The 81304-nt window shown below is 58.9% G+C and carries 81 protein-coding genes, 4 tRNA genes and 2 rRNA genes (2 of these 87 cut by a window edge); 20 read left to right on the plus strand and 67 right to left on the minus strand.

Going from position 1 to position 81304, the window contains the following annotated elements; all coding sequences use genetic code 11:
• The 4 genes in view from ribBA to nrdR are tightly spaced (at most 46 nt apart) and all read right to left on the minus strand, a layout consistent with a single transcriptional unit that may run on beyond the window.
• Positions 1–393 carry the 5' end (the start) of a bifunctional 3,4-dihydroxy-2-butanone-4-phosphate synthase/GTP cyclohydrolase II gene (gene ribBA / locus J3P91_RS24275; protein ID WP_305498480.1) on the minus strand. Its footprint begins 699 nt before the window's first position, so only the first 393 of its 1092 coding nucleotides appear in the window; the start codon lies at positions 391–393; its stop codon lies beyond the left edge, outside the window.
• Between the two features lie 16 nt (positions 394–409).
• Positions 410–1072 carry a riboflavin synthase gene (locus J3P91_RS24280; protein ID WP_092204487.1) on the minus strand — a complete coding sequence of 221 codons (663 nt, stop codon included), beginning with the start codon at positions 1070–1072 and terminating at the stop codon, positions 410–412.
• Positions 1073–1118: 46 nt separating this feature from the next.
• A complete protein-coding gene (gene ribD / locus J3P91_RS24285) occupies positions 1119–2252 on the minus strand; it encodes a bifunctional diaminohydroxyphosphoribosylaminopyrimidine deaminase/5-amino-6-(5-phosphoribosylamino)uracil reductase RibD (RefSeq protein ID WP_434601969.1) in 1134 nt (377 codons plus the stop codon).
• Positions 2249–2713, minus strand: a complete 465-nt coding sequence (gene nrdR, locus J3P91_RS24290; protein ID WP_013694316.1) for a transcriptional regulator NrdR — start codon at positions 2711–2713, stop codon at positions 2249–2251. Before nrdR ends, ribD begins: the two co-directional genes overlap by 4 nt.
• A 127-nt stretch (positions 2714–2840) precedes the next feature.
• Here nrdR and J3P91_RS24295 point away from each other — a divergent pair, with 127 nt between their 5' ends.
• The 3 genes from J3P91_RS24295 (at position 2841) to trxA (ending at position 5013) form a co-directional block, all read left to right on the plus strand.
• Positions 2841–3305: a YbaY family lipoprotein gene (locus J3P91_RS24295; RefSeq protein WP_434601970.1), complete on the plus strand. Its 465-nt coding sequence runs from the start codon at positions 2841–2843 to the stop codon at positions 3303–3305.
• Positions 3302–3961 carry a class I SAM-dependent methyltransferase gene (locus J3P91_RS24300; protein ID WP_434601971.1) on the plus strand — a complete coding sequence of 220 codons (660 nt, stop codon included), beginning with the start codon at positions 3302–3304 and terminating at the stop codon, positions 3959–3961. Before J3P91_RS24295 ends, J3P91_RS24300 begins: the two co-directional genes overlap by 4 nt.
• 179 nt (positions 3962–4140) lie before the next feature.
• A complete protein-coding gene (trxA, locus tag J3P91_RS24305; RefSeq protein WP_434601972.1) occupies positions 4141–5013 on the plus strand; it encodes a thioredoxin in 873 nt (290 codons plus the stop codon).
• Here trxA and J3P91_RS24310 read toward each other — a convergent pair.
• Positions 5007–5354 carry a hypothetical protein gene (locus J3P91_RS24310; RefSeq protein WP_434571522.1) on the minus strand — a complete coding sequence of 116 codons (348 nt, stop codon included), beginning with the start codon at positions 5352–5354 and terminating at the stop codon, positions 5007–5009. The genes trxA and J3P91_RS24310 overlap by 7 nt on opposite strands.
• A gap of 120 nt (positions 5355–5474) precedes the next feature.
• Here J3P91_RS24310 and J3P91_RS24315 point away from each other — a divergent pair, with 120 nt between their 5' ends.
• The 5 genes from J3P91_RS24315 (at position 5475) to J3P91_RS24335 (ending at position 9628) form a co-directional block, all read left to right on the plus strand.
• Complete coding sequence (locus J3P91_RS24315) at positions 5475–6053, plus strand: DUF2796 domain-containing protein (protein WP_434601973.1); 579 nt, start codon at positions 5475–5477, stop codon at positions 6051–6053.
• 136 nt (positions 6054–6189) lie between these two features.
• On the plus strand, positions 6190–6900 hold the full coding sequence (locus J3P91_RS24320; RefSeq protein ID WP_434601974.1) for an ABC transporter ATP-binding protein: 711 nt from the start codon (positions 6190–6192) through the stop codon (positions 6898–6900).
• Position 6901: 1 nt separating this feature from the next.
• Entirely contained in the window at positions 6902–8167 is a 1266-nt protein-coding gene (locus J3P91_RS24325; RefSeq protein WP_434601975.1) for an ABC transporter permease, read from the plus strand.
• Positions 8168–8178: 11 nt separating this feature from the next.
• Positions 8179–8697 carry a DUF3299 domain-containing protein gene (locus J3P91_RS24330; protein WP_434571515.1) on the plus strand — a complete coding sequence of 173 codons (519 nt, stop codon included), beginning with the start codon at positions 8179–8181 and terminating at the stop codon, positions 8695–8697.
• 232 nt (positions 8698–8929) lie between these two features.
• Positions 8930–9628 carry an OmpW/AlkL family protein gene (locus J3P91_RS24335; RefSeq protein WP_434571514.1) on the plus strand — a complete coding sequence of 233 codons (699 nt, stop codon included), beginning with the start codon at positions 8930–8932 and terminating at the stop codon, positions 9626–9628.
• A gap of 135 nt (positions 9629–9763) precedes the next feature.
• On the opposite strand, the gene J3P91_RS24340 is transcribed toward J3P91_RS24335, so the two are convergent.
• The gene (locus tag J3P91_RS24340; RefSeq protein WP_434571512.1) at positions 9764–10693 is read right to left on the minus strand and encodes an NAD-dependent epimerase/dehydratase family protein; all 930 of its coding nucleotides are present in this window, start codon (positions 10691–10693) and stop codon (positions 9764–9766) included.
• The gene (locus J3P91_RS24345; RefSeq protein ID WP_434571510.1) at positions 10686–11570 is read right to left on the minus strand and encodes a sugar nucleotide-binding protein; all 885 of its coding nucleotides are present in this window, start codon (positions 11568–11570) and stop codon (positions 10686–10688) included. Before J3P91_RS24345 ends, J3P91_RS24340 begins: the two co-directional genes overlap by 8 nt.
• 295 nt (positions 11571–11865) lie before the next feature.
• Here J3P91_RS24345 and J3P91_RS24350 point away from each other — a divergent pair, with 295 nt between their 5' ends.
• On the plus strand, positions 11866–16179 hold the full coding sequence (locus tag J3P91_RS24350) for a DEAD/DEAH box helicase (RefSeq protein ID WP_434601976.1): 4314 nt from the start codon (positions 11866–11868) through the stop codon (positions 16177–16179).
• A 130-nt stretch (positions 16180–16309) separates the two neighbouring features.
• Here the strand turns inward: J3P91_RS24350 and J3P91_RS24355 are convergent, their stop codons facing one another.
• Positions 16310–18421 (minus strand): mechanosensitive ion channel family protein, encoded by a 2112-nt coding sequence (locus J3P91_RS24355; RefSeq protein ID WP_434601977.1) that lies wholly within the window; start codon positions 18419–18421, stop codon positions 16310–16312.
• 314 nt (positions 18422–18735) lie between these two features.
• Between J3P91_RS24355 and J3P91_RS24360 the strand changes: the two genes are divergently transcribed.
• From J3P91_RS24360 to J3P91_RS24375, 4 genes are read left to right on the plus strand one after another with little or no spacing between them, the layout of a single operon-like run.
• On the plus strand, positions 18736–19662 hold the full coding sequence (locus J3P91_RS24360; protein ID WP_434601978.1) for a DUF72 domain-containing protein: 927 nt from the start codon (positions 18736–18738) through the stop codon (positions 19660–19662).
• A complete protein-coding gene (locus tag J3P91_RS24365) occupies positions 19659–20471 on the plus strand; it encodes an endonuclease/exonuclease/phosphatase family protein (RefSeq protein WP_305498461.1) in 813 nt (270 codons plus the stop codon). Before J3P91_RS24360 ends, J3P91_RS24365 begins: the two co-directional genes overlap by 4 nt.
• On the plus strand, positions 20468–21766 hold the full coding sequence (clsB, locus tag J3P91_RS24370; protein WP_434571504.1) for a cardiolipin synthase ClsB: 1299 nt from the start codon (positions 20468–20470) through the stop codon (positions 21764–21766). Before J3P91_RS24365 ends, clsB begins: the two co-directional genes overlap by 4 nt.
• On the plus strand, positions 21753–22754 hold the full coding sequence (locus tag J3P91_RS24375; protein WP_434601979.1) for a lysylphosphatidylglycerol synthase domain-containing protein: 1002 nt from the start codon (positions 21753–21755) through the stop codon (positions 22752–22754). The genes clsB and J3P91_RS24375 overlap by 14 nt, the downstream gene beginning before the upstream one ends.
• 124 nt (positions 22755–22878) lie before the next feature.
• Here the strand turns inward: J3P91_RS24375 and J3P91_RS24380 are convergent, their stop codons facing one another.
• The 3 genes from J3P91_RS24380 to J3P91_RS24390 form a co-directional block, all read right to left on the minus strand.
• Positions 22879–23637: an alpha/beta hydrolase family protein gene (locus J3P91_RS24380; protein WP_434571500.1), complete on the minus strand. Its 759-nt coding sequence runs from the start codon at positions 23635–23637 to the stop codon at positions 22879–22881.
• Positions 23627–24736 (minus strand): DUF3182 family protein, encoded by a 1110-nt coding sequence (locus J3P91_RS24385; protein ID WP_434601980.1) that lies wholly within the window; start codon positions 24734–24736, stop codon positions 23627–23629. The genes J3P91_RS24380 and J3P91_RS24385 overlap by 11 nt, the downstream gene beginning before the upstream one ends.
• Positions 24737–25058: 322 nt before the next feature.
• Positions 25059–26051, minus strand: a complete 993-nt coding sequence (locus J3P91_RS24390; protein ID WP_434601981.1) for a GlxA family transcriptional regulator — start codon at positions 26049–26051, stop codon at positions 25059–25061.
• Between the two features lie 137 nt (positions 26052–26188).
• Between J3P91_RS24390 and J3P91_RS24395 the strand changes: the two genes are divergently transcribed.
• The 5 genes from J3P91_RS24395 (at position 26189) to J3P91_RS24415 (ending at position 31605) form a co-directional block, all read left to right on the plus strand.
• Positions 26189–26698 (plus strand): sigma-70 family RNA polymerase sigma factor, encoded by a 510-nt coding sequence (locus J3P91_RS24395; protein ID WP_434571494.1) that lies wholly within the window; start codon positions 26189–26191, stop codon positions 26696–26698.
• Complete coding sequence (locus J3P91_RS24400) at positions 26695–27660, plus strand: FecR domain-containing protein (protein ID WP_434601982.1); 966 nt, start codon at positions 26695–26697, stop codon at positions 27658–27660. The genes J3P91_RS24395 and J3P91_RS24400 overlap by 4 nt, the downstream gene beginning before the upstream one ends.
• 154 nt (positions 27661–27814) lie before the next feature.
• Positions 27815–30208 carry a TonB-dependent siderophore receptor gene (locus J3P91_RS24405; protein ID WP_434605215.1) on the plus strand — a complete coding sequence of 798 codons (2394 nt, stop codon included), beginning with the start codon at positions 27815–27817 and terminating at the stop codon, positions 30206–30208.
• A 132-nt stretch (positions 30209–30340) separates the two neighbouring features.
• On the plus strand, positions 30341–30898 hold the full coding sequence (locus J3P91_RS24410; protein WP_434601983.1) for a cysteine hydrolase family protein: 558 nt from the start codon (positions 30341–30343) through the stop codon (positions 30896–30898).
• 212 nt (positions 30899–31110) lie between these two features.
• Positions 31111–31605, plus strand: a complete 495-nt coding sequence (locus J3P91_RS24415) for a hypothetical protein (RefSeq protein WP_434601984.1) — start codon at positions 31111–31113, stop codon at positions 31603–31605.
• A 49-nt stretch (positions 31606–31654) separates the two neighbouring features.
• Here J3P91_RS24415 and J3P91_RS24420 read toward each other — a convergent pair whose 3' ends face one another.
• Positions 31655–34042: a TIM-barrel domain-containing protein gene (locus tag J3P91_RS24420; RefSeq protein ID WP_434601985.1), complete on the minus strand. Its 2388-nt coding sequence runs from the start codon at positions 34040–34042 to the stop codon at positions 31655–31657.
• Positions 34039–35355: an MFS transporter gene (locus J3P91_RS24425; RefSeq protein WP_434601986.1), complete on the minus strand. Its 1317-nt coding sequence runs from the start codon at positions 35353–35355 to the stop codon at positions 34039–34041. Before J3P91_RS24425 ends, J3P91_RS24420 begins: the two co-directional genes overlap by 4 nt.
• Before the next feature lie 211 nt (positions 35356–35566).
• On the opposite strand from J3P91_RS24425, the gene J3P91_RS24430 reads away from it, so the two are divergent.
• Positions 35567–36634, plus strand: coding sequence for a LacI family DNA-binding transcriptional regulator (locus J3P91_RS24430; protein WP_434601987.1), 1068 nt, complete (start codon positions 35567–35569; stop codon positions 36632–36634).
• A 170-nt stretch (positions 36635–36804) separates the two neighbouring features.
• Here J3P91_RS24430 and J3P91_RS24435 read toward each other — a convergent pair whose 3' ends face one another.
• Complete coding sequence (locus J3P91_RS24435; protein WP_024778338.1) at positions 36805–37320, minus strand: single-stranded DNA-binding protein; 516 nt, start codon at positions 37318–37320, stop codon at positions 36805–36807.
• A 9-nt stretch (positions 37321–37329) separates the two neighbouring features.
• Complete coding sequence (locus J3P91_RS24440; protein WP_305498449.1) at positions 37330–38727, minus strand: MFS transporter; 1398 nt, start codon at positions 38725–38727, stop codon at positions 37330–37332.
• 168 nt (positions 38728–38895) lie between these two features.
• Between J3P91_RS24440 and uvrA the strand changes: the two genes are divergently transcribed.
• A complete protein-coding gene (uvrA, locus tag J3P91_RS24445; RefSeq protein WP_434571478.1) occupies positions 38896–41730 on the plus strand; it encodes an excinuclease ABC subunit UvrA in 2835 nt (944 codons plus the stop codon).
• Between the two features lie 70 nt (positions 41731–41800).
• Here the strand turns inward: uvrA and bfr are convergent, their stop codons facing one another.
• The 52 genes from bfr to J3P91_RS24705 form a co-directional block, all read right to left on the minus strand.
• Positions 41801–42265 (minus strand): bacterioferritin, encoded by a 465-nt coding sequence (gene bfr / locus J3P91_RS24450; RefSeq protein ID WP_024778335.1) that lies wholly within the window; start codon positions 42263–42265, stop codon positions 41801–41803.
• A 158-nt stretch (positions 42266–42423) separates the two neighbouring features.
• On the minus strand, positions 42424–43872 hold the full coding sequence (locus tag J3P91_RS24455; protein WP_434601988.1) for a catalase: 1449 nt from the start codon (positions 43870–43872) through the stop codon (positions 42424–42426).
• A 224-nt stretch (positions 43873–44096) separates the two neighbouring features.
• Positions 44097–44483 (minus strand): 50S ribosomal protein L17, encoded by a 387-nt coding sequence (rplQ, locus tag J3P91_RS24460; protein ID WP_003176402.1) that lies wholly within the window; start codon positions 44481–44483, stop codon positions 44097–44099.
• A gap of 42 nt (positions 44484–44525) precedes the next feature.
• The gene (locus J3P91_RS24465) at positions 44526–45527 is read right to left on the minus strand and encodes a DNA-directed RNA polymerase subunit alpha (RefSeq protein WP_003176403.1); all 1002 of its coding nucleotides are present in this window, start codon (positions 45525–45527) and stop codon (positions 44526–44528) included.
• A 22-nt stretch (positions 45528–45549) separates the two neighbouring features.
• Entirely contained in the window at positions 45550–46170 is a 621-nt protein-coding gene (rpsD, locus tag J3P91_RS24470) for a 30S ribosomal protein S4 (RefSeq protein WP_003176404.1), read from the minus strand.
• An 18-nt stretch (positions 46171–46188) separates the two neighbouring features.
• Positions 46189–46578, minus strand: a complete 390-nt coding sequence (gene rpsK / locus J3P91_RS24475; protein ID WP_002555466.1) for a 30S ribosomal protein S11 — start codon at positions 46576–46578, stop codon at positions 46189–46191.
• 30 nt (positions 46579–46608) lie between these two features.
• Positions 46609–46965, minus strand: a complete 357-nt coding sequence (gene rpsM / locus J3P91_RS24480; protein ID WP_009045849.1) for a 30S ribosomal protein S13 — start codon at positions 46963–46965, stop codon at positions 46609–46611.
• Between the two features lie 130 nt (positions 46966–47095).
• Positions 47096–47212 (minus strand): 50S ribosomal protein L36, encoded by a 117-nt coding sequence (gene rpmJ / locus J3P91_RS24485; RefSeq protein ID WP_002555468.1) that lies wholly within the window; start codon positions 47210–47212, stop codon positions 47096–47098.
• A 30-nt stretch (positions 47213–47242) separates the two neighbouring features.
• A complete protein-coding gene (gene secY, locus J3P91_RS24490) occupies positions 47243–48571 on the minus strand; it encodes a preprotein translocase subunit SecY (protein ID WP_018612224.1) in 1329 nt (442 codons plus the stop codon).
• Positions 48572–49009, minus strand: coding sequence for a 50S ribosomal protein L15 (gene rplO, locus J3P91_RS24495; protein WP_003186032.1), 438 nt, complete (start codon positions 49007–49009; stop codon positions 48572–48574). It abuts the gene before it with no gap.
• 3 nt (positions 49010–49012) lie between these two features.
• Positions 49013–49189 carry a 50S ribosomal protein L30 gene (gene rpmD, locus J3P91_RS24500; protein ID WP_003176408.1) on the minus strand — a complete coding sequence of 59 codons (177 nt, stop codon included), beginning with the start codon at positions 49187–49189 and terminating at the stop codon, positions 49013–49015.
• Between the two features lie 2 nt (positions 49190–49191).
• Positions 49192–49692, minus strand: coding sequence for a 30S ribosomal protein S5 (gene rpsE / locus J3P91_RS24505; protein ID WP_003186035.1), 501 nt, complete (start codon positions 49690–49692; stop codon positions 49192–49194).
• A 3-nt stretch (positions 49693–49695) separates the two neighbouring features.
• Positions 49696–50046, minus strand: a complete 351-nt coding sequence (gene rplR / locus J3P91_RS24510) for a 50S ribosomal protein L18 (protein ID WP_003186037.1) — start codon at positions 50044–50046, stop codon at positions 49696–49698.
• Positions 50047–50056: 10 nt separating this feature from the next.
• Positions 50057–50590 carry a 50S ribosomal protein L6 gene (rplF, locus tag J3P91_RS24515; RefSeq protein WP_003186039.1) on the minus strand — a complete coding sequence of 178 codons (534 nt, stop codon included), beginning with the start codon at positions 50588–50590 and terminating at the stop codon, positions 50057–50059.
• Positions 50591–50602: 12 nt separating this feature from the next.
• On the minus strand, positions 50603–50995 hold the full coding sequence (gene rpsH / locus J3P91_RS24520) for a 30S ribosomal protein S8 (RefSeq protein ID WP_003186040.1): 393 nt from the start codon (positions 50993–50995) through the stop codon (positions 50603–50605).
• Positions 50996–51205: 210 nt separating this feature from the next.
• A complete protein-coding gene (gene rpsN / locus J3P91_RS24525; RefSeq protein ID WP_003186042.1) occupies positions 51206–51511 on the minus strand; it encodes a 30S ribosomal protein S14 in 306 nt (101 codons plus the stop codon).
• A gap of 13 nt (positions 51512–51524) precedes the next feature.
• A complete protein-coding gene (gene rplE / locus J3P91_RS24530) occupies positions 51525–52064 on the minus strand; it encodes a 50S ribosomal protein L5 (RefSeq protein WP_030140492.1) in 540 nt (179 codons plus the stop codon).
• A 22-nt stretch (positions 52065–52086) separates the two neighbouring features.
• The gene (rplX, locus tag J3P91_RS24535; protein WP_003176416.1) at positions 52087–52401 is read right to left on the minus strand and encodes a 50S ribosomal protein L24; all 315 of its coding nucleotides are present in this window, start codon (positions 52399–52401) and stop codon (positions 52087–52089) included.
• A gap of 11 nt (positions 52402–52412) precedes the next feature.
• Complete coding sequence (gene rplN, locus J3P91_RS24540; RefSeq protein WP_002555479.1) at positions 52413–52781, minus strand: 50S ribosomal protein L14; 369 nt, start codon at positions 52779–52781, stop codon at positions 52413–52415.
• A gap of 23 nt (positions 52782–52804) precedes the next feature.
• A complete protein-coding gene (gene rpsQ, locus J3P91_RS24545) occupies positions 52805–53071 on the minus strand; it encodes a 30S ribosomal protein S17 (protein ID WP_003194644.1) in 267 nt (88 codons plus the stop codon).
• A gap of 2 nt (positions 53072–53073) precedes the next feature.
• Positions 53074–53265 carry a 50S ribosomal protein L29 gene (gene rpmC, locus J3P91_RS24550; protein WP_002555481.1) on the minus strand — a complete coding sequence of 64 codons (192 nt, stop codon included), beginning with the start codon at positions 53263–53265 and terminating at the stop codon, positions 53074–53076.
• Entirely contained in the window at positions 53265–53678 is a 414-nt protein-coding gene (rplP, locus tag J3P91_RS24555; protein ID WP_003186052.1) for a 50S ribosomal protein L16, read from the minus strand. The genes rpmC and rplP overlap by 1 nt, the downstream gene beginning before the upstream one ends.
• A 12-nt stretch (positions 53679–53690) precedes the next feature.
• Positions 53691–54377, minus strand: coding sequence for a 30S ribosomal protein S3 (rpsC, locus tag J3P91_RS24560; protein WP_003176422.1), 687 nt, complete (start codon positions 54375–54377; stop codon positions 53691–53693).
• A gap of 13 nt (positions 54378–54390) precedes the next feature.
• On the minus strand, positions 54391–54723 hold the full coding sequence (rplV, locus tag J3P91_RS24565; protein ID WP_003103908.1) for a 50S ribosomal protein L22: 333 nt from the start codon (positions 54721–54723) through the stop codon (positions 54391–54393).
• An 11-nt stretch (positions 54724–54734) separates the two neighbouring features.
• Positions 54735–55010 (minus strand): 30S ribosomal protein S19, encoded by a 276-nt coding sequence (rpsS, locus tag J3P91_RS24570; protein ID WP_002555486.1) that lies wholly within the window; start codon positions 55008–55010, stop codon positions 54735–54737.
• Positions 55011–55026: 16 nt separating this feature from the next.
• The gene (rplB, locus tag J3P91_RS24575; protein WP_003186055.1) at positions 55027–55851 is read right to left on the minus strand and encodes a 50S ribosomal protein L2; all 825 of its coding nucleotides are present in this window, start codon (positions 55849–55851) and stop codon (positions 55027–55029) included.
• A gap of 14 nt (positions 55852–55865) precedes the next feature.
• Positions 55866–56165, minus strand: coding sequence for a 50S ribosomal protein L23 (rplW, locus tag J3P91_RS24580; RefSeq protein ID WP_275928280.1), 300 nt, complete (start codon positions 56163–56165; stop codon positions 55866–55868).
• Positions 56162–56764, minus strand: a complete 603-nt coding sequence (gene rplD, locus J3P91_RS24585) for a 50S ribosomal protein L4 (protein ID WP_186615425.1) — start codon at positions 56762–56764, stop codon at positions 56162–56164. Before rplD ends, rplW begins: the two co-directional genes overlap by 4 nt.
• A gap of 12 nt (positions 56765–56776) precedes the next feature.
• A complete protein-coding gene (gene rplC / locus J3P91_RS24590) occupies positions 56777–57412 on the minus strand; it encodes a 50S ribosomal protein L3 (protein ID WP_003186059.1) in 636 nt (211 codons plus the stop codon).
• Positions 57413–57492: 80 nt separating this feature from the next.
• Positions 57493–57804, minus strand: a complete 312-nt coding sequence (gene rpsJ / locus J3P91_RS24595; protein WP_003186070.1) for a 30S ribosomal protein S10 — start codon at positions 57802–57804, stop codon at positions 57493–57495.
• Positions 57805–57961: 157 nt separating this feature from the next.
• Positions 57962–59155 carry an elongation factor Tu gene (gene tuf / locus J3P91_RS24600; protein WP_003186071.1) on the minus strand — a complete coding sequence of 398 codons (1194 nt, stop codon included), beginning with the start codon at positions 59153–59155 and terminating at the stop codon, positions 57962–57964.
• A gap of 30 nt (positions 59156–59185) precedes the next feature.
• Positions 59186–61291, minus strand: coding sequence for an elongation factor G (fusA, locus tag J3P91_RS24605; RefSeq protein WP_053125865.1), 2106 nt, complete (start codon positions 61289–61291; stop codon positions 59186–59188).
• A 30-nt stretch (positions 61292–61321) separates the two neighbouring features.
• Entirely contained in the window at positions 61322–61792 is a 471-nt protein-coding gene (rpsG, locus tag J3P91_RS24610) for a 30S ribosomal protein S7 (protein WP_003186074.1), read from the minus strand.
• A gap of 102 nt (positions 61793–61894) precedes the next feature.
• Complete coding sequence (gene rpsL / locus J3P91_RS24615; protein WP_003186084.1) at positions 61895–62266, minus strand: 30S ribosomal protein S12; 372 nt, start codon at positions 62264–62266, stop codon at positions 61895–61897.
• 216 nt (positions 62267–62482) lie between these two features.
• On the minus strand, positions 62483–66682 hold the full coding sequence (gene rpoC, locus J3P91_RS24620; protein ID WP_305498443.1) for a DNA-directed RNA polymerase subunit beta': 4200 nt from the start codon (positions 66680–66682) through the stop codon (positions 62483–62485).
• A gap of 64 nt (positions 66683–66746) precedes the next feature.
• The gene (gene rpoB / locus J3P91_RS24625) at positions 66747–70820 is read right to left on the minus strand and encodes a DNA-directed RNA polymerase subunit beta (RefSeq protein WP_434571472.1); all 4074 of its coding nucleotides are present in this window, start codon (positions 70818–70820) and stop codon (positions 66747–66749) included.
• A gap of 220 nt (positions 70821–71040) precedes the next feature.
• Complete coding sequence (rplL, locus tag J3P91_RS24630; protein WP_003206098.1) at positions 71041–71406, minus strand: 50S ribosomal protein L7/L12; 366 nt, start codon at positions 71404–71406, stop codon at positions 71041–71043.
• A 78-nt stretch (positions 71407–71484) separates the two neighbouring features.
• Positions 71485–71985 carry a 50S ribosomal protein L10 gene (gene rplJ, locus J3P91_RS24635; protein ID WP_003206099.1) on the minus strand — a complete coding sequence of 167 codons (501 nt, stop codon included), beginning with the start codon at positions 71983–71985 and terminating at the stop codon, positions 71485–71487.
• A gap of 197 nt (positions 71986–72182) precedes the next feature.
• On the minus strand, positions 72183–72878 hold the full coding sequence (gene rplA / locus J3P91_RS24640) for a 50S ribosomal protein L1 (protein WP_030138521.1): 696 nt from the start codon (positions 72876–72878) through the stop codon (positions 72183–72185).
• Positions 72878–73309, minus strand: a complete 432-nt coding sequence (gene rplK / locus J3P91_RS24645) for a 50S ribosomal protein L11 (protein ID WP_003176435.1) — start codon at positions 73307–73309, stop codon at positions 72878–72880. The genes rplA and rplK overlap by 1 nt, the downstream gene beginning before the upstream one ends.
• Before the next feature lie 117 nt (positions 73310–73426).
• A complete protein-coding gene (gene nusG / locus J3P91_RS24650) occupies positions 73427–73960 on the minus strand; it encodes a transcription termination/antitermination protein NusG (protein ID WP_010443972.1) in 534 nt (177 codons plus the stop codon).
• 9 nt (positions 73961–73969) lie between these two features.
• The gene (secE, locus tag J3P91_RS24655; RefSeq protein WP_024776457.1) at positions 73970–74338 is read right to left on the minus strand and encodes a preprotein translocase subunit SecE; all 369 of its coding nucleotides are present in this window, start codon (positions 74336–74338) and stop codon (positions 73970–73972) included.
• A gap of 45 nt (positions 74339–74383) precedes the next feature.
• Positions 74384–74459 (minus strand) — tRNA-Trp (locus tag J3P91_RS24660).
• Positions 74460–74512: 53 nt separating this feature from the next.
• On the minus strand, positions 74513–75706 hold the full coding sequence (tuf, locus tag J3P91_RS24665; RefSeq protein ID WP_003186103.1) for an elongation factor Tu: 1194 nt from the start codon (positions 75704–75706) through the stop codon (positions 74513–74515).
• Between the two features lie 84 nt (positions 75707–75790).
• A tRNA-Thr gene (locus J3P91_RS24670) sits at positions 75791–75866 on the minus strand.
• Between the two features lie 26 nt (positions 75867–75892).
• Positions 75893–75966, minus strand: a tRNA-Gly gene (locus J3P91_RS24675).
• A gap of 24 nt (positions 75967–75990) precedes the next feature.
• Positions 75991–76075 (minus strand) — tRNA-Tyr (locus tag J3P91_RS24680).
• A 142-nt stretch (positions 76076–76217) separates the two neighbouring features.
• Positions 76218–76673, minus strand: a complete 456-nt coding sequence (locus tag J3P91_RS24685) for a hypothetical protein (protein WP_434571469.1) — start codon at positions 76671–76673, stop codon at positions 76218–76220.
• Positions 76674–76681: 8 nt separating this feature from the next.
• Positions 76682–77431: a pantothenate kinase gene (locus J3P91_RS24690; protein WP_434601989.1), complete on the minus strand. Its 750-nt coding sequence runs from the start codon at positions 77429–77431 to the stop codon at positions 76682–76684.
• On the minus strand, positions 77421–78377 hold the full coding sequence (gene birA / locus J3P91_RS24695) for a bifunctional biotin--[acetyl-CoA-carboxylase] ligase/biotin operon repressor BirA (protein ID WP_434601991.1): 957 nt from the start codon (positions 78375–78377) through the stop codon (positions 77421–77423). Before birA ends, J3P91_RS24690 begins: the two co-directional genes overlap by 11 nt.
• 132 nt (positions 78378–78509) lie before the next feature.
• A 5S ribosomal RNA gene (rrf, locus tag J3P91_RS24700) occupies positions 78510–78625 on the minus strand.
• A gap of 149 nt (positions 78626–78774) precedes the next feature.
• Positions 78775–81304, minus strand: a 23S ribosomal RNA gene (locus J3P91_RS24705) (it continues 362 nt past the right edge of the window).

The following is an 81304-nucleotide window of genomic DNA, read 5'->3' on the forward strand; positions in this document are numbered from 1 at the left end:
CATCAGCGGGAAGATGTGGCCAGGGCTGACGATGTCTTCGGCCCTGGCGTCGGCGGCCGCAGCGGCCTGCACGGTACGCGCCCGGTCCGCGGCGGAGATACCGGTGGTCACGCCCTCGGCGGCCTCGATGGACACGGTGAACTTGGTGCCGAACCCGGAACCGTTGCGTGGCGCCATCAACGGCAGCTTCAGCAGCTCGCAGCGCTCGCGGGTCATCGGCATGCAGATCAGGCCACGGGCGTGCTTGGCCATGAAGTTGATGTGTTCGGCCTTGCAGCATTCGGCGGCCATGATCAGGTCGCCTTCGTTCTCGCGGTCTTCGTCATCCATGAGGATGACCATCTTGCCTTGGCGGATGTCTTCAACCAGTTCTTCGATGCTATTGAGCGCCACGCGGCACCCCCTTGGGTCAGGATTTGAGGTAGCCGTTGGCGGCCAGAAAGCTTTCAGTGATGTTACCGGCCGCAGGTTCGGCAGCCTTGTCGCCCAGCAGCAGGCGCTCCAGGTAACGGGCCAGCAGGTCGACCTCCAGGTTGACCCGGCGACCAGGCCGGTACGAGGCCATGATGGTTTCGCTCAGCGTGTGCGGGATGATCGTCAGCAGGAATTCGGCGCCATCCACCGCGTTGACGGTCAGGCTGGTGCCGTCGACCGTGATCGAGCCCTTGTGGGCGATGTACTTGGCGAGTTCTTTCGGAGCGCGGATACGAAACTCCACGGCCCGGGCGTTATCGGTACGCGACACCACTTCACCGACGCCATCGACATGACCGCTGACCAGGTGCCCGCCCAGGCGGGTAGTCGGGGTCAGGGCTTTTTCCAGGTTGACCGGGCTACCGCTCTTGAGGTCGTTCATCGCGGTGCAGTCGAGGGTTTCCCGGCTGACGTCCGCCAGGAAACCATTGCCCGGCAGTTCCACGGCGGTCAGGCAGACGCCGTTCACGGCGATGCTGTCGCCCAGCTTGACGTCGCTCAGGTCGAGCTTGCCGGTTTCGACGTGGACCCGCACATCGCCGCCTTTTGGGGTGAGTGCACGGATGCTGCCGATGGATTCGATGATGCCGGTAAACATGGAGTCCTCCTCGAGAACGGACCGTCGCTTGCGCGAAAGCCGGGAATTATACGCTGGCCTGCGGAGCGGGGACGGCGATGACTCGCCAGTCATCGCCCACGGCGCGAATGTCGGTGATTTGAAGCTGCGGCGCGTCTTTCATCTGCGCCAGCGGCCAATCGAGCAATGGCCGCGCCGTGGATCCGAGGAACTTGCCGGCGATGAAAATCTGGAATTCATCGACCAACCCCTGCCGGGCGAAAGCACCCGCCAGCCGCGGGCCGGCTTCCACCAGCACTTCATTGACGCCACGGGCCGCCAGCTCCAGCAGCAGGCGATGCAGATCGACCTGGCCATCTTCCCCGGCGACGATCATGCATTCCGGGCCGTTGGCGTACTGTTCCTCAACCGCCATGCAGGTAGCGACAAGCGCCGGGCCGGCTCTGAAGAATGGCGCATCCAGCGGCACCCGCAGACGACCGTCCACCAGCACCCGCAGCGCCGGACGGCTCATGGCCAACGCGGTCTGCTCGGCGTCCAGCCCAAGCTCATCGGCACGCACGGTCAGCCGGGCGTTGTCCGCCAGCACCGTATCGGCGCCGGTCAGCACCACGCTGGCCTGGGCGCGCAGGCGTTGCACCGCTGAGCGAGCGGCCGGGCCGGTGATCCATTGGCTCTCGCCGCTTTCCATGGCGGTGCGGCCATCCAGGCTCATGGCAAGCTTGACCCGCACGAACGGCAGGCCGTGCTCCATGCGCTTGAGAAAACCTTCGTTGAGCTTGCGCGCTTCGCCTTCGAGCACGCCGCTTTGTGTGGCGATGCCGGCCTGGGCGAGACGTTGCAGGCCGCGCCCGGCGACTTCCGGATTGGGGTCTTGCATTGCCGCGACCACCCGCGCCACGCCGGCATTGACCAGCGCATCGGCGCAGGGCGGCGTGCGCCCATGGTGGCTGCAAGGTTCGAGGGTCACGTAGGCCGTCGCGCCCCGGGCTTTGTCAGCGGCGGCGCGCAGGGCATGGACTTCGGCATGGGGTTCACCGGCGCGGATGTGCCAGCCTTCGCCGACCACCAGCCCGTCGCGCACGATCACGCAACCGACCCGGGGGTTGGGGTGGGTGCTGTAGTGACCGCGCCGCGCCAGTTCCAGGGCGCGGGCCATGTAGTGGGCGTCGAGGACGGCCTGCTGCGCCGCGCCGGTCATTCTTTCACCGGTTCGCGGGCCAGGCGGTCGATTTCCTCGCGGAACTCGTTGAGGTCCTGGAAACGCCGGTACACCGAGGCGAAGCGGATATAGGCCACCTCATCGAGCTTTTGCAGTTCGGCCATGACCAACTCGCCGACGACGAGGGACTTGACCTCACGCTCGCCGGTGGCGCGCAGCTTGTGCTTGATGTGCACCAGCGCCGCTTCCAGGCGCTCGACGCTCACCGGGCGTTTTTCCAGGGCGCGCTGCATGCCGGCGCGCAGTTTTTCTTCATCGAACGGCTGGCGGCTGCCGTCGGTCTTGATCAGGCGCGGCAACACCAGTTCAGCGGTCTCGAACGTCGTGAAACGCTCGCCGCAGGCCAGGCATTCGCGGCGGCGGCGGACCTGTTCGCCCTCGGCGACCAGTCGCGAGTCGATGACTTTGGTGTCGTTGGCACCGCAGAAGGGACAGTGCATGGTGGCAGGCAACAAAAAAAGGGAGGGCCATGGTAGCGCATCCCACTGGCAAGACAAGCCATAGGGTTTACGGTATACAGACGGGCTTATTGTAAGACCCACGGAATTCACCTTGCTGGAGCCACCCATGCCGCTACGATCGCTCGTTTTGCTCAGTCTCTTCAGCCTGCTGATGGCGTGCAGCAGCGACGCCCCCAAGCCCGCTGCCCCCGCCTCGGCCCCAGCGCCGAAACAGGCCCAGGAAAAGGCCCGGCAGGCCACCGAGCTTGGCCCGCTGCCGGCCCATCAGCGCGAATTGAGCGGCACCCTGCAAGGCGTACCGGCCGGCGCCGAAGTCGAACTGGCGCTACTGGTGATCGATGACAAGGACCGCCCGCAACAACTGCTCGCCAGCTCCAGTCTGATCGGCACCAACCAGGCGCTGCCCTTTCGCCTGCGCTTCAATCCGGAAGCGTTCCCGGTCGGCGCCCGTGTCGAGTTGCGCGGCCGCGCCAGCCAGTCCGGCCAACTGATCCTGCATCTGCCGGAACAACGCATCACGCAACCGACCACCCAGGCGCTGGGCGTCCTGCAATTCGTCAAAGCTCCATGAAGGCACCGCAGCACCTGCAAGGTGCCTTGGTCGAGCTGCTGGGCGATGCGCGCCTGGTGTCCTGTGCGCTACCCGGCACCGACCTGGCGTTGTGGCTGATCGACGGCGAGAACATGGACCGCGCCTTCAGCCCGGAGGAAACCCGCCGCATCCTCCACGAACCGCCTTACTGGAGTTTCTGCTGGGCCAGCGGCCTGGCGCTGGCCCGCTACCTGGCCGAACACCCGCAGTGGGTCGAGGGCAAGCGGGTACTGGATTTCGGCGCCGGCTCCGGCGTGGCGGGTATCGCGGCGATCAAGGCCGGGGCGCGCGAAGTGGTGGCCTGCGACCTGGATCCGTTGGCGCTTGCCGCGTCAAGGGCCAACGCCGCGCTTAACGGCGTAGAACTGAATTATTCAGCGGACTTTTTCGCCGAAGCCGATCGCTTCGACCTGATCCTGGTCGCCGATGTGCTTTATGACCGGGCCAACCTGCCGTTGCTCGACCAGTTCCTCAGCCGTGGCCGCGAGGCGCTGGTGGCGGACTCCCGGGTGCGCGATTTCCAGCATCCGCTGTATCGCCGTATTGAGATGTTCGAGGCCATGACCTTGCCGGACCTGGCCGAGCCGGAGGAGTTTCGGCATGTGAGCCTGTACCACGCGCGGCGTTGGCCCTAAAAGCATCGCGAGCAAGCTCGCTCCCACAGGGTTGCATGATCACTTGAGATCCCTTGTGGGAGCGAGCTTGCTCGCGATGGGGCCCTGCCAATCAATACACCTCTCAAAGCCACCCGGCTTTCAGCCATCCCCCACCAAGCCGTATAGTTGCCCCATTCAAGCGTTCTACGAGACTTCCCATGACCCAGGACACGCCCTACATCTTCGACGCCACCACTGCCGATTTCGACCAGTCGGTAATCGCCAACTCCTTCCACAAACCGGTGCTGGTGGATTTCTGGGCCGAGTGGTGTGCGCCGTGCAAGGCGCTGATGCCGATGCTGCAAGGCATCGCCGAGAGCTACCAGGGTGAACTGCTGCTGGCCAAGGTCAACTGCGACATCGAGCAGGACATCGTCGCCCGCTTCGGCATTCGCAGCCTGCCCACCGTTGTGCTGTTCAAGGACGGCCAGCCGGTCGACGGCTTTGCCGGTGCCCAGCCGGAATCGGCGGTGCGGGCGATGCTCGAACCCCATGTGCAGATGCCGCCGCCAGCCGCCGCCGATCCGCTGGAACAAGCCCAGGCGCTGTTCGACGACGGTCGTTTCGCCGACGCCGAAGCCCTGCTCAAGGCACTGCTGGTGGAAGACAACAGCAACGCCAAGGCGCTGATCCTCTATGCCCGCTGCCTGACCGAGCGCGGCGAGCTGGACGAAGCGCAGACAGTTCTGGATGCCGTGAAAAGTGACGAACACAAGGCCGCCCTGGCCGGTGCCAAGGCGCAGATCCAGTTCCTCGGCCTGGCCAAGGACCTGCCGGACGCCGCCGACCTGAAGGCGCGCCTGGCGAAAGACCCACAAGATGATGAAGCGGTGTATCAACTGGCGATCCAGCAACTGGCGCGCCAGCAGTACGAACCCGCCCTCGATGCGCTGCTCAAGCTGTTCATCCGCAATCGCAGCTACAGCGAAGGCCTGCCACACAAGACCTTGCTCCAAGTGTTCGAGCTGCTGGGCAATGATCACCCGCTGGTGACGACCTATCGCCGCAAGCTGTTCGCCGCGCTTTACTGACCGACCCAGCTGTAGAGCGGCGTATCCCCGCCGCTCAGGACCTTGACCTCGGCGCTGTGGCGCAGACGCACCAACAGCCGCTTGCCGGACGAAGCGCTGCCGGTCAGGCCTTCCAACTGCTCCAACAAGTCCGGGCCGGTCAATTGCCCGGCCTTGCGCAGCAACTCCTTGGCGATCTGCCATTGGGCATCGTCCTGACTCGCCGGCCTGGCCGGCGGTGTCGTCGCAACCTCGGACTTGGCCACCTGCAACTGCGCGCCGAGCTGCGCCCAGTCGCCTTCATCCATCTCGATCGTCAAGTCCACCGGCCACTCGCCGACGGTTCCGCGTATCCGCAACATCACCGTGCTCCTGAAGATTTCATCTACGCATGCTCCCATGGGCCTTGCGCGACGCCAAGCAGACGGTCAAACTCTGCGCACTTTCGTTATAAGATTGCATAACCTTTTCGGAGACTCGTCATGCGTCGTCTGCTTCTCGCTTTGCCGTTCGCCCTGCTGCCGTTGGCTGTCGCTCACGCGGCCGTCGAGCATGATCACGACCATGAGCACGGTAGCCTCGGCGCCCATGAACACGGCGTCGCTCGGCTGAACGCCGCGCTGGACGGCCAGACCCTGGAACTGGAGCTGGAGAGCCCGGCGATGAACCTGGTCGGCTTCGAACACGCCGCCACCAGCGATGCCGACAAGGCCAAGGTCGCCGCCGTGCGGGCGCAGCTGGAAAAACCCCTGGCGCTGTTCAACCTGCCGGCCGCGGCCAAGTGCACCGTGGCCCAGCAGGAGCTGGAGAGCCCGCTTTTCGGCGATGAGCCGGACCATGAAGACCACGATGAAGACGGCGACGAGCATCACGACGAGCACAGCGAGATCCATGCCCACTACCAGTTCACCTGCGCGGTTCCGGGCACCTTGAAGAACCTGGACCTGGCGACCCTGTTCAAAACCTTCCCGGCCACCCAGAAAATTCAGGTACAACTGATCAGCCCGAGCGGTCAGCAAGGTGTTGAAGTGACGGCAAAGGCGCCGGCACTGAAATTCTAAGCACACGAAAACCTATTGTGGGAGCGAGCTTGCTCGCGATGAGGCCAGCACATCCAACAAAGATGTTGCCTGACATATCGCTATCGCGAGCAAGCTCGCTCCCACAGGTGCCTCCATTACCCTTGAAATCGGCAACATGACCCAAGCACTCATCGAACTGTCCGACCTGGGCTTCAGCTGGCCCGGGCATCCGCTCTTGCTGGATATACCGGCGTTTCGCCTGGAGGCCGGTGAAACCCTGTTCCTCAAGGGCCCCAGCGGCAGCGGCAAGACCACCTTGCTGGGGCTGCTGGGCGGTGTGCAGACACCGGATCGCGGCAGCATCCGCCTGCTCGGCCAGGAGCTCAGCGAACTGGGCGCCGGCCGCCGCGACCGCTTTCGCGTGGACCATACCGGCTACATTTTCCAGCAGTTCAACCTGCTGCCATTTCTCTCGGTGCGCGAAAACGTCGAGCTGCCCTGCCATTTCTCGATATTACGCGCGCAACGGGCGAAGCAACGCCATGGCAGCGTCGATCAAGCCGCCGCCACGCTGCTGGCTCACCTCGGGCTGAGCGATTCGAGCCTGCTGGATCGCCGCGCCGACTCATTGTCCATCGGCCAGCAACAACGGGTCGCCGCCGCCCGCGCGCTGATCGGCCAACCGGAACTGGTGATTGCCGACGAGCCGACCTCGGCGCTGGATTACGACGCCCGGGAAAACTTCCTGCGGCTGCTTTTCGCCGAATGCCGCGAAGCCGGTTCGAGCCTGCTGTTTGTCAGCCACGACCAGAGCCTGGCGCCGCTGTTCGATCGCCACCTCTCGCTGGCCGATCTCAATCGCGCCGCCACGCCACTCGAGGTCTGAGATGTATTTGTTCCGTCTAGCCATGGCCAGCCTGGCGAACCGCCGCTTCACGGCGATCCTCACCGCTTTTGCCATTGCCCTTTCCGTTTGCCTGCTGCTGGCCGTGGAGCGCGTGCGTACCGAGGCGCGGGCCAGTTTCGCCAGCACCATCAGCGGCACCGACCTGATTGTCGGCGCTCGCTCCGGCTCGGTGAACCTGCTGTTGTACTCGGTGTTTCGCATCGGCAACGCCACCAATAACATTCGCTGGGACAGCTTCGAGCAGTTCGCCAGCAACCCGAAAGTGAAATGGGCGATCCCCATGTCCCTTGGCGATTCCCATCGCGGTTATCGAGTGATGGGCACCACCGAGGCCTACTTCGAGCATTACCAGTACGGTCGCCGGCAGCATCTGGAACTGGCAGACGGCCGGGCATTCGCCAGCGATCCGTTCGAAGTGGTGCTCGGCGCGGAAGTGGCCGAGGCGCTGCATTACAAACTCGGGGAAAAGCTGGTGTTGGCCCACGGCGTGGCGGCCATCAGCCTGGTCAAGCATGACGACAAACCGTTCACCGTGGTCGGGATTCTCAAGCGCACCGGCACGCCGGTGGACCGTACGCTGCACATCAGCCTCGGCGGCATGGAGGCGATCCATGTCGACTGGAAAAATGGCGTACCGGCCCAGGGCAACGGCCGTATCAGCGCCGACCAGGCCCGCAACATGGACCTTACGCCCAAGGCGATCACCGCGTTCATGCTGGGCCTCAACAGCAAGATTTCCACCTTTGCGCTGCAACGGGAAATCAACGAATTCCGTGGCGAGCCGCTGCTGGCGATCCTGCCCGGTGTGGCGCTGCAAGAGTTGTGGAGCCTGATGGGCACGGCGGAAAAGGCCTTGTTCGTGATTTCACTGTTCGTGGTGCTGACCGGCTTGATCGGCATGCTCACGGCGATCCTCACCAGCCTCAACGAGCGCCGCCGGGAAATGGCAATCCTGCGCTCGGTGGGCGCGCGGCCGTGGCACATTGCGACGCTGCTGGTGCTCGAAGCCTTTGCGCTGGCCTTGGCCGGAGTCACCGCCGGGCTGGCCTTGCTGTACATCGGCATCGCCGTCGCCCAGGGTTACGTGCAGTCGGCCTACGGCCTGTATCTGCCCCTGGGCTGGCCGAGCGAGTATGAATGGACGCTGCTGGCTGGCATTCTGGTCGCCGCCCTGCTGATGGGCAGCGTGCCGGCCTGGCGCGCCTATCGCCAGTCGCTGGCCGATGGCCTGTCGATCCGTTTATGAGGACGTTGAAAATGCCCCGCGCCCTGCTTGCGCTGTTGATGCTGGTCAGCCTGCCATTGTGGGCGGCCGAGCCGAGAGACCTGGCCTGGTCGGAAATGATCCCGCCGGACGCGCCGCCGGAAGTGCCGAACATGACGCCCCTGCATGACCTGTCGAAAATGAGCGACGCCCTGGCCGCCGAATCCGCGCCGGCGGCCCGGCAGGACATGCCCAACGCCCCGGTGGTCAAGGCCCTGGACGGCCAGCAGATTCGCTTGCCGGGTTATATCGTGCCGCTGGAAGTCAGCGAGGAAGGCCGCACGACGGATTTCCTGCTGGTGCCGTATTTCGGCGCCTGCATCCACGTGCCGCCTCCGCCGTCGAACCAGATCGTGCACGTGAAAAGCGAAGTCGGGGTCAAGCTCGACGAGCTTTATCAACCGTACTGGGTGGAAGGGCCGATGCAGGTCAAGCCATCCACCAGTGAACTGGCCGATGCCGGGTATCAGATGGAGGCGCAGAAGATTTATGTGTATGAGCTGCCGGAGTGAGGCTGGTAGTGATGTGTTGTTCATGAGATAGCTATCGCGAGCAAGCTCGCTCCCACAGTGGATCGGCTGTGAACACAGATCCTGTGCCCGCCGCAGAACCACTGTGGGAGCGAGCTTGCTCGCGATGGCGCCCTCAAGTGTTTCATCACACTTTCATTGAGCTGAGTCAAAAGACCGCTCCAGACGGCTTCGTAACATGGGACATCCTTTTTGAATGTTCTCCGGAGCCCCCATGCAAAAGTCTCTGCTCAGCGCTTCCCTCGTCGCCCTCGCGCTCGCGGCACCACTCGCCCAGGCCCATACCGCCGGCGATATCATCGTTCGCGCCGGCGCCATCACCGTCAATCCGGATGCCGACAGCTCCAGCGTCAAGGTCGACCGTGGCCCGCTGGCCGGTGCCGACCTGGGCGGCAAGGCGACCATGAGCAGCGACACTCAGTTGGGCCTGAACTTCGCCTACATGCTCACCGACAATTGGGGGATCGAGCTGCTGGCGGCCTCGCCATTCGAGCACGACGTGAAAATCAAAGGCACCGCCCTGGGCGCGGCCAATGGCAAGCTCGGCACACTCAAGCACTTGCCGCCGACCCTGAGCCTGGTCTACTACCCGCTCGACGCCAAGTCGGCCTTCCAGCCTTACGTCGGTGCCGGCATCAACTACACCTGGATCTATGACGAACACGTCGGCAGCGACGCCAGCGCCAACGGTTTCAGCAACTTCCGGGCGAGCAACAGCTGGGGCATGGCGTGGCAAGTCGGCGCCGACTACATGCTGACGGACAACATCATGATCAACGGCCAGGTCCGCTACATCGACATCGACACCACCGCCTATGTCGACAACAACGCGGTGGCCGGCGGAACGCGGGCCAAGGTTGACGTGGACGTGGATCCATTCGTCTACATGGTGGGGTTGGGTTACAAGTTCTGAGCCGAACCTGAAGGAACGAAAGCCCCTGTGGGAGCGAGCTTGCTCGCGATGACGGTGGATCAGTCGGCAATAATGTTGACTGACCCACCGCTATCGCGAGCAAGCTCGCTCCCACAGTTTTTTGGCTGGTGAAACTCAGCGCCCGAGCAGCCGCGCCAGGCCCACGCTCATCGGCGTTTGCACCGGCAAGTCGAAACGCTCCAGCAACCGCCGGTTATCAGCCCGCGAATGGCGAATGTCGCCGGAGCGCGCCGGGCCGTAGCTGATCGCGGGCAAATCCCCGACCACGTCGGCCAAGGCCTGGAGCATCTGCTTGAGCGTGGTGGCCTGGTTCCAGCCGACATTCACCGCGCCCGCTTGCACTTCAGGTTTCTCGATGGCCTGCACCAGCACCTGTACCAGGTCTTCCACGTAGACGAAATCCCGGGTCTGCTCGCCGTCGCCGAACACGCTGATCGGCAAGCCTTTCTGGGCCCGCTCGCTGAAAATGCTGATGACCCCCGAGTACGGCGAGGACGGATCCTGGCGTGGACCGTAGATGTTGAAGAAGCGGAACACCACCGGCTCGAGATCGTGCTGGCGCCGGTAGAAGTCGAGGTAGAACTCGCTCGCCAGCTTGTCCGAAGCGTAGGGCGTAAGCGGAGCCTTGGAGGTGTCTTCGTCGATGGACTGGCCTTCGCCATTGTTGCCATAGACCGCGGCGCTGGAAGCGAACAGCACCCGTTTCACGCCCGCCTGGCGCATGGCCTCGCAGACATTCAGGGTGCCGATGAAATTGCTCTGGTGGGTACGTACCGGGTCGTCCACCGAGGCTTGCACCGAGGCCACCGCCGCCAGGTGCGCCACCGCGCTGCACCCGGCCATGGCCCGGGCGACCAGCGCCGCATCGGCGACGTCGCCTTCGATCAGTTCGACTGCCGGGTTGTCCAGCGGCAGGTTGCTGCGCTTGCCGGTGGACAAGTCATCGAGAATGCGCACCGAATGGCCGTTGGCGAGCAACGCGTCGGTCAAGTGCGAACCGATGAAACCGGCGCCGCCGGTGATTAAAACAGGGCCTTTAGCCATGGCGATAAAACCTATCCAGTAAGCCCGGGAGTGCGGCGCGCCAGGCGCGTGGCTTGATCCCGAAAGTGTGCAGAATTTTCTTGCAGGCCAGCACCGCGTGCTGCGGTTCTTCGGCGGCGTCCGGCCGCGCGGCATGGGCCTGCGGGGTGGGTGACTCGATGGCCAGCGGGTGCAGGGCGCGGGCTTCGGTAAGAATTGCCTGGCCCAGCGCCAGCGGCGTAGTCGCCTCGTGTCCGGCGTAATGGTACGTGCCCCACAGCGGCGCCGCGCAATCGAGTTGCTTGAGCACCGAAATGATCACCCGCGCCGCATCGTCAACCGGTGTCGGATTACCCCGGCGGTCGTCGGCCAGCAGCAGCTCTTCGGGCTGCTCGGCCCGGGCCAGGAACCGTCCGAGGATGCCATCGGCGCTGTCGTCCAGCAGCCAGCCAAAACGCAGCAGCACATGCTGCGGACAGGTGGCGCGCACGCTTTGCTCGATGCGCCACAGTGCCTGGCCACGCAAGCCCAGGGGCACCGGCTCGTCTTTTTCGCTGTAGGCGGTGGCGCGCGAGCCGTCGAATACACGGTAACTCGATGGTTGCACCAGGACGATGTTGTGATGCTGGCACAGTTCGGCCAGGCGCTCGACCGCCCGCTCCTGGCTCGCCAGGCGCTGCTCGCTGACGGTCTCGGCCTGGAACCAGTCGAAGTAGTACGCCAGGTTGATCAAGGCGTCCGGCCGGGTGTCGTCGAGCAACTGCGTCAGGCTCGCGGCATCCCAGCCATCTTCGGGTGGGCGGGGGGCAAGAAAACCGATGTCTTCTTCTGCACCGAGGCGAATCAGCGCCTGCCCAAGGGCATTTCCGCCGCCCAGTAACATAAGGCGCATTCGCATAAAGTCAGCAGGCCCAGTCTGTTGGCACAAGATTTTTGGTCGACAACGCCCGTGGGCGTGGTCGGAATCGTTGCATTTTGCGGGTTTAGTGCGCAACCGTCATCCGTAATGTGCAGATCGTGGCTTTGCGCAGGCCTTGAGGCCGCCATCGCGAGCAAGCTCGCTCCCACATGATTGCATGCACAGTCGAGATCCCCTGTGGGAGCGAGCTTGCTCGCGATGGGGCCTGAACAGGCAATAGAGATCCCGGACGGTACTTGCATCCTACCCACCCCACCCGCCTAAACTGCCCCTCATGAATCTGCCCCTTCCAGCCGACCACGCCATGGCAGGCTTTCACCCCGCCGTTCGCGCCTGGTTCAGCCAGACATTCCCGGCGGTCACCGCCGCCCAGGCCCGGGCGTGGCCGTTGATCAGCCAACGACGTTCGGTGCTGGTCGCGGCGCCCACCGGCTCGGGCAAGACCTTGACGGCGTTTCTCGCGGTGCTCGATGACCTGGTGCATCGCGGCCTGGAGCAAGGCGGTCTACCGGACCAGACCCTGGTGGTCTACGTCTCGCCGCTCAAGGCGTTGAGCAACGATATCCGCATCAATCTGCAAAATCCCCTGGCCGGCATCACCGAGCAGTTGCAACGAATGGGCTTGCCGCCGTTGCCCATCACCACGGCGGTGCGTACCGGCGACACACCGCAAAAAGATCGCACGGCGATGCGCAAGACCGCGCCGCACATCCTGGTGACCACGCCCGAATCGCTCTACGTGCTGCTCGGTTCCGATTCCGGCCGGCAGATGCTCGCCAGCACGCGCACGGTAATCATTGATGAAATCCACGCCATCGCCGCGAGCAAACGCGGCAGCCACCTGGCCTTGAGCCTGGAGCGACTGCAAGCGCTGTGCGCCGAGCCGCTGGTGCGCATCGGCCTGTCCGCCACGCAAAAACCCATCGAAGCGGTGTCGCGCTTTCTCGTCGGCCAGGGACGCACCTGTGAAATCGTCGACATCGGCCACGCCCGCCCACGGGACCTGGACATCGAAGTGCCGCCCGTGCCGCTTTCGGCGGTGATGGCCAACGATGTCTGGGAACTGGTCTACAACCGGCTCGCCGAACTGGCCCGGCAACACCGGACCACCCTGGTGTTCGTCAATACCCGGCGCCTGGCCGAGCGCCTGAGCCGGCATTTGAGCGAGCGCCTGGGCAAGGAGGCGGTGGCGGCCCATCACGGCAGCCTGGCCAAGGAGTTTCGCCTCGACGCCGAACAACGCCTCAAGCGCGGCGAACTGCAGGTATTGATCGCCACTGCGTCCCTGGAGCTGGGCATCGATATCGGCGATGTCGACCTGGTCTGCCAGATCGCCTCGCCCCGTTCGATCTCGGCGTTCCTGCAAAGGGTCGGACGCTCCGGCCACCAGGTCGGCGGCACGCCAAAGGGGCGTCTGTTTGCCACCACTCGCGATGACCTGATCGAGTGCGTCGCCCTGCTCGACTGCGTGCGCCGTGGCGAGCTGGACATCCTGCACATCCCCGAGGCGCCGCTGGATGTACTGGCGCAGCAGATCGTCGCCGAGGTCAGTTGCCAGGAATGGCACGAACAGGCATTGCTGGAGATGTTCCGCCGTGCCTCGCCCTACGCCGAACTCGACGAAGGCCATTACCAGGCGCTGTTGCAGATGCTCGCCGAGGGCGTCAATGGCCGCCAGGGTGTGCGCAGCGCGTACCTGCATCGCGACGCGGTCAGTCGGACCTTGCGCGGGCGCCGAGGCAGCAAGCTCACCGCCGTGACCAGCGGCGGCACGATTCCGGACAACGCCGACTACAGCGTGCTGCTCGAACCCCAGGGCCTGAACATCGGGAGCGTCAACGAAGACTTCGCGGTCGAGAGCATTGCCGGCGACGTGTTCCAGCTGGGCAATACCTCGTACCGGATCATCCGCGTTGAAAGTGGCCGCGTGCGGGTCGAGGACGCCCAGGGCCAACCGCCGACCATCCCGTTCTGGCTCGGCGAAGCCCCGGGGCGCAGCGCCGAGTTGTCCCAGGCCGTGGCCCGCCTGCAAGCCCACCTGGATGAATTGCTCGGCGCCACACCGGGCAATCTGCAACCGGCCCTCGACTGGCTGACCGGGACCCTGCAACTGAACCTCGCCAGCGCCGAGCAACTGCTCGATTACCTCGCTCCGGCGCGCCTGGCCTTCGGCGCCCTGCCGTCCCAGGACACGCTGCTGATGGAGCGCTTTTTCGACGAATCCGGCGGTACGCAACTGATCATCCACACGCCGTTCGGCAGCCGCATCAACCGCGCCTGGGGCCTGGCCCTGCGCAAGCGTTTTTGCCGCACGTTCAATTTCGAATTGCAGGCCGCCGCCAGCGAAGACGCCATCGTGCTCTCGTTATCCACCAGCCACAGCTTCGAGCTGGACGAGGTCTGGCGTTACCTCAACAGCCACAGCGCCGAACAGATCCTGATCCAGGCGGTGCTGGATGCGCCGTTGTTCGGGGTGCGCTGGCGCTGGAACGCCGGCGTGGCCCTGGCGTTGCCGCGTTACGCCGGTGGGCGCAAGGTCGCGCCGCAGATCCAGCGCATGAAGAGCGAAGACCTGATCGCCAGCGTTTTTCCCGACCAGATCGCGTGCCTGGAAAATCTCGCCGGCGAGCGAGAGATTCCCGACCACCCGCTGGTGGAACAGACTCTCGACGATTGCCTGCACGAAGCCATGGACAGCGAAGGCTGGCTGGCCCTGTTGCGACGCATGGAAGCGGGCGAGATCCGCCTGGTCAGCCGCGACCTGCCGGCGCCCTCGCCCCTGGCGGCGGAAATTCTCAGTGCCCGGCCCTATACCTTTCTCGACGACGCGCCCCTGGAAGAACGCCGCACCCAAGCGGTTATCAATCGCCGCTGGAGCGATCCGCAATCCACCGATGACCTCGGCGCGCTGGACGCCGATGCTATTCAGGCGGTGCGGGAAGAGGCCTGGCCGACGCCGAGCAATATCGATGAAATCCATGAAGCGCTGATGAGCCTGGCGTGCATCGCCGACAGCGAAGCCGACGCCGAGCCGTCGTGGCTGGAGGGCTTGCGGACCCTGGCCGAGCGCGGTCGCGCCAGCCATGTGCGGATCAGCGAGGAGCGTGGTTTGTGGGTACCGCTGGAACGGCTGACGTGCCTGCAAGCAATTTATCCACAGGCCCGATGGCAGCCGCCGCTGACGCCACTGCCGGGGTTTGATGAGCAGTGGGACAGCGACGACGCCGTGGTCGAGGTCCTGCGGGCGCGACTCAGCGCCTTCGGCCCGCAGCCGCTGACGGCGATCGCCTATCCGCTGGGGTTGTCACCCGCGCAAGCGACCCAGGCCCTGGCCCAACTGGAGCAACAAGGGTATGTGCTGCGCGGTCGGTTCACGCCGGGCACCGGGCAGGAAGAATGGTGCGAGCGGCACCTGCTGGCACGGATCCACCGCTACACCGTCAAGCGCCTGCGCCGGGAAATCGAGCCGGTGACGCTGCAGGATTTCATGCGATTTCTCTTCGACTGGCAGCACCTGTCGCCATCCACCCAAGGCCGGGGCAGCGCCGTGCTGCCGTCGATCGTCAGCCAGTTCGAAGGTTATCCGGCGGCCGCCTCGGCCTGGGACAGCGACCTGCTGCCGGCGCGGATCAAGGATTATTCAGCGAGCTGGCTCGACGAACTGTGTCGCAGCGGCAAGTTTGTCTGGACGCGCCTGAGTGCCCGCCAGAAGCTGTCCGCCAGCGCCTTGCGCAGCACGCCGATCGTCTTGCTGCCGCGCCGCCAGGTCGGGCTCTGGAGCAGCCTGGCCGAGCAGACGCCGCTCGACGAGCTGTCGCCGAGGACGCAAAAAGTCCACCAGGCCCTCAGCGAGCACGGCGCATTGTTTTTCGATGAGTTGCTGCACGAGGCGCACCTGCTGCGCAGCGAACTGGAAAGCGCCTTGCAGGAACTGGTGGGCGCCGGGCTGGTGAACGCCGACAGCTTCGCCGGGCTGCGAGCCTTGATCACTCCCGCCAGCAAGCGCCAGGCCCGCAGCAGCCGTCGCGGGCGTGGAGCATTTGTCGGCGGCATGGACGACGCCGGGCGCTGGGCCTTGTTGCGCCGCAGTTCGCCTGCTGCGCAACCGGGTAAGCGGCCAGCGCCGACTGCGCCCGAGACCTTGGAACACATCGCCATGACCCTGCTGCGCCGTTACGGGGTGGTGTTCTGGCGTCTGCTGGAGCGCGAGGCCGATTGGCTGCCGAGCTGGCGCGAGTTGCTGCGCACCTTTCATCGCCTGGAGGCACGCGGCGAGATTCGCGGCGGGCGGTTTGTCAGCGGGCTGGCCGGCGAGCAATTTGCCTTGCCCGAAGCCATTCCCCTGCTGCGCGAAACGCGGCGCCGTCCCAGCGATGGCAGCCTGATCGCGGTGTGCGGGGTGGATCCGCTGAACCTCGCCGGGACCTTGCTGCCGGGGGCGAAAGTGCCGGCGCTGGCGAGTAATCGGCTGGTGTATCGCGATGGGTTGCCGGTGGCGGCGCTGATTGCCGGCAAGCCGAAGTTCTGGGTGGAGCTGGATGCTCAAGGGATGGCTGAGATTCGCACCCAGTTGATTCAACGCCGTTAGCCAGACACACAAGGCCCGTGGCGAGGGAGCTTGCTCCCGCTGGGCTGTGCAACAGCCCCCAGCTCATCGATCGTCTGAAAAAGCGACGACTGCTGCGCAGCCGAGCGGGAGCAAGCTCCCTCGCCACGGGTTATTGCGCAGGCTGGTCGGACGGCTTCGATGGAGGCTGCGACGAGGGCTCTGAATGCTCCACTGGTGCATCCAACCGCTTCGGCATCAGCACCTGCTGTGGATAAGTCTGCGCAAAATGCACCGACGGTTCGTTATCCACAAGCTTCTTGAGCCGCTGGTTGAACGCCCGGCTCACCGCATACTGCCCGCCTGACACAGTGCGGAACTGGGCAGTGAGCACCAGCCCGTTGAGGTCCATCTTGTCCACGCCGAACACATCCAGCGGCCCTTGCAGGTTGAACTTGAGGAACGGGTCTTCGGAAATCGAATCGCCGGCCTCGCGGATCAATTCAATGGCACGGTCCACATCCGTGTCGTAGGTGAACTGCACCGAGAAAAACGCAAAGGCGAATTGCCGGGACTGGTTGGTCACGGCCTTGATCTGCCCGAACGGCACCGAATGCACAAACCCCTTGCCGTCGCGCAGGCGCAGGGTGCGGATGGTCAGGCCTTCGACGGTGCCGGCGTGGCCGGAGCTGAGTACCACCCAGTCACCGATGGACAGCGTGTCTTCGATGATGATGAACAACCCGGTGATCACGTCCTGTACCAGTTGCTGCGAACCAAAACCGATCGCCAGCCCCACCACCCCGGCACCAGCCAGCAACGGCGCAACGTTGATGCCCAGGTTGGCCATGGTGGTGATCGCGCAGATCACCACCAGGATGATCTTGGCGGCGTTGCGCAGCAGCGGCAGGATGGTCTTGACCCGCGTGCTGGGCTGACGCGCGCCGCGCTTGTTGAGCGGCGGCTTGAGGGCTTCCTGGATCGCCGTGTCGAGCACCACCCAGGTCAGCCAGGTCATCAGGAAGATCAGGCCGATGCGGCTCAAGGAATCACTGATCGCCCGGCCCACGGCGTTGCGCGAAGCGAATTCGAACAGGGAAATCCCCCAGATCCGCCCGAGGATTTCAATGAACGCCACCGCCATGACGATGCGCACCAAGGCGTGCAGCAAGCTCAACAGTCGTCCCTTGTAGGCGCTGTTACGCTGGATGGCTTCGGCCTTGGGCGACTTGAAGACATGTTGGAATATGGTGCTGAGGAACACCATCGCGATCAACAGGATGGTGGTGAACAGGGCGCAACGCAGGGCTTTCTGGTTGTCTTCGCCGACGCCGATCAGGCTCACCGCCGACACCAGCACCATCAGCAGGATCGGCCAGTACCAGAGACCGGAAAAAATCCGCAGGGACTCCTGCAACGCCGGCTGTTTCAAGCGCTGGGCCAACGGTCGGTTGCGGATCAGGTGGGCCACCGGCCGGCGCATATGGATCACCAGCCAGCCAAAGATCATCGACGCCGACAGCCCGGTGAACACCGCAACGCTGCTGGTGATATTGCCGCCCAGTTGCCTGGCGATCTGCGGGCTGGTCAGTGCATCGCTGAGGGCGGCCAGGAAGCCGATCAGGAACAACGGCCGCGGGGTGAAACGACGAAGCATCGCCACCGCTCGCCGTTTGTGCCCGGCGTTGAACATCACGATCACGCAGAGCAGCACCGACGTGGAAAAAATACCGCTGCTGGTGGCGTAGGCGAAACACAGCGCCAGGGCGCGGCCGACCGAGACTTGCAGGAAGTGGCTGACGTAGAGGGTCAGCGGCAGGCAGGCCACGGCCGGCAAGGTGTAGGGCAACACATAGCCGAGCACGTCCAGCACCCGCTGGCGGGTGCGTAGCCAGCGACGCCGGCGCAAGCGGCGCACCAGCAATCGGGCGGCGGTCCATATCAGCGCAAACGTCCCCAGCCATACGCCCGAGAGCAGCAGGAAATCCCCCGCCACGCGCCATGTGGAACGGGACGTCTGGTCCACTAGGCGATCGACTTCGTCCGCCGCGCGGTCCGCCCGCAGGCGCCAGGCGTCCACCAGGCTCTGGTTGAGGTCGAGCTTGTCCTGGACGTCATCGATGCTCGAACTGATCGCGCCCAGCAAACCGCCCTGCACCAGCGGTTCGGGCTCGGCCGGGGCCTCACTGGGATTGGAGGCGCCAGGGACAGCAGCGGTCCCGTAGGCGCTGGTGCCGGTCAGCGTCAGCAGGACCAACAGCAATACGGTGCTCAATCGAGACAAAACGCGGGGCTCCTTTGCACGGGGTCGGTAAGGAACTGATCAACATCGGGCCGGCAAGTTCGCTCGCAAGGCCAATACAAAACTTGGTGGCGAGGGAGCTTGCTCCCGCTGGGGCGCGTAGCGGCCCTGAAACCTGGGTACCTCGTCACGTCAGGATGAATGCATGGGCCTGCTGCGCAGGCCAGCGGGAGCAAGCTCCCTCGCCACGGGTTCACTTCTTCCCCGCCGCCGGGCACTCCACCGAAACTTTCCAGCCCGCGCGGCGGTCATCAAAAGACACAGGCGGTACGAGGTCATTGGCACGGGAGGGATACATGACGGCGATCCACATTGGTATTTCCGGTTGGCGCTACACGCCTTGGCGGGGGGATTTCTACCCCAAGGGGCTGGCTCAGAAGCGGGAACTGCAATTCGCCTCTCGCGCGGTCAACAGCATCGAAATCAATGGATCGTTCTACGCCCTGCAACGTCCCGAACGGTATGCCCAGTGGCACGCCGAGACGCCGGACGACTTCGTCTTCAGCGTCAAGGCGCCAAGGTTCATCACCCACATCAAGCGCCTGCGGGACATCCACAAGCCGCTGGCGAACTTCTTCGCCTCCGGGGTGCTGGAGCTCAAGGAAAAACTCGGGGCCATCCTCTGGCAGTTTCCGCCGAGCTTCAAATTCGACCCCGAGCTCTTCGAAGACTTCCTCAAGCAACTGCCCCACGACACCGAAGCCGCCGCCGCGCTGGCGCGCGAGCACGAACCGCGTCTGGACGGCCACGCCAGCACAACGACCGACAAGAAGCGTGCGCTGCGCCATGCCGTCGAAATCCGTCATGAGAGCTTTATCGATCCACGCTTCGTCTCCCTGCTCAAACGTTACGACGTCGCCCTGGTGGTGGCGGATACCGCTGGAAAATGGCCGTATCGCGAGGACGTCACCAGCGATTTCGTCTATCTGCGCCTGCACGGCGCCGAAGAGCTGTACGCCAGCGGCTATACCGACGAGGCGCTGAAGCGCTGGGGCGATCGGATCGAAGCCTGGAGCCACGGCACTCAGCCGAGTGACGCCCACCTGATCGATCCGAAAAAGAAACCCCGGGCGCGCAAGAGCCGGGAAGTGTTCTGCTATTTCGACAACGACATCAAAGTCCGCGCGCCGTATGACGCGCGCCACCTGCTGGAGCGCTTCGACCTGGACAAGCATCTCGCCACCGCTCCCGGCGTGCGCCCGGCCGAAGGGGTATTGCCATGACTACACCAGAATCCAGCGAAGCCACCCGTGACCCGACCCAGCAATCGTTGCGGGATTTCGAAAGGGTCAGCCGCTTCACCGTCCTGACGGTCAATACACACAAGGGGTTCACCGCCCTGAACCGGCGTTTCATCCTGCCGGAGCTGCGCGAAGCCGTGCGCAGCGTTTCCGCCGACGTGGTGTTCCTGCAAGAAGTGCATGGCACCCACGAGCACCACCCCCAGCGCTACAGCAACTGGCCAAGCATCCCGCAATACGAGTTTCTCGCCGATACCCTCTGGCCGCAGTTCGCCTACGGGCGCAACGCGGTGTACCCGGCGGGCGACCATGGCAACGCGTTGCTGTCGAAATTCCAGATCATTCGCCACGAGAACCTCGACGTCTCCATCAGCGGCCACGAGAGCCGCGGCATGCTCCACAGCGTGCTGCGTCTGCCGGGTGGCGAAGGCCAGGACGTGCATGCGATCTGTGTGCACCTGGGGTTGCGCGAAGGTCATCGCGTCGAGCAGTTGAAACTGCTTTGCCAGCGCCTGAGTGAGCTGCCGCCTGAAGCGCCAGTGATTGTCGCCGGTGACTTCAACGATTGGCGCGGCAAGGCCAATGACCTGCTCGCCCCCTGCGGCCTGCGGGAAGTGTTCGCCGAACAATGGGGCAAGCCGGCCCGCAGTTTTCCGGCACGCCTGCCGATCCTGCGCCTGGACCGCATCTACGTGCGCAACCTCAAGGCCCATCACGCCAAAGTATTGAATGTACGTCCCTGGTCGCACCTTTCCGACCACGCACCGCTGTCGGTGGAGATCGAATTATGAGCGCGACGATGAACAAGGCAACGGTGGAAAAGATCGAGGTCCCGCCGACCGAGAGCAACCCGGCGCTGAACGATATCGAATACGGCTGGCACGGCAACAACCGTGTCACGCTGCTGGAAAATGGCGAGGAATATTTCCCACGGGTTTTCGAGGCGATTCGCCGTGCCCAGGAAGAAATTCTCCTGGAGACTTTCATTCTGTTCGAGGACAAGGTCGGCTTTGAACTGCGCGACCTGCTGGTGGATGCGGCCAAGCGGGGAGTGCGTATTACCGTCAATCTCGACGGTTTCGGTTGCGGCGAACTGACCACCGGGTTTCTCGCGTCGTTGAGCGAGGCCGGGGTGCGCCTGCAGATGTTCGACCCGGCTCCGAGGCACCTGGGCATCCGCACCAACTGGTTCCGCCGCCTGCACCGCAAGATCGTCGTGGTGGACGGTGTGATCGCATTTATCGGCGGGATCAATTTCTCCGCCGACCACCTGGGCGACTTCGGTCCCGAGGCCAAGCAGGATTACTCCGTGGAAATCAAGGGCCCGGCGGTGGTGGATATCCACCATTTTGCGCTGCTCCAGACCGGGCGGCCGGCTCGGGCCAAATACTGGTGGCAACGTCGCCGCAGCCGTCGCACCGAATTGGCGTTCAATGATCATGACGGCCAGGTGCGCCTGGTCTATCGCGACAACCACGAGCACCAGACCGACATCGAGGAGGTCTACCTGCAAGTGCTGCGCAGCGCCCAGCGGCGGGTAGTGATCGCCAATGCCTATTTCTTCCCCGGCTACCGGTTGCTGCGCGAGATCCGCAACGCCGCCCGGCGTGGCGTGGAGGTGCGGCTGATCCTGCAGGGGCAACCGGACATGATGATCGCCAAGCTTGCCGCGCGGATGCTCTACGACTATCTGCTCAAGGCCGGCGTGACGATCTATGAATATTGCGAGCGGCCGCTGCACGGCAAGGTCGCCCTGGTGGATGAGGACTGGAGCACCGTCGGCTCGAGCAACCTCGACCCGTTGAGCCTGTCCCTGAACCTGGAAGCCAACGTGCTGATCCGCGACCGTGCGTTCAACCGCGAGCTGTTCGACCGCCTCGATCACTTGAGCCGCACCCATTGCACCATCATGCCCGAGAACCACGCGCCGCGCGGGCTGCTCTGGCGCATGACCATCGGTTTCATGGTGTTCCACTTCCTGCGTCACTTCCCGGCCTGGGCCGGATGGCTGCCGGCCCATAAACCGCGTCTGAAACCTTTTTCACCGCCGACGGCGGTCCGGAGCGAACCCCATGAACCACTCTGAAGCGCACACCGCGCCGAGAGACGCCCAGGCGCCGGAACAGGCCAAGCCGAAGTCGCGCTGGAGCCGCTGGAAACGCCCGCTGACGTTGGCTTTTTTCCTGCTGCTGATTGTGCTGTTCACCGCGTTGGCGCGCCGCATCGACTGGTCCGAAGTATTCGCCACCCTGGCGGATTTCAAGCTGCGCACACTGCTGATCGCCGCCGCGTTGACGATCACCAGTTTCATCACCTACGCCTGCTTCGACTTGATCGGTCGCACCTACATCCGGCAGAAACTCGGCTGGCGGCAGATCCTGCCGGTGGGAGTGATCAGTTACGCCTTCAACCTGAATCTCAGTGCCTGGGTCGGCGGCATCGCCATGCGCTATCGGCTGTATTCGCGGCTCGGCGTCAGCACTGGCAACATCGCCAAGATCCTCGGCCTGAGCCTGGCCACCAACTGGTTCGGCTACATGACCCTGGCCGGCGTGGTGTTCAGCAGCGGCCTGGTGACCATGCCGCCGGGTTGGAAACTGAGCAGCAACGCGCTGCAAGGCGTCGGCGTGCTGCTGATACTGGCCAGTGCCGGTTACCTGGCGGCCTGCCGTTTCTCCAGGCGCCGGGCCTGGACGATTCGCGGTATGGAAATCAATCTGCCGTCCCTGCGCATGGCCGTCCTGCAATTGGCACTGGGCGCGCTGAACTGGTCGCTGATGGCAGCGGTGATCTTCACCTTGCTGCCGAGCAAACTGGACTATCCCGTGGTGCTGGGGGTGTTGTTGATCAGCAGCATCGCCGGGGTGATTACCCATATCCCCGCCGGGCTCGGAGTGCTGGAAGCGGTGTTCGTCGCGCTGCTGCAGCATGAAGTGTCGCGAGGCAGCCTGATCGCGGGGCTGATTGCCTACCGGGCGATCTACTTCATCCTGCCATTGCTGATTACCGTGGTGATGTATCTGGTGATCGAGGCGAAGGCCAAGGCGTTACGGGTCAAGCCTGGGCTCAAGTGATGCGGCGCCTGGCATGGCGCCTTCGTCGGATCGCCGCCCGGAGCAGGCTCGCTCCCACATTTGAAATGCATTGCCCTGTGGGAGCGAGCCTGCTCGCGAAGGGGCCCGCCAGGACACCATCTGTCTACCGCTCCTGAATGATGCTCAACCGCTCGCCCACCACCATCTCCGTGATCCAGCTCACCAGGATCGAGGTGTAGGCCTGTTGTGACACGGGGTCACTCAGGGAATGGTCGGCGCCGTCGATGATCCGATGAGTCAACGAGTGAGTCTGCTGGCAGGCGGCCCGGTAGCTCATGATCGTGGCGTGGGGCACATGGTCGTCCGTCTCCGACTCCACCAGCAACACATCGCCGGTGAATTGCGCGCAGGCGTGCAAGGCCCGGTTGGTATCGGCGTGCACCAGGGTGCTGCGGTAATCGAGCAAGTCAGCCTTGTCGAGGTCGCGCTTGGGCGTGTGCCACTGCTCGTCGCGGTACAGCGCCGGCACCCGCAGGGCCAGCCAGCGCACCGGTCGCAATGAGGTAAGGATAGAGGCCAGGTAACCACCGTAGCTGGTACCGACCACCGCGATCGCCGAGGTGTCCAGGGCCGGGTGGGCGAGCAACCGGTCATAGGCCGCCAGCAAGTCCCGCAGGTTGTCCTCGCGCGTGACCCGCGACAGCGGAATCCCGGCCCCACCGGTGTGGCCGCGCAAGTCGAAGGTCAGGCACACGCAGCCCAGGCCGGCGATGCCTTTGGCCCGCTCGAGATCTCGCTCCTGGCTGCCGCCCCAACCGTGTACGAACAACACACCGGGAACCTTCGACTTGGGGCTGAGGAAGGTTCCATTCATGTGTTCATCATCAATCGCAATCTGGATGGTTTCGCTTCTAGCCGTCATAGGATTGAACCGTTACGTATTTGAGTAGGAAATCACCATTTTCCGCAGCGCCGCGATAAACCTCCGTGGCGCCGGGCGGCAGCGGTTGGTCCGTGTAGGTTTCGACTGAGGACACCCGAACCGCGCGGATCGATGGGTCCTCGACGAACACCTGCAGGGCAGCCAGTTCCGCGCTGCTGGCGCCGCCCATTCGCCAGGACTGCTCCAGCACGCCACCGCGAGGCTGGCCCCCGGTATCCGTCCCCTGGGCAATGTCGTAGTTGCGCCGCGAAGCAAAGAACGTGGGGAAAGCCTGGTTGGCGGCGTCATCGAATACCTGCGCCAGCCGGACCGCTTCGCGCACATCGTCCGGCAATTCCAGGCCGAGAAGCTCGATGTAGCCCCCTTGCGCCACCAGCAGGTCGGAGCCGCCGTAGACCTCTTCCCCTTCGTTGTCGTGGGTCAGGTGCTGCACGCCGCAGTAGCTCAAGACCTTGCCGTTGATAAAGCTTTGGCCGACGCTCTGGGTCTTGACCTCACTGAGATTCTGTTCCAGCACGATTCCCTCGCTGAACAATGCCTGGGCGTCTGGAGCCGCGACGATTTCATCGAATTGCCCGATGCTCCGGATGACTCGCTGGCCACGTCCGGCGCAAGCATGGATTGGCTTGAAGCGAATCGGCCCGGCGTAGAGCAGATGTTCGGCGGCCTGGCGCGCATCCTTGAGCGAAAATACGCTGATGCCGTCGAGCACAACGCCCCGGGTCAGCTTGGCGAAAAGCGGTGACCAGCCCTTCGGCGCGACCGCATCCTTATTCAACAGACCATGGGCAATCGCCTTGGTGCAGATGAAATCGTGGTCGACGTAACCGCCCCAAAGATCGTCCGGTCCCTTGACGCCCAGACGCAACGCAGCCTCGGGACCGATCAGGGTTTGCGTAGGCAACAGGTACAGATCCCGCCCGGCGTGGTTCCGGCTGTCATAGTTGCCGCCGAACTCCAGGCCAAGGATATTCGCCAGCCAGCGCGCCAGCGCCCGATTGGTCTCGACTTCATGCAGGGGTGCCTGGGGATTGACCGAGTGGGCCACTACACATTTGTCACGATGGATCTGAGTCATGCGTTGTCCTTTCAACTGCGCTAAATAGCCGTAGCTATAAGGATTGCAGAGATCAGGCCAACGGCACGGCGGGGGACGAACGGTCAAGGAAACGGGGGAATGAACGGATGATGTGGCACCCGGCCTGTTTCATTCTGCACGACTGCAAGCGGATGTCCGGCAATTTGCACGACACCCCGAGCCAGCATTTTCCCGTGGCGAGGGAGCTTGCTCCCGCTGGGCTGCACAGCAGCCCCAACTTTAAACTGACACACCGCGGTGCACATTATTGGGAGGCTTCACCCCCAGCGGGAGCAAGCTCCCTCGCCGCAGAGGCTCCGTGTCAGCTTTTGGCAGCACTCGGGTTCACCCCGAACCTTGCCCGGTAATCACTCGGCGCCAGCCCGGTGATTTTCTTGAACGTCGCTCGAAAGGCAGAAGGATCCTGATAACCGACGGTCCAGGCAATGTGGTCGATGGTACCGTTGGTGTACTCCAGCATTTCCCGCGCCTTGCCGACCCGCAGGTGCTGACAGTATTCGGTGGGTTTGAGGCCGGTAGCCGCGCGAAACCGGCGCAGGAACGTGCGTTCCTCCAGCCCGGCCTGTTCGGCCATCGCGCCAAGGGAAACATCCACCGCGCCGCTGCGTTGCAGCCAGTGCTGGACCTTCAGGATCGCTGCGTCGCCGTGACCCAGGATCGGCGCGAAATTGCTGCCGCACTGGCTCGCGCTGTCGCTGTGCTCGATCACCAGAAACTGTGCGGTGCGTGTGGCGATGCCGGGGCCGAGCAAGCGGTCCACCAGCCGCAGCCCGAGCTCCGACCAGGCCATGAGCCCGGCGGTGGTGATCAGGTCGCCGTCGTCGACAATGGGTTTATCGGCGTTGAGCTTGATCTTCGGATAACGTGCCGCGAAGGTCTTGGCCGAGGTCCAGTGGGTCGTGGCACTACGCCCATCCAGCAAACCGCTTTCGGCCAGCAGGATGGAGCCGACGCAAACCCCGCCCAGTACCGTGCCGCTAGCGTGTTGCGCCCGGAGCCAATCCATCAGCGTCTGTGTTGCGACAGCTTCATTGAAGCCGGCAATGGACGGTGGGATCAACAAGGCGACCAATGGCGCATGCGGACCGGCATCACTGGCAAACACCCGCAGCGGCATTTCTCCGCCCGCCGTTTGCCAGTGGCTCACGCGTAGCCGCGGCAGTTGCACACTGGCATGCTCCGCCGCAATGCCATCCGCCACGGCAAACAGATCGGTCAAACCATGCACCGCGGCCATTTGCGCGCCGGGGTAGATCAGCACGCCGAGTTCGACGAATGCCTGTTCCTGCGCCATGTCAGTTTCCCAGTCTTTTTTTCAACCAATCGTTGCAAATCCCTGCTACGCACCAGAGTTCCATCGGTCGGCTTTCAAAGGCCAAATGAAAGTGTAATGATAATACCTATCATTAACACCTTCCCGACGAGCCCGTCATGTCAGCAACTTCCAATGGCAACGCTCAACTGCATGAACTCTACCGCGATCATCACGGCTGGCTGCACGCCTGGTTGCGTCGAAAGCTGGGCAACCATGACCACGCGGCGGACATCGCGCAAGACACATTCCTGCGCCTGCTGGTTTCCGGACGTATTCCCGGGGTAGTGGAAGGTCGCAGTTACCTGACCCAGATCGCCCGCAACCTGGTGATCGATCAGTGGCGTCGACAGCGAATCGAACGGGCCTACCTTGAAAGTATCGCTCATTTGCCCGAACCCCAGACGCCTTGCCTGGAGACACGAGCAATCATTCTCGAAACGCTTCAGAGAATCGACGCGATGCTCGACCGCATGCCAGGCAATGTGCGGACGGCCTTCCTGCTGTCGCAATTCGAAGGCCTGGGCTATGCGCAAATTGCCGAACGCCTGCAAGTCACCGTCAGCTCCGTACAAAAATACATGACCCGCGCCATCCTGGCCTGCTACCAGACGGTCTACGAAGAATGAATCGCCGCGCCGAGCTTCCGGTTTCCCCGGCCGTCGTCGAACAGGCGAGCGAGTGGCTGATGCTGCATTGGGGCGGCGAGATGACTGACGCTCAACAGCGGGCGTTTGTCCTGTGGCAGCGCGCCGATGCCGAACACGCCAGGGCCTGGCAGCGCTTGCAGGATCTGCAGCAGACCTTGGGTCGCGTCCCGCGCGACTGCGCTCAGGCCGTGCTCAAGGATGCGCCGCAGCGCTCGCGGCGGGACATGCTCAAGTTGCTTTCGCTGATGCTGGTCACTGGCGCAACCGGTTATTCGCTGCACAGCCAGAAACCCTGGCGCGGCGCATTGGCCGATCAACACACGGCGGTCGGCGAGATCCGTCGGCTGACGCTGGAGGACGGCACGCGCCTGGACCTGGATACCGACAGCGCCGTGGACGTGCGTTTTTCTGCCAGCCATCGACGCATTCGCCTGATCAAGGGGGCCATCCTGCTGGAGACCGGACACAAACCCGAGTACCTCCAGCGGCCGTTGATCGTGCAGACCGGGGCAGGCGAGATACAGGCGCTGGGCACGCGCTTCTGCGTGGCCGAGGCCCAGCAAGGCATCCGAGTCGACCTTTACACGGGAATGCTGGAAGTACGGCCTATCGCCGCTGCGGCCCAAAGGCTGGTGGGAGGCCAGAGTCTCTGGTTCGACCAGGACCGACTCGGTGTCGTCACCGCCACCGACCCAAACGCCGGCGCCTGGAGCGAGGGCCACCTGATCGCCGAGCGCCAGCCGCTGGGTCAGTTTCTGTCGCAACTGAGCCGCTACCGGCCCGGCATCCTGCGCTGCGATCCGGCCGCCGCCCCGTTGCTGATCACCGGTGTATTTCCTCTGGCCGACACCGACGCCATCCTGGCGGCGCTGGCCCGCTCGCTGCCCGTGCGTGTCCACCAGGCAACGCGTTATTGGATCACGGTGAAGCGTCTCACGTGATTTTTTCGCCGGGCATTGTCGGTTTTTCCTGTTGATACGGGATAGCTCTGAAACCCTTCAATTGCTATCGCCAGGGAGTATCGCAGTGCCCGTCCAAGCCCCTCTCCATTTCTTGCGCAACGGTTTGTTCCTCGGTGCCCTGGCTGCAACGCCAATGTTCTGCGCAACAGCCCAGGCTGAGCCCGCCAACATCGATTATGTTCGCCAGTACGATATCGCCGCGGGCCAGCTCGACCAGGCGTTGAACCAATTCGCCAGGACAGCCGGTGTGTTGCTGTCGGTGGACGCGCAACTGACCACCGGCAAGAGCACGCCGGGGCTCCACGGGCAATTCAACATTCCCGGGGCGCTGCAGCGTCTATTGGCGGGCTCGGGCTTGCAGGCCGTCAACAGCGGCAACGCCTGGTCTCTGCAGCTCGCACCCGACAGCGCAACCTTGCAACTGGACGCCACACTGATCGGTGCCCGCAACCTTGGCGAAAACCCCTGGGGGCCCGTCGATGGCATCGTCGCCACGCGCAGCGCCACGGGCAGCAAGACCGACAGCGCCCTGGTGGAGGTGCCGCAAACCATCAACGTGGTCACGGCTGACGAGATCAAGGCCCGAGGCGCCCAAACCGTCACCCAAGCGTTGCGCTACACGCCAGGCATCACTGGCGGCGGCTTCTCCGACCGGGTGAAGATTTTCGACGAGCCGACATCTCGCGGCATAACCCCAGTGCCTTTGTATCTGGACGGCCTGCACTTGCCATACGGCGGAGGCAGCACCGGCGGCGCGCTGCAGATCGAACCGTACTCGCTGGAGCGCATTGAAGTGCTCAAAGGACCGGCCTCCGTGCTGTACGGTCAGAACCAGCCTGGCGGCATCGTCAACATGGTCAGCAAGCGGCCAACCCTCGAACCCGTCCACGAAGTGGTGTTGAAGGCGGGCAGCTACGACCAGATGGGTGTCGGCGTGGATATCGGCGGGCCCCTGGATGAGCAAGGCAAGCTGCTGTATCGCTTGACCGGGCTGGTCAACGACAGCAATTCGAGCATCGACTATGCCCAGCAGAAACGTCAATTCCTCGCGCCGAGCCTGACCTGGCTGCCCAACGAAGACACCAGCCTGACCCTGTTCGCCCAGTACCAACGCGATGACGCGGTTCCGGAAGCGCAAGGATTGCCCGCCCTGGGGACGGTGTTCAACAACCCCAACGGCAAGGTTTCGCGAAACCTTTTCCTGGGCGAGCCCGGCGTGAATGACTACAAGCGCAACCAATATGCCCTGGGCTATGAGCTGAGCCATCGCCTGGACGATGTCTGGACCTTGAAGCAGAACGCTCGTTATGCCGTGGTGGACGACCATTACACCGCCCCGCTGCATGGCTATCGCTTCGTCAACAACCCCGTCACCGGCGCCGACGACAAACGCTACATGACCCGCTACGGCGTCGACTGGTCGCAGACCAACAAGGTCTTCGGCGTGGACAATATCGCCCAGGCCGAATTTGACAGCGGCCCCCTGAAACACACCCTGATCACCGGCCTGGACTACTACCGGTTCAACTCAAAATTCAAAGGGCTGTACGACTACAACCCGCCGATCATCGACATCTTCAACCCGGTCCATGGCCAACCTCTCAATTTCGGCAATCTGTACCGATGGGACAACACCATCACCCAGACCGGCCTGTACATGCAGGACCAGATCAAGTTCGACCAATGGGTGCTGGTGTTGGGTGGCCGCTATGACTGGACCGAAGTGGACAACAAGGAACCGGTCAGCGGCGCCCACAGCAATGTCCGCGACAGTGCCTTCACCGGGCGCGCCGGCCTGGTATACCTGTTCGACAACGGCCTGGCTCCGTTCATCAGCTATGCCGAGTCATTCCAGCCGGTGAGCGGCCGTGATGTGTCCGGCAAACCGTTCGAGGCCACCACCGGCAAGCAGTATGAAATAGGCCTCAAGTTCCAGCCGCCAGGACAGCAGAGTTTTGTGCAGTTATCCGTTTATCAACTGGACCAGGAGAACATGCTGACCACCGACCTGGACAACCCGGGCTTCAACGGCCAGACCGGCGCCGTGCGCTCGACGGGTATCGAACTGGAAGGCAAGGCCAGCCTGAACAAATCACTGGACGTCATCGCTTCGGTCTCGCGCAACGATATTGAATACACCAAGGATAATGATGGCCGCCAAGGCAACCATCTGGCCGGCATCTCGCCGCTGACCGCCTCCGCCTGGGTCAACTACACGTTCCTGGGCGATACCCCGCTGGCCGGATTCGGTGCCGGGCTTGGTGTCCGTTATGTGCGCAGCAGTCCGGGAACCGAATACCCGGGCACTGCCACCGCGCCCTCCTTCGATGTGCCGTCCTTTACTGTTTACGACGCGCGCCTCTCCTACGACCTTGGCCAATCGCCGCTGGGCCTCAAGGGCGTAAAGGTCGACATGAACGTGGAAAACCTCGCCGACAAGAAGTACGTGGCACGCTGTACCAGCAACTGGGACTGCTACTACGGCGATGGTCGAACCATGACGACAAGCCTGACTTATAACTGGTGAACCGAGCCTGACAATGCAGCGCCATTGCCGCATTGTCAGTTTTCCCCCGCTTATTGTCGTTACGGCCAATCCTCGAAACCCGGACAAACGCCAATACTGGCGCCACATCCTGACTTAAACGAGGAAGACCCCATGTCCAAGCAAGCGCTCATCGTCGTAGATATCCAGAACGACTACTTCCCCCAAGGAAAATGGCCTTTGGTCGGTGCAGAGACCGCCGCCGATAACGCCGCCAGGTTGATCGAGGCGTTTCGCCAGGCCGGAAACCAGGTCGTGCACATCCGTCACGAATTCACCTCCGACGAAGCGCCATTTTTTACGCCCGGCTCTGAAGGTGCGCAGTTGCATCCCAAGGTACTCAACCGCGCCGATGAACCGGTCGTGCTCAAGCACTTCGTCAATTCGTTTCGCGAAACCGAGCTGCAAGCTGTCCTTGAACGCCACGGCATCGAGCGGTTGGTGGTGGTAGGTAGCATGAGCCACATGTGCATCGACGGCATTACCCGCGCTGCCGCTGACATGGGCTATGAGGTCACGGTGGTGCATGATGCCTGTGCCAGCCGCGACCTGGAATTCAACGGCCTCGTCGTCCCTGCGGCCCATGTCCACGCTGCGTTCATGTCGGCACTGGGGTTTGCCTATGCGAATGTGGTGAGTACCGGGCAATTCCTGAGCGGCAGCCAGGCGTAGGCGCAGGCATCAACAGCAAGCGGAAATGACTAGGCGTGTGTGAGCGGTTACGACGAGAATGGCCAGATATCTTTCCAAGAGCCAGCCGCATGAAACGCAGACGCCCGCCGCGCCTGGTCGAATCCCCCTTCCCGATCGCTACCTCAGCGCCACGGCACCCGCCCACGTGGGATTGCTCAAGCGGCGTATCCAGGCCGGGATTCCTGGGGACCATGATCTACGTCGCGGCAATCTTGCTGGCCCTGCCTGCCTACTGGCTGGCAGTGTTTACCCTGATGCTGTTCAAGGTCGAAGGCCTGTCGCCGATTCACCAGCAGATCATTATGGAACCGCTGATTATCGCGCTCATGTTCATCAGTGCGTTCGCGGCCGTCTGTACGATCAACTGGCTCGTCTCCGGGCCCAAGGTGCTTGGCTTCTGCTTTGACGAAAGCCAGCAACGCCTCACCTTCACCCAGCGCCGTCCTGCCCGGGAAACCACCGAGAAATGCATCCCCTACAGCGACATCCATTACATCAAGCCCTACACCTTGAGCACTTTCGCCAACGTGAACCACTTTGATGTCGGCTACACCGGAGCCGATGGCAAGCCGATTGCGCTTCGGTTTCGGGTGGATATCACGGTGACGGAAATGGCGTTCCACGCCACTTGGTTGACGCAGTCGATTGGGCAGAGGATGCAGGAATTATTGGATCTTGACTTGTGAGCCGGTGGACTTGCCCTCCTGGACTGAGAGGGCAAGACTTACCAGCGAATCAATGAAGTTGTCCATGCTCCGGAATGTCGGCCAACTTCAAAGCGCGGCCACTATAGCCATTGATTCTCAAGGCTCGCGCATCCGTCACCTTCAAGGAGACCTCAAGCTGCTCCCACGCCGGACAAAAATCCCCCGTTTTTGTGATCGTCAAATCAATGAAGTCCAGGCCATATTCAAGGGTCCATTTGATGACAACGCAGTTGCCGTTTTTCCAGTCATGACTGATGCCGTCATCTTCAAACAACACGCCGCTGGAGGCACCTGAAGGCGCAGGAAAAATTACCAGCTCGCGACGCCGATCAAGAGAGGGATCGTTAAGCTTGTGGCATTCACCGATCGGTATCGCAGCGCCCCCTCGCACCAACAAGGGCAAACGTTCCAAAGGCGCATCCAGAACAACGGATTGGCCACCTTCGTACCAGTCACCGGTATGCCAGTCGCACCATCCCGTCGCATTCAGGGGTAACCACACCTCGCGCTCGCGGGCGCCTTCCTCTACCACGCTGGCGACGAGGACGTCTCGGCCAAGAAGGAACTCGTCGTTTTCCTCGAACGTTTCAAGGTCATGCTCGTGGTCAAGAAACGTAGGTCGCAAGATGGGCTCATCTTCGTTACTGGCTTGCCACAGCAAGGTATAGAAGTAAGGCATCAAACTGTATCGGAGCCCGATGGCGTCACGGACCGCATCGGTGACCGTTGGGTGCATCCATGGCTCATTGACGGTGCCATCGTCGTTCCAGGAGTGAATGGTGAAGCGCGGATGCATCACACCATTCTGGACCCAACGGACAAACAGCTCCGGATCCGGCTTGTTACCCGAGAACCCACCTACATCGTGCCCGACGTTGTACAACCCCGACAGACTCATGCCCAGGCCCATGCGGGTGTTGTAGCGGAGGGTTTTCCAGTTGGTTCGGTTATCACCGCTCCAGGTCTGAACGTAGCGCTGCATGCCGGCGCAACCTGAGCGTGAGATGAGATAGGGCCGTTCCGATGGCGAAAACCGCTGTTGTGCCTCTAAAGACGCTCTCATCATCAGCAATGCCATGACAGGCCGGATATGTTTGATTGCTATTTCGCGCCCGAAGCCGTGGCAGCGTGCCTCACCGTCCCACACCTCGAACTCATTGTTATCGTTCCACGTGCATTCAATGCCCAGCTCCAACAGCTGTGTTGTGACATTGGACTGCCACCAGCTGACAGCGTCCGGGTTGGTGAAGTCCAGATGAGAGCCTTCATCGTCCCAAAAGACAGAGCGCTCTGGCATGTCGTGTTCAGAGTCTCCAATGAACATCTTTCGCCTGGCTACCTCGGCGTAGCGCGGATGGTCCTGCAAGAGACAAGGCTTGATGTTGGCAACCAGCCTGACGCCGGCATCACGGTAGGCCTGGGCAAGCGCCTTGGGGTCTGGGACCTTTTCACGGTTCCAGTTGAAAACATAACGTTTTTCGCCAATGGAGGTGTATCCGGATGACAGTTGGAAAGAGTCACAAGGGATATCGTGCCGACGGCACAGATCAAGAAACTCCAGCAACTGTTCCTGGGCATTTTCGGCATCGGTGTAGTGCATCGTCGAGCCGCTGTAGCCCAGGCTCCATTTAGGCAGAAACAGAGTGCGTCCGGTCAGACGAACAAAAGCCTTCGTCACATCCAGTATGCGCGGGCCTGCAAGTACCCAGTAATCGAGGTCACCGGCATCCGCTTTGTACCGACGGTAGGGCCGGTGATAATTATCCAGCTCGTTCCCCAGATCAAAGAGGCTGGTGTTCAGGTTGTCATAGAACATCCCGAAGCTGGCGTGCTCCTGGTGCGTGATGACAAAGGGGATATGTTTGTACAGCGGGTCAGTGCTCGCAGCGTCATATCCCATTGCATCCAGGTTACGCATTTCAAAGCGTTTGCCGGCGCGATTCAAATCGCCGGTCTTTTCGCCGAGCCCGTAATAGCGATGTTCCGGTGCGCGAAGCTGGTAATGCTCCAGGCCTTCACCATGAGCATCAAGCGAATAGGCACCGGTGGGCCGATCCGAAACTAACGGCCTCCAGTCCTGGCCATCATGGTATTCCCATTGCAACCAAAGCGGACGATTCACCGTGATGCGGAGTTTTCTGGTCGTGAGTACCAACCGGTCCTGAAATTCTTCGACCCGGTACGCGGGCAAAGAAAAATCCGCCAACGACTTGCGGGCCCGGCCCTCCCAGGCGACATCCTCCCGGGGCGCGATGCTCCAGGTCCGATCCAGTGCCAACGCGCCTGCACGCATGAGCAGGACACGCGCCAAACCGTCTTCGAGGATATGAATTCTGAAGAGATGTCGGCCCTCGACCAGAAGCTCGATGTAGCCTTTTTCCTGGGCCTGTAATTCCCAGACTTTAAGTGACTTCATTGGGCACGCACCGCTTCAGGTTTGGACGCTCTGTCGGCGATAAACAAAATCATGAAAAACGCACCTATAAAATCAAAGAGCCCCATCGCAATGAACAATGGGTTGAATCCTATCTTGTCCACGCTGACACCGATGATCAGCGAAAAAATGAAGCTGGCAATCCAGGCACATGAGCCTCGCATTCCGTTCACAGTCGCCAGCTCATCCCGATCAAACGTTTCGACGACCAGTGCACTTAACATGCAGGAGATAATCTGGTGGCCAAAACCGCCGACTGAAATAAGCGCAATCGCTACATAGGGGTCTTCCACCTGGGTCATCACGGCTAACGAAAACATCAGGAACGCGCCAGTGATTGAACTGGCGACAATCGAGTTCACCCGGGTGCATTTGAAAAATCGATGGTAAGCGCGTGACAGGTAACCGCTGGCGACACTGCCCAGATCCGCCGCCAGAAACGGAACCCAGGCAAACAGTACGATTTGCTTGAGGTCCATTCCTCTTTCGTTGGCCAGATACAGCGGCACCCAGAAACTCATGACTGCCCATGCCGGCTCTGCCATGAAGGCGGGAAGCGCGATACCGTAAAATCGCTTGTCCCGACCAATCTTTTTCAACGCTTTGAAAAAAGGCATTTGCTGGCCGATTTTTTCGCCGTCTTGTTGGATATGCTTCAACTCATCGGGCGATAAGCGCGGATGAATAGTGGGAGCGTGGTAGAGCCATCCCCAGACGGCGGCCCATATCAGGCCGATCCCGCCGGAAATCAGGAATGCGCCCTGCCAGCCCAGGCTTACATGAGCCAGATAGATGATGGGAGGGGCGAGCATCGCCCCCAGAGAAAAACCAACCCCCGCCCATCCCGCAGCGATAGGTCGTTCTTTTTTGGGAAACCAGTCCCCTATCGCCTTGGCATTGGCGGGTGTAGCCGCTGCCTCCGAAGCGCCCATGAAAAAACGCAGAATCGCCAGATGTACCCAACTCGCTGCCCCGGCATGAAGAAGGCACATCACTGACCATACGACGGCGCATATGACGAAGCCGAGCTTGAGCCCGATCGCATCGATCAGCCAGCCGCAGACGGGTTGGAAAACTGTGTAAGCAAGTTGAAACGAGGCGACGACCCACGAGTACTGTTCCGTCGACATGCTGAACGTGGTTTTCAGTTCCGGCGCCAGGATGCCCAATGAATTGCGGGTTATGTAGTTGACGGTGACGCCCAGTAAAAACAGCGAGAGCATCCACCAACGCAGATGCGGGATGAACTTTAGCTTGGCCGAAAGTCGAGCATTGCGTTCGATATCGATAGTCATCAATTCTTCGCCTGTCGCCGGATTTACCGGCGTTTTGTTTTTATTTGAGGCTTGAACGCTATGGCAACTGCTCATGATCCGTACAGAAGCAGGCGTGTATAAATTTACATCCCATCCGACGCGGCTCGACAGAAACCCAGGCACGCTAGGATTGATGGCCCTTTTCTGCTATGAAAGCTTTTACATAAATTGTCTCAATGGATAAGCCACGGTGGGAAAGTTACGCATTGCTGAAATTGCGGCACAGACGGGCCTGTCCATCGCGACGGTGTCGCGGGTGCTTGCTGGCAAATCCAATACCCGCCCCGCCACGAGAGAAAAAGTGCTGGCGGCGGCTCGTCAGCAGGGCGTGATGGAAGGCCTCGCCAATGGTCGCTTCCTGCTCAACGGGCTGACCATCTTCGCGCCCTCGCGGGCCTTCAACGTACGCTCGGATATCTTCTACTACAAAGTTATCCAGGGCATCACACAGGCGGTCGCGCAACATGATGTTCGAGTTCGCTACTGCGAGCTTGAAGAGGTTGATAGCGACGCATTGCTGTTTTTACAGAAGATGAATCAGAAGGACACCGGTGCGGCGATCCTGATTGGTATTGATGATCCGCACATACACCAACTCGCGGCGGACCTCAGCAAGCCGACGGTACTGATCAACTGCATTGATCGCAGCATGCGCTTGCCCTCGATATCGCCCGACCACTTCTTGATCGGTCATTATTCGATAAATTATCTGTTTCAGATGGGGCACCGAAATGTACTGACCCTCCAGTGTCTCAGGCGGTACACGATGGATCTGCGGATACGTGGAATTCGTGATGCATGGAAGGAGCAAAATCTCGAATTCATCGAAACAAAACACCTGATCGTTGCCGAGGGTTTCGGCAGTGCTGAATCTGAAGCGCGGGTAATGGCCTTCCTGGAAAACTGCGCACCCGACGACCGACCGACTGCCATCCTGGCCGGGGGCGACTTCATGGCAGCCGGCGCGGTTAAAGCGCTGCAGAATGCCGGCTTGAGGGTTCCTCAGGATGTTTCAGTGATGAGCATGGACGGGTTCAACCTGGCGGACATCAACGATATACCGCTTACCACGCTTCACGTGCCCCGCGATGAACTGGGCGCAGAAGCGATAAGGGTCTTGAGACAGCAACTTTTCGAACCGCGATCGCCTTGTGGCAATCTTCTTCTCGGTGGACACCTGATCACCGGCAGTTCGGTGCGGCGCATCAAGCACAGCGCCAAGCAAACGCCGGTCTATCAGAAAATTATTTATGACTGATCCATTCGCGGCATAACCCGTCATCCGTGCTCATCTCACTTTGATTGATCTTGGGACACCTTGGCTTACGCAGAGCGAAAAAAACCCTCCAGGCTTTGCAGCGAAGAGGGCTTTATCGAGCTTTCAGGTTTCAGTGGATGAGGAGACTCATCGAATGAAACCACTGCGGATTAGAACGGAATATCGTCATCAAAGCTGTCGAAATCCGGCGCCGGTTGCGGTGCGGCCTGTTGCGGAGCTGGGCGCTCGCGCTGTGGCTGTGGCGCCGATTGCGGACGAGGGGCTTGCTGGCGTGGAGCCGACTGCTGGTAGTTGTTGCCACCCTGCTGCTGGTCGCCTTGCGGACGGCCACCCAGCAACTGCATGGTGCCTTGCATGTCGACCACGATTTCGGTGGTGTAACGCTTGATGCCGTCTTTTTCCCACTCGCGGGTCTGCAGCTTGCCTTCGATGTAGACCTGCGAACCCTTGCGCAGGTATTCGCCGGCAATCTCCGCCACTTTGCCGAACATCGACACGCGGTGCCATTCGGTCTTCTCGACCTTCTGGCCGGTCTGCTTGTCGGTCCATTGTTCGCTGGTCGCCAGGCTCAGGTTGGTCACGGCGTTGCCGTTAGGCAGGTAGCGAACTTCTGGATCCTGGCCGCAAGTACCGACCAATATGACTTTGTTAACCCCACGGGCCATAACGTTCTCCTAGGCTTCGCACGCTGCCGGGGCCGGGTTGTTCACCAGGCGCTCAAGCGTCGCACGATCCAATAATTCGGTGTCCAGTTTGATATAAACGGCCGCCTCGTCGGCGACCACCACTGCATCGGTTACTCCAACGACGGCCCTGAGGCGCTCGGCCAGGCCTGCTTCGCGGATGGCTTCGGGCGACAACGGCAAGCGCAGGCTCGTCACATACGGAGGTTCGCGCATGGTAACAGCAAAAACCAGCCAAAGTGCAGCCAGCGCGGCACATCCCAGGAACACAACCGACAAACCGCCATGCTGGAACAGCCAGCCGCCGAGGATCCCGCCCAATGCCGAACCGAGGAACTGGCTGGTGGAATAAACCCCCATCGCCGTGCCCTTGCCGCCCGCCGGTGACACCTTGCTGATCAGCGACGGCAGTGACGCCTCCAACAGGTTGAACGCGGTGAAGAACACCACCGTGCCAATCACCAGGGCGCGCAGGCTGTCGCCGAACTGCCAGAAGAATAGCTCAGTGAGCATGAGCGTCACGACGGCGCCGAGCAAAACTCGTTTCATTTTGCGTCGCTTCTCGCCATAGATAATGAACGGAATCATGGCGAAGAACGAAATGACCAGTGCCGTCAGATAGACCCACCAGTGCTGCTCCTTGGGCAGGCCGGCCTTTTCCACCAGCGCCAGCGGCAAGGCCACGAAGCTGGACATCAACATGGCATGCAGCACGAAGATGCCCAGGTCCAGGCGCAGCAGGTCAGGATGCTTGAGCGTCGGCACCAGCGCCTGGCGGGCCACCCCGGATTCGCGGTGCTGTAATGGCCCGGTGGAGCGCGGCACGATCAACGCGACGATGAGGATGCCCACCAGTGCCATGGCACCGGTCGCCAGGAACAACCCCGACAAGCCAAAGGCACGGGTCAACAACGGTCCTACAACCATGGCGACGGCGAACGACAGACCAATCGTCATGCCGATCATCGCCATGGCTTTTGTGCGATGTTGCTCGCGGGTCAGGTCCGACAGTAACGCCATGACGGCAGCGGAAATGGCACCCGCTCCTTGTAGGATCCGTCCGGCGATCACGCCCCAGATCGAATCGGCATTCGCCGCCAGCACACTGCCGAGGGCGAACACGATGAGCCCCAGGTAAATCACCGGGCGCCGGCCGATCCGGTCGGAAATGATCCCGAAGGGAATCTGGAAAATCGCCTGGGTCAGGCCGTAGGCGCCGATGGCGAGCCCGATGAGGGCCGGGGTCGCGCCCGCCAGGTCCATGCCATAGGTCGCCAGTACCGGCAACACCATGAACATGCCGAGCATGCGGAAGGCGAACACCAGGGCCAGACCGCCTGCCGCGCGGGTCTCGCCGCTACTCATGCGTTCGCTGTGGGGATCTTGCATGGAAAAACCTCGTGTGAACCGGCGGGGATTCTACCAGTCCCATCGATTGAGGGGGTATATGGCGACCGTTTGCCGCGCAGTCTTCATGTATGGCTTTCAATAGTGTGCATCCATCCAGTATTTGCCCGTATACTCCTACGTTTTCGACGCCCGCCGAGCGAGGCCACTTTGGACAAGATCCTGATTCGTGGGGCCCGTACCCACAACCTGAAGAACATCGACCTGACCCTGCCACGGGACAAGCTGATCGTCATCACCGGCCTGTCCGGATCCGGCAAATCATCCCTGGCCTTCGACACCTTGTACGCCGAAGGCCAGCGCCGCTATGTCGAATCGCTGTCGGCCTACGCCCGGCAGTTCCTGTCGATGATGGAAAAACCCGACGTCGATACCATCGAAGGCCTGTCGCCAGCGATCTCCATCGAACAGAAGTCGACGTCCCACAACCCGCGGTCGACGGTCGGCACCATTACCGAGATCTACGACTACCTGCGCTTGCTGTATGCGCGAGTCGGTATCCCCCGCTGCCCTGATCATGACACCCCGTTGGAAGCCCAGACCGTCAGCCAGATGGTCGACCTGGTGCTCGCCCAGCCGGAAGGCAGCAAGCTGATGCTGCTCGCACCGGTGATCCGCGAGCGCAAGGGCGAACACCTGATGGTCTTCGAAGAATTGCGCGCCCAGGGCTTCGTACGCGCCCGGGTCAACGGCAAGCTGTGCGAGCTCGACGAACTGCCGAAGCTGGATAAACAGAAGAAGCACTCGATCGATGTGGTGGTAGACCGCTTCAAGGTCCGCGCCGACCTGCAACAGCGTCTGGCCGAATCCTTCGAGACCGCGCTGAAGTTGGCCGACGGCATCGCTCTGGTGGCGCCGATGGACGACGAACCCGGTGAAGAGATTATCTTCTCGGCACGCTTCGCCTGCCCGATCTGCGGCCACGCCATCAGCGAGCTGGAACCCAAGCTGTTTTCCTTCAACAACCCGGCCGGCGCCTGCCCGACCTGCGACGGCCTGGGGGTCAAGCAGTTCTTCGACACCAAGCGGCTGGTCAACGGCGAGCTGACCCTGGCCGAAGGCGCGATTCGTGGCTGGGACAGGCGCAACGTTTATTACTTCCAGATGCTCGGGTCGCTGGCGGCCCATTACAAGTTTAGCCTGGACAAACCATTCAACGAGCTGCCTGCGGACCAGCAGAAATTCATCCTGCACGGCAGCGGCACGCAGAACGTCGATTTCAAATACTTGAACGACCGTGGTGATATCGTCAAGCGCTCCCACCCGTTCGAAGGCATCGTGCCCAACCTGGAACGGCGTTACCGCGAGACCGAATCGGCCAGCGTGCGCGAAGAACTCGCCAAGTTCCTCAGCACCCAGCCCTGCCCGGACTGCCGCGGCACCCGTTTGCGCCGGGAGGCGCGGCACGTGTGGGTGGGTGAGAAAACCCTGCCGGCGGTGACCAGCCTGCCGATCGGCGATGCCACTGACTATTTCGGCGGCTTGAAGCTCACCGGCCGTCGTGGCGAAATCGCCGACAAGATCCTCAAGGAGATCCGCGAACGCTTGCAGTTCCTGGTGAACGTCGGCCTGGACTACCTGACCCTCGACCGCAGCGCGGATACCCTGTCCGGCGGTGAGGCCCAGCGTATTCGCCTGGCAAGCCAGATCGGTGCCGGGCTCGTGGGCGTCATGTACATCCTCGACGAACCGTCCATTGGCTTGCACCAGCGGGACAACGACCGGTTGCTCGGCACGCTGAAACACCTGCGCGATATCGGCAATACGGTGATCGTGGTCGAACACGATGAAGACGCGATTCGCCTCGCCGATTACGTCGTGGATATCGGCCCCGGCGCGGGCGTGCACGGCGGACACATCGTCGCCCAGGGCACCGCCGCCGAAGTCATGGCGCACCCCGACTCGCTGACCGGCAAATACCTGTCGGGCCGGGTGAAGATCAAGGTGCCGGCCAAGCGTACCCCACGCAATAAAAAGCTGTCGTTGACCCTCAAGGGCGCACGCGGCAACAACCTGCGCAACGTCGACCTGGAAATCCCGATCGGCCTGCTGACCTGCGTTACCGGTGTTTCCGGCTCCGGCAAGTCGACGCTGATCAACAACACGCTGTTTCCCCTCAGTGCCACCGCGCTGAACGGTGCCACCACCCTGGAAGCCGCCGCGCATGACAGCATCAAGGGCCTGGAGCATCTGGATAAAGTTGTCGACATCGACCAGAGCCCGATCGGCCGGACGCCACGCTCCAACCCGGCGACCTATACCGGGTTGTTCACGCCGATCCGCGAACTGTTCGCCGGCGTACCTGAATCACGCTCGCGGGGCTACGGCCCGGGCCGCTTCTCGTTCAACGTCAAGGGCGGGCGCTGCGAAGCCTGCCAGGGCGATGGCCTGATCAAGGTGGAGATGCATTTCCTGCCCGACATCTATGTGCCGTGCGATGTGTGCAAGAGCAAGCGCTATAACCGTGAAACGCTGGAGATCAAGTACAAGGGCAAGAACATCCACGAAACCCTTGAAATGACGATCGAGGAGGCCCGAGCGTTCTTCGACGCAGTACCGGCATTGGCGCGCAAGCTCCAGACACTGATGGATGTGGGGCTTTCGTACATCAAGCTCGGGCAGTCGGCGACGACCTTGTCCGGCGGCGAGGCGCAGCGGGTCAAGCTGTCCCGTGAACTGTCCAAGCGCGATACCGGCAAGACCCTGTATATCCTCGACGAGCCGACCACAGGCCTGCACTTCGCCGATATCCAGCAATTGCTCGATGTATTGCATCGGCTTCGCGACCACGGCAACACCGTTGTGGTCATCGAGCACAACCTGGATGTGATCAAGACGGCTGACTGGCTGGTAGACCTCGGGCCGGAAGGCGGCTCCAAGGGCGGCCAGATCATCGCCGTAGGTACGCCGGAGCAAGTGGCGGAAATGAAGCAGTCTCACACCGGCTATTACCTCAAGCCGTTGCTGGAGCGTGACCGGGACTGAAACACCGGGCATGAAAAAGCCCCTGTCATCTCATCGATGGCAGGGGCTTTTTTATCCCGCAATAAATACATCAGAACTGCGATTGCAGGTAATTCTCCAGCCCGATCAACTTGATCAGACCCAACTGCTTTTCAAGCCAGTAAGTGTGGTCTTCTTCAGTATCGTTGAGCTGCACCCGCAGGATCTCGCGAGTGACGTAGTCGTTGTGCTGTTCGCACAGCTCGATGCCTTTGCAAAGCGCCGCACGGACTTTGTATTCCAGACGCAGGTCGGCGGCGAGCATGTCAGGTACGGTGGTACCGATGTCCAGGTCGTCCGGGCGCATGCGTGGCGTGCCTTCGAGCATCAGGATCCGGCGCATCAAGGCGTCGGCGTGCTGCGCCTCTTCTTCCATCTCATGGTTGATACGTTCGTAGAGCTCGGTAAAACCCCAATCCTCGTACATCCGCGAGTGGATGAAATATTGATCACGGGCTGCCAGTTCGCCTGTCAGCAACGTGTTGAGGTAATCGATTACGTCTGGGTGACCTTGCATCGCCCTACATCTCCACAAGCTTTGAAAGGCCCTAGTTTGAACCAAGCTGACTGCAAGGTCACTCGCCTATCGCAATAAAAGTAAAGAAAATCCGAGAAAAGCAGGGTAAATAACGCAAAAACCGCTCAAATGAGGGCGGTTCTGCTTCTCGTTTAGACTTAGTTAAGCTGTACGCCCAAGGCTTTTGCGATACCTTCTCCATAGGCAGCGTCTGCCTTGAAGAAATGCTGCAGTTGGCGATCGACAACATCCGCCGAGACCCCCGCCATCGCACCGGCGATATTGCCGATCAACAGCGCTTTCTGCTCATCGTTCATCAAGCGGAACAGTGCACCGGCATGGCTGTAGTAGTCGGTATCTTCGCGATGATCATACCGATCCGCCGCACCGCTGAGGGCCAGTGCCGGCTCCGCATAACGTGGCGCCTGCTTCGGCGCCTCCACGAAGCTGTTTGGCTCATAGTTCGGAGCCGCGCCGCCATTGCTGCCGAACGCCATGGCGCCGTCGCGCTGGTAGGTATTGACCGGGCTGCGCGGCGCGTTCACCGGCAACTGCTGATGGTTGGTACCTACGCGGTAGCGGTGTGCATCGGCATAGGCAAACACACGCCCCTGCAGCATGCGATCAGGCGAGAGACCCACACCCGGCACCATGTTGCTAGGCCCGAATGCCGCTTGCTCCACTTCGGCGAAGTAGTTCAGCGGGTTACGGTTGAGCTCCAGCTCGCCGACTTCGATTAGCGGAAACTCTTTCTGCGACCAGGTCTTGGTCACATCGAACGGGTTTTCGTAATGGGCCGCGGCCTGTGCCTCGGTCATGATCTGGATGCAGACACTCCATTTCGGGAAGTCACCGCGCTCGATCGCGTTGAACAGGTCGCGCTGGGCATAATCCGGATCGGTGCCCGCCAGGCGTGCAGCGTCGGCCGGCGCGAGGTTCTTGATGCCCTGCTTGGTCTTGTAGTGCCATTTCACCCAGTGACGCTCACCCAGGGCATTGATCAGGCTGTAGGTGTGGCTGCCGAAACCGTGCATGTGACGGTAGCCGTCAGGAATACCGCGGTCAGAGAACAGAATGGTGACCTGATGCAACGCTTCGGGCGAGTGCGACCAGAAGTCCCACATCATCTGGGCACTTTTGAGGTTGCTTTGTGGCAGGCGCTTCTGGGTGTGAATGAAGTCTGGAAACTTCAGTGGGTCACGGATGAAAAACACCGGTGTGTTGTTGCCGACGATGTCCCAGTTACCTTCTTCGGTGTAGAACTTCAGGGCGAAACCGCGTGGATCGCGCTCGGTATCGGCGGAGCCGCGCTCGCCACCCACGGTAGAGAAGCGCAGGAAAGTCGGCGTCTGCTTGCCGACCGACTCGAACAACTTGGCGCTGGTGTATTGAGTGATGTCGCGAGTTACGGTGAAGGTACCGTAAGCGCCCGAGCCCTTGGCGTGTACGCGACGCTCTGGAATGTTTTCGCGATTGAAATGAGCAAGCTTCTCGATCAGGTGGAAATCGTCGAGCAGCAGCGGGCCACGTGGGCCGGCGGAGCGAGAGTTCTGGTTATCGGCGACAGGAGCGCCACTGGCGGTCGTAAGCGTTTGGGTCTGGCTCATGCTCAAATCTTCCTAGGTCGGTTCGGACTGCCGGCTAATCGGCTGGTGAGGAGTATTGATCATGTTAGTGACAGTATCCAAATTCATTAAATCATGGGCTTCGATAGTCATTATCTAATAAGCAAGATTGCCAATAGCCAGGCCAGGCGAAACGGCTAAAGCATTTTTCAATCGAGCACAAAAAACCGGGCACTAGGCCCGGTTCTTCGTTGCAGACTGTCGTCTTACTCGGCGCTTACAGCTTCGCCGGCAGTAGCACGATCAACCAACTCGACGTACGCCATAGGCGCGTTGTCGCCAGCGCGGAAACCGCACTTGAGGATGCGCAGGTAGCCACCCTCACGGGTAGCGTAACGCTTGCCCAGGTCGTTGAAGAGCTTACCAACGATAGCTTTCGAACGGGTACGGTCGAAAGCCAGGCGGCGGTTAGCCAGGCTGTCTGTCTTGGCCAGAGTGATCAGCGGCTCGGCAACGCGGCGCAGTTCTTTGGCTTTCGGCAGTGTAGTTTTGATCAGCTCGTGCTCGAACAGCGACACCGCCATGTTTTGGAACATGGCCTTGCGGTGCGAGCTGGTGCGGCTCAGGTGACGACCACTTTTACGATGACGCATGGTTCATTCCTTACCAAACACAACGTTCGGTGATTACGACGATCAGGCAGTCGCCTTGTCGTCCTTCTTAAGACTTGCAGGCGGCCAGTTGTCGAGGCGCATGCCGAGGGACAGACCGCGGGAGGCCAGAACGTCCTTGATTTCAGTCAAGGATTTCTTGCCAAGGTTCGGAGTCTTCAACAGCTCTACTTCGGTACGCTGAATCAGGTCACCGATGTAGTAGATGTTTTCCGCCTTAAGGCAGTTAGCCGAACGTACAGTCAGTTCCAGATCGTCAACCGGGCGAAGCAGGATCGGATCGATCTCGTCTTCCTGCTCGATAACCACTGGCTCACTGTCACCCTTGAGGTCGACGAACGCAGCCAACTGCTGTTGCAGGATGGTTGCAGCGCGGCGGATAGCCTCTTCAGGATCCAGGGTACCGTTGGTTTCCAGATCAATAACCAGCTTGTCCAGGTTGGTACGCTGTTCGACACGGGCGTTTTCCACCACGTATGCGATACGGCGAACCGGGCTGAACGAAGAGTCAAGCTGCAAGCGACCGATGCTGCGGCTTTCGTCTTCATCGCTCTGACGCGAGTCTGCCGGTTCATAACCACGACCACGAGCTACGGTGAGCTTCATGTTCAGGGCGCCGTTAGACGCCAGGTTAGCGATTACGTGATCGGGGTTAACGATCTCGACATCATGATCCAGCTGAATATCGGCAGCGGTAACCACCCCCGAACCCTTCTTCGACAAGGTCAGCGTAACTTCGTCACGACCGTGCAGCTTGATAGCCAGACCTTTTAGGTTCAACAGGATTTCAATTACGTCTTCCTGTACACCTTCGATGGCGCTGTACTCGTGGAGCACACCGTCAATCTCGGCCTCGACTACTGCACAGCCGGGCATTGAGGACAACAGGATGCGGCGCAGCGCGTTGCCCAGGGTGTGGCCGAAACCACGCTCGAGAGGCTCGAGTGTGATCTTGGCGCGGGTTGGACTGACAACCTGCACATCAATATGGCGGGGTGTCAGGAACTCATTTACCGAAATCTGCATGGATGCACCTATTTTCTAGCCCTTACTTGGAGTAGAGCTCGACAATCAGGCTTTCGTTGATGTCGGCGGACAGATCACTGCGAGCAGGAACGTTCTTGAAAACGCCCGACTTCTTCTCAGTGTCTACTTCTACCCATTCTACGCGGCCACGTTGGGCACACAGATCGAGAGCTTGGACAATGCGAAGTTGGTTTTTTGCTTTCTCGCGAACAGCAACCACGTCACCAGCACGAACCTGGTAGGACGGAACGTTCACGGTCTGGCCGTTAACGCTGATCGACTTGTGCGATACCAGCTGACGGGATTCGGCACGAGTAGAACCGAAACCCATACGGTATACAACGTTGTCCAGACGGCATTCGAGCAGCTGCAACAGGTTTTCACCGGTTGCGCCTTTCTTGCCAGCAGCTTCTTTGTAGTAGCCGCTGAATTGACGCTCGAGAACGCCGTAGATACGACGGACCTTCTGCTTTTCACGCAGTTGGGTGCCGTAATCGGACTGGCGACCGCGGCGTTGGCCGTGGATACCAGGTGCTGCTTCAATGTTGCACTTCGATTCGATCGCGCGCACGCCGCTCTTCAGGAAGAGATCGGTGCCTTCGCGACGAGCGAGTTTGCATTTTGGACCAATGTAACGAGCCATTCTTTACAATCTCCTGGATTACACGCGGCGCTTCTTCGGCGGACGGCACCCGTTGTGCGGGATTGGCGTCACGTCGGTGATGCTGGCGATCTTGTAGCCACAGCCGTTCAAAGCGCGGACTGCGGATTCACGACCTGGACCTGGACCTTTGACGTTGACGTCGAGGTTTTTCAGGCCGTATTCCAGCGCAGCTTGACCAGCACGTTCAGCAGCTACTTGAGCAGCGAACGGGGTGGACTTGCGGGAACCGCGGAAACCCGAACCACCGGAGGTAGCCCAGGAAAGAGCGTTACCTTGACGGTCGGTAATGGTCACGATGGTGTTGTTAAAAGATGCATGGATGTGGGCGATGCCATCAACCACTGTCTTTTTAACTTTTTTACGAGGACGAGCAGCAGGTTTTGCCATGATTAAATTCCTGTCGATTCGCTGGGGCGATTACTTGCGGATCGGCTTACGCGGACCTTTACGGGTACGCGCGTTGGTCTTGGTACGCTGACCGCGTACTGGCAGACCACGACGATGACGCAGACCGCGATAGCAACCGAGGTCCATCAAGCGCTTGATTTTCATGTTGATTTCGCGACGCAGGTCACCTTCAGTGGTGAACTTCGCCACTTCGCCACGCAGCTGTTCAATTTGCTCGTCGCTCAGATCCTTGATCTTTGCTGCTGGGTTGACCCCAGTCTCTGCACAAATTTTCTGTGCAGTAGTGCGACCAACACCATAGATGTAGGTCAGCGAGATAACAGTATGCTTGTTATCTGGAATGTTGACGCCTGCAATACGGGCCATTCAGTGGGACTCCAATTGACAGCTACCTACGCCCCGGAAGCCAAGAAATAGGGCGCGAGATAATATCGCTGTAATAACAAATAATCAACCCGGCAGCGCACTAGCTGCCGGGCTTAAAGCACAATCACACTCAGCCTTGGCGCTGTTTGTGACGCGGTTCCGCGCTGCAAATTACCCGAACAACACCTTCGCGGCGAATAATCTTGCAGTTACGGCACAGCTTTTTCACCGATGCACGAACTTTCATCACCAACTCCTCGAACCTTATGGACGCTACTCAGCGCAACATGCCGCTGCCGTAGCCCTTCAGGTTGGCTTTCTTCATCAGGGATTCGTACTGGTGCGAAACGAGGTGCGATTGTACTTGGGACATGAAGTCCATCACAACCACGACCACGATCAGCAACGAGGTCCCGCCAAGGTAGAACGGAACGTTTGCCGCAACCACCAGGAACTGGGGAAGCAAGCACACGGCCGTCATGTAAAGAGCACCGAACAAGGTCAAACGCGTCAGAACGCCATCAATGTAGCGCGCCGACTGCTCGCCTGGACGGATACCCGGAATAAAGGCACCGGACTTCTTCAGGTTTTCCGCTACGTCTTTCGGATTGAACATCAACGCCGTATAGAAGAAGCAGAAGAAAATAATCCCTGCACTAAACAGCAGAATATTCAACGGCTGACCAGGAGCGATCGACTGCGAGATGTCCTGCAACCAGCCCATACCTTCAGACTGGCCGAACCAGGCACCCAACGAAGCCGGGAACAGCAAGATGCTGCTCGCGAAAATGGCCGGGATAACGCCGGCCATGTTCACCTTCAACGGCAAGTGGCTGGTCTGCGCAGCAAATACCTTGCGGCCCTGCTGACGCTTGGCGTAGTGAACAGCGATACGACGCTGGCCACGCTCAATGAACACCACGAAACCGATAATCGCTACTGCCAGCAAACCGATGGCAACCAGGGCGAAGATGTTGATATCACCCTGACGCGCAGACTCGAAAGACTGCCCGATCGCTCTCGGAAGACCGGCGACGATACCTGCGAAGATCAACATCGAGATACCGTTGCCAACACCACGCTCAGTAATCTGCTCACCCAGCCACATCATGAACATCGCACCCGCCACAAAAGTGGTTACCGCGACGAAATGGAAGCCAAAGTCACCAGTGAACGCTACGCCCTGCCCCGCCAGACCGATGGACATGCCAACAGCCTGGACGAGAGCGAGGACGACAGTGAGGTAGCGGGTGTACTGGCTGATCTTGCGACGGCCAGCTTCACCTTCCTTCTTCAACTGCTCCAGCTGCGGACTGACAGCGGACATCAGCTGCATGATGATCGATGCCGAAATGTACGGCATGATCCCCAGTGCAAAGATGCTCATCCGCTCCAGCGCGCCGCCGGAAAACATGTTGAACAAGCTAAGAATGGTCCCCTCATTCTGTCGAAACAGGTCCGCGAGTCGGTCCGGGTTGATACCTGGAACCGGGATGTGTGCGCCTATTCGGTAGACGATAATCGCCAGGAACAGAAAACGCAGACGAGCCCAGAGTTCAGACATACCGCCTTTGCCGAGCGCAGAGAGAGCACCTTGCTTAGCCATTTATTCCTCGAACTTGCCGCCAGCTGCTTCGATAGCCGCACGCGCACCTTTGGTGGCGCCGATTCCCTTTCCGATGGTGACAGCACGAGCAACTTCGCCCGACAGCATGATTTTCACACGCTGTACGTTCTGGTTGATCACGTTGGCATCCTTCAGGGACTGCACGGTGACGATGTCGCCATCCACCTTGGCCAGTTCGGACAGACGCACTTCTGCGCGGTCCATGGCTTTCAGGGAAACGAAACCGAACTTCGGCAGGCGACGATGCAGCGGCTGTTGACCGCCTTCAAAGCCTGGAGCAATGGTGCCACCGGAGCGGGAGGTCTGACCCTTGTGGCCACGGCCACCGGTCTTGCCCAAACCACTACCGATACCACGGCCCGGACGATGCTTTTCGCGACGGGAACCCGGCGCTGGACTCAGATCATTGAGTTTCATCGATTAACCCTCGACACGCAGCATGTAGTAAGCCTTGTTGATCATCCCGCGATTCTCGGGAGTATCCTGGACTTCTACAGTGTGACCGATGCGACGCAGACCCAGACCCTTAACGCACAGTTTGTGGTTAGGGATGCGGCCGGTCATGCTTTTGATCAGCGTAACTTTTACGGTAGCCATGATCAGAAGATCTCCTTGACGCTTTTGCCACGCTTGGCGGCAATGGATTCAGGAGATTGCATTGCTTTCAAACCCTTGAAGGTGGCGTGAACCACGTTTACCGGGTTAGTCGAGCCGTAGCACTTGGCCAGAACGTTCTGAACGCCAGCAACTTCGAGGACAGCACGCATAGCGCCGCCAGCGATGATACCGGTACCTTCAGAAGCAGGCTGCATGTACACCTTCGAAGCGCCATGGGCAGACTTCATTGCGTACTGCAGGGTGGTGCCGTTCAGATCAACCTGGATCATGTTGCGGCGAGCAGCTTCCATTGCCTTCTGGATCGCAGCAGGCACTTCACGCGACTTGCCACGGCCGAAGCCAACACGCCCTTTACCATCACCTACCACGGTCAACGCGGTGAAAGTGAAGATACGGCCGCCTTTAACGGTTTTGGCTACGCGGTTAACTTGAACCAGCTTCTCGATGTAGCCTTCGTCGCGCTTTTGGTCGTTATTTGACATAACTTAGAACTCCAGCCCAGCTTCACGAGCAGCATCAGCCAGCGCCTTGACGCGGCCGTGGTACTTGAAGCCAGAGCGGTCGAAAGCCACCTGCGAGACGCCAGCGGCTTTAGCACGCGTAGCGACCAGCTGGCCAACCTTAGTGGCCGCGTCGATGTTGCCAGTGGCGCCATCACGCAGTTCTTTATCCAAAGTCGAGGCACTTGCCAGGACTTTGTTGCCGTCGGCCGAAATGACCTGGGCGTAGATGTGCTGCGACGAGCGGAACACGCAGAGACGCACGACTTCGAGTTCGTGCATTTTCAGGCGTGCTTTGCGAGCGCGACGCAGTCGAGTAACTTTTTTGTCGGTCATTTGCTATGCCCTACTTCTTCTTGGCTTCTTTACGACGGACGACTTCGTCCGCGTAGCGCACACCTTTGCCTTTGTACGGCTCTGGTGGACGGAAGTCGCGGATCTCGGCGGCCACTTGACCTACCAGCTGCTTGTCGATGCCCTTGATCAGGATATCGGTCTGGCTAGGAGTCTCAGCGGTGATGCCTTCCGGCAGTTCATAATCCACTGGGTGCGAGAAGCCAAGAGCCAGGTTCAGCACTGTGCCTTTTGCTTGCGCTTTGTAACCAACACCGACCAGCTGGAGCTTGCGCTCGAAGCCTTGGCTTACGCCTTGGACCATGTTGTTTACCAACGCACGAGTGGTACCAGCCATTGCGCGAGTCTGTTGATCGCCATTGCGAGCAGCGAAACGCAGCTCACCAGCTTCTTCAACGATCTCAACGGACGAATGGATGTTCAGTTGCAGAGTGCCCTTGGCACCCTTCACCGAAAGCTGTTGGCCTGCGAATTTGACTTCGACACCGGCTGGCAGCTTAACGGGGTTCTTAGCGACGCGTGACATGCTTATCCCCCCTTAGAACACAGTGCAAAGAACTTCGCCGCCGACACCGGCAGCGCGCGCAGCACGATCCGTCATCACACCTTTGTTGGTGGAGACGATAGACACACCGAGACCGCCACGAACTTTTGGCAGATCATCGACGGACTTGTACTGACGCAGGCCTGGACGGCTAACGCGCTTCACTTCCTCGATGACCGGACGGCCTTCGAAGTACTTAAGCTCGATGGACAGCAGAGGCTTGATTTCGCTGCTGATCTGATAACCCGCAATGTAACCTTCGTCCTTCAGGACTTTGGCAACAGCTACCTTCAACGTAGAAGATGGCATGCTTACGACGGACTTTTCAGCCATCTGGGCATTACGGATACGAGTTAGCATGTCCGCTAACGGGTCCTGCATACTCATGGGCTAGACGCTCCTAATACACAAAAAATTAGCCTTTCGGCTAGTACGTGTCGCCGAGCGCATCCGTGCAATAAAAACACGGGCTCAGGCGAGCCGGGTATTCTAGACACACCCCACAAATGAATCAAGCCCCAAAAGGGGCTTGATTCAAGTTCAAGGTCACCGACGGTCAGGATCTTGCGATCCCGAGCGCCGCGACTTTGACAGTGCTTACCAGCTGGCCTTGACCAGACCTGGAACGTCACCACGCATTGCAGCTTGACGCAGCATGTTACGGCCGAGGCCGAACTTGCGGTACACGCCGTGCGGACGACCAGTCAGGCGGCAGCGGTTACGCATGCGCGAAGCGCTGGCGTCACGTGGCTGCTTCTGCAGTGCTACGGTAGCTTCCCAACGCGCTTCTGGACTTGCGTTCAGATCAACGATGATAGCTTTCAGCGCTGCACGCTTGGTGGCGTACTTGGCAACGGTGAGCTGACGCTTCAGCTCACGGTTCTTCATGCTCTTCTTGGCCATTGTCCTACTCCAATCAGTTGCGGAACGGGAATTTGAAAGCACGCAGCAGTGCGCGACCTTCTTCATCCGTCCGAGCAGTGGTGGTCAGGGTAATGTCCAGACCGCGGAGAGCGTCAATCTTGTCGTAATCGATTTCCGGGAAAATGATCTGCTCTTTCACGCCCATGCTGTAGTTGCCACGACCATCGAAGGACTTGGCATTCAGGCCGCGGAAGTCGCGAACCCGAGGCAGGGAGATCGACAGCAGACGATCCAGGAACTCGTACATACGCTCACGGCGCAGGGTCACTTTGACGCCGATCGGCCAACCTTCACGGACTTTGAAGCCAGCGATGGATTTCCGAGCGTAAGTCACAACGACTTTCTGACCGGTGATCTTTTCCAGGTCGGCTACAGCGTGCTCGATGACTTTTTTGTCGCCGATCGCTTCGCCCAGACCCATGTTCAGGGTGATTTTGGTAACGCGCGGAACTTCCATCACGTTCGAAAGCTTAAGTTCTTCCTTAAGCTTCGGTGCGATTTCCTTCCGGTAAATCTCTTTTAGTCGTGCCATGGTCTCATCTACCTAGCAGTGTTCAAGCATCAACCGCTTTTTGGGTCGACTTGAAGACACGAATTTTCTTGCCGTCTTCTACTTTGAAACCAACGCGGTCAGCCTTGTTGGTTTCGCCGTTGAAAATGGCGACGTTAGAAGCATCCAGTGGAGCTTCTTTTTCGACGATACCGCCCTGCACGCCCGACATCGGGTTAGGCTTGGTATGACGCTTGACCAGGTTCAGACCGCCAATAACCAAACGGTTGTTAGCGAGAACCTTAAGCACCTTACCGCGCTTACCTTTGTCTTTGCCGGCGATCACGATGATCTCGTCGTCACGACGAATCTTTTGCATGTCGGATCTCCTTACAGCACTTCTGGGGCGAGCGAGACGATCTTCATGAACTTCTCAGTACGAAGCTCACGGGTCACTGGCCCAAAGATACGGGTGCCGATTGGCTCTTGCTTGTTGTTCAACAGAACAGCAGCGTTGCCATCAAAGCGGATGATGGAGCCGTCAGCACGACGAACACCGTGGCGAGTGCGGACTACAACAGCAGTCATCACTTGGCCTTTCTTCACCTTACCGCGAGGAATTGCTTCCTTGACGGTAACTTTGATGATGTCACCGATACCAGCGTAACGACGATGGGAGCCACCCAGCACCTTGATGCACATAACACGGCGAGCGCCGCTGTTATCGGCCACATCGAGCATGGATTGAGTCTGAATCATATAATTTCTCCGACCCCTAGCCCTTAGACTTCCACAGCGCGTTCGAGAACATCAACCAACGCCCAAGATTTGGTCTTGGCCATCGGACGAGTTTCACGAATAGTGACTTTGTCGCCGATGTGGCACTGATTGGTTTCGTCGTGCGCGTGCAGCTTAGTCGAACGCTTAACGTATTTACCGTAGATCGGGTGCTTAACGCGACGCTCGATCAGAACGGTGATGGTTTTGTCCATCTTGTCGCTGACAACACGGCCAGTCAGCGTACGGACAGTTTTTTCGGCTTCAGCCATGATTACTTACCTGCCTGCTGGTTGAGCACAGTTTTCACGCGAGCGATGTCACGCTTAACTTGCGAGAGCAGATGAGACTGCCCCAACTGGCCAGTTGCCTTCTGCATACGCAGATTGAACTGGTCGCGCAGCAGGCCGAGCAGTTGCTCGTTCAGCTGCTGTGCTGATTTTTCACGAAGTTCATTCGCTTTCATCACATCACCGTCCGTTTAACAAAGGAGGTGGCGAGCGGCAGCTTTGCAGCAGCCAGGGCGAAAGCCTCACGCGCCAGCTCTTCAGAAACACCCTCGATTTCATACAGGACTTTGCCTGGCTGAATCTGGGCAACCCAGTACTCCACGTTACCCTTACCTTTACCCATCCGAACTTCGAGTGGCTTCTTGGTGACAGGCTTGTCCGGGAATACACGGATCCAGATCTTGCCGCCACGTTTTACGTGACGGGTCAGAGCACGACGCGCTGACTCGATCTGACGAGCGGTGAGACGACCACGAGCAACAGACTTCAGCGCGAACTCGCCGAAGCTGACTTTGCTACCGCGCAATGCCAGGCCACGGTTGTGACCGGTCATCTGCTTGCGGAACTTCGTACGCTTTGGTTGCAACATTTGGCGTACCCCTTACTTAGCAGCTTTTTTACGAGGCGCTGGTGCTTGTGGTTTCAGTTCTTCTTGGCGACCACCAATTACTTCGCCTTTGAAGATCCAAACCTTTACACCGATCACACCGTAAGTGGTGTGAGCTTCGTAGTTGGCATAGTCGATGTCGGCACGCAGGGTGTGCAGTGGCACACGACCTTCGCGATACCATTCAGTACGTGCGATTTCAGCACCGCCGAGACGACCGCTCACTTGGATTTTGATGCCTTTGGCACCAATGCGCATGGCGTTCTGTACAGCGCGCTTCATAGCGCGACGGAACATTACGCGACGCTCCAGCTGCTGAGCTACGCTCTGCGCAACCAGCATACCGTCGAGCTCCGGCTTGCGGATCTCTTCGATATTGATGTGCACAGGCACACCCATTTGCTTGGTCAGGTCCTGACGCAGTTTCTCAACATCTTCACCTTTCTTCCCGATAACGATACCTGGACGAGCGGTGTGGATGGTGATACGTGCAGTCTGAGCCGGACGATGGATATCGATACGGCTGACGGACGCGCTTTTTAGTTTGTCTTGGAGATACTCACGCACCTTCAGATCAGCGAACAAGTAGTCCGCATAAGTCCGACCGTCTGCGTACCAGACGGAGGTGTGCTCCTTGACGATTCCCAGGCGAATGCCAATGGGATGTACTTTCTGACCCATCTCTTCGACTCCGTTACTTGTCAGCAACCTTGACAGTGATATGGCAAGACCGCTTGACGATGCGATCAGCACGGCCTTTGGCACGTGGCATGATGCGCTTCAGCGAACGCCCTTCGTTGACGAAAACGGTGCTGACCTTCAGGTCATCAACGTCTGCGCCTTCGTTATGCTCGGCGTTGGCTACGGCCGACTCCAGCACTTTTTTCATGATCTCGGCGGCTTTCTTACTGCTGAAAGCCAACAGGTTGAGCGCTTCGCCCACCTTCTTCCCGCGGATCTGGTCGGCGACCAAGCGGGCTTTCTGGGCGGAGATTCGAGCGCCCGACAACTTAGCGGCTACTTCCATTTCCTTACCCCTTAACGCTTGGCTTTCTTGTCAGCCACGTGCCCACGATATGTGCGGGTACCGGCGAACTCGCCCAGTTTGTGGCCGACCATGTCTTCGTTCACGAGAACTGGGACGTGCTGGCGACCGTTGTGTACAGCGATGGTCAGACCGACCATCTGTGGCAGGATCATCGAACGACGCGACCAGGTCTTAACTGGTTTGCGATCGTTCTTTTCCGCCGCCACTTCGATCTTCTTCAGTAGGTGAAGATCAATAAAAGGACCTTTTTTCAGAGAACGTGGCACTGTCGTATCCCTCTATTTACTTGCGACGACGGACGATCATTTTGTCGGTACGCTTATTACCACGAGTCTTCGCGCCCTTAGTCGGGAAGCCCCATGGCGATACCGGATGACGACCACCAGAGGTACGACCTTCACCACCACCATGTGGGTGGTCAACCGGGTTCATGGCAACACCACGAACGGTTGGGCGAACGCCACGCCAGCGCTTGGCACCAGCTTTACCCAACGAACGCAGGCTGTGCTCGGAGTTCGAGACTTCGCCCAGGGTCGCACGGCATTCAGCCAGGACTTTACGCATCTCACCAGAACGCAGACGCAGGGTCACGTAGACACCTTCACGAGCGATCAGCTGAGCCGAAGCACCAGCGGAACGAGCGATTTGCGCGCCTTTACCTGGCTTCAATTCGATGCCGTGTACGGTGCTACCAACTGGAATGTTGCGCAGTTGCAGAGCGTTGCCCGGCTTGATCGGTGCCAGAGCACCTGCGATCAGCTGGTCGCCAGCGCTCACGCCTTTAGGGGCGATGATGTAGCGACGCTCGCCATCTGCGTACAGCAGCAGAGCGATGTGAGCAGTACGGTTTGGATCGTATTCGATACGCTCGACGGTGGCAGCGATGCCATCCTTGTCGTTGCGACGGAAGTCGACCAGACGATAATGCTGCTTATGACCACCACCAATGTGACGAGTGGTAATACGGCCATTGTTGTTACGACCACCAGACTTCGATTTTTTCTCGAGCAGCGGTGCGTGAGGAGCGCCTTTATGCAGCTCCTGGTTGACCACCTTGACCACAAAACGGCGGCCAGGGGAAGTCGGTTTGCATTTAACGATTGCCATGATGCACCCCTTCCTTACTCAGCACTGCTGCTGAAATCGAGATCTTGGCCTGGCTGAAGGGAGATAACTGCCTTCTTCCAGTCATTACGCTTGCCCAGACCGCGAGCAGTGCGCTTGCTCTTACCCAGAATGTTCAGGGTAGTAACGCGCTCTACTTTCACGCTGAACAGGCTTTCGACGGCCTTCTTGATTTCCAGCTTGGTTGCATCGGTTGCAACCTTGAAAACGAACTGGCCTTTCTTGTCTGCCAGAACCGTAGCCTTCTCGGAAACGTGCGGGCCAAGCAGAACTTTAAATACGCGTTCCTGGTTCATCCCAGCAGCTCCTCGAATTTCTTCACGGCCGACACGGTGATCAACACCTTGTCGTATGCGATCAGACTGACCGGATCGGAACCTTGCACGTCACGGACATCGACGTGTGGCAGGTTGCGAGCAGCCAGGTACAGGTTCTGATCAACAGCGTCAGACACGATCAGGACGTCAGTCAGGCCCATGCCATTCAGCTTGTTCAGCAGATCTTTGGTTTTCGGTGCTTCAACAGCGAAGTCCTGAACCACGACCAGACGATCAGTACGCACCAGCTCAGCAAGGATGGAACGCATTGCTGCGCGATACATCTTCTTGTTCAGCTTCTGGGTGTGATCCTGAGGACGAGCTGCGAAAGTGGTACCGCCGCCACGCCAGATAGGGCTACGGATAGTACCGGCACGAGCACGGCCAGTACCTTTCTGACGCCATGGGCGCTTACCGCCACCACGAACGTCGGAACGGGTCTTTTGCTGCTTGCTACCTTGACGGCCGCCGGCCATGTAGGCCACGACTGCTTGGTGAACCAGCGTCTCGTTGAATTCGCCGCCAAATGTCAGTTCGGAAACTTCGATCGCTTGAGCGTCATTTACATTTAATTGCATGTCAGCTTCCCCTTAACCGCGAGCCTTGGCTGCTGGACGTACAACCAAGTTGCCGCCAGTAGCGCCAGGAACAGCGCCCTTGACCAACAACAGATTGCGTTCAGCGTCCACGCGCACTACTTCGAGGGACTGCACGGTCACGCGCTCGGCGCCCATATGACCGGACATTTTTTTGCCCTTGAATACACGACCAGGAGTCTGGCACTGGCCGATAGAGCCTGGAACGCGGTGGGATACGGAGTTACCGTGGGTGTTATCTTGCCCGCGGAAGTTCCAACGCTTGATCGTACCCTGGAAGCCTTTACCCTTGGACTGACCGGTTACATCAACCAGTTGGCCAGCGGCGAAGATTTCAGCGTTGATCAGATCGCCGGCCTGGTACTCACCTTCTTCAAGGCGGAATTCCATTACGGTACGACCAGCGGCAACGTTCGCCTTGGCGAAGTGGCCAGCTTGAGCAGCTGTTACACGCGAAGCACGACGCTCGCCGACAGTGACTTGCACTGCACGATAGCCATCGGTCTCTTCAGTTTTGAACTGGGTGACGCGATTCGGCTCGATCTCAATGACCGTGACCGGAATGGAGACACCTTCTTCGGTGAAAATACGGGTCATACCGCATTTACGACCGACTACACCAATAGTCATGTTGTAAACCTCATGAGTGTACGGGGCTTTCACCCGCTATGGCCGCCCATTTCAGAGCGTTACACGACTAAGACCGAGTCTTAGCCGAGGCTGATCTGCACTTCCACACCGGCCGCAAGATCGAGCTTCATAAGAGCATCAACGGTTTTATCCGTTGGCTGGACGATGTCCAGAACGCGCTTATGAGTACGGATCTCGTACTGGTCACGCGCGTCTTTGTTGACGTGCGGGGAGACCAGAACGGTGAACCGCTCTTTACGGGTAGGCAGTGGAATTGGACCACGCACTTGAGCACCAGTACGTTTCGCGGTTTCCACGATTTCCTGGGTGGATTGGTCGATCAGGCGATGGTCAAAAGCCTTCAACCTGATACGGATTTGCTGATTTTGCATTGGATTTCAGACTCCGGCTGCTATTCCCACCGGGCGCAATACGCCCGTTAAAAGGAGGCGCAATTCTATAGACGCCCCCGATAGGTGTCAACCCAATAAAAAAGCCCCCGCTAAGCGGGGGCTTTTCAACTCACCGAGCCAACTCTACAAGAGAGTCTTACTCGATGATTTTGGCTACGACGCCAGCGCCGACGGTACGACCGCCTTCACGGATAGCGAAACGCAGACCGTCTTCCATTGCGATGGTCTTGATCAGGGTGACAACCATTTTGATGTTGTCGCCTGGCATTACCATTTCAACGCCTTCCGGCAGCTCGCAGTTACCGGTCACGTCAGTGGTCCGGAAGTAGAACTGTGGACGGTAGCCTTTGAAGAACGGAGTGTGACGACCGCCTTCTTCTTTGCTCAGAACGTACACTTCAGCTTCGAACTTGGTGTGCGGCTTGACCGAACCCGGCTTAACCAGAACCTGGCCACGCTCAACGTCGTCACGCTTGGTACCACGCAGCAGAACGCCGCAGTTCTCGCCAGCACGACCTTCGTCGAGCAGCTTACGGAACATTTCAACACCGGTGCAGGTGGTGACGGTGGTGTCACGCAGACCTACGATTTCCAGCGGATCCTGAACCTTGACGATACCGCGCTCGATACGACCAGTCACAACAGTACCGCGACCGGAGATCGAGAATACGTCTTCGATAGGCATCAGGAACGGCTTGTCGATAACACGAACTGGCTCTGGGATGTAGCTGTCCAGAGTTTCTACCAGACGCTTCACAGCGGTGGTACCCATTTCGTTGTCGTCCTGGCCGTTCAGAGCCATCAGAGCCGAACCGATGATGATTGGGGTGTCATCACCTGGGAAGTCGTAAGTGCTCAGCAGATCGCGCACTTCCATCTCAACCAGTTCCAGCAGCTCAGCGTCGTCAACCATGTCAGCCTTGTTCAGGAAGACAACGATGTACGGAACGCCTACCTGACGGGACAGCAGGATGTGCTCACGGGTTTGTGGCATCGGACCATCGGCGGCCGAGCAAACCAGGATCGCGCCGTCCATCTGGGCAGCACCGGTGATCATGTTCTTCACATAGTCAGCGTGACCTGGGCAGTCAACGTGAGCGTAGTGACGAATCGAAGAGTTGTACTCAACGTGCGCGGTGTTGATGGTGATACCACGAGCCTTTTCTTCCGGAGCGCTGTCGATTTTGTCGAAAGCAACAACGGCCGAACCGAAAACTTCGGAGCAGACGCGAGTCAGAGCAGCGGTCAGAGTGGTTTTACCGTGGTCAACGTGACCAATGGTGCCAACGTTGACGTGCGGTAGGGAACGATCAAATTTTTCTTTAGCCACGACAATTAACTCCTTGCCTAAAGGGCTGAATCAGCCTTGCTTTTTAGTAACAGTCTCGACGATATGCGACGGAGCTGTATTGTATTTTTTGAATTCCATAGAGTAGCTTGCGCGACCCTGAGACATGGAACGAACGTCGGTCGCGTAACCGAACATTTCACCCAACGGAACCTCGGCGCGGATAACCTTGCCGGAAACCGTATCTTCCATACCCAGAATCATGCCACGACGACGGTTAAGGTCGCCCATGACATCACCCATGTAGTCTTCAGGCGTAACGACTTCTACTGCCATGATCGGCTCGAGCAACTCACCACCGCCCTTCTGGGCCAGTTGCTTGGTTGCCATGGAAGCAGCCACCTTGAACGCCATCTCGTTGGAGTCGACGTCGTGGTAAGAACCATCAAACACTGTTGCCTTCAGGCCGATCAGCGGATAGCCGGCAACAACGCCGTTCTTCATCTGCTCTTCGATACCCTTCTGGATCGCCGGGATGTATTCCTTAGGAACAACACCACCTACGACTTCGTTCACGAATTGCAGACCTTCCTGACCTTCGTCAGCCGGTGCAAAACGGATCCAGCAGTGACCGAACTGGCCACGACCGCCGGATTGGCGAACGAACTTGCCTTCGATTTCACAGTTCTTCGTGATGCGCTCACGATAGGAAACCTGAGGCTTGCCGATGTTGGCTTCGACGTTGAACTCACGGCGCATCCGGTCAACCAGGATGTCCAGGTGCAGCTCGCCCATGCCGGAGATGATCGTCTGACCAGTCTCTTCATCAGTCTTGACGCGGAAAGACGGGTCTTCCTGAGCAAGTTTGCCCAGAGCGATACCCATTTTTTCCTGGTCATCCTTGGTCTTGGGCTCAACGGCTACCGAGATAACCGGCTCCGGGAAGTCCATGCGAACCAGGATGATTGGCTTGTCAGCGTTGCACAAGGTTTCGCCAGTGGTGACGTCCTTCATGCCGATCAAGGCCGCGATGTCACCAGCGCGTACTTCCTTGATTTCTTCACGGGCGTTTGCGTGCATCTGCACCATACGACCCACACGCTCTTTCTTGCCTTTTACCGAGTTGATCACGCCGTCGCCGGAGGCCAACACGCCCGAGTAAACCCGAACAAAGGTCAAGGTACCCACGAATGGGTCGGTAGCGATCTTGAATGCCAAAGCCGCGAACGGCTCGTCGTCACTTGCGTGACGCTCCATTTCCTCTTCCTCGTTATCCGGGTTGGAACCCTTGATAGCAGGAATGTCGGTTGGAGCAGGCAGGAAGTCGATAACGGCGTCGAGAACCAGGGGAACACCCTTGTTCTTGAAGGAAGAACCGCAAACAGCCAGAACGATCTCACCAGCGATAGTACGCTGACGCAGAGCGGCCTTGATTTCCTCGTTGGTGAGCTCTTCACCCTCGAGGTACTTGTTCATCAGCTCTTCGTTGGCTTCGGCCGCAGCCTCGACCATGTTGCCGCGCCACTTCTCGGCTTCTTCCAGCAATTCAGCAGGAATGTCCTTGCGAACAGGAACCATGCCCTTGTCGGAATCGTTCCAGTAGACAGCTTGCATGTTGATCAGATCGATCTGACCCTGGAAGTTGTCTTCGGAACCGATAGCCAACTGGATCGGCACCGGAGTGTGACCCAGACGCTGCTTGATCTGAGCGATCACGCGCAGGAAGTTGGCACCAGCACGGTCCATCTTGTTTACGTAAACAAGACGTGGAACGCCGTATTTGTTGGCCTGACGCCATACGGTTTCCGACTGAGGCTCAACACCCGAAGTACCGCAGAACACAACGACCGCGCCGTCGAGTACACGCAGGGAACGTTCAACTTCAATGGTGAAGTCTACGTGGCCCGGGGTATCGATAACGTTGAAGCGATGCTCGTGCGGGTACTGCTTCTCGGAACCTTTCCAGAAGGCGGTGATAGCAGCAGAAGTAATGGTAATACCACGCTCCTGCTCCTGCACCATCCAGTCTGTGGTCGCGGCGCCGTCATGCACCTCGCCCATTTTGTGACTTTTGCCGGTGTAAAAAAGGACGCGCTCGGTGGTGGTGGTCTTACCAGCATCCACGTGAGCAACGATACCGATGTTACGGTAGCGATTAATCGGTGTAGTACGAGCCATAAAGCCCTCGCAAATTGAGTGACGCTAAAATTAGAAGCGGTAGTGCGAGAAAGCCTTGTTGGCTTCAGCCATACGGTGCACGTCTTCACGCTTCTTAACTGCAGCACCTTTACCTTCAGCAGCGTCCAACAGTTCACCAGCCAAACGCAGAGCCATGGACTTCTCGCCGCGCTTGCGGGCGAAGTCTACCAGCCAGCGCATTGCCAGGGCGTTACGACGGGAAGGACGAACTTCGACCGGAACCTGGTAAGTAGCACCGCCTACACGGCGCGACTTCACTTCGACCAGCGGAGCGATGGCGTCGAGAGCTTTCTCGAAGATTTCCAGGGGATCGCTGTTCTTGCGTTCCTTAACTTTGTCCAGTGCGCCATAAACAATACGCTCGGCAACGGCTTTCTTGCCGCTCTCCATAACGTGGTTCATGAACTTGGCGAGGATCTGGCTTCCGTATTTCGGATCGTCCAGAATCTCACGTTTGGCTGCTACGCGACGTCTTGGCATGATAAGCCCTCAAGCGGTCTTCAGGTTAGCCCGGGACAGCTCACGCTTGCCCGACCTTACTCTTATCGACTCAATAAAAATGAAAAACTGCAAAACGACCGATTACTTCGGACGCTTGGTACCGTACTTCGAACGACCCTGGTTACGACCTTTGACGCCGGAAGTATCCAAAGAACCGCGGACGGTGTGGTAACGAACACCTGGCAAGTCTTTTACACGACCGCCGCGGATCAGTACCACGCTGTGCTCTTGCAGGTTGTGGCCTTCACCGCCGATGTACGAGGAAACCTCGAAACCGTTGGTCAGGCGCACACGGCATACTTTACGCAGTGCCGAGTTAGGTTTTTTCGGCGTGGTGGTATACACACGGGTGCATACGCCACGACGTTGCGGGCAGTTCTGCAGCGCAGGCACGTCGGATTTCTCGACGATACGCTTACGCGGCTGACGTACCAGCTGGTTGATAGTTGCCATCTACTAGCTCCACTGTTGTCTTGCGACGCTATTGTCTTACAAGAAAAGCAAAATGGCAGGAACGAATTCCCGCCAAATTTAGGGGATCAAGAGTCTAAAGAGGATCTTGTCCCCAGTCAAGGCAAGGCCCCGACCTCCCCACCCGCCGGATCTCGACAATTTGTCTCGATCCGCCGAACGGGGCGACCAGGGCCAGGCACTCAATCAGCTCAGAACTCAGTTACCACTCGAGTTCAGTGCTTCGGTCAGTGCAGCTTCCACTTCACTGGCGCTTACGCGCAACGGCTTGTCTGCTTCACGGCGGCGCTTGCGCTCGCTGTGGTAGGCCAAACCGGTACCGGCCGGGATCAGACGACCCACGACCACGTTTTCTTTCAGGCCGCGCAGGTAGTCGCGCTTGCCGGTTACCGCCGCTTCGGTCAGTACCCGCGTGGTTTCCTGGAAGGAAGCCGCCGAGATGAACGATTCGGTGGACAACGACGCCTTGGTGATACCCAGCAGTACGCGAGTGAACTTGGCAAGGAACTTGTCCTCGTTCGCCAGGCGCTCGTTCTCCACCAGTACGTGAGTCAGTTCCATCTGGTCGCCCTTGATGAAGCTGGAATCGCCGGACTCGGAGATCTCAACTTTACGCAGCATCTGACGCAGGATGGTCTCGATGTGCTTGTCGTTGATCTTCACGCCTTGCAGACGATAAACGTCCTGGATCTCGTTCACGATGTACTTGGCCAGCGCACTCACACCCAGCAGACGCAGGATGTCGTGTGGATCGCTCGGACCGTCGGAAATAACTTCGCCGCGGTTTACCTGTTCGCCTTCGAAGACGTTCAGGTGACGCCACTTCGGAATCAGTTCTTCGTACGGATCGCTACCGTCGTTCGGGGTGATGACCAGACGGCGCTTGCCCTTGGTCTCTTTACCGAACGCGATGGTGCCGCTGACTTCAGCCAGAATCGAGGCTTCTTTCGGACGACGGGCTTCGAACAGGTCGGCAACACGCGGCAGACCACCGGTGATGTCGCGGGTTTTCGAAGTTTCTTGCGGAATACGAGCGATAACATCACCGATCGCGATCCGCGCGCCGTCCGCCACACCGACCAAGGCGTTGGCTGGCAGGAAGTACTGAGCGATTACGTCAGTGCCTGGCAGCAACAGATCCTTGCCGTTGTCGTCGACCATCTTCACGGCTGGACGGATGTCCTTGCCGGCAGCTGGACGATCTTTGGCGTCGAGTACCTCAATGTTGGTCATACCGGTCAATTCGTCAGTCTGACGCTTGATCGTGATGCCTTCTTCCATGCCCACGTAGGTCACGGTACCTTTCATTTCGGTAACGATCGGGTGAGTGTGCGGATCCCACTTGGCCACGATAGCGCCAGCGTCGACCTTATCGCCTTCCTTCACCGAAATCACCGCACCGTACGGCAGCTTGTAGCGCTCGCGCTCACGACCGAAGTCGTCGGCAATCGCCAGCTCACCGGAACGGGACACAGCCACCAGGTGACCGTCGACACGCTCAACGTGCTTCAGGTTGTGCAGACGGACAGTACCGCCATTCTTCACCTGAACGCTGTCGGCCGCGGAGGTCCGGCTTGCCGCACCACCGATGTGGAACGTACGCATGGTCAGCTGGGTACCCGGCTCACCAATGGACTGGGCAGCAATAACGCCGACCGCTTCACCGATGTTCACCTGGTGACCACGAGCCAGATCGCGGCCGTAGCACTTGGCGCAGATGCCGTAGCGGGTTTCGCAGCTGATCGGCGAACGTACGATCACTTCGTCGATGCTGTTGAGCTCGATGAACTCGACCCACTTCTCGTCAACCAGGGTGCCCGCAGGAACGATAACGTCCTCGGTACCCGGCTTGAACACGTCACGGGCAATGACACGACCCAATACGCGCTCACCCAGCGGCTCGACAACGTCACCGCCTTCAATGTGCGGCGTCATGACCAGGCCGTGTTCGGTGCCGCAATCGATCTCGGTCACAACCAGATCCTGCGCCACGTCTACCAGACGACGAGTCAGGTAACCGGAGTTCGCGGTTTTCAACGCGGTATCCGCAAGACCCTTACGAGCACCGTGAGTGGAGATGAAGTACTGAAGTACGCTCAAACCTTCACGGAAGTTCGCGGTAATCGGCGTCTCGATGATGGAGCCGTCCGGCTTGGCCATCAGGCCACGCATACCGGCGAGCTGACGGATCTGCGCAGCAGAACCCCGTGCGCCCGAGTCGGCCATCATGTACATCGAGTTGAACGATTCCTGGTCGACTTCGTTGCCGTGGCGGTCGATGACCTTCTCTTTCGAGAGGTTGGCCATCATCGCCTTGGATACTTCGTCGTTCGCCTTCGACCACAGGTCGATTACCTTGTTGTACTTCTCGCCCTGGGTTACCAGGCCGGACGCGTACTGGCTCTCGATCTCTTTCACTTCCTCGGTGGCAGCACCGATGATGCGGGCTTTTTCATCAGGGATAACGAAGTCGTTAACACCGATGGAAACGCCGGAGATGGTCGAATAGGCAAAACCGGTGTACATCAGCTGGTCAGCGAAGATCACGGTCTCTTTCAGACCAACCACGCGGTAGCACTGGTTGATCAGCTTGGAGATCGCCTTTTTCTTCATCGGCAGGTTGACGACGTCAAACGACAGGCCAGGTGGAACAACCTGGAACAACAGCGCACGGCCGACAGTGGTGTCGACGATGCGAGTGTTCTTGACGCTGCCACCATCACGATCGTTAACGGTCTCGTTGATCCGCACCTTGACCTTGGCGTGCAGTGCGGCTTCGCCAGCACGGAACACCCGGTCGACTTCCTGCAGGTCCGCGAAAACACGACCTTCGCCCTTGGCGTTGATCGCTTCACGCGTCATGTAGTACAGACCCAATACAACGTCCTGCGACGGAACGATGATTGGCTCACCGTTGGCTGGCGACAGGATGTTGTTGGTCGACATCATCAACGCACGCGCTTCGAGCTGGGCTTCCAGCGTCAGCGGTACGTGCACGGCCATCTGGTCGCCGTCGAAGTCGGCGTTGTACGCAGCACAGACCAGAGGGTGCAGCTGGATAGCCTTGCCTTCGATCAGTACCGGTTCAAACGCCTGGATACCCAGACGGTGAAGGGTCGGTGCACGGTTGAGCAGCACTGGGTGTTCGCGAATTACTTCGGCAAGAACGTCCCAGACTTCTGGCAGCTCGCGCTCGACCATTTTCTTGGCGGCTTTGATGGTGGTAGCGAGACCACGCATTTCCAGCTTGCCGAAAATGAACGGCTTGAACAGTTCCAGTGCCATTTTCTTAGGCAGACCGCACTGGTGCAGACGCAGGGTCGGACCTACGGTAATTACCGAACGACCCGAGTAGTCAACACGCTTACCGAGCAAGTTCTGGCGGAAACGACCTTGCTTACCCTTGATCATGTCAGCCAGGGATTTCAGAGGACGCTTGTTCGAACCGGTGATAGCGCGGCCACGGCGACCGTTGTCGAGCAGTGCGTCGACCGCTTCCTGCAACATACGCTTTTCGTTGCGCACGATGATGTCCGGAGCGGACAGATCGAGCAGGCGCTTCAAGCGGTTGTTACGGTTGATCACTCGACGATACAGATCGTTGAGGTCGGAAGTCGCGAAACGACCGCCATCAAGCGGAACCAGTGGACGCAGGTCTGGCGGCAGTACCGGCAGAACGGTCAGCACCATCCACTCTGGCAGGTTGCCGGAACCCTGGAAGGCTTCCATCAACTTCAGACGCTTGGACAGCTTCTTGATCTTGGTTTCGGAGTTGGTTTGCGGAATCTCTTCGCGCAGACGACCAATCTCGTGCTCCAGGTCGATAGCGTGCAGCAGCTCGCGGACAGCTTCGGCACCCATGCGGGCATCGAAATCGTCGCCGAACTCTTCCAGCGCTTCGAAGTATTGCTCGTCGTTGAGCAACTGGCCTTTTTCAAGGGTGGTCATGCCTGGATCGATAACGACATAGCTCTCGAAGTAGAGAACGCGCTCGATATCACGCAGGGTCATGTCCATCAGCAAGCCGATACGGGACGGCAGCGATTTCAGGAACCAGATGTGGGCAACCGGCGAAGCCAGCTCGATGTGCGCCATGCGCTCACGACGAACTTTTGCCAGCGCAACTTCAACGCCGCACTTCTCGCAGATCACGCCGCGATGCTTCAAGCGCTTGTACTTACCGCACAGGCACTCGTAATCCTTTACCGGGCCAAAGATCTTGGCGCAGAACAGGCCGTCACGCTCGGGTTTGAACGTACGGTAGTTGATGGTTTCCGGCTTTTTAACTTCACCGAACGACCACGAACGGATCATCTCAGGCGAGGCCAGTCCAATACGGATGGCGTCGAACTCTTCGACTTGACCCTGGTTTTTCAGCAAATTCAGTAGGTCTTTCAAGGCCTTTCCTCCTGGCGGAGCAGAGAGCGGGCAAGACAGCCCCGCTCTCGATTCGCGTCACGTGTTATTCGGTTTCCAGATCGATATCGATGCCGAGGGAACGAATTTCCTTGATCAACACGTTGAAGGACTCGGGCATGCCCGGCTCCATACGGTGATCGCCGTCCACGATGTTCTTGTACATCTTGGTCCGGCCGTTCACATCGTCCGACTTCACTGTGAGCATTTCTTGCAGAGTGTAAGCAGCACCGTACGCTTCCAGTGCCCAGACCTCCATCTCCCCGAAACGCTGACCACCGAACTGCGCCTTACCACCCAGCGGCTGCTGGGTAACCAGGCTGTAAGAACCGGTAGAACGAGCGTGCATCTTGTCGTCTACCAAGTGGTTCAGCTTCAGCATGTACATGTAGCCAACGGTAACCGGACGCTCGAACTTGTTGCCGGTACGGCCGTCGAACAGCTGCATCTGGCCGCTTTCCGGCAGGTCTGCCAGTTTCAGCATGGCCTTGATTTCGCTTTCCTTGGCACCGTCGAACACCGGGGTAGCCATTGGAACGCCGCCGCGCAGGTTCTTCGCCAGATCCAGGATTTCCTGGTCGGAGAAGGTATCCAGCTCTTCGTTGCGCCCGCCGATCTCGTTGTAGATCTCGTGCAGGAACTTACGCAGGTCCGCGACCTTGCGCTGCTCTTCGATCATGCGGTTGATCTTCTCGCCCAGACCTTTGGCCGCAAGGCCCAGGTGGGTTTCGAGGATCTGACCGACGTTCATACGCGAAGGTACGCCCAACGGGTTGAGGACCACATCGACCGGGGTGCCGTTGGCATCGTGCGGCATGTCTTCAACTGGCATGATCACCGAGACCACACCTTTGTTACCGTGACGACCGGCCATCTTGTCGCCCGGCTGGATGCGACGACGGATTGCCAGGTAAACCTTGACGATCTTCAGCACGCCTGGAGCCAGGTCATCGCCCTGCTGCAGTTTGCGCTTCTTGTCTTCGAACTTGTCGTCCAGCAGACGGCGGCGATCAACGATGTAGGCCTGGGCCTTCTCGAGCTGCTCGTTCAGAGCGTCTTCAGCCATGCGCAGTTTGAACCACTGACCATGCTCAAGACCGTCGAGAACTTCGTCGGTGATTTCCTGACCTTTCTTCAGGCCTGCGCCGCCTTCTGCCTTGTGGCCTACCAGAGCGGAACGCAGACGTTCGAAAGTCGCGCCTTCAACGATACGGAACTCTTCGTTCAGATCCTTGCGGATCTCGTCGAGCTGAGTCTTCTCGATGGACAATGCACGAGCATCACGCTCGACACCGTCACGGGTGAAGACCTGTACGTCGATGACGGTACCCTTGGTGCCGGTAGGCACACGCAGGGAGGTGTCTTTCACGTCGCTGGCTTTTTCACCGAAGATGGCACGCAGCAGTTTCTCTTCCGGAGTCAGTTGGGTCTCGCCTTTCGGAGTGACCTTGCCGACCAGGATGTCGCCTGCGCCTACTTCGGCACCTACGTAAACGATACCGGCTTCGTCCAGCTTGTTCAGTGCAGCCTCACCCACGTTCGGGATGTCCGCAGTGATTTCTTCCGGGCCAAGCTTGGTGTCACGGGCCACACAGGTCAGTTCCTGAATGTGGATCGTGGTGAAGCGGTCTTCCTGAACCACACGCTCGGACAGGCAGATGGAGTCTTCGAAGTTGAAGCCGTTCCATGCCATGAACGCGATGCGCATGTTCTGACCCAGTGCCAGTTCACCCATGTCGGTGGACGGGCCGTCGGCCATGATGTCGCTGCGCTGAACCCGATCACCCTTGCTCACCAGCGGACGCTGGTTGATGCAGGTGTTCTGGTTGGAGCGGGTGTACTTGGTCAGGTTGTAGATGTCGACACCGGCTTCGCCAGTTTCAACTTCGTCATCGGCAACACGAACCACGATACGGCTGGCATCGACGGAGTCGATCACGCCACCACGACGAGCCACGACGCAAACGCCGGAGTCGCGGGCAACGTTACGCTCCATGCCGGTACCTACCAGCGGCTTGTCGGCACGCAGGGTCGGTACAGCTTGACGCTGCATGTTCGAACCCATCAACGCACGGTTGGCGTCGTCGTGCTCGAGGAACGGGATCAGCGACGCAGCAACCGAAACTACCTGCTTGGGCGATACGTCCATCAGGGTGACGTCTTCCGGCGCCTTGACGGTGAACTCGTTCAAGTGACGAACCGCTACCAGCTCGTCGGTCAGGACTTTCTTGTCGTTCATCGTGGCCGAAGCCTGGGCGATCACATGATCAGCTTCTTCGATGGCGGACAGGAATACGATCTCGTCGGTAACCAGGGCGTCTTTCACCACACGGTACGGGCTTTCAAGGAAACCGTACTGGTTGGTGCGCGCATAGGCAGCCAGGGAGTTGATCAGACCGATGTTCGGACCTTCCGGCGTTTCGATCGGGCATACGCGACCGTAGTGAGTCGGGTGTACGTCACGAACTTCGAAGCCTGCACGCTCACGAGTCAGACCGCCTGGGCCGAGTGCGGAGACACGACGCTTGTGGGTGATCTCGGACAGCGGGTTGTTCTGGTCCATGAACTGCGACAGCTGGCTCGAACCGAAGAACTCCTTCACCGCCGCAGCCACTGGCTTGGCGTTGATCAGGTCTTGCGGCATCAGGCCTTCGCTTTCAGCCATCGACAGACGTTCCTTGACCGCGCGCTCGACACGCACCAGGCCAACACGGAACTGGTTTTCGGCCATCTCGCCTACGCAGCGGACACGACGGTTACCCAGGTGGTCGATGTCATCGACGATGCCTTTGCCGTTACGGATGTCGACCAGGGTCTTGAGCACCGCAACGATGTCGTCCTTGTTCAGCACGCCCGAACCTTCGATCTCGGTACGACCGATACGACGGTTGAACTTCATCCGGCCGACCGCAGACAGGTCATAGCGCTCAGGGCTGAAGAACAGGTTGTTGAACAGGGTCTCGGCGGCATCCTTGGTTGGTGGCTCGCCAGGACGCATCATGCGATAGATCTCTACCAGGGCTTCCAGTTGGTTGCCGGTGGAGTCGATCTTCAGCGTATCGGAGATGAACGGACCGCAGTCGATATCGTTGGTGTACAGAGTCTCGATGCGAACAACCTGAGCCTTGGCGATTTTCGCCAGGATCTCGGTGGTCAGCTCGGTGTTGCACTCGGCAATGATCTCGCCAGTGGCCGGATGCACGATGACCTTGGCGGTGGTGCGACCCAGGACGTAGTCCATCGGCACCTGCAGCTCTTTGATCCCGGCTTTTTCCAGCTGGTTGATGTGGCGAGCGGTGATACGACGACCTTGCTCGACAATAACCTTGCCCTTGTCATCCTGGATATCCAGGACGGCGATTTCACCGCGCAGGCGCTGAGGCACCAACTCCAGGCTCAGGTTTTCACCCTGCACATGGAAGACGTTGGTGGTGTAGAACGCGTCCAGCACTTCCTCGGTGGTATAGCCGAGCGCGCGCAGCAGTACCGATGCAGGCAGCTTGCGACGACGGTCGATACGCACGAATACGCAGTCTTTCGGGTCGAACTCGAAGTCCAGCCACGAACCGCGATAAGGAATGATGCGCGCGGAGTAGAGCAGTTTGCCGGAGCTGTGCGTCTTGCCACGGTCGTGGTCGAAGAACACGCCCGGAGAACGGTGCAGCTGGGAAACGATTACACGCTCGGTACCGTTGATTACGAAGGTACCGTTTTCAGTCATCAGGGGGATTTCACCCATGTAGACTTCTTGCTCTTTGATGTCCTTGATCGCTTTGTTCGACGATTCTTTGTCGAAAATGATCAGGCGCACTTTTACCCGCAAAGGTACGGCGTAAGTCACACCGCGCAATACGCATTCTTTGACATCAAATGCCGGCTCGCCCAGGCGATAACCGACGTACTCCAGCGCAGCATTGCCGGAGTAGCTGATGATCGGGAAAACGGATTTGAAGGCCGCATGCAGGCCCACGTCGCGGAACTGATCTTTAGTCGCTCCCGCTTGCAAGAATTCACGATACGAATCCAGCTGGATGGCCAGGAGGTACGGCACATCCATGACGTCCGGCAACTTGCTAAAGTCCTTGCGGATACGTTTTTTCTCAGTATATGAGTAAGCCATCAGCGTTCCCCAGCTTGGTCACCTGCTTGTTTGGCCCCTCCCGACGGGAGCAGCCAGAAAATCGTGCAAACCCCTTGGTTTGCGCCACCACATCGGGTGGTTACAGCGCGTGATCAGCACCGACCCAGTCGGCTGCCAATAACGGAAAAAGGCCGGTGGCAAGAGCCACCAGCCATCAGCCTGTCGCTTAACGCTCGGGCTGGAGACGCAAAGTCGATGCTTACTTCAGCTCGACTTTAGCGCCTGCTTCTTCCAGTACTGCTTTGGCTTTGTCAGCTGCGTCTTTGGCAACAGCTTCCAGAACCATGGCAGGAGCGCCGTCAACTACAGCCTTGGCTTCTTTCAGGCCCAGACCGGTCAGTTCACGTACTGCCTTGATCACGTTAACTTTCTTCTCGCCAGCTTCGGTCAGCATGACGTTGAATTCGGTTTGCTCTTCAGCAACGGCAGCAGCAACAGCTGGACCAGCGGAAGCAGCAGCAGCGGTAACACCGAATTTTTCTTCGAAAGCTTTGATCAGTTCAACAACTTCCATTACGGACATGTTGCCAACGGCTTCGAGGATATCGTTTTGAGAGATAGACATGACTCTAAATTCCTGGATTGGGGGACGGCCTACGCGACCATCGAAATAAACAAAAAACGCGAAAAGGAGTGTCGAGCCTTAGGCTGCGGCAGCTTCTTTCTGGTCGCGCAGTGCCGCCAGAGTACGAGCCAATTTGCTGGTTGCGCCTTGAATCACGCTCATCAGCTGAGAAATTGCTTCGTCACGGGTCGGCAGAGTTGCCAGTACGTCGATCTGGTTAGCTGCGAGGAACTTGCCCTCGAACGCAGCTGCCTTAATCTCGAACTTGTCCTGACCTTTGGCGAATTCCTTGAACAAACGGGCAGCAGCGCCTGGATGTTGGGTGGAGAACGCGATCAAGGTCGGGCCGGTGAACACGTCGTTGAGAACACTGTATTCAGTGTCAGCAACAGCGCGCTTGAGCAGGGTGTTACGTACAACACGTACGTAAACGCCAGCTTCACGAGCCTCTTTACGGAGTCCGGTCATAGCGCCTACTGTTACGCCACGGGCATCAGCCACGACAGCGGACAGAGCAGCTTTGGCAGCCTCGTTGACTTCAGCGACGATGGCCTTCTTGTCTTCGAGTTTAATTGCCACGGGTTTAACTCCTGCTTGTTACCGTTTCATCCGATCGAAACCGAATGTCGTTTTGGTGTCTGATTCGGTAAGGAACCGGGAGCACCATCTGCGTAGGCTTGTGGTTTAAGACTTGCGTCGCCTACGGTCTTGGACAGCCCCCGCCAGGCAGGGACCCCAATATGTGATTGGCGCAATCGCTTGCGCCAACCTGAGTCTTACGCGTCGAGCGAGCTCTGATCGATGATCAGACCTGGGCCCATAGTGGTGCTCAGGGTAACGCGCTTGACGTAGATACCTTTCGAAGAAGCTGGCTTGATACGCTTCAGATCAGCGATCAGGGCTTCAACGTTTTCCTTCAGCTTGACGGCGTCGAAGCCGATCTTGCCAACGGAAGTGTGGATAATGCCGTTTTTGTCGGTGCGATAACGAACCTGACCAGCCTTGGCGTTTTTAACCGCGGTGGCTACGTCTGGAGTTACGGTACCAACCTTAGGGTTAGGCATCAGGCCACGTGGACCGAGGATCTGACCCAACTGGCCTACAACACGCATGGCATCCGGGGATGCGATCACGACGTCATAGTTCAGGTCGCCGCCTTTCATTTCGGCAGCCAGGTCGTCCATGCCTACGCGATCAGCGCCAGCAGCCAGAGCAGCTTCAGCTGCAGGGCCCTGGGTGAACACGGCAACACGTACGGTCTTGCCAGTGCCGTGTGGCAGCACGGTAGCGCTACGGACGACCTGGTCGGATTTACGTGGGTCAACGCCCAGGTTTACAGCAACGTCGAACGACTCGCTGAACTTGACAGTCGACAGCTCGGCCAGCAGAGCGGCGGCGTCTACAAAGTTGTAGGCCTTGCCTGCTTCGATTTTGCCGGCGATAGCCTTTTGACGCTTGGTCAGCTTAGCCATTACACACCCTCCACGTTAAGGCCCATGCTACGAGCAGAACCGGCGATAGTACGCACGGCTGCATCCATATCAGCTGCAGTCAGATCCGCGTTTTTGGTTTTCGCGATTTCTTCCAGCTGAGCACGGGTAACGGTGCCAACCTTAACGGTGTTTGGACGAGCGGAACCGCTGGTCAAACCTGCAGCCTTCTTCAGCAGAACCGAAGCAGGGGTGCTTTTTGTTTCGAAAGTGAAGCTACGGTCGCTGTAGACAGTGATGATCACTGGAGTCGGCAGACCTGGCTCAAGACCCTGGGTACGGGCGTTGAAAGCCTTGCAGAATTCCATGATGTTCACGCCATGCTGACCCAGTGCAGGACCAACGGGCGGGCTTGGGTTAGCCTGAGCGGCCTTCACTTGCAGCTTGATGTAAGCGGTAATCTTCTTGGCCATGAGGCACTCCAATTACGGGTTCGAACGCCTCGAAAGGCTCCCCGGTTGCTTGCGCGTTTATCCCAGTGACGACAAAACCCCACAGCCTTGGGCTGCGGGGTTGGGATGCCTGCTCAATCAGACCTTTTCGACCTGACTGAACTCCAACTCTACCGGAGTAGAGCGACCGAAAATGAGCACTGCCACTTGGATCCGGCTCTTTTCGTAGTTAACTTCTTCGACCGTACCATTGAAATCGGCGAATGGACCATCAGTGACCCGTACAACTTCACCTGGTTCAAACAACGTCTTCGGCTTCGGCTTGTCGCTACCATCAGCGACGCGACGCAGAATTGCTTCTGCCTCTTTGTCAGTGATCGGCGCAGGCTTGTCGGCGGTTCCGCCGATGAAGCCCATCACCCGAGGGGTATCCTTGACCAAGTGCCAAGTCCCTTCGTTCATATCCATCTGTACCAGCACATAGCCTGGAAAGAACTTGCGTTCACTTTTGCGCTTCTGGCCGTTACGCATCTCCACCACTTCTTCAGTGGGGACCAGAATCTCGCCGAAGCCATCTTCCATGCCAGCCAGCTTTACGCGCTCTATCAGCGAGCGCATTACATGCTTCTCGTAACCCGAGTAAGCATGCACAACGTACCAACGCTTAGCCACGGGACACCCTTAGCCAACAATCAAGGAAACAAGCCAGCCGAGCAGGGAATCAAGCCCCCACAACAGCAACGCCATTACCAGAACAACAGCCACAACGATCAACGTGGTCTGCGTGGTTTCTTGGCGAGTCGGCCATACGACTTTACGAATCTCGGTGCGAGCTTCCTTAGCGAGTACAAAGAAAGACTTGCCCTTGGCTGTTTGCAGGCCTACAAAGGCAGCAACAGCAGCAATAGCAAGCAATGCAAGTACGCGGTACAGGATCGGCGAAGCAGAAAAATACTGATTGCCAACAACGCCAACAACCACCAAAGCGACTACCACTAGCCACTTGAGCAGATCGAAGCGAGAGCCTTGAGCTTCAGCTTTAGGAGTCATCTATGAAGATCCTGTGAAAAGAAAGCCAGACACACCAAGTGAATCTGGCAGGTCAGGAGGGAATCGAACCCCCAACCTACGGTTTTGGAGACCGTCGCTCTGCCAATTGAGCTACTGACCTAAAACAAAATCAGGCCGACCATTATGCCGGCCCGAAAAAGACATTACAACTATTTACTCGATGACCTTGGCTACGACGCCGGCGCCGACGGTACGACCGCCTTCACGGATAGCGAAACGCAGACCGTCTTCCATCGCGATGGTCTTGATCAGAGTGACAGTCATCTGGATGTTGTCACCTGGCATTACCATTTCAACGCCTTCTGGCAGCTCGCAGTTACCAGTCACGTCAGTTGTACGGAAGTAGAACTGTGGACGGTAGCCTTTGAAGAACGGAGTATGACGGCCGCCTTCTTCCTTGCTCAGAACGTAAACTTCTGCGGTGAACTTGGTGTGCGGCTTGACGGTGCCCGGCTTGACCAGAACCTGGCCACGCTCAACGTCGTCACGCTTGGTGCCGCGCAGCAGCACGCCGCAGTTCTCGCCAGCACGACCTTCGTCGAGCAGCTTGCGGAACATCTCAACGCCGGTGCAGGTAGTTTTCTGAGTGTCGCGCAGACCGACGATCTCAACTTCTTCCTGGATACGGACGATGCCACGCTCAACACGACCAGTCACAACAGTACCGCGACCAGAGATCGAGAATACGTCTTCGATTGGCATCAGGAACGGCTTGTCGATAGCGCGCTCAGGCTCTGGGATGTAGCTGTCCAGAGTCTCAACCAGCTTCTTGACCGCAGTGGTACCCATTTCGTTGTCGTCTTGGCCGTTCAGAGCCATCAGAGCCGAACCGATGATGATTGGAGTGTCATCACCAGGGAAATCGTAAGTGCTCAGCAGGTCACGCACTTCCATCTCAACCAGTTCCAGCAGCTCAGCGTCGTCAACCATGTCAGCCTTGTTCAGGAAGACAACGATGTACGGAACGCCTACCTGACGGGACAGCAGGATGTGCTCACGAGTTTGCGGCATCGGACCATCAGCGGCCGAGCAAACCAGGATCGCACCATCCATCTGGGCAGCACCGGTGATCATGTTTTTTACGTAGTCAGCGTGACCTGGGCAGTCAACGTGCGCGTAGTGACGCACGGCCGAATCGTATTCAACGTGAGCGGTGTTGATGGTGATACCGCGAGCTTTTTCTTCCGGGGCGCTGTCGATCTTGTCGAAGTCAACCTTGGCCGAACCGAAAACTTCGGAGCAGACACGGGTCAGAGCAGCGGTCAGCGTGGTTTTACCGTGGTCGACGTGACCAATGGTACCAACGTTGACGTGCGGCTTATTACGTTCGAACTTTTCCTTAGCCATCGAAATCACCCCTAGGAGAAGAATTTAGCGATTCACACGAGCCATTAAAACAAAGGCAGATATTTTCATATCTGCCTTGTAATATGGAGCTCTTGAGCGGATTTGAACCGCTGACCTCACCCTTACCAAGGGTGTGCTCTACCAACTGAGCTACAAGAGCAAAACACTTTGCACAACCTGCAAACTTGGAGCGGGTAGCGGGAATCGAACCCGCATCATCAGCTTGGAAGGCTGAGGTTCTACCACTAAACTATACCCGCGGAGCTTGCAGCTCACGCTAAAAATGGTGGAGGGGGAAGGATTCGAACCTTCGAAGTCGTAGACGTCAGATTTACAGTCTGATCCCTTTGGCCGCTCGGGAACCCCTCCTAAGCGAGCCGGCATTCTATATCATGCCAGCCTTCTGTCAAGCATTTTCTCATAAAAAACCTGAGGTTAGCTGCGTTGACGCCGCTTCGTACCGATGACCGTTAAAGGTCTTCACTGCGAAGCGGGCGCCATTCTATGCAAACTACCCAGCAGGCGCAACCCCTTCGCAAGGCATTATTTTATGTTTTAACTCATTGAAATCTTTGGAAAGGTTTTGAAGCAGCACCTCATTCATCTTCGCCGCGCTGTCCGGTGGAACCTGGACCCAGAATCCACCAGACTCTGGAGACGCTGGCGAGCTAAACGTAACGGTACGGCCCGCAACCCCCGAAGAAGCCAGTCGCTGCTCCAATTGCCTGGCCAGCTCCGGGCGAACGAAGCCACCCAGGTAATTGCAGTTCTTTTGCCCTTCACTCGATTTACCCGGCTCACGCCTGACTAGCGCATCCGCCGTCTCGCTCAAGAGATGAATGTCTTGCTGCGAACCCCGATACAGGCTCAGCGGAGTGACATCCTTGGCGCGAAGCGGGACCTCCTGCTGATGCCAGATGTAATAGAAGCCATTTAAAACCAGCAACAATAAAAACAGCCACCGCATAGAAAACCTCAAGACAAAGGACAAGCCATCGCCAAACCAACAAAAACCAGGTCAGGCACCACCTTGGCATCTGGAACAACCCCGGAAACCAGATCGGCATCCCCTCCCGTTAGAAACACCTCGAAATCCTCTCCCCAATATTGCCGCGCCAATTCGAGCTGAGTCAGCACGAAGCCTCTCAACATCAGCATACAACCACGCTCCACCGCCTCGACCGTTGCCCTGCCAGGAGCAAGACTCTCGTGAGCCCGTTCTGCAGCAGTATCGTCATAGCGGATTCGCCGGGTATGGGTACGTAACTGGTTACGCATCAGAGGCATCCCAGGGCAGATGAACCCTCCCAAGTGCTGCCCGTCAGGCGCTACGAAATCTGCCGTGATTGCCGTACCAAAATCCAGAACCAGGCATGCGCCCGAAGCCAGGTGGTACCCACCGAGCAAAGCCAGCCATCGATCAAGCCCCAAGCGCTCATAGTCTTCATAACCGTTTGTAACGCCCGCCATCTCTTGGGTAGGTGTTGCGCGAGCCACGGAGACCCCAAATGTCTCTACCAGGGAGGCGACCAACGAATCGGTCTCCTCAGGAGTCCTGACGCTGACAAGACGGCATTTCTTCAGCTGAAATTTATCTGAGCCTGTCAGGCTCGCGAGCAAATCGCTATCCGAGCCGACTACCCCACCGCCGACAGGGGTGACGCCATCTGCACGAACAACACGCCACTTGATAAAACTGTTGCCGCAATCAAGCTCAAGAATCATCACGCAACCTCAAGCTGAGCTCGCCACCACTGAATATCTTTTCCACACCATCCACCTTCAAACGCAGCGCACCTTGGCGATCAATGCCCATCACCACGCCGTCGATACGATTGATACCGGCAATCAGCGACACAGCCCGCCCCTGCCACAAATGATATTGCTCCCACTCCAACTGGATCGCTGCAAATCCCGACGCATGATGCAGCTCCAGATACCCCTGAAGCTTTCCACTCATTCGCGCCACCAACTCGTTCCGGTCAAAATCACGACCCGCTTCAAGGCTCATGGACGTCCACTGCTGATCAACCTCATCAGTCGATTGCATATTCACGTTTACGCCGACACCCAGGACAACGTGACAAACGTCCGCAGGGTCCCCTACCAGCTCAAGCAGTATGCCGGCGATTTTCTTTTCACCTACCAACACATCGTTAGGCCACTTTAGCCCTGCCTCAACAACTCCCATATCACGCAACGAATGCATGACGGCGAGCCCAACGACAAGACTGAGCCCCTCAATCTGCCGCATGCCACCGTCAATGCGCAGCACCAGACTGTAATAGAGATTTTCGGCGAATGGACTGACCCATCTGCGGCCGCGACGTCCCCGACCGGCTATTTGCCGCTCGGCCAGAACAAGGAATGGCGCTTCCACCCCACGCCCGATGGACCGCAGCGCTTCGGCATTGGTGGAGTCAATGGAATCAAACAGGTGAACAGGCCACTCACAGCCTTCTGCCGCGCGGATTTCGGCCGCACCCAAAAGCAACAGCGGCTTCGCCAGGCGATACCCCTTGCCCCGAACCTTATGTACAGACAAGCCTAATTCCGCCTCCAGGTGCTGCAATTGTTTCCATACCGCACTACGACTGATACCTAACCCAGCACCCAGCGCCTGGCCCGAATGGAAACGGCCGTCCTTCAGAAGTTTTAGCAACGTGAGCATACGAACTGCGCCTGATAACGAGGCCCGCATGATAGCCATGCACAAGACGGTTGCATAGAAACACCCAAGCGCTTTCCTGCGGGCAAAACAAAACCCCTACCTGCGTCAGCAGATAGGGGTTTCGGAATTTAATCTTGACGATGACCTACTCTCACATGGGGAAACCCCACACTACCATCGGCGATGCATCGTTTCACTTCTGAGTTCGGGATGGGATCAGGTGGTTCCAATGCTCTATGGTCGTCAAGAAATTCGGTAGCCAGTGCGTGCCTTGCGGTCACGTTCCAGCGAATGGGTATGCGATAGTTTGTGGGTTTTGACTCGAACTTTCGGTTCATCTCGTCTTCACACACCGCAATCTGGCCTCTTTCGAGTCTACAGATTGCTTGGGTGTTATATGGTCAAGCCTCACGGGCAATTAGTACAGGTTAGCTCAACGCCTCACAGCGCTTACACACCCTGCCTATCAACGTCGTAGTCTTCGACGGCCCTTCAGGGGACTCAAGGTCCCAGTGAGATCTCATCTTGAGGCAAGTTTCCCGCTTAGATGCTTTCAGCGGTTATCTTTTCCGAACATAGCTACCCGGCAATGCCACTGGCGTGACAACCGGAACACCAGAGGTTCGTCCACTCCGGTCCTCTCGTACTAGGAGCAGCCCCTCTCAAATCTCAAACGTCCACGGCAGATAGGGACCGAACTGTCTCACGACGTTCTAAACCCAGCTCGCGTACCACTTTAAATGGCGAACAGCCATACCCTTGGGACCGGCTTCAGCCCCAGGATGTGATGAGCCGACATCGAGGTGCCAAACACCGCCGTCGATATGAACTCTTGGGCGGTATCAGCCTGTTATCCCCGGAGTACCTTTTATCCGTTGAGCGATGGCCCTTCCATACAGAACCACCGGATCACTAAGACCTACTTTCGTACCTGCTCGACGTGTCTGTCTCGCAGTCAAGCGCGCTTTTGCCTTTATACTCTACGACCGATTTCCGACCGGTCTGAGCGCACCTTCGTACTCCTCCGTTACTCTTTAGGAGGAGACCGCCCCAGTCAAACTACCCACCATACACTGTCCTCGATCCGGATAACGGACCTGAGTTAGAACCTCAAAGTTGCCAGGGTGGTATTTCAAGGATGGCTCCACGCAGACTGGCGTCCACGCTTCAAAGCCTCCCACCTATCCTACACAAGCAAATTCAAAGTCCAGTGCAAAGCTATAGTAAAGGTTCACGGGGTCTTTCCGTCTAGCCGCGGATACACTGCATCTTCACAGCGATTTCAATTTCACTGAGTCTCGGGTGGAGACAGCGCCGCCATCGTTACGCCATTCGTGCAGGTCGGAACTTACCCGACAAGGAATTTCGCTACCTTAGGACCGTTATAGTTACGGCCGCCGTTTACCGGGGCTTCGATCAAGAGCTTCGCGTTAGCTAACCCCATCAATTAACCTTCCGGCACCGGGCAGGCGTCACACCCTATACGTCCACTTTCGTGTTTGCAGAGTGCTGTGTTTTTAATAAACAGTCGCAGCGGCCTGGTATCTTCGACCGGCGTGGGCTTACGCAGCAAGTGCTTCACCCTCACCGGCGCACCTTCTCCCGAAGTTACGGTGCCATTTTGCCTAGTTCCTTCACCCGAGTTCTCTCAAGCGCCTTGGTATTCTCTACCCAACCACCTGTGTCGGTTTGGGGTACGGTTCCTGGTTACCTGAAGCTTAGAAGCTTTTCTTGGAAGCATGGCATCAACCACTTCGTCACCCAAAGGGTAACTCGTCATCAGCTCTCGGCCTTAAGATCCCGGATTTACCTAAGATCTCAGCCTACCACCTTAAACTTGGACAACCAACGCCAAGCTGGCCTAGCCTTCTCCGTCCCTCCATCGCAATAACCAGAAGTACAGGAATATTAACCTGTTTTCCATCGACTACGCTTTTCAGCCTCGCCTTAGGGACCGACTAACCCTGCGTCGATTAACGTTGCGCAGGAAACCTTGGTCTTTCGGCGTGGGTGTTTTTCACACCCATTGTCGTTACTCATGTCAGCATTCGCACTTCTGATACCTCCAGCAAGCTTCTCAACTCACCTTCACAGGCTTACAGAACGCTCCTCTACCGCATCACTTGCGTGATACCCGTAGCTTCGGTGTATGGTTTGAGCCCCGTTACATCTTCCGCGCAGGCCGACTCGACTAGTGAGCTATTACGCTTTCTTTAAAGGGTGGCTGCTTCTAAGCCAACCTCCTAGCTGTCTAAGCCTTCCCACATCGTTTCCCACTTAACCATAACTTTGGGACCTTAGCTGACGGTCTGGGTTGTTTCCCTTTTCACGACGGACGTTAGCACCCGCCGTGTGTCTCCCATGCTCGGCACTTGTAGGTATTCGGAGTTTGCATCGGTTTGGTAAGTCGGGATGACCCCCTAGCCGAAACAGTGCTCTACCCCCTACAGTGATACATGAGGCGCTACCTAAATAGCTTTCGAGGAGAACCAGCTATCTCCGAGCTTGATTAGCCTTTCACTCCGATCCACAGGTCATCCGCTAACTTTTCAACGGTAGTCGGTTCGGTCCTCCAGTCAGTGTTACCTAACCTTCAACCTGCCCATGGATAGATCGCCCGGTTTCGGGTCTATTCCCAGCGACTAGACGCCCTATTAAGACTCGCTTTCGCTACGCCTCCCCTATTCGGTTAAGCTCGCCACTGAAAATAAGTCGCTGACCCATTATACAAAAGGTACGCAGTCACCCAACAAAGTGGGCTCCCACTGCTTGTACGCATACGGTTTCAGGATCTATTTCACTCCCCTCTCCGGGGTTCTTTTCGCCTTTCCCTCACGGTACTAGTTCACTATCGGTCAGTCAGTAGTATTTAGCCTTGGAGGATGGTCCCCCCATATTCAGACAAAGTTTCTCGTGCTCCGTCCTAC

Source organism: Pseudomonas sp. Z4-7, from assembly GCF_051131965.1.
Taxonomy (GTDB): domain Bacteria; phylum Pseudomonadota; class Gammaproteobacteria; order Pseudomonadales; family Pseudomonadaceae; genus Aquipseudomonas.

What these genes read in the sequence shown, in the direction of transcription:
- J3P91_RS24280 (WP_092204487.1), bottom strand. Translation starts at nt 1,072, where the DNA reads ATGTTTACCGGCATCATCGAATCCATCGGCAGCATCCGTGCACTCACC.
- ribD (WP_434601969.1), bottom strand. Translation starts at nt 2,252, where the DNA reads ATGACCGGCGCGGCGCAGCAGGCCGTCCTCGACGCCCACTACATGGCC.
- nrdR (WP_013694316.1), bottom strand. Translation starts at nt 2,713, where the DNA reads ATGCACTGTCCCTTCTGCGGTGCCAACGACACCAAAGTCATCGACTCG.
- J3P91_RS24295 (WP_434601970.1), top strand. Translation starts at nt 2,841, where the DNA reads ATGCCGCTACGATCGCTCGTTTTGCTCAGTCTCTTCAGCCTGCTGATG.
- J3P91_RS24300 (WP_434601971.1), top strand. Translation starts at nt 3,302, where the DNA reads ATGAAGGCACCGCAGCACCTGCAAGGTGCCTTGGTCGAGCTGCTGGGC.
- trxA (WP_434601972.1), top strand. Translation starts at nt 4,141, where the DNA reads ATGACCCAGGACACGCCCTACATCTTCGACGCCACCACTGCCGATTTC.
- J3P91_RS24310 (WP_434571522.1), bottom strand. Translation starts at nt 5,354, where the DNA reads ATGTTGCGGATACGCGGAACCGTCGGCGAGTGGCCGGTGGACTTGACG.
- J3P91_RS24315 (WP_434601973.1), top strand. Translation starts at nt 5,475, where the DNA reads ATGCGTCGTCTGCTTCTCGCTTTGCCGTTCGCCCTGCTGCCGTTGGCT.
- J3P91_RS24320 (WP_434601974.1), top strand. Translation starts at nt 6,190, where the DNA reads ATGACCCAAGCACTCATCGAACTGTCCGACCTGGGCTTCAGCTGGCCC.
- J3P91_RS24325 (WP_434601975.1), top strand. Translation starts at nt 6,902, where the DNA reads ATGTATTTGTTCCGTCTAGCCATGGCCAGCCTGGCGAACCGCCGCTTC.
- J3P91_RS24330 (WP_434571515.1), top strand. Translation starts at nt 8,179, where the DNA reads ATGCCCCGCGCCCTGCTTGCGCTGTTGATGCTGGTCAGCCTGCCATTG.
- J3P91_RS24335 (WP_434571514.1), top strand. Translation starts at nt 8,930, where the DNA reads ATGCAAAAGTCTCTGCTCAGCGCTTCCCTCGTCGCCCTCGCGCTCGCG.
- J3P91_RS24340 (WP_434571512.1), bottom strand. Translation starts at nt 10,693, where the DNA reads ATGGCTAAAGGCCCTGTTTTAATCACCGGCGGCGCCGGTTTCATCGGT.
- J3P91_RS24345 (WP_434571510.1), bottom strand. Translation starts at nt 11,570, where the DNA reads ATGCGAATGCGCCTTATGTTACTGGGCGGCGGAAATGCCCTTGGGCAG.
- J3P91_RS24350 (WP_434601976.1), top strand. Translation starts at nt 11,866, where the DNA reads ATGAATCTGCCCCTTCCAGCCGACCACGCCATGGCAGGCTTTCACCCC.
- J3P91_RS24360 (WP_434601978.1), top strand. Translation starts at nt 18,736, where the DNA reads ATGACGGCGATCCACATTGGTATTTCCGGTTGGCGCTACACGCCTTGG.
- J3P91_RS24365 (WP_305498461.1), top strand. Translation starts at nt 19,659, where the DNA reads ATGACTACACCAGAATCCAGCGAAGCCACCCGTGACCCGACCCAGCAA.
- clsB (WP_434571504.1), top strand. Translation starts at nt 20,468, where the DNA reads ATGAGCGCGACGATGAACAAGGCAACGGTGGAAAAGATCGAGGTCCCG.
- J3P91_RS24375 (WP_434601979.1), top strand. Translation starts at nt 21,753, where the DNA reads ATGAACCACTCTGAAGCGCACACCGCGCCGAGAGACGCCCAGGCGCCG.
- J3P91_RS24380 (WP_434571500.1), bottom strand. Translation starts at nt 23,637, where the DNA reads ATGACGGCTAGAAGCGAAACCATCCAGATTGCGATTGATGATGAACAC.
- J3P91_RS24385 (WP_434601980.1), bottom strand. Translation starts at nt 24,736, where the DNA reads ATGACTCAGATCCATCGTGACAAATGTGTAGTGGCCCACTCGGTCAAT.
- J3P91_RS24390 (WP_434601981.1), bottom strand. Translation starts at nt 26,051, where the DNA reads ATGGCGCAGGAACAGGCATTCGTCGAACTCGGCGTGCTGATCTACCCC.
- J3P91_RS24395 (WP_434571494.1), top strand. Translation starts at nt 26,189, where the DNA reads ATGTCAGCAACTTCCAATGGCAACGCTCAACTGCATGAACTCTACCGC.
- J3P91_RS24400 (WP_434601982.1), top strand. Translation starts at nt 26,695, where the DNA reads ATGAATCGCCGCGCCGAGCTTCCGGTTTCCCCGGCCGTCGTCGAACAG.
- J3P91_RS24405 (WP_434605215.1), top strand. Translation starts at nt 27,815, where the DNA reads ATGTTCTGCGCAACAGCCCAGGCTGAGCCCGCCAACATCGATTATGTT.
- J3P91_RS24410 (WP_434601983.1), top strand. Translation starts at nt 30,341, where the DNA reads ATGTCCAAGCAAGCGCTCATCGTCGTAGATATCCAGAACGACTACTTC.
- J3P91_RS24415 (WP_434601984.1), top strand. Translation starts at nt 31,111, where the DNA reads ATGATCTACGTCGCGGCAATCTTGCTGGCCCTGCCTGCCTACTGGCTG.
- J3P91_RS24420 (WP_434601985.1), bottom strand. Translation starts at nt 34,042, where the DNA reads ATGAAGTCACTTAAAGTCTGGGAATTACAGGCCCAGGAAAAAGGCTAC.
- J3P91_RS24425 (WP_434601986.1), bottom strand. Translation starts at nt 35,355, where the DNA reads ATGACTATCGATATCGAACGCAATGCTCGACTTTCGGCCAAGCTAAAG.
- J3P91_RS24435 (WP_024778338.1), bottom strand. Translation starts at nt 37,320, where the DNA reads ATGGCCCGTGGGGTTAACAAAGTCATATTGGTCGGTACTTGCGGCCAG.
- J3P91_RS24440 (WP_305498449.1), bottom strand. Translation starts at nt 38,727, where the DNA reads ATGCAAGATCCCCACAGCGAACGCATGAGTAGCGGCGAGACCCGCGCG.
- bfr (WP_024778335.1), bottom strand. Translation starts at nt 42,265, where the DNA reads ATGCAAGGTCACCCAGACGTAATCGATTACCTCAACACGTTGCTGACA.
- J3P91_RS24455 (WP_434601988.1), bottom strand. Translation starts at nt 43,872, where the DNA reads ATGAGCCAGACCCAAACGCTTACGACCGCCAGTGGCGCTCCTGTCGCC.
- rplQ (WP_003176402.1), bottom strand. Translation starts at nt 44,483, where the DNA reads ATGCGTCATCGTAAAAGTGGTCGTCACCTGAGCCGCACCAGCTCGCAC.
- J3P91_RS24465 (WP_003176403.1), bottom strand. Translation starts at nt 45,527, where the DNA reads ATGCAGATTTCGGTAAATGAGTTCCTGACACCCCGCCATATTGATGTG.
- rpsD (WP_003176404.1), bottom strand. Translation starts at nt 46,170, where the DNA reads ATGGCTCGTTACATTGGTCCAAAATGCAAACTCGCTCGTCGCGAAGGC.
- rpsK (WP_002555466.1), bottom strand. Translation starts at nt 46,578, where the DNA reads ATGGCAAAACCTGCTGCTCGTCCTCGTAAAAAAGTTAAAAAGACAGTG.
- rpsM (WP_009045849.1), bottom strand. Translation starts at nt 46,965, where the DNA reads ATGGCCCGTATTGCAGGCGTCAACATTCCAGATAACAAGCATACTGTT.
- rpmJ (WP_002555468.1), bottom strand. Translation starts at nt 47,212, where the DNA reads ATGAAAGTTCGTGCATCGGTGAAAAAGCTGTGCCGTAACTGCAAGATT.
- secY (WP_018612224.1), bottom strand. Translation starts at nt 48,571, where the DNA reads ATGGCTAAGCAAGGTGCTCTCTCTGCGCTCGGCAAAGGCGGTATGTCT.
- rplO (WP_003186032.1), bottom strand. Translation starts at nt 49,009, where the DNA reads ATGAAACTCAATGATCTGAGTCCAGCGCCGGGTTCCCGTCGCGAAAAG.
- rpmD (WP_003176408.1), bottom strand. Translation starts at nt 49,189, where the DNA reads ATGGCTACCGTAAAAGTTACGCTGATCAAAAGCATGACCGGCCGCATC.
- rpsE (WP_003186035.1), bottom strand. Translation starts at nt 49,692, where the DNA reads ATGTCAAATAACGACCAAAAGCGCGACGAAGGCTACATCGAGAAGCTG.
- rplR (WP_003186037.1), bottom strand. Translation starts at nt 50,046, where the DNA reads ATGACCGACAAAAAAGTTACTCGACTGCGTCGCGCTCGCAAAGCACGC.
- rplF (WP_003186039.1), bottom strand. Translation starts at nt 50,590, where the DNA reads ATGTCACGCGTCGCTAAGAACCCCGTTAAGCTGCCAGCCGGTGTCGAA.
- rpsH (WP_003186040.1), bottom strand. Translation starts at nt 50,995, where the DNA reads ATGAGTATGCAGGACCCGTTAGCGGACATGCTAACTCGTATCCGTAAT.
- rpsN (WP_003186042.1), bottom strand. Translation starts at nt 51,511, where the DNA reads ATGGCCAAGAAGAGCATGAAGAACCGTGAGCTGAAGCGTCAGCTCACC.
- rplE (WP_030140492.1), bottom strand. Translation starts at nt 52,064, where the DNA reads ATGGCACGACTAAAAGAGATTTACCGGAAGGAAATCGCACCGAAGCTT.
- rplX (WP_003176416.1), bottom strand. Translation starts at nt 52,401, where the DNA reads ATGCAAAAGATTCGTCGTGACGACGAGATCATCGTGATCGCCGGCAAA.
- rplN (WP_002555479.1), bottom strand. Translation starts at nt 52,781, where the DNA reads ATGATTCAGACTCAATCCATGCTCGATGTGGCCGATAACAGCGGCGCT.
- rpsQ (WP_003194644.1), bottom strand. Translation starts at nt 53,071, where the DNA reads ATGGCTGAAGCCGAAAAAACTGTCCGTACGCTGACTGGCCGTGTTGTC.
- rpmC (WP_002555481.1), bottom strand. Translation starts at nt 53,265, where the DNA reads ATGAAAGCGAATGAACTTCGTGAAAAATCAGCACAGCAGCTGAACGAG.
- rplP (WP_003186052.1), bottom strand. Translation starts at nt 53,678, where the DNA reads ATGTTGCAACCAAAGCGTACGAAGTTCCGCAAGCAGATGACCGGTCAC.
- rpsC (WP_003176422.1), bottom strand. Translation starts at nt 54,377, where the DNA reads ATGGGTCAGAAAGTACATCCCATTGGCATTCGCCTGGGAATCGTCAAG.
- rplV (WP_003103908.1), bottom strand. Translation starts at nt 54,723, where the DNA reads ATGGAAGTAGCCGCTAAGTTGTCGGGCGCTCGAATCTCCGCCCAGAAA.
- rplB (WP_003186055.1), bottom strand. Translation starts at nt 55,851, where the DNA reads ATGGCAATCGTTAAATGCAAACCGACTTCCCCTGGCCGCCGTTTTGTG.
- rplW (WP_275928280.1), bottom strand. Translation starts at nt 56,165, where the DNA reads ATGAACCAGGAACGCGTATTTAAAGTTCTGCTTGGCCCGCACGTTTCC.
- rplD (WP_186615425.1), bottom strand. Translation starts at nt 56,764, where the DNA reads ATGCAATTAAATGTAAATGACGCTCAAGCGATCGAAGTTTCCGAACTG.
- rplC (WP_003186059.1), bottom strand. Translation starts at nt 57,412, where the DNA reads ATGACTATTGGTGTAGTCGGTCGTAAATGCGGTATGACCCGTATTTTC.
- rpsJ (WP_003186070.1), bottom strand. Translation starts at nt 57,804, where the DNA reads ATGCAAAATCAGCAAATCCGTATCAGGTTGAAGGCTTTTGACCATCGC.
- fusA (WP_053125865.1), bottom strand. Translation starts at nt 61,291, where the DNA reads ATGGCTCGTACTACACCGATTAATCGCTACCGTAACATCGGTATCGTT.
- rpsG (WP_003186074.1), bottom strand. Translation starts at nt 61,792, where the DNA reads ATGCCAAGACGTCGCGTAGCAGCCAAACGTGAGATTCTGGACGATCCG.
- rpsL (WP_003186084.1), bottom strand. Translation starts at nt 62,266, where the DNA reads ATGGCAACTATCAACCAGCTGGTACGTCAGCCGCGTAAGCGTATCGTC.
- rpoB (WP_434571472.1), bottom strand. Translation starts at nt 70,820, where the DNA reads ATGGCTTACTCATATACTGAGAAAAAACGTATCCGCAAGGACTTTAGC.
- rplL (WP_003206098.1), bottom strand. Translation starts at nt 71,406, where the DNA reads ATGTCTATCTCTCAAAACGATATCCTCGAAGCCGTTGGCAACATGTCC.
- rplA (WP_030138521.1), bottom strand. Translation starts at nt 72,878, where the DNA reads ATGGCTAAGCTGACCAAGCGTCAAAAGGCTATCGCCGGCAAAATCGAA.
- rplK (WP_003176435.1), bottom strand. Translation starts at nt 73,309, where the DNA reads ATGGCCAAGAAGATTACCGCTTACATCAAGCTGCAAGTGAAGGCCGCT.
- secE (WP_024776457.1), bottom strand. Translation starts at nt 74,338, where the DNA reads ATGACTCCTAAAGCTGAAGCTCAAGGCTCTCGCTTCGATCTGCTCAAG.
- tuf (WP_003186103.1), bottom strand. Translation starts at nt 75,706, where the DNA reads ATGGCTAAGGAAAAGTTCGAACGTAATAAGCCGCACGTCAACGTTGGT.
- J3P91_RS24685 (WP_434571469.1), bottom strand. Translation starts at nt 76,673, where the DNA reads ATGCGGTGGCTGTTTTTATTGTTGCTGGTTTTAAATGGCTTCTATTAC.
- J3P91_RS24690 (WP_434601989.1), bottom strand. Translation starts at nt 77,431, where the DNA reads ATGATTCTTGAGCTTGATTGCGGCAACAGTTTTATCAAGTGGCGTGTT.
- birA (WP_434601991.1), bottom strand. Translation starts at nt 78,377, where the DNA reads ATGCTCACGTTGCTAAAACTTCTGAAGGACGGCCGTTTCCATTCGGGC.